Annotated in this window: 113 protein-coding genes and 1 riboswitch (2 of these 114 only partly in view); of the genes, 55 read left to right on the plus strand and 58 right to left on the minus strand. The window is 64.9% G+C overall.

Going from position 1 to position 111,662, the window contains the following annotated elements; genetic code table 11:
* Nucleotides 1-1,404 carry the 5' portion of a tyrosine-protein kinase domain-containing protein gene (locus ACZY0Q_RS08145; RefSeq protein WP_463915742.1) on the minus strand. Its footprint begins 15 nt before the window's first position, so 1,404 of the gene's 1,419 nt are visible here — the first part of the coding sequence; it begins with the start codon at nt 1,402-1,404; the stop codon falls past the left edge of the window.
* Between the two features lie 350 nt (nt 1,405-1,754).
* Here ACZY0Q_RS08145 and ACZY0Q_RS08150 point away from each other — a divergent pair, with 350 nt between their 5' ends.
* From ACZY0Q_RS08150 to ACZY0Q_RS08165, 4 genes are all read left to right on the plus strand, one after another.
* Nucleotides 1,755-3,179 (plus strand): sugar transferase, encoded by a 1,425-nt coding sequence (locus ACZY0Q_RS08150; RefSeq protein ID WP_463916286.1) that lies wholly within the window; start codon nt 1,755-1,757, stop codon nt 3,177-3,179.
* Between the two features lie 52 nt (nt 3,180-3,231).
* Nucleotides 3,232-5,097: a DUF4012 domain-containing protein gene (locus ACZY0Q_RS08155; RefSeq protein ID WP_463915743.1), complete on the plus strand. Its 1,866-nt coding sequence runs from the start codon at nt 3,232-3,234 to the stop codon at nt 5,095-5,097.
* A gap of 183 nt (nt 5,098-5,280) precedes the next feature.
* Nucleotides 5,281-5,868: an LPXTG cell wall anchor domain-containing protein gene (locus tag ACZY0Q_RS08160; RefSeq protein WP_463915744.1), complete on the plus strand. Its 588-nt coding sequence runs from the start codon at nt 5,281-5,283 to the stop codon at nt 5,866-5,868.
* Between the two features lie 383 nt (nt 5,869-6,251).
* A complete protein-coding gene (locus ACZY0Q_RS08165; RefSeq protein WP_463915746.1) occupies nt 6,252-6,650 on the plus strand; it encodes a VanZ family protein in 399 nt (132 codons plus the stop codon).
* A gap of 22 nt (nt 6,651-6,672) precedes the next feature.
* On the opposite strand, the gene galU is transcribed toward ACZY0Q_RS08165, so the two are convergent.
* The 3 genes from galU to rfbB form a co-directional block, all read right to left on the minus strand.
* Nucleotides 6,673-7,563 (minus strand): UTP--glucose-1-phosphate uridylyltransferase GalU, encoded by an 891-nt coding sequence (gene galU, locus ACZY0Q_RS08170; RefSeq protein WP_463915747.1) that lies wholly within the window; start codon nt 7,561-7,563, stop codon nt 6,673-6,675.
* A gap of 231 nt (nt 7,564-7,794) precedes the next feature.
* A complete protein-coding gene (locus ACZY0Q_RS08175; protein ID WP_463915749.1) occupies nt 7,795-9,222 on the minus strand; it encodes a sugar nucleotide-binding protein in 1,428 nt (475 codons plus the stop codon).
* Between the two features lie 3 nt (nt 9,223-9,225).
* Complete coding sequence (rfbB, locus tag ACZY0Q_RS08180) at nt 9,226-10,224, minus strand: dTDP-glucose 4,6-dehydratase (RefSeq protein WP_463915750.1); 999 nt, start codon at nt 10,222-10,224, stop codon at nt 9,226-9,228.
* A gap of 63 nt (nt 10,225-10,287) precedes the next feature.
* On the opposite strand from rfbB, the gene rfbA reads away from it, so the two are divergent.
* A complete protein-coding gene (rfbA, locus tag ACZY0Q_RS08185) occupies nt 10,288-11,193 on the plus strand; it encodes a glucose-1-phosphate thymidylyltransferase RfbA (RefSeq protein ID WP_463915751.1) in 906 nt (301 codons plus the stop codon).
* Nucleotides 11,194-11,360: 167 nt separating this feature from the next.
* Here the strand turns inward: rfbA and ACZY0Q_RS08190 are convergent, their stop codons facing one another.
* The 12 genes from ACZY0Q_RS08190 to ACZY0Q_RS08245 all read right to left on the minus strand — a co-directional run bounded on the left by ACZY0Q_RS08190 (nt 11,361) and on the right by ACZY0Q_RS08245 (nt 20,643).
* Entirely contained in the window at nt 11,361-11,816 is a 456-nt protein-coding gene (locus ACZY0Q_RS08190; protein ID WP_463915753.1) for a SipW-dependent-type signal peptide-containing protein, read from the minus strand.
* Nucleotides 11,817-11,883: 67 nt separating this feature from the next.
* Nucleotides 11,884-12,303, minus strand: coding sequence for an Hpt domain-containing protein (locus ACZY0Q_RS08195; protein WP_463915754.1), 420 nt, complete (start codon nt 12,301-12,303; stop codon nt 11,884-11,886).
* Entirely contained in the window at nt 12,296-12,952 is a 657-nt protein-coding gene (locus ACZY0Q_RS08200; protein WP_463915755.1) for a signal peptidase I, read from the minus strand. Before ACZY0Q_RS08200 ends, ACZY0Q_RS08195 begins: the two co-directional genes overlap by 8 nt.
* 47 nt (nt 12,953-12,999) lie before the next feature.
* Nucleotides 13,000-13,596: a TasA family protein gene (locus ACZY0Q_RS08205; RefSeq protein WP_463915757.1), complete on the minus strand. Its 597-nt coding sequence runs from the start codon at nt 13,594-13,596 to the stop codon at nt 13,000-13,002.
* A gap of 228 nt (nt 13,597-13,824) precedes the next feature.
* Nucleotides 13,825-14,604: an enoyl-CoA hydratase/isomerase family protein gene (locus ACZY0Q_RS08210; protein ID WP_463915758.1), complete on the minus strand. Its 780-nt coding sequence runs from the start codon at nt 14,602-14,604 to the stop codon at nt 13,825-13,827.
* Between the two features lie 56 nt (nt 14,605-14,660).
* Nucleotides 14,661-15,899, minus strand: a complete 1,239-nt coding sequence (gene paaE, locus ACZY0Q_RS08215; protein ID WP_463915759.1) for a 1,2-phenylacetyl-CoA epoxidase subunit PaaE — start codon at nt 15,897-15,899, stop codon at nt 14,661-14,663.
* A 9-nt stretch (nt 15,900-15,908) separates the two neighbouring features.
* The gene (paaD, locus tag ACZY0Q_RS08220; RefSeq protein WP_463915761.1) at nt 15,909-16,442 is read right to left on the minus strand and encodes a 1,2-phenylacetyl-CoA epoxidase subunit PaaD; all 534 of its coding nucleotides are present in this window, start codon (nt 16,440-16,442) and stop codon (nt 15,909-15,911) included.
* Nucleotides 16,439-17,281, minus strand: coding sequence for a 1,2-phenylacetyl-CoA epoxidase subunit PaaC (gene paaC, locus ACZY0Q_RS08225; protein ID WP_463915762.1), 843 nt, complete (start codon nt 17,279-17,281; stop codon nt 16,439-16,441). Before paaC ends, paaD begins: the two co-directional genes overlap by 4 nt.
* Nucleotides 17,278-17,661 (minus strand): 1,2-phenylacetyl-CoA epoxidase subunit PaaB, encoded by a 384-nt coding sequence (paaB, locus tag ACZY0Q_RS08230; protein WP_463915763.1) that lies wholly within the window; start codon nt 17,659-17,661, stop codon nt 17,278-17,280. Before paaB ends, paaC begins: the two co-directional genes overlap by 4 nt.
* The gene (paaA, locus tag ACZY0Q_RS08235) at nt 17,658-18,665 is read right to left on the minus strand and encodes a 1,2-phenylacetyl-CoA epoxidase subunit PaaA (RefSeq protein WP_463915765.1); all 1,008 of its coding nucleotides are present in this window, start codon (nt 18,663-18,665) and stop codon (nt 17,658-17,660) included. Before paaA ends, paaB begins: the two co-directional genes overlap by 4 nt.
* A gap of 281 nt (nt 18,666-18,946) precedes the next feature.
* Nucleotides 18,947-19,756: an IclR family transcriptional regulator gene (locus ACZY0Q_RS08240; RefSeq protein WP_463915766.1), complete on the minus strand. Its 810-nt coding sequence runs from the start codon at nt 19,754-19,756 to the stop codon at nt 18,947-18,949.
* 41 nt (nt 19,757-19,797) lie between these two features.
* Nucleotides 19,798-20,643 (minus strand): NAD-dependent epimerase/dehydratase family protein, encoded by an 846-nt coding sequence (locus tag ACZY0Q_RS08245; RefSeq protein ID WP_463915768.1) that lies wholly within the window; start codon nt 20,641-20,643, stop codon nt 19,798-19,800.
* 100 nt (nt 20,644-20,743) lie between these two features.
* On the opposite strand from ACZY0Q_RS08245, the gene ACZY0Q_RS08250 reads away from it, so the two are divergent.
* The 8 genes from ACZY0Q_RS08250 (at nt 20,744) to ACZY0Q_RS08285 (ending at nt 28,581) form a co-directional block, all read left to right on the plus strand.
* Complete coding sequence (locus ACZY0Q_RS08250) at nt 20,744-22,075, plus strand: ABC transporter substrate-binding protein (RefSeq protein WP_463915769.1); 1,332 nt, start codon at nt 20,744-20,746, stop codon at nt 22,073-22,075.
* Entirely contained in the window at nt 22,072-23,022 is a 951-nt protein-coding gene (locus tag ACZY0Q_RS08255; protein ID WP_463915770.1) for a carbohydrate ABC transporter permease, read from the plus strand. The genes ACZY0Q_RS08250 and ACZY0Q_RS08255 overlap by 4 nt, the downstream gene beginning before the upstream one ends.
* Nucleotides 23,019-23,930 (plus strand): carbohydrate ABC transporter permease, encoded by a 912-nt coding sequence (locus ACZY0Q_RS08260; protein ID WP_463915772.1) that lies wholly within the window; start codon nt 23,019-23,021, stop codon nt 23,928-23,930. Before ACZY0Q_RS08255 ends, ACZY0Q_RS08260 begins: the two co-directional genes overlap by 4 nt.
* A gap of 42 nt (nt 23,931-23,972) precedes the next feature.
* Nucleotides 23,973-25,262 carry a glucarate dehydratase family protein gene (locus ACZY0Q_RS08265; protein ID WP_463915774.1) on the plus strand — a complete coding sequence of 430 codons (1,290 nt, stop codon included), beginning with the start codon at nt 23,973-23,975 and terminating at the stop codon, nt 25,260-25,262.
* Entirely contained in the window at nt 25,256-26,449 is a 1,194-nt protein-coding gene (locus tag ACZY0Q_RS08270) for a hypothetical protein (protein WP_463915775.1), read from the plus strand. Before ACZY0Q_RS08265 ends, ACZY0Q_RS08270 begins: the two co-directional genes overlap by 7 nt.
* A gap of 186 nt (nt 26,450-26,635) precedes the next feature.
* The gene (locus ACZY0Q_RS08275; RefSeq protein ID WP_463915776.1) at nt 26,636-27,610 is read left to right on the plus strand and encodes a hypothetical protein; all 975 of its coding nucleotides are present in this window, start codon (nt 26,636-26,638) and stop codon (nt 27,608-27,610) included.
* 121 nt (nt 27,611-27,731) lie between these two features.
* Nucleotides 27,732-28,157, plus strand: coding sequence for a helix-turn-helix transcriptional regulator (locus ACZY0Q_RS08280; RefSeq protein WP_463915777.1), 426 nt, complete (start codon nt 27,732-27,734; stop codon nt 28,155-28,157).
* A 22-nt stretch (nt 28,158-28,179) separates the two neighbouring features.
* Nucleotides 28,180-28,581: a VOC family protein gene (locus ACZY0Q_RS08285; RefSeq protein WP_111906859.1), complete on the plus strand. Its 402-nt coding sequence runs from the start codon at nt 28,180-28,182 to the stop codon at nt 28,579-28,581.
* A 299-nt stretch (nt 28,582-28,880) separates the two neighbouring features.
* Here ACZY0Q_RS08285 and ppsA read toward each other — a convergent pair whose 3' ends face one another.
* Together ppsA and ACZY0Q_RS08295 are read right to left on the minus strand one after the other, a co-directional pair.
* A complete protein-coding gene (gene ppsA, locus ACZY0Q_RS08290; RefSeq protein WP_463915778.1) occupies nt 28,881-31,274 on the minus strand; it encodes a phosphoenolpyruvate synthase in 2,394 nt (797 codons plus the stop codon).
* Between the two features lie 151 nt (nt 31,275-31,425).
* Nucleotides 31,426-32,244 (minus strand): pyruvate, water dikinase regulatory protein, encoded by an 819-nt coding sequence (locus ACZY0Q_RS08295; protein WP_463915780.1) that lies wholly within the window; start codon nt 32,242-32,244, stop codon nt 31,426-31,428.
* 123 nt (nt 32,245-32,367) lie between these two features.
* On the opposite strand from ACZY0Q_RS08295, the gene ACZY0Q_RS08300 reads away from it, so the two are divergent.
* The 3 genes from ACZY0Q_RS08300 to ACZY0Q_RS08310 all read left to right on the plus strand — a co-directional run bounded on the left by ACZY0Q_RS08300 (nt 32,368) and on the right by ACZY0Q_RS08310 (nt 34,532).
* Complete coding sequence (locus ACZY0Q_RS08300) at nt 32,368-32,568, plus strand: hypothetical protein (RefSeq protein ID WP_463915781.1); 201 nt, start codon at nt 32,368-32,370, stop codon at nt 32,566-32,568.
* Nucleotides 32,569-32,664: 96 nt separating this feature from the next.
* On the plus strand, nt 32,665-33,720 hold the full coding sequence (locus tag ACZY0Q_RS08305) for an alpha/beta fold hydrolase (protein WP_463915782.1): 1,056 nt from the start codon (nt 32,665-32,667) through the stop codon (nt 33,718-33,720).
* Between the two features lie 77 nt (nt 33,721-33,797).
* The gene (locus ACZY0Q_RS08310) at nt 33,798-34,532 is read left to right on the plus strand and encodes a GAF and ANTAR domain-containing protein (protein ID WP_463915783.1); all 735 of its coding nucleotides are present in this window, start codon (nt 33,798-33,800) and stop codon (nt 34,530-34,532) included.
* On the opposite strand, the gene ACZY0Q_RS08315 is transcribed toward ACZY0Q_RS08310, so the two are convergent.
* The 4 genes from ACZY0Q_RS08315 to ACZY0Q_RS08330 all read right to left on the minus strand — a co-directional run bounded on the left by ACZY0Q_RS08315 (nt 34,517) and on the right by ACZY0Q_RS08330 (nt 35,781).
* Nucleotides 34,517-34,672 carry a hypothetical protein gene (locus tag ACZY0Q_RS08315; protein ID WP_463915785.1) on the minus strand — a complete coding sequence of 52 codons (156 nt, stop codon included), beginning with the start codon at nt 34,670-34,672 and terminating at the stop codon, nt 34,517-34,519. The two genes, ACZY0Q_RS08310 and ACZY0Q_RS08315, sit on opposite strands and share 16 nt — an antisense overlap.
* Before the next feature lie 67 nt (nt 34,673-34,739).
* Nucleotides 34,740-35,324 carry a hypothetical protein gene (locus tag ACZY0Q_RS08320; protein ID WP_463915786.1) on the minus strand — a complete coding sequence of 195 codons (585 nt, stop codon included), beginning with the start codon at nt 35,322-35,324 and terminating at the stop codon, nt 34,740-34,742.
* Complete coding sequence (locus ACZY0Q_RS08325) at nt 35,321-35,476, minus strand: hypothetical protein (RefSeq protein ID WP_463915788.1); 156 nt, start codon at nt 35,474-35,476, stop codon at nt 35,321-35,323. The genes ACZY0Q_RS08320 and ACZY0Q_RS08325 overlap by 4 nt, the downstream gene beginning before the upstream one ends.
* Nucleotides 35,476-35,781, minus strand: a complete 306-nt coding sequence (locus ACZY0Q_RS08330; RefSeq protein WP_463915789.1) for a hypothetical protein — start codon at nt 35,779-35,781, stop codon at nt 35,476-35,478. The genes ACZY0Q_RS08325 and ACZY0Q_RS08330 overlap by 1 nt, the downstream gene beginning before the upstream one ends.
* A gap of 236 nt (nt 35,782-36,017) precedes the next feature.
* Between ACZY0Q_RS08330 and ACZY0Q_RS08335 the strand changes: the two genes are divergently transcribed.
* Together ACZY0Q_RS08335 and ACZY0Q_RS08340 are read left to right on the plus strand one after the other, a co-directional pair.
* Nucleotides 36,018-36,758 (plus strand): ANTAR domain-containing protein, encoded by a 741-nt coding sequence (locus tag ACZY0Q_RS08335; protein WP_463915790.1) that lies wholly within the window; start codon nt 36,018-36,020, stop codon nt 36,756-36,758.
* A 121-nt stretch (nt 36,759-36,879) separates the two neighbouring features.
* On the plus strand, nt 36,880-37,701 hold the full coding sequence (locus ACZY0Q_RS08340; RefSeq protein WP_463916288.1) for an alpha/beta fold hydrolase: 822 nt from the start codon (nt 36,880-36,882) through the stop codon (nt 37,699-37,701).
* A 43-nt stretch (nt 37,702-37,744) separates the two neighbouring features.
* Here ACZY0Q_RS08340 and ACZY0Q_RS08345 read toward each other — a convergent pair whose 3' ends face one another.
* The 11 genes from ACZY0Q_RS08345 to gcvP all read right to left on the minus strand — a co-directional run bounded on the left by ACZY0Q_RS08345 (nt 37,745) and on the right by gcvP (nt 52,209).
* Nucleotides 37,745-39,364: an ABC transporter permease gene (locus ACZY0Q_RS08345; protein ID WP_463915791.1), complete on the minus strand. Its 1,620-nt coding sequence runs from the start codon at nt 39,362-39,364 to the stop codon at nt 37,745-37,747.
* The gene (locus ACZY0Q_RS08350) at nt 39,364-40,278 is read right to left on the minus strand and encodes an ABC transporter ATP-binding protein (RefSeq protein ID WP_463915793.1); all 915 of its coding nucleotides are present in this window, start codon (nt 40,276-40,278) and stop codon (nt 39,364-39,366) included. The genes ACZY0Q_RS08345 and ACZY0Q_RS08350 overlap by 1 nt, the downstream gene beginning before the upstream one ends.
* Nucleotides 40,279-40,467: 189 nt before the next feature.
* Nucleotides 40,468-41,322, minus strand: a complete 855-nt coding sequence (purU, locus tag ACZY0Q_RS08355) for a formyltetrahydrofolate deformylase (protein WP_463915794.1) — start codon at nt 41,320-41,322, stop codon at nt 40,468-40,470.
* The gene (gene cycA / locus ACZY0Q_RS08360) at nt 41,323-42,813 is read right to left on the minus strand and encodes a D-serine/D-alanine/glycine transporter (RefSeq protein ID WP_463915795.1); all 1,491 of its coding nucleotides are present in this window, start codon (nt 42,811-42,813) and stop codon (nt 41,323-41,325) included.
* The gene (locus tag ACZY0Q_RS08365) at nt 42,803-43,633 is read right to left on the minus strand and encodes a methylenetetrahydrofolate reductase (RefSeq protein ID WP_463915796.1); all 831 of its coding nucleotides are present in this window, start codon (nt 43,631-43,633) and stop codon (nt 42,803-42,805) included. The genes cycA and ACZY0Q_RS08365 overlap by 11 nt, the downstream gene beginning before the upstream one ends.
* A gap of 39 nt (nt 43,634-43,672) precedes the next feature.
* Complete coding sequence (gene lipA / locus ACZY0Q_RS08370; RefSeq protein WP_463915798.1) at nt 43,673-44,683, minus strand: lipoyl synthase; 1,011 nt, start codon at nt 44,681-44,683, stop codon at nt 43,673-43,675.
* 13 nt (nt 44,684-44,696) lie between these two features.
* On the minus strand, nt 44,697-46,094 hold the full coding sequence (locus tag ACZY0Q_RS08375; protein WP_463915799.1) for an L-serine ammonia-lyase: 1,398 nt from the start codon (nt 46,092-46,094) through the stop codon (nt 44,697-44,699).
* Between the two features lie 254 nt (nt 46,095-46,348).
* Complete coding sequence (glyA, locus tag ACZY0Q_RS08380; RefSeq protein ID WP_463915800.1) at nt 46,349-47,668, minus strand: serine hydroxymethyltransferase; 1,320 nt, start codon at nt 47,666-47,668, stop codon at nt 46,349-46,351.
* Nucleotides 47,665-48,048 (minus strand): glycine cleavage system protein GcvH, encoded by a 384-nt coding sequence (gene gcvH, locus ACZY0Q_RS08385; RefSeq protein ID WP_463915802.1) that lies wholly within the window; start codon nt 48,046-48,048, stop codon nt 47,665-47,667. The genes glyA and gcvH overlap by 4 nt, the downstream gene beginning before the upstream one ends.
* 173 nt (nt 48,049-48,221) lie before the next feature.
* A complete protein-coding gene (gene gcvT, locus ACZY0Q_RS08390; RefSeq protein ID WP_463915803.1) occupies nt 48,222-49,334 on the minus strand; it encodes a glycine cleavage system aminomethyltransferase GcvT in 1,113 nt (370 codons plus the stop codon).
* 22 nt (nt 49,335-49,356) lie between these two features.
* Nucleotides 49,357-52,209 (minus strand): aminomethyl-transferring glycine dehydrogenase, encoded by a 2,853-nt coding sequence (gcvP, locus tag ACZY0Q_RS08395; RefSeq protein WP_463915805.1) that lies wholly within the window; start codon nt 52,207-52,209, stop codon nt 49,357-49,359.
* Between the two features lie 161 nt (nt 52,210-52,370).
* A riboswitch (glycine riboswitch) is annotated at nt 52,371-52,468 on the minus strand.
* 618 nt (nt 52,469-53,086) lie between these two features.
* Between gcvP and ACZY0Q_RS08400 the strand changes: the two genes are divergently transcribed.
* From ACZY0Q_RS08400 to ACZY0Q_RS08440, 9 genes are all read left to right on the plus strand, one after another.
* The gene (locus ACZY0Q_RS08400; protein ID WP_463916312.1) at nt 53,087-53,248 is read left to right on the plus strand and encodes a hypothetical protein; all 162 of its coding nucleotides are present in this window, start codon (nt 53,087-53,089) and stop codon (nt 53,246-53,248) included.
* Between the two features lie 702 nt (nt 53,249-53,950).
* The gene (locus ACZY0Q_RS08405; RefSeq protein WP_463915806.1) at nt 53,951-54,580 is read left to right on the plus strand and encodes a DUF305 domain-containing protein; all 630 of its coding nucleotides are present in this window, start codon (nt 53,951-53,953) and stop codon (nt 54,578-54,580) included.
* Nucleotides 54,581-54,664: 84 nt separating this feature from the next.
* Complete coding sequence (locus ACZY0Q_RS08410; RefSeq protein WP_463915807.1) at nt 54,665-55,588, plus strand: F510_1955 family glycosylhydrolase; 924 nt, start codon at nt 54,665-54,667, stop codon at nt 55,586-55,588.
* Nucleotides 55,589-55,888: 300 nt separating this feature from the next.
* Nucleotides 55,889-56,281, plus strand: a complete 393-nt coding sequence (locus tag ACZY0Q_RS08415) for a cupredoxin domain-containing protein (protein WP_463915809.1) — start codon at nt 55,889-55,891, stop codon at nt 56,279-56,281.
* The gene (locus ACZY0Q_RS08420) at nt 56,278-56,745 is read left to right on the plus strand and encodes a hypothetical protein (RefSeq protein WP_463915811.1); all 468 of its coding nucleotides are present in this window, start codon (nt 56,278-56,280) and stop codon (nt 56,743-56,745) included. The genes ACZY0Q_RS08415 and ACZY0Q_RS08420 overlap by 4 nt, the downstream gene beginning before the upstream one ends.
* A gap of 178 nt (nt 56,746-56,923) precedes the next feature.
* Entirely contained in the window at nt 56,924-57,688 is a 765-nt protein-coding gene (locus ACZY0Q_RS08425) for a hypothetical protein (RefSeq protein WP_463915812.1), read from the plus strand.
* Nucleotides 57,689-57,778: 90 nt separating this feature from the next.
* Nucleotides 57,779-58,408: a sortase domain-containing protein gene (locus tag ACZY0Q_RS08430; RefSeq protein ID WP_463915814.1), complete on the plus strand. Its 630-nt coding sequence runs from the start codon at nt 57,779-57,781 to the stop codon at nt 58,406-58,408.
* A 48-nt stretch (nt 58,409-58,456) separates the two neighbouring features.
* The gene (locus tag ACZY0Q_RS08435; protein ID WP_463915815.1) at nt 58,457-59,086 is read left to right on the plus strand and encodes a hypothetical protein; all 630 of its coding nucleotides are present in this window, start codon (nt 58,457-58,459) and stop codon (nt 59,084-59,086) included.
* A 48-nt stretch (nt 59,087-59,134) separates the two neighbouring features.
* Complete coding sequence (locus ACZY0Q_RS08440; RefSeq protein ID WP_463915817.1) at nt 59,135-59,584, plus strand: cupredoxin domain-containing protein; 450 nt, start codon at nt 59,135-59,137, stop codon at nt 59,582-59,584.
* 710 nt (nt 59,585-60,294) lie between these two features.
* Here ACZY0Q_RS08440 and ACZY0Q_RS08445 read toward each other — a convergent pair.
* The 6 genes from ACZY0Q_RS08445 to ACZY0Q_RS08470 form a co-directional block, all read right to left on the minus strand.
* Nucleotides 60,295-60,963 carry a DsbA family protein gene (locus ACZY0Q_RS08445; protein ID WP_463915818.1) on the minus strand — a complete coding sequence of 223 codons (669 nt, stop codon included), beginning with the start codon at nt 60,961-60,963 and terminating at the stop codon, nt 60,295-60,297.
* A 157-nt stretch (nt 60,964-61,120) separates the two neighbouring features.
* Nucleotides 61,121-61,888, minus strand: coding sequence for an amino acid ABC transporter ATP-binding protein (locus ACZY0Q_RS08450; protein WP_463916290.1), 768 nt, complete (start codon nt 61,886-61,888; stop codon nt 61,121-61,123).
* 17 nt (nt 61,889-61,905) lie between these two features.
* Nucleotides 61,906-62,889 carry an amino acid ABC transporter permease gene (locus ACZY0Q_RS08455; protein WP_463915820.1) on the minus strand — a complete coding sequence of 328 codons (984 nt, stop codon included), beginning with the start codon at nt 62,887-62,889 and terminating at the stop codon, nt 61,906-61,908.
* Nucleotides 62,886-63,815 (minus strand): ABC transporter substrate-binding protein, encoded by a 930-nt coding sequence (locus tag ACZY0Q_RS08460; protein ID WP_463915822.1) that lies wholly within the window; start codon nt 63,813-63,815, stop codon nt 62,886-62,888. Before ACZY0Q_RS08460 ends, ACZY0Q_RS08455 begins: the two co-directional genes overlap by 4 nt.
* A gap of 55 nt (nt 63,816-63,870) precedes the next feature.
* Nucleotides 63,871-64,602 (minus strand): SDR family NAD(P)-dependent oxidoreductase, encoded by a 732-nt coding sequence (locus ACZY0Q_RS08465; protein ID WP_463915823.1) that lies wholly within the window; start codon nt 64,600-64,602, stop codon nt 63,871-63,873.
* Nucleotides 64,599-66,005 carry a DUF6421 family protein gene (locus tag ACZY0Q_RS08470; RefSeq protein ID WP_463915824.1) on the minus strand — a complete coding sequence of 469 codons (1,407 nt, stop codon included), beginning with the start codon at nt 66,003-66,005 and terminating at the stop codon, nt 64,599-64,601. The genes ACZY0Q_RS08465 and ACZY0Q_RS08470 overlap by 4 nt, the downstream gene beginning before the upstream one ends.
* A gap of 289 nt (nt 66,006-66,294) precedes the next feature.
* On the opposite strand from ACZY0Q_RS08470, the gene ACZY0Q_RS08475 reads away from it, so the two are divergent.
* The 7 genes from ACZY0Q_RS08475 to ACZY0Q_RS08505 all read left to right on the plus strand — a co-directional run bounded on the left by ACZY0Q_RS08475 (nt 66,295) and on the right by ACZY0Q_RS08505 (nt 72,658).
* On the plus strand, nt 66,295-67,524 hold the full coding sequence (locus ACZY0Q_RS08475; protein ID WP_463915825.1) for an MFS transporter: 1,230 nt from the start codon (nt 66,295-66,297) through the stop codon (nt 67,522-67,524).
* Between the two features lie 4 nt (nt 67,525-67,528).
* Nucleotides 67,529-67,888 (plus strand): ArsR/SmtB family transcription factor, encoded by a 360-nt coding sequence (locus ACZY0Q_RS08480; protein ID WP_463915826.1) that lies wholly within the window; start codon nt 67,529-67,531, stop codon nt 67,886-67,888.
* 201 nt (nt 67,889-68,089) lie between these two features.
* On the plus strand, nt 68,090-68,404 hold the full coding sequence (locus ACZY0Q_RS08485) for a heavy-metal-associated domain-containing protein (RefSeq protein ID WP_463915828.1): 315 nt from the start codon (nt 68,090-68,092) through the stop codon (nt 68,402-68,404).
* A 263-nt stretch (nt 68,405-68,667) separates the two neighbouring features.
* The gene (locus ACZY0Q_RS08490; protein WP_463915830.1) at nt 68,668-70,626 is read left to right on the plus strand and encodes a heavy metal translocating P-type ATPase; all 1,959 of its coding nucleotides are present in this window, start codon (nt 68,668-68,670) and stop codon (nt 70,624-70,626) included.
* Nucleotides 70,627-70,666: 40 nt separating this feature from the next.
* The gene (locus tag ACZY0Q_RS08495) at nt 70,667-71,077 is read left to right on the plus strand and encodes a DUF6153 family protein (RefSeq protein WP_463915832.1); all 411 of its coding nucleotides are present in this window, start codon (nt 70,667-70,669) and stop codon (nt 71,075-71,077) included.
* A 133-nt stretch (nt 71,078-71,210) separates the two neighbouring features.
* On the plus strand, nt 71,211-71,840 hold the full coding sequence (locus tag ACZY0Q_RS08500) for a DUF305 domain-containing protein (protein ID WP_463915833.1): 630 nt from the start codon (nt 71,211-71,213) through the stop codon (nt 71,838-71,840).
* Nucleotides 71,841-72,016: 176 nt separating this feature from the next.
* Complete coding sequence (locus ACZY0Q_RS08505) at nt 72,017-72,658, plus strand: arsenate reductase/protein-tyrosine-phosphatase family protein (protein ID WP_463915834.1); 642 nt, start codon at nt 72,017-72,019, stop codon at nt 72,656-72,658.
* Between the two features lie 15 nt (nt 72,659-72,673).
* Here the strand turns inward: ACZY0Q_RS08505 and ACZY0Q_RS08510 are convergent, their stop codons facing one another.
* Nucleotides 72,674-73,072, minus strand: coding sequence for a hypothetical protein (locus tag ACZY0Q_RS08510; RefSeq protein WP_463915835.1), 399 nt, complete (start codon nt 73,070-73,072; stop codon nt 72,674-72,676).
* A 164-nt stretch (nt 73,073-73,236) separates the two neighbouring features.
* Here ACZY0Q_RS08510 and ACZY0Q_RS08515 point away from each other — a divergent pair, with 164 nt between their 5' ends.
* The gene (locus ACZY0Q_RS08515; protein ID WP_463915837.1) at nt 73,237-74,340 is read left to right on the plus strand and encodes an LCP family protein; all 1,104 of its coding nucleotides are present in this window, start codon (nt 73,237-73,239) and stop codon (nt 74,338-74,340) included.
* Between the two features lie 109 nt (nt 74,341-74,449).
* Here the strand turns inward: ACZY0Q_RS08515 and ACZY0Q_RS08520 are convergent, their stop codons facing one another.
* Entirely contained in the window at nt 74,450-74,647 is a 198-nt protein-coding gene (locus ACZY0Q_RS08520; protein ID WP_463915838.1) for a hypothetical protein, read from the minus strand.
* A gap of 175 nt (nt 74,648-74,822) precedes the next feature.
* Here ACZY0Q_RS08520 and ACZY0Q_RS08525 point away from each other — a divergent pair, with 175 nt between their 5' ends.
* Nucleotides 74,823-75,950, plus strand: a complete 1,128-nt coding sequence (locus ACZY0Q_RS08525) for an LCP family protein (protein ID WP_463915839.1) — start codon at nt 74,823-74,825, stop codon at nt 75,948-75,950.
* Between the two features lie 62 nt (nt 75,951-76,012).
* Here the strand turns inward: ACZY0Q_RS08525 and ACZY0Q_RS08530 are convergent, their stop codons facing one another.
* On the minus strand, nt 76,013-76,426 hold the full coding sequence (locus ACZY0Q_RS08530) for a hypothetical protein (protein WP_463915841.1): 414 nt from the start codon (nt 76,424-76,426) through the stop codon (nt 76,013-76,015).
* Nucleotides 76,427-76,927: 501 nt separating this feature from the next.
* On the opposite strand from ACZY0Q_RS08530, the gene ACZY0Q_RS08535 reads away from it, so the two are divergent.
* Nucleotides 76,928-79,171 carry a S9 family peptidase gene (locus tag ACZY0Q_RS08535; RefSeq protein WP_463915842.1) on the plus strand — a complete coding sequence of 748 codons (2,244 nt, stop codon included), beginning with the start codon at nt 76,928-76,930 and terminating at the stop codon, nt 79,169-79,171.
* Here the strand turns inward: ACZY0Q_RS08535 and ACZY0Q_RS08540 are convergent, their stop codons facing one another.
* The gene (locus ACZY0Q_RS08540) at nt 79,172-79,627 is read right to left on the minus strand and encodes an SRPBCC family protein (protein ID WP_463915843.1); all 456 of its coding nucleotides are present in this window, start codon (nt 79,625-79,627) and stop codon (nt 79,172-79,174) included.
* 175 nt (nt 79,628-79,802) lie between these two features.
* Between ACZY0Q_RS08540 and ACZY0Q_RS08545 the strand changes: the two genes are divergently transcribed.
* Entirely contained in the window at nt 79,803-80,009 is a 207-nt protein-coding gene (locus ACZY0Q_RS08545; protein ID WP_463915844.1) for a hypervirulence associated TUDOR domain-containing protein, read from the plus strand.
* Nucleotides 80,010-80,012: 3 nt separating this feature from the next.
* Entirely contained in the window at nt 80,013-81,215 is a 1,203-nt protein-coding gene (locus ACZY0Q_RS08550) for an NAD(P)/FAD-dependent oxidoreductase (protein WP_463915845.1), read from the plus strand.
* Between the two features lie 22 nt (nt 81,216-81,237).
* Here the strand turns inward: ACZY0Q_RS08550 and ACZY0Q_RS08555 are convergent, their stop codons facing one another.
* Genes ACZY0Q_RS08555 through ACZY0Q_RS08575 form a run of 5 tightly spaced genes read right to left on the minus strand, consistent with a single transcriptional unit; the run spans nt 81,238 to nt 85,655 of the window.
* The gene (locus ACZY0Q_RS08555) at nt 81,238-81,627 is read right to left on the minus strand and encodes a Rid family detoxifying hydrolase (protein ID WP_463915846.1); all 390 of its coding nucleotides are present in this window, start codon (nt 81,625-81,627) and stop codon (nt 81,238-81,240) included.
* A gap of 49 nt (nt 81,628-81,676) precedes the next feature.
* Nucleotides 81,677-82,441: an amino acid ABC transporter ATP-binding protein gene (locus ACZY0Q_RS08560; protein WP_463916291.1), complete on the minus strand. Its 765-nt coding sequence runs from the start codon at nt 82,439-82,441 to the stop codon at nt 81,677-81,679.
* Complete coding sequence (locus ACZY0Q_RS08565) at nt 82,441-83,397, minus strand: amino acid ABC transporter permease (RefSeq protein WP_463915847.1); 957 nt, start codon at nt 83,395-83,397, stop codon at nt 82,441-82,443. Before ACZY0Q_RS08565 ends, ACZY0Q_RS08560 begins: the two co-directional genes overlap by 1 nt.
* Nucleotides 83,398-83,409: 12 nt before the next feature.
* Nucleotides 83,410-84,348 carry an ABC transporter substrate-binding protein gene (locus tag ACZY0Q_RS08570; protein WP_463915848.1) on the minus strand — a complete coding sequence of 313 codons (939 nt, stop codon included), beginning with the start codon at nt 84,346-84,348 and terminating at the stop codon, nt 83,410-83,412.
* A gap of 14 nt (nt 84,349-84,362) precedes the next feature.
* Nucleotides 84,363-85,655, minus strand: a complete 1,293-nt coding sequence (locus ACZY0Q_RS08575; RefSeq protein WP_463915849.1) for an alpha-hydroxy acid oxidase — start codon at nt 85,653-85,655, stop codon at nt 84,363-84,365.
* Between the two features lie 128 nt (nt 85,656-85,783).
* On the opposite strand from ACZY0Q_RS08575, the gene ACZY0Q_RS08580 reads away from it, so the two are divergent.
* Nucleotides 85,784-87,445 (plus strand): PucR family transcriptional regulator, encoded by a 1,662-nt coding sequence (locus tag ACZY0Q_RS08580; RefSeq protein ID WP_463915850.1) that lies wholly within the window; start codon nt 85,784-85,786, stop codon nt 87,443-87,445.
* Between the two features lie 121 nt (nt 87,446-87,566).
* On the opposite strand, the gene ACZY0Q_RS08585 is transcribed toward ACZY0Q_RS08580, so the two are convergent.
* On the minus strand, nt 87,567-88,124 hold the full coding sequence (locus ACZY0Q_RS08585) for a GNAT family N-acetyltransferase (protein WP_463915851.1): 558 nt from the start codon (nt 88,122-88,124) through the stop codon (nt 87,567-87,569).
* A 674-nt stretch (nt 88,125-88,798) separates the two neighbouring features.
* On the opposite strand from ACZY0Q_RS08585, the gene ACZY0Q_RS08590 reads away from it, so the two are divergent.
* Both ACZY0Q_RS08590 and ACZY0Q_RS08595 read left to right on the plus strand, forming a co-directional pair.
* Nucleotides 88,799-89,671, plus strand: coding sequence for an NAD-dependent epimerase/dehydratase family protein (locus ACZY0Q_RS08590; RefSeq protein WP_463915852.1), 873 nt, complete (start codon nt 88,799-88,801; stop codon nt 89,669-89,671).
* 15 nt (nt 89,672-89,686) lie between these two features.
* Nucleotides 89,687-90,718, plus strand: coding sequence for an aldo/keto reductase (locus ACZY0Q_RS08595; protein WP_463915853.1), 1,032 nt, complete (start codon nt 89,687-89,689; stop codon nt 90,716-90,718).
* A gap of 81 nt (nt 90,719-90,799) precedes the next feature.
* Here ACZY0Q_RS08595 and ACZY0Q_RS08600 read toward each other — a convergent pair whose 3' ends face one another.
* From ACZY0Q_RS08600 to ACZY0Q_RS08610, 3 genes are all read right to left on the minus strand, one after another.
* Nucleotides 90,800-91,966, minus strand: a complete 1,167-nt coding sequence (locus tag ACZY0Q_RS08600; protein WP_463915855.1) for an acetate kinase — start codon at nt 91,964-91,966, stop codon at nt 90,800-90,802.
* Between the two features lie 99 nt (nt 91,967-92,065).
* Nucleotides 92,066-92,371, minus strand: coding sequence for a winged helix-turn-helix domain-containing protein (locus ACZY0Q_RS08605; RefSeq protein WP_463915857.1), 306 nt, complete (start codon nt 92,369-92,371; stop codon nt 92,066-92,068).
* Nucleotides 92,368-92,811 (minus strand): hypothetical protein, encoded by a 444-nt coding sequence (locus ACZY0Q_RS08610; RefSeq protein ID WP_463915858.1) that lies wholly within the window; start codon nt 92,809-92,811, stop codon nt 92,368-92,370. Before ACZY0Q_RS08610 ends, ACZY0Q_RS08605 begins: the two co-directional genes overlap by 4 nt.
* Before the next feature lie 152 nt (nt 92,812-92,963).
* Here ACZY0Q_RS08610 and ACZY0Q_RS08615 point away from each other — a divergent pair, with 152 nt between their 5' ends.
* The 3 genes from ACZY0Q_RS08615 to ACZY0Q_RS08625 all read left to right on the plus strand — a co-directional run bounded on the left by ACZY0Q_RS08615 (nt 92,964) and on the right by ACZY0Q_RS08625 (nt 94,635).
* Nucleotides 92,964-94,079: a GTP-binding protein gene (locus ACZY0Q_RS08615; protein ID WP_463915859.1), complete on the plus strand. Its 1,116-nt coding sequence runs from the start codon at nt 92,964-92,966 to the stop codon at nt 94,077-94,079.
* 70 nt (nt 94,080-94,149) lie between these two features.
* A complete protein-coding gene (gene ykgO, locus ACZY0Q_RS08620) occupies nt 94,150-94,272 on the plus strand; it encodes a type B 50S ribosomal protein L36 (protein ID WP_058931424.1) in 123 nt (40 codons plus the stop codon).
* A 96-nt stretch (nt 94,273-94,368) separates the two neighbouring features.
* Nucleotides 94,369-94,635, plus strand: a complete 267-nt coding sequence (locus tag ACZY0Q_RS08625) for a hypothetical protein (RefSeq protein WP_463915860.1) — start codon at nt 94,369-94,371, stop codon at nt 94,633-94,635.
* A gap of 162 nt (nt 94,636-94,797) precedes the next feature.
* Here the strand turns inward: ACZY0Q_RS08625 and pta are convergent, their stop codons facing one another.
* Complete coding sequence (gene pta, locus ACZY0Q_RS08630; RefSeq protein WP_463915861.1) at nt 94,798-96,876, minus strand: phosphate acetyltransferase; 2,079 nt, start codon at nt 96,874-96,876, stop codon at nt 94,798-94,800.
* 170 nt (nt 96,877-97,046) lie between these two features.
* On the opposite strand from pta, the gene ACZY0Q_RS08635 reads away from it, so the two are divergent.
* The 5 genes from ACZY0Q_RS08635 (at nt 97,047) to ACZY0Q_RS08655 (ending at nt 100,923) form a co-directional block, all read left to right on the plus strand.
* On the plus strand, nt 97,047-97,520 hold the full coding sequence (locus tag ACZY0Q_RS08635; protein WP_463915863.1) for a hotdog fold thioesterase: 474 nt from the start codon (nt 97,047-97,049) through the stop codon (nt 97,518-97,520).
* Between the two features lie 7 nt (nt 97,521-97,527).
* On the plus strand, nt 97,528-98,892 hold the full coding sequence (locus ACZY0Q_RS08640) for an AMP-binding protein (RefSeq protein ID WP_463915865.1): 1,365 nt from the start codon (nt 97,528-97,530) through the stop codon (nt 98,890-98,892).
* 101 nt (nt 98,893-98,993) lie between these two features.
* Nucleotides 98,994-99,599: a TetR/AcrR family transcriptional regulator gene (locus tag ACZY0Q_RS08645; protein WP_160673990.1), complete on the plus strand. Its 606-nt coding sequence runs from the start codon at nt 98,994-98,996 to the stop codon at nt 99,597-99,599.
* Between the two features lie 108 nt (nt 99,600-99,707).
* Entirely contained in the window at nt 99,708-100,001 is a 294-nt protein-coding gene (locus ACZY0Q_RS08650; RefSeq protein WP_463915866.1) for a hypothetical protein, read from the plus strand.
* 181 nt (nt 100,002-100,182) lie between these two features.
* Complete coding sequence (locus ACZY0Q_RS08655) at nt 100,183-100,923, plus strand: hypothetical protein (RefSeq protein WP_463915868.1); 741 nt, start codon at nt 100,183-100,185, stop codon at nt 100,921-100,923.
* An 89-nt stretch (nt 100,924-101,012) separates the two neighbouring features.
* On the opposite strand, the gene ACZY0Q_RS08660 is transcribed toward ACZY0Q_RS08655, so the two are convergent.
* Together ACZY0Q_RS08660 and paaZ are read right to left on the minus strand one after the other, a co-directional pair.
* A complete protein-coding gene (locus ACZY0Q_RS08660; protein ID WP_463915869.1) occupies nt 101,013-101,408 on the minus strand; it encodes a VOC family protein in 396 nt (131 codons plus the stop codon).
* 179 nt (nt 101,409-101,587) lie between these two features.
* Entirely contained in the window at nt 101,588-103,690 is a 2,103-nt protein-coding gene (paaZ, locus tag ACZY0Q_RS08665; protein WP_463915871.1) for a phenylacetic acid degradation bifunctional protein PaaZ, read from the minus strand.
* Nucleotides 103,691-103,933: 243 nt separating this feature from the next.
* On the opposite strand from paaZ, the gene ACZY0Q_RS08670 reads away from it, so the two are divergent.
* Together ACZY0Q_RS08670 and ACZY0Q_RS08675 are read left to right on the plus strand one after the other, a co-directional pair.
* Nucleotides 103,934-104,287, plus strand: a complete 354-nt coding sequence (locus tag ACZY0Q_RS08670) for a PaaI family thioesterase (protein WP_463916293.1) — start codon at nt 103,934-103,936, stop codon at nt 104,285-104,287.
* Between the two features lie 108 nt (nt 104,288-104,395).
* On the plus strand, nt 104,396-105,103 hold the full coding sequence (locus ACZY0Q_RS08675; RefSeq protein ID WP_463915873.1) for a DUF4397 domain-containing protein: 708 nt from the start codon (nt 104,396-104,398) through the stop codon (nt 105,101-105,103).
* A gap of 173 nt (nt 105,104-105,276) precedes the next feature.
* On the opposite strand, the gene ACZY0Q_RS08680 is transcribed toward ACZY0Q_RS08675, so the two are convergent.
* Nucleotides 105,277-105,732, minus strand: coding sequence for a ferritin (locus ACZY0Q_RS08680; protein ID WP_463915875.1), 456 nt, complete (start codon nt 105,730-105,732; stop codon nt 105,277-105,279).
* A gap of 153 nt (nt 105,733-105,885) precedes the next feature.
* Between ACZY0Q_RS08680 and ACZY0Q_RS08685 the strand changes: the two genes are divergently transcribed.
* From ACZY0Q_RS08685 to ACZY0Q_RS08695, 3 genes are all read left to right on the plus strand, one after another.
* The gene (locus ACZY0Q_RS08685) at nt 105,886-106,461 is read left to right on the plus strand and encodes an RNA polymerase sigma factor (protein WP_463915876.1); all 576 of its coding nucleotides are present in this window, start codon (nt 105,886-105,888) and stop codon (nt 106,459-106,461) included.
* Nucleotides 106,448-107,266, plus strand: coding sequence for an anti-sigma factor (locus tag ACZY0Q_RS08690; RefSeq protein WP_463915878.1), 819 nt, complete (start codon nt 106,448-106,450; stop codon nt 107,264-107,266). The genes ACZY0Q_RS08685 and ACZY0Q_RS08690 overlap by 14 nt, the downstream gene beginning before the upstream one ends.
* A gap of 147 nt (nt 107,267-107,413) precedes the next feature.
* Entirely contained in the window at nt 107,414-108,643 is a 1,230-nt protein-coding gene (locus ACZY0Q_RS08695) for a globin domain-containing protein (RefSeq protein WP_463915880.1), read from the plus strand.
* An 80-nt stretch (nt 108,644-108,723) separates the two neighbouring features.
* On the opposite strand, the gene ACZY0Q_RS08700 is transcribed toward ACZY0Q_RS08695, so the two are convergent.
* A complete protein-coding gene (locus tag ACZY0Q_RS08700) occupies nt 108,724-111,222 on the minus strand; it encodes a trypsin-like serine protease (RefSeq protein ID WP_463915882.1) in 2,499 nt (832 codons plus the stop codon).
* A gap of 19 nt (nt 111,223-111,241) precedes the next feature.
* On the minus strand, nt 111,242-111,662 hold the 3' portion of the coding sequence (locus ACZY0Q_RS08705; protein WP_463915884.1) for a tyrosine-protein phosphatase. The gene runs 293 nt beyond the window's last position; the window shows 421 of its 714 coding nt (coding positions 294-714); its start codon lies beyond the right edge, outside the window — the gene reads right to left on this strand; its stop codon occupies nt 111,242-111,244.

The raw sequence follows: 111,662 nt of genomic DNA on the forward strand, positions 1-111,662 counted from the left end.
AGAATGGGCCAAGGGCTTCTTCGAAGCTCCACGCACAGGCAATCCTTGGCTGCTCGCGTCGTCGCCGTAGTAGCCGTATGTATATGAATCCGGCCCCTTGGCAGGCAACCTGTTCATGACCACGCCTAGTAGATTCGAGCCGACCATTGATAGGGCATCAAGAGCTTTTTGAAGATCATGCAGCTTTAGAATGTGGGATCCAACAACCAGAACGACGCCTCCGACATGCTGGGAAAGCACGGCCGCGTCCGTAACCGGCAATAGGGGAGGTGCATCAATGATGATGGTGTCAAAGACTTGCTCTAGACGCTCAATAAGCTGCTTCATGGCGTCAGAACCAAGCAGCTCGCTGGGATTAGGCGGAATGCTGCCGGACGTCAGAACGTACAGGTTGAAATCGCCCCACTGCTGAAAAAGGTCGTTGACATCCAGGGTACCGATCAGCGCTGTAGTAAGGCCGGCATTACGCTCCAGACCCAAGTACTCGCCCACCATGGGCCGTCGAAGATCCGCATCAATAAGGCAAACATTTTGGCCGGTTTCGGCAAGTGAAATGGCGAGATTAGTCGCAGTTGTGCTTTTGCCCTCTCCCGGTAATGACGAAGTCACGAGGACGGTCTTGGCTTGAGTCGCAACATTGGAGAACTGGAGGTTTGTTCGAAGTCGCCGATATGCCTCCGCGCGTGCGCTCTGTTGTGTCGTCTGAGTTAGCAACGGTCGCATTACGGCGTCCGAATCAAAGGCGATGCCTCCGAGGAGAGGCGCGTCAGTGATCTTACGCAGGTCCGCTTCACTTCGGATGCGATTGTCCAGTGCCGTCCTTACTAAGACCAGGCCAATCCCAACTGCCAAACCCAGGAGGGTTCCTATGGCCAAGTTCATGCGAGTGTTGGGCGCTGAAGGTAAACTCGGTGCCTTTGCCGGTTTGATAATCGAAAGGTTAACCGGAGACGTTCCTCCAGTCTTCGGCCTCTCCAGTTGGTCGACGGCCTTGATCAAGCTATCTGCGACAGCTTGGGCGATTGCCCCGGCCATTGCTGGCGAGCTGTCCGACGCAGAAATATTAATCAGGACTGTGTTCGCGTCCGTGCTTGCCTGCACGCGCTTGGCAAGTTCCTCGGCAGAGACCGTCATGCCTAAGGAATCAATAGCTGGCTGCAGAACGACAGGTGAGTCGACCGTCTTGACGTACGACTGAACGCGCGCCTGACCAAAAGTGTTTCCCTGCTGGAGTTCCTGCGCACTCCCAGAATTCTGAATGGCAACAAACAGCTGAGTCTCCGCGGTGTACGTAGGTGTCGTCAGGACCGACCCTGATCCAGCCAACAAGAGGCCAGCCAAAGTAAGTGAGGCTATCCAAATCCAGTTACGCTGGAAAATTCGTAAGTAGTCGCGTAAATCCAAGCTCGTTTCCCCCTGGGTTGTTCCTGTACGCGATCGGCAGGACCGCCCTTCAACACGCCAACTGCGTGAGTTCTCGCCAATTATACCTGTCGCGAGTTGCAGCCGTGTCCGGTTTACGCGTCAGACAGTGACGTGTTACGGAGCGCCGACACCAGAGGCAACACCAATGAATATGTCGAACGCGGGGCGTAATCTGGACGTTCGGGCGATTGTCGATCCTGCGCTGCGGCACCTTCAGCTGTATGTTCCGCGCAACATTACTTTCGGACTTACCGCCGGGGTATCCTGTGCACGGGAATCTCCCGTCGGCAGAAGCTCTATATTTTTGGGGGAATGACTTGGGCGCAGTGATGGATTGGCGTGTGCGCACTGCGAGGACTTTGCGATTCGTGGATGCCTTCGTCATCCTCTGGGCTATAGCGGGCGCCTACGTGATCAGATTTGGGATTGAGTCAAATCCCGGTGTATCAGGCGATGGTTCCAATTATTTATGGTTGTCTGCAGCGCTGTGCGTTGCCTGGTGGCTCATGCTGGAGGCTTGGAACAGTCGCCAAACGCGGATCTTGGGTTCTGGTCCCGATGAATACAAACGAGTAGCCGCTGCGTCACTATGGCTTTTTGGTCTGGTTGCGATTTTTTCTTACGTTCTCAGAATCGACACAGCTCGTGGCTACGTTGGTATAGCTCTTCCGGCAGGCTTGGTCGGCCTAATCCTCGCGCGTTGGCTCCTCAGGCAGCACCTAAGCATCGATCGGCAAGGTGGCGAAAGCATGTCACGCCTCCTGCTCCTGGGAGGACCCGGAGCTGTCGCCCACCTCGCATCGTCACTCGTCGAGGCCAAACATGCCGGTTATCTCCCAGTCGCTGCGTACATGCCTGGAGCGGACGACAAGATTACAATCGAACCGGAGTCAGGCCTTCCGGTCTTGGGTCACGCCAACGAAACGTCCTCTATTCTCGACGCAATCGACAAATGCAATGCAGATGCCGTCGCGGTCTCCGCAGGGGTTCAGCTTCACCCCCAAACATTGCGCCACCTTGGATGGGCGTTGGCTTCCCGGAATGTGGGCCTAATCATGGCGCCGGCCTTGACGGATATCGCTGGCCCCCGCATTCATACTCAACAGGTGGCAGGGTTACCACTAATCCACGTAACAACGCCCACCCTAGAAGGCGGGCAGCGAGTTGCTAAGAGACTTTTCGACATATTGGCGTCCGGAGTTTTGATAGTTCTTGCGTCGCCCGTAATGGCCCTCCTTGCACTTGCAGTAAAACTAGCCAGTCCCGGTCCGGTGCTCTTCAAGCAAGAACGCGTTGGCATTCGTGGCGCCCACTTCAGAATGCTTAAGTTCCGGTCGATGGTTATCGACGCTGAGCAGCGTCTCGCGGAGCTGGAGCACCGCAACGAGGGCAGTGGGGTTCTTTTCAAAATAAAGAACGATCCTCGAGTCACGCCAATCGGCAGAATCCTGCGGAAGTATAGTTTGGACGAACTTCCTCAGCTTCTAAATGTCCTTGTTGGTTCAATGAGCCTAGTCGGGCCCCGCCCTCCCCTCCCGAAAGAAGTGGAGGGCTATGAAAAGGACGTACGACGCCGGCTCTTGGTGAAACCAGGATTGACCGGCCTCTGGCAGGTGAGCGGACGATCAAATTTGTCGTGGCAAGACTCAGTGAGGCTTGATCTTTACTATGTTGAAAACTGGTCGCTCGCTGGTGATGTCGTTATTTTGTTAAAAACCGGCCGTGCCGTCTTCCACAACACAGGCGCTTACTAGGTGTGCGGTACTTACAACAAGCCCGGCCCCATGGGGAAAGAAGAAACCACTAATGACGGATCCGGTCAAGGACTTGGGTAGCAATCCCACGACGAACGACAGCGCCAGGAAGCAACCGTCCAAGGACACGCGACATCGACGGACGGTAACCATCGGCCTAGGAGTTGTCGCAATCGTTGGAATCGCATCTGCAGCCTGGCTTGGGGTTAGGGCATTTAGCATCAACAACGAACTTGAGGCAGCAGCGAGCCTCGTTCCCACACTGAAAAATGCGATTTCCACGGACAACGCCAGTGCGGCTGCGAACACTGTTGAGAGCATACGGATGCACACAGCCACGGCCAGGGACTCTGCAAGTGACCCCCTGTGGACGTTGGGGTCGGCTGTACCCGGCCTCGGGCCCAATTTCAGTGCCGTGGCTGAAGTGGCTCGATCCGCCGATGACGTGGCGAACCTCGGGCTGGAACCCTTGGTGAAGGTTTTTAGTTCTTTAGACTGGGACAGCCTCATCCCCAAGGCCTCCGGCACGGATCTGCAACCGCTAAAGGCTGCCTCACCTAGCGTGTCGTCGGCTGCCAACGCAGTCCGGATGTCTGCCGACCGACTCGATCTAATTGCCACTGATAACTTATTGCCTGAAGTGGCGGGGCCACTAACACGGTCGAGAGACCAATTGCGCGAAGTCACCGGTGCACTCGATGCGGCAGCCAACGCAGCAGAGATTGTCCCGGGAATGCTAGGTTCGGAGGCACCTCGGCACTACCTCCTCATGATTCAGAACAATGCCGAGACCCGCGCCTCAGGCGGTATACCTGGGGCCCTGGCAGTGCTTACGCTCGACGGCGGAAAGCTCACCCTCAGCGACCAAAGTAGTGCGGGCGACGTTGGAATCATGTCGCCGACCCTGGCCATCGATCCAGAACAGCTGCAAATCTACTCGGGACGTCTGGGCAAATACATGCAGGATGTCAACTTAACGCCTGACTTTCCGACAGCAGCGCGCAGCGCGCAAGCGATGTGGGAAAGAAAGACCGGACAGCGTGTTGACGGAGTTGTATCCATCGACCCCGTCGCATTGAGCTACCTTTTGGACGCGACGGGATCTGTGCAGGTAAGCAACCCTGAGTTGCTTTCCTTGGCCAGAGGTGGGTTACCGACCGAGTTGACTTCGAAGAATGTGGTGCAGACTCTGCTCTCGGACGTGTACGCGAAAATTGAGCAGCCAAAGTTACAGGATGCATACTTTGCCGGAGTCGCTCAGGAGATCTTTGCAGCGCTGTCCAGTGGTAGCGGCGACACCAGGAGCCTCGTCGCGGGAATTTCTCGCGCTTCCGAAGAAGGCCGCGTTCTGGTTTGGTCTAACCAGCCGACGGAACAGGCTCTGATCTCGAAGTATGTTCTGGGTGGATCCATAGACGGCCCAAGCGTTTCGCCTGCCCAGTTTGGCGTCTACTTTAACGACGGTACTGGCGCCAAGATGGACTACTACGTCAAGCGCACTGCTCAACTGGTCAAGGAATGTGCCAAGGACGGCTATCAGCAAACTACCGTCCGTGTCACAAGCACTAATACGGCGCCTACGGACGCCGCAACGTCCCTGCCGGCGTACGTTACGGGAGGCGGAGCTTTCGGAGTGCCCGCAGGAACGGTTCAAACCAACATCGTGGCGTACGGTCCCGTCCAAGCAAACGTAGAGATTGCCACAGTCGACGGTCAGAAGACCAGCTTTGCTCCCTACTTGCACAGCAACCGGCCCGTTGGAGTCCTGGCCGTCAGGCTTGCACCTGGCGAAAGTCGGACCGTGGAGTTTACATTCGGGAAGATTGTCCAGCACACGGAACCCAACCTAGTTGTCACACCCACAGTCCAAGCCGTCAAGGATGTGATCTTGCCCACAACCGAAACTCCGTGCGGGTAGCTTCCGTAGCCATTGCGTTAACACTATGTAAACCGTCTTGACTGACATTGCTCCACGCTCGAATCGGATGGTAATGTCTGTTTTGGGATATCTATCCGGGATTTCTGCACAGGTCTCGTGCAGAGAGGAAACCTCCTCAATTCGGGTACATCAAAAAACTTTAACGTCTCCGGGGGGACAACAATGAAAAAAACACTCGCAGCATTCGCACTTGCAGGCTCAATCGCGCTTATCGGCTCACCCGCCGTTGCCGCCGAATACCCGGCTCTCCCGCCCCAGGCTGCTGTTTCTGACGGCACCGTAGGCCCGGGTGAACAGTTCACCTTCCGCGGTCAGGGCTTCCTTGCCGGCGAACCGCTGGTCATTACCGTCACGCCGGGCAACCCGCCCGCAGCTACCGGCGCCGGTCTCGGCCGCTCGGTCGCAACAAAGATCGCTGTATTCCTGGCTCCCCAGACGTTCAACGCAACGGCTGACGCTCAGGGCGCAATCGCGTTCCCGCTCTCGCTCGGCGAAGCTGGAACCTACTCCATCACTGCAACGGGCACCATCTCCGGCGTGACTGTCGGACCCGTTACGGTACAGGTTGCAGCAGCACTGGCCAACACCGGTGGCGGCGCTCCGCTCGCAAACACCGGGGCTGGCCTTGCCAACACGGGTGCTGACTCAGGCCTGATCCTCTGGACCCTTGTGGGTGCAGGCGCACTGGCCGCTGGCGCAGCATCAGTGGTTGTTGTTCGCCGCCGCGCAAAGAACGAGGTTGCTGCCTAACAGCAGCATCTTCCAAGCGGCAAAGAGGGTGGGTGGCTCTCCGGGAAACCGGAGAACCACCCACCTTCTGCATTTAAGGTTTCGACAGGCTCAACCACCGAAGCGACAGTTCAATCACCAATCGGACTAACTCTCCGCCGAACGGGCAGGTTCATCACGAACTGTGGTATCTATTTGATCTATGGGGAGACATTGGCGCAAAGCACCATGGCAGTGGGATTTATCCGTCCCCGTGCCTCATACGCAGGCGCTCCCATATGCACTCCTCGTACTGCTGGCACTAGCCGCGCTTGGAACTGCCGCCCTGGCCCTGCTGAGAACGGCCTGAGCGCCACTTGAGGCGCCCAGAGAGTCTAAGGATCTGGCGCGCAGTCCTGGTTGCCATGCTCGTACCTCTAGCAGTGGTCGCGTTCTGGCCAAGCCCGGTTGATGCTCCAGTGCAGGGCCAGCTAGCCAGCGTCCTGAGATTCCTTCATACCCGCGGAATTCCCGCCTGGTTCAATTACCAATTCGTCGAAGCATCCGCCAATGTAGTGCTTTTCATTCCGTTCGGGGCAGTTGCAGCCCTGGCATATCCGAAAAAACACCTGTGGCAGCTTGGAATTCTTGGGCTGATTGTCTCGGGGTGCATCGAACTGGGCCAGCTGCTGTTTCTTCACAACCGGTTCGCGAGTGCGCTGGATCTTGTCACAAACACGGGAGGGGCCGTAATTGGCGCTCTCTTGGTCGCTACGGCCCTTAAGCGCCTACAGGCCCGCCGCTGGTCAGCGTCGGGCCTGTAGGCATTTACAGAGGCACCAGGAGTTAGCCGACGAAGGCCTTCAGCCAGGTCTTCAAGTCCTCGCCAAACTCCACGCGCTCGGAAGCCAGCGTGATGACTGCCTTGAGGTAGCTAAGCTTGTCGCCGGTATCGAAGCGCCGGCCCTTGAAGACCACCCCGTACACGCCCGAGCCTTCGCCCTCACCGGCAGCCAGGGTCTGGAGGGCATCCGTCAGTTGGATCTCCCCGCCGCGGCCGGGCGCCGTGTGCTCCAGGACGCCGAACACCGAGGGGTGCAGCACGTACCGGCCGATGACGGCCAGGTTGGACGGCGCTTCTGCTATAGCCGGCTTCTCGACCAGTTTGTTGACGCGGACGTAGTCTTCGCCTTCAACGCCCGTGATGTCCGCGCAGCCGTAAGCACTGATTTGCGACGGGTCCACCTCGATAAGAGCGATAACCGAACCACCGGTCTTCTGCTGCACCTCGATCATGGTGGTGAGGAGAGTCTCGGCCTCATCGATGAGATCGTCGCCCAGCAGTACGGCGAAGGGCTCGTTGCCCACGTGCTGACGCGCACAGAGCACGGCATGACCCAAGCCCTTGGCTTCGCCCTGGCGGACGTAGTGGATCGGGCCCAAGTCGGACGCCTCATTGACCAAGTCCAGGCGACCCTGATCGCCCTTCAGTTCCAGCGCGCGCTCCAAGCCGGGTTCACGGTCGAAGTGGTCTTCAAGGGCACGTTTGCTGCGCCCTGTGATCATCAGAATGTCGTCGAGGCCGGCCTTGACGGCTTCCTCCACAACGTACTGGATGGCCGGGCGGTCAACCACCGGCAACATTTCCTTCGGCATCGCCTTAGTTGCAGGCAAGAAGCGCGTCCCCAAGCCGGCAGCAGGAATGACGGCTTTAGTAATAGATTTCCCCATAGTCATAGGTGCACCTTACAAATCAATGGTAGAAATTGGCAATTGAGTGACTTGATTTCGACGGTCTCGACCACAGCCGGCCTGGGTTTCGACAGGCTCAACCACCGATGCCGGTGAACATTGGCTCGCGCTTCTCCTGGAACGTCCGGAAGCCTCGTCACAATTTCCCGGGTGTTGGCCAACAATTCATGCGGGTATCGCCCGGCTAAAGGCCCCGCCCTACGCCAACGACTCTTCTCAGGCGTTTGCTGCATGCGTGACCGCAACGTAGGCACGGAGCGCCTCCGCCGCCGGACGGGGTGTAAAACCTGAAGCCTTGATCTTGGCCAGGTCGAGGACGCTGTTCAGCGGCCGGGGTGCGGCGGCTTTGCCTTTGAAGTATTCCTCGGTGCTGACGCCTGTGACGGCGGTCCTCGGCCGGCCTGAGAGCTCGTACACGTCCGCGGCGATGTCTGCCCAGGACTGCGGCTCGCCGTCGTTACTGAGGTTATAGGTACCGTATTCGGCGCGGGATTCGAGGAGGTGCTGGATCCCGGCGGCGATGTCCTCGGTGAAGCTGAGCCGGCCGATCTGGTCATTGACGACAGCCGGTTCGATGCCGCGGCCGGCGAGGGACGCCATGGTGCGGACAAAGTTGTTGCCTTCACCGATGACCCAACTGGTCCGGACGATGTAGCGGCGGGGAACGACGCTGACGACGGCGTCGCCTGCTGCCTTCGTCTGACCGTATACACCCAGCGGAGCGAACGGCTCTGCCTCGTCGTGGCTGTCACGGACGCCGTCGAAAACGTAGTCCGAGGAAACGTGAACCAGCGTGAGGTCATGCTCGACGGCGGTCCGGGCCAGCCGCGCCACAGCGGTGACGTTGATGGCCCAGGCGGCCGCCCGGCCCTCCGCGGTTTCCGCAATATCGACGGCGGTAAAGGCGGCGGCGTTAATGATCGTGGAGTAGTTCTTCCAGTTCCGCTCCGAGAAGGCGGCCTCACTGGACAGATCGAACCCGGCACGGCCGGCAAACTCAACGGTCGCGTCGCCGTCGTACAGTTCCCGCAGCGCCTTGCCCAACTGTCCGTCGGCACCGACCACCAGGATTTTCTTCGCCGGCATCGGCACGACGTCCGCCAGGCGGGGGTGCGCCTTGTCCTTGTCGGAGAGCTCAGCGTCCGCCAGCGGGACCGGCCATGCAATGGCGGCGGTCTCATCCGCGAGGTTCAGGAACGTGTACTGGCCCTGCGCGTCGGCGGACCAGTGGTCGTTGACCAGATAGGTGTAGGCCGTGTTGTCTTCCAGGGTCTGGAAGGCGTTGCCTACTCCGCGGGGAATGAAGATGGCCTGGCTGGCGTCCAGTTCGGCGGTGAAGACGGCGCCGAAGGACGGGCCTTCGCGAAGGTCCACCCAGGCACCGAAGATCCTGCCCGTGGCGACCGAGATGAATTTGTCCCACGGTTCGGCGTGGATGCCGCGGGTGGTGCCGGCTTTTTCGTTGAACGAAATGTTGTTCTGCAGCGGGCGGAAGTCCGGCAGCCCGAGGGCCACCATCTTTTCCCGCTGCCAGTTTTCCTTGAACCAGCCCCGGTTATCCCCATGGACCGGAAGGTCATAAAGGACGACGCCGGGGATCGGGGTTTCGTGCGCGGTCAGCTTCTTGGAGAACTCGATCGACATGCTCTACTGGCCCTGTTCCTGGTACTTCGCTTCGGTCTGGGCCTTCTGCGGCCGCCACCAGTTTTCGTTCTCCCGGTACCAGGCGATGGTGTCCTCGATGCCGGCGTCAAAGTTGGAGAAGCGCGGTTCCCAACCGAGCTCCTCGCGGAGCTTGGCGGAGTCGATGGCGTAGCGCAGGTCGTGCCCGGGGCGGTCCACGACGTGGTCGTAGGCGTCCGGGGACTGGCCCATGTGCTTGAGGATGAGTTCGACGACGTCCTTGTTGTTCTTTTCGCCGTCAGCGCCGATCAGGTAGGTTACGCCGATCCGGCCCTTTTCGATGATCCCCAACACGGCCGAGGAATGGTCGTTAGCGTGGATCCAGTCACGGACGTTCTCGCCCTTGCCGTAGAGCTTGGGCCGGATCCCGTCGATCACGTTCGTGATCTGGCGCGGAATGAACTTCTCCACATGCTGGTACGGGCCGTAGTTGTTCGAGCAGTTACTGATCGTGGCCTGCAGCCCGAAGGACCGCACCCAGGCACGCACCAGCAAGTCGGAGCCGGCCTTCGTGGAAGAATACGGGCTCGACGGGTTATACGGGGTGTCCTCCGTGAACCGCTCCGGGTCATCGAGTTCCAGGTCGCCGTAAACCTCATCAGTGGAGATGTGGTGGAACCGCTTGTTGTGCTTCCGCGCAGCCTCGATCAGCGTGTAGGTCCCGATGATGTTCGTATCCAGGAACGGACGCGGATCATGCAGCGAATTGTCATTGTGCGACTCAGCCGCGTAATGAACCACCACATCGCACTCTGCGACGAGCCTGTCCACGACGTTGGCGTCCGTGATGTCGCCTTTGACGAACCTAAAACGGTCCGCCGCCAGACCCTCAAGAGACGCGACATTGCCTGCATAAGTCAGCTTGTCCAGCACCGTCACATGATCAAGTGTGTTTTCCAACACATAGTGAACAAAGTTCGAACCAATGAAACCGGCGCCCCCGGTAACCAGTAATTTCTGCATAACATTCATCGTTCCACAGCTACGTGATTTGGCTGAATTTGTAACCACCGCGAAAATGTCCTTATGCGCGGAATAATCCTCGCCGGGGGAACCGGTTCACGTCTTCATCCAATCACTCTCGGAATCAGCAAGCAGCTGGTCCCGGTCTACGACAAACCAATGATCTACTACCCGTTGTCCACACTGATGCTGGCCGGCATCCGGGACATTCTCATCATCACTACTCCCCACGATGCCGACCAGTTCCAGCGACTCCTTGGCGACGGCAGCCAGTTCGGCGTCAACATCACCTACACCCAGCAACCCTCCCCCGATGGATTGGCCCAGGCTTTCGTCCTTGGGGCCGAGCACATCGGCGATGGCCCGGTCGCTTTGGTCCTCGGCGACAACATCTTCTATGGCCAAGGCCTGGGCACGCAGCTACGACGGTTCGAAAACATCGACGGCGGCGCAGTCTTCGGATACCGGGTTCAGGACCCGTCCGCGTACGGCGTTGTGGAATTCGACGCCGAGGGCAAAGCAATCTCCCTTGAAGAAAAGCCCGCAAAACCGAAGAGCCACTATGCGGTTCCGGGCCTGTATTTCTACGACAACGACGTGGTCCAAATCGCACGCGACCTCAAGCCTTCTCCCCGCGGCGAACTGGAAATCACAGACGTCAACCGCGTTTACCTCGAACGCGGACAGCTGCAGGTGGAAATCCTGCCCCGCGGAACCGCGTGGCTGGACACCGGAACCTTCGATGATCTCAATGCCGCATCCGAATTCGTACGTACAGTTCAGCATCGCCAAGGCCTCTCCATCGGGTGCCCTGAAGAAATCGCCTGGCGTCTGGGATTCCTCAATGACGATGAGTTACGGGAACGGGCCGCGCCGCTCGCCAAGAGTGGCTACGGGAAATACCTTCTCGAACTGCTCGCCGACGGCATTGACCCCGCAACCGAACGCCTTCAACTCGCCCAGCACTAAGGCGGGCTCCGCCCCCGGCGAAGAGAACCGCAAAAGCATGAGGCCCGCCGCTTGAACAGCGGCGGGCCTCTTCTGGGAAGTCCGGGGATTGCATTGCAGAGGCTTACCGGAAGGCGGCGCAGCAGATTGTGGTCGGGGAATGGAACGCAGAGGTGTGACCGGCTGCCTTAAAGGCAGTTCAGGGTACCGGGGAACGGCGCGCTTGACCAGATGTTGGTGCTTCCGGGCACCTTGTAGTGGGCGCGTACTTCGTATCTCCAGGTACCAACAAACCTGTATTGATCCGCGGTATATGACTTGCCAGCTTCCGTGCCGAGGTTCCCGGTGTACTGGAGGTTTCCTGATGGATCGTAGATCTTGATGTCGTAATAGTTTGCGCGAGTGACAGGAGCGTAGGAGGTGACGGTGATTCGTGGTTTGACGAAAAAAAGAAATACCCGGTCATCGCAGTTCATGCTCACTGCAGCTGAGGCAGGAGGCTGCATAGCTCCGGTTGTAACCTTCTGCGATGTTTGGGTTGACGCCGTGAAAGAGGCGTGGGCCGCTATTGGTATCGACGTTACGAAGACCAGGACCAGGGCAGCGATGACGTACTTCCGCCACTTGGTGGTTTTGGACCGCACGTCTTGTTCCTCCTACCCCTGGTTGGTGTGGTTTTTACTATTGCTCAAGACGCCAACAAGTAGGCGTCTAGGCGGCGATAAAAGCGGCGCATCTCTTTTCAGCGAAGCGCTCAGCTTCCAAGGTGGCCCGCGCTTGTTGCAGGAGTCCCGGTGCCGCTTCGTGAAGACGGGAAACGCTGGATGACAGGACCTGCGCTTCGATCATGGCCTGATCGAAGCGGCCAGCCTGTACGAGAGACTGCAGGGTGATGCAGATATGCATGGTTTCCAGGGCCCCGTTCATCGCTGAGGTGACCTTCAGGCTGAGGAGGGCATCCATTGACGTTTTGGTGTCGTTCTGCGAAAGCCCGGTGAGGATGCGAGTCAGCCTGCTTGGAAGCATGCTGAGATAGCGGCCCAGGAACTCAAGGGCGGCCTCGCTACTGTCGAGTTCGGCGGCGAGGTCCTTGAGTCTTTGCGGGTCGAGCTGCGCCGGGTGCTCAGGCATTCGTGCCCAGGGCCGGAGTCCCGGCTTCATGTGACTCGCTTGCCTCGGGCTTCTTTCCCCAAATACCGGCGAGCATGCCGACGACGAGCACCGTGGGGGCGCCGTACATCAGGATGTTCAAAACGAGCGGTTCGCGGACAGCTCTGATGACGTTGCCAATGTGCGGGATCGTCGTCACGTGCCGGTCAACAGTGGCCCCGCTGATGGTCGCGGTCCAGGGATCGACCCCGTTGTTCGCGTCGCCCTTGGTCCGCACCGCTACGCTGCCGTCCGCGTTGGCCATGACCTCGATGACGCGGTGGGTTTCGACCCGCTGGTCTTCCACGGGGATGTGGTACGTGATGATGTCTCCGGCCGTGATCTCGCTGGCCGGGACCGGTTGAGTGATGACCACGTCGCCCGGGTTGATCAGGGGCGCCATCGAGCCGGTCAGCATCGTCAGGGTCTGATAGCCCAGGACACGCGGGCCGATGGCCAGCGCCAGGAACGCGGCCACACCCAGGACGAGCAAGGTAGTGGCCACCATGCCCACGGATTTCTTGAGGAGCCGGGCCACCGACCAGGGGCGACGGACCTTCTCGGCTTCATGACGGGCACGCGCGTCACCCGAGGTGCGACCGGAGTGGGTGAGTTTCAGCGCGGTGCTCATCAGGAAGGCTTTCGGGTCGCTGTTGGGGGTGCCGGGCAGGCGGGTTGTTACTTGGCCGTCTCGGTGCGCTGGGTGGCAGTGAAGGTGAAGCCGATAGTGCTGGTCTTGGCCTGGAAGGTGTTATCGGCTTCCTTGGGCAGCGCGGTGGTGATCTTCAGGAAGTCGGACTTGGTAGCCACTATTGAGGACAGGCCGGGCAGGACGCGGGAGCCGATCACCGGGGAGGAGGCCAGCGGGGTGCTCTTGGTAGCGGGGGCGGGGCAGGTGTAGGCACCGGCGGTTCCGGTCCACGCGCTGGTGCAGGACTCGACGGTGATCTTCAGGCCGTTGACAACATCGGACGTAAGCAGCGACTCGGTGCCCGCGGCGGCAGCGGTGCCCAATGTAACGGTGCCCAGGTTTGAGTTGCCCGTGTTTTCTAGGGTGACAAATTTGTCCACCGTATCTCCGGGCAGGAGGCCTGCAACCGGGACGCTCAGGGTGTTGTTCACGTTGCCGAGGCCGATGACGACGGTGCCGGAGGTGACGGCCTGGCTGGCCGAGGTGGTGGAGCTGAATGCACCATAGGTGCCCATGCCTGCGACGGCGGCGGCGGTGCCGACCAAGGCGACGGAAGCGAGGATCTTGCCGGAAGTGGTTTTCATGCTGATGCCCATGTGAAGTATGCCCTTGTTGTGTGACAAACCCGCCCCCAGTGGGCCGGCCGAAGTTTTTGGTTCAGGCGCTCTCGGCCTGACAACAATGACTATTCCGGCCGTCCCTCAAGGCGTGCCCCCGCTTCCAATCAAGAAACACTCAAGAATTAGTGTTTTCGCAGGTCAGGGGCCCGCGTGGTGATCCAAATCACTCAGCCGGCCTGGGTTTCGACAGGCTCAACCAACGAACTTGGGTGTCCGCTTCTCCTGGAACGCCCGGAAACCCTCGGCATAGTCTGCGCTCTTGCAGAGCCGCGCCTGCTCGGCGTTCTCCTCGGCCATGGCGTCCCACAGGCCCAGCCGCTGGTCGCGGATGTGCGCCACCAGCTCCTTGCTCGCCGTGAACGCACCTGTTGCCCCGGTGGCCACCTTCGCCACAATTTCCCGGGTAGTGGCCAACAGTTCATCTGCCGGCATCGCCCGGCTGAACATCCCCCGCGCCACGGCCTCGGTCCCCGACATCAGCTCGGCCGTGTAGATCAGGTCCAGCGTCCGGTGCATCCCCAGCCGCTCGGTAAAGTACCAATGCCCGCCCGAATCCAGCGTCGCCCCCAGCTTCGCAAACGGCGAGCCGAACTTCGCGTTCTCCGCCACGTACACCACGTCCGTGGCCAGCAGCAGGCCCAGCCCCACACCCAGGCACGCACCATGCGCTGCGGCGAACGTCGGCGCCGGGAACGCGCTCATCTTCCTCAGCAGCGGCTGCACCAGCCCGCCCAGGTACGCCTCGGCGTCGTCCGTCTCCGGTGTCACACCCGAAATGTCCCGGCCCGCGCAGAAGGCGCGGCCCTCTCCCCTGAGCAGCAGCGCCCGCACCTCACCGCGCGAGGCGGCGGCAGCGGCGTCGTCGTACGCCTGTGTTAAATCAGCGAGCGCCTGCTCATCAAGCGAGTTCAGCTTGTAGGGCGCGTCCAGGACCACTTCGGCCACGTTGTTGGCGATGGAGAGGGAGATCAATGGGGCTCCTTGGGTTGGGTTCGGGGGTTTCGACAGGCTCAACCACCGGGGCCTCGTTAGACGTCGAAGTCGACTGTTACGTCTTTGCTGGTGGGGTGGCTCTGGCAGGTCAGGACGTAGCCCTTGTCCAGTTCATCCTGCTCCAGCGCGTAGTTTTCGTCCATGGTCACGGTGCCGGCGACCAGCTTGGCGCGGCACGTGCCGCACACTCCCCCGGCACACGCGAACGGCACATCCGGCCGGACCCGCAGCGCGGCGTTCAGGATCGATTCGCGGGCGTGCGTCGGGCTGGCCACCTCGCCCTGCAGGCCGTCCAGCTTGAACGTGATCTTGTACGTCTCCTGGGACTCGTCCACCACCACGGGACGGCCGGCGTTGCCCTCCGGCCGGTCCGGCTTCCCGCTCGTGAACAGCTCGAACCGCACGTGCTCCGGCTTCACCCCGCGCTCGGCCAGGGTGTCCCGGCACAGCTGCACCAGCTCGAACGGCCCGCACAAGAACCACTCGTCCACATCGTCCGCGTGGATGGCGGTGCCCAGCAGCTGCTGGAGCTTCTCGGCGTCGATCCGTCCACTGAGCAGCGGTGCGATCCGCTGCTCGCGGGACAGCACGTGGTGGATGGCCAGCCGCTGCGGGTACCTGTCCTTCAGGTCCGCCAGCTCCTCCAGGAACATCACGTCCATGGCGGCCTTGTTGGCGTAGATCAGGTCAAAGCGCGTCTCCGGGTTGGCCGCCAGCAGCGTGCGGGCGATCGCGATCACCGGGGTGATGCCGCTCCCCGCCGCGATGGCCACAAAGGTGCCCGGCTCCCCTGCCAGCTCGCCGGCGATTTCCTGCGGCCGGTTCATGGAGTTCATGACGTTCTGCTCCACGGCCTTGCCGTCCCGGCCGTGCTTGGACACAAACGCGCCCATGGGGCTCATGACGTCCAGGGTGTCGCCCGCCTTCAGCTCCGCGTTGGCCCACGTGGAAAACAGCCCGCCCAGGTCCTGCTTCACCGCCACCCGGATCTCGCTGCTGCCGTCCGGGAACGTGCGCGGCTCCGCGCAGATGGAGTAGCTGCGGCGCACCTCATGCGGTTCGCCGTGCTCATCCTGCAGCGTGGTGCGCAGGGCCACGTACTGGCCCGGCAGGTAGTCGAACTGGCCCGCCAGCTCTTCAGGTACTCCGAAGGTCACCTCGATGGCGTCCTCGGTCAGCCTTCTTACTTCGGTGACGGTGAGGGTGTGGAAGGACGGACGACGGCGGCCGCTGGCTAGCGCCGATTCGGCGGCGGTCTGGCGCACAACAGGCATGGGGCTTCCTTACAGGACTTTGAAGTAGTCGAACGGTTCCAGGCAGTCCTTGCAGACGTACAGCGCCTTGCAGGACGTGGAGCCGAACCGGGTGAGCTCCTTGGTATTCAGGCTGGAGCACTGCGGGCACTTGACGACCAGTTTGAGCCTGATGGGTCCGTGGTGGCCGCCGGCTGCTGCCAGGCCCGACGGCGGCGCGATGCCGTACTCCTTGAGCTTCTGTTTTCCGGCGGCCGTCATCCAGTCCGTGGTCCAGGCCGGGGCGAGCACCAGGTCCACCTCCGCTGTGAAGCCTTCCTGGGCGAAAGCTGCTTTCAGGTCATCGCGGATGGCATCCATGGCCGGGCAGCCCGAGTACGTGGGCGTGATGGTGACCCGGACTTGGTGGTCCGTGATTTTTACATCGCGGAGGATGCCGAGGTCTGCGATGGTGAGCACGGGGATCTCCGGGTCGCAGACCGTGGCGGCGATGTCCCACGCCTGCTGCTGCTCTTTTGTCTGCTCCTGGGTCTGCCCGGGCGCAGCGGTGGCCACGGCGGTCACCAGCTTGCTCCGGGGTACTCGCGCGCCAGCACCTGCATCTCCGCGAGGAGGTAGCCCAGGTGCTCGGAGTGCCGGCCCTGCCGCCCGCCGCCCGGGGCAGCCGGAACCTCCGGCACCTCCAGCTCCGCTTCGGCGAAGATCTCACCGGTCAGGCGGTCAAAGTCCGCGCGCAGGCTGGAAGGCTCGACGGCGGCGCCCGACGCTGCGAGGCGCGTGGTCAGCTCGTCGTCCTCGAAGAGCTCGGCGACGTATGGCCACATCTGCTTCAGGCCCTGGATCATCCGCGTGCGGGATTCGTCCGTGCCGCCGGCCAGGCGGAGGATCCACTGGGCACTGTGGTCCCGGTGGTAGTCCACTTCCTTCACGGCCTTGGCGGCGATGGCAGCGAGCGTGGCATCCGTGGATTGCGTGAGCCTGCGGTAGAGCTCGAACTGGTAGTAGCTCACCACGAACTGCCGGGCGATCGTAGCCGCGAAATCGCCGTTGGGCTGCTCAAAGATGGCTGCCGACCGGAACTCGTGCTCCCGCCTGAAGTACGCCAGCTCGTCCTCGGACTTGTCCCAAGCACCGCCCGCGTAGGTCAGGAAGCTTCTTGCGTGGCCCAGCTGGTCCAGGGCGATGTTGCCCAGGGCCACGTCCTCCTCCAGCTCGGGGCCGCGGGAGATCCAGTGGCCCAGGCGCTGGGCGAGGATCAGGCCGTCGTCGCCAAGGCGCAGCGCGTACTCGGCCACGTCCTCGGTGGGCTTGGCCAGGCCGGTGCGGACCTCCAGGGCGATGTCCTCCGGTCGGAGCGCGTTGCCTGGGGTGATGCGGGTGGCCGATGCGTTGGATTCGCTCACAGGTGCTTCACTCCCTCGCTCTTGGTGTAATACGTGGCGTGCCGGTAGTCCTTGCCCTGCGGGGACTCAAAGAACGAACCCTTGGAGTCCGGATCGCTGGCGGCAATGGCGTCGGCCGGAACCACCCAGATGGACACACCCTCGTTGCGGCGCGTGTAAAGGTCGCGGGCGTTGCGCAGGGCCATGGCGGCATCTGGCGCATGCAAGGACCCGGCGTGGACGTGGCTCAGGCCGCGGCTGGACCGGACAAAGACCTCCCACAGGCCCCAAGCGTTGCGGTCGGCGACGAGGGTCGTCACCACTGGGCTCACCTTGGCTGCCTCGCGGTTGATTTCGGCGGCCGCGCTGGCCGGAACTTCCGGGTTGCCATGGGGCGTCATGCTGCGTATTCCTTCGTCTTCATTGACTGTTTTGCTGCATAAGCGGCGGCTGCTTCGCGGACCCAGGCGCCGTCGTCGTGCGCTTCCCTCCGGCGCTCAAGGCGCTGGGCGTTGCAGGGGCCGCGGCCGGCCAGGACTTCCTTGAACTCGTCCCAGTCCAGCGGGCCGTGCTCCCACTTCTTGGTGTCCTCGTTGAAGCGGACTTCGCTGTCCGGGAGGGTGAGGCCCAGCACGCGGACCTGCTCCACCATCATGCCCACGAAGCGGCTGCGGAGTTCATCGTTGCTGAAGCGCTTGATGTTCCAGGCCATGGACTGGCGGGAGTTGGGCGAATCGTCGTCCGGCGGGCCGAACATCATCAGCGCCGGCGCGTACCAGCGGTTTACGGCGTCCTGCGCCATCTGCTTCTGCTCCGGGGTGCCGTGGGCGAGTTCCAGCAGGATCTCGAAGCCCTGGCGCTGGTGGAACGATTCTTCCTTGCAGACGCGCACCATGGCGCGGCCGTACGGGCCGTAGGAGGCGCGGCACAGCGGCACCTGGTTGCAGATGGCGGCGCCGTCCACCAGCCAGCCGATGGCACCCATGTCCGCCCAGGTGCGGGCCGGGTAGTTGAAGATGGAGGAGTAGCGGGCCTTGCCGGCGATGAGATCGGCCATCATCTTGTCTCGTGTTTGACCAAGCGTCTCCGCGGCGGAGTACAGGTAGAGCCCGTGGCCGGCCTCGTCCTGGACCTTGGCCATGAGGATGGCCTTGCGCTTCAGGCTCGGGGCCCTGGAGATCCAGTTGGCTTCCGGCTGCATCCCGATGATTTCCGAGTGGGCGTGCTGGGAAATCTGGCGCAGCAGGGTCTTGCGGTAGGCGTCCGGCATCCAGTCTTTTGGTTCAATGCGGGAGTCGTCTTTGATGACCCGGTCGAAGTTGGCCTGGCCGTCCGCGTCTTGGCGGTCCTTGGCCTGGCTGTCCGCGGCTTGGCGGTCCGCGATATGCGGGGCGTTGGCTTCCATGGTTGCTCCTATGCACCTGCCTGGATTGGTCCGATTTATTTACCGACCGTTCGTTCAGGATATGCGGAGGGGCGCGAGGGCGTCAAGGAGCGGGCTGGTGGTCGAGCCTGTCGAAACCCGAGTCTCGGCCCCACCCACGGACGCTCTCTCACATCCTGCGGCGACGCGCACTTTCGTTGTCGACTCGGATGCTTCCGGACGCGGCCCATATTTCGTGCGCGTCAGAGCACATGCGGGTCGGGAATCGAGGTGCGCGTCAAGAGTGGCGTCACGGTACCTGCCTAGCGGATCCCGGCCACCCGGAGGGTCCTGGCCAGCTCGGCGGCGGCGGACTCCAGGGTGGCCACGGTGCTGGCGAGGACTTCCTCGGTGGCCAGTTCCGTGGGGATGGAGCAGCTGATGGCATCCGTGCCGGGGATCCGGTAGGGAACCACCACACTCACACAGCACAGCCCTACGGTGTTCTGCTCCCGTTCCAGCGCATGGCCTGTCCGGCGGAAGCCGGCGAGTTCATGCTGCAGCGAGGGGAAGTCCCGCACCGTATTCGGGGTCAGCTCCGGATACGGCCCTTCGCCGATCCGTTGCCGGACCTCGGCGTCGGTGTACTCCGAGAGAATCGCCTTGCCCAGCGCCGTGACCTGGGCGGGGAGCTTGCGGCCCACGCGGGACGACAGCCGCCTGCGGTCAACAGCCTGGCGCGTGGCCAGGTAGATGACGTCCGAGCGGTCCAGCCGGGCGTAGTGGGTGGTGAAAGTGGTGGCGTTCCGGACCTTTTCCAGGACGGCCGAGACGTGCTCCATGACCGGGTCACGGTCCAGGTAGGCCGTGCCGCACAGCAGCGCGTGGGCTCCGATCCGGTAGCCGCCCTCAGCGGTCTGTTCAATCCAGTTGAGCTCCAGCAGCGTGAGCAGCAGCCAGTGCAGGCTGGACCGCGGATATCCGGTCAGCTTGAAGACTTCGGCTGTGGTGAGTGGCTTGGGGGCGGCGGCCAGCAGCTCCAGGATGGCGATGGTGCGTTCTGCCGACTTGACCAGTTTTACGTCCCCGGCAGCACCCTCAGCGGCGCCCGGCTGCGCTTCCAGCGGTGTCATCTTTGCTCCCCCTTGTGCCACAACCTTGGCTTGCGCCACTTTCATTTGCTCGCCAGTTCCGGGTAGTTGTCCATCCCTACCTTATGGCCCTCACTCGCCCAGAAGCCGCCCAGCAGGCCCGCCCAGCTGTCCTGTGCCGCGGCATCCACATCGGCATCTATATCGGCGGCAAATGCCTCTGCGTCATCCAGGGGCTCGAATCCGATCCGACGGCCTGCCTCCAGGTTTGCCCACCCGCGGGTATTGGCGGAGACGGCCCACACCACGTGATGCCCCGGGGCCCCCGCATCGCTCAGGGTGGCTTCCACCAGGCGGTAGGAATCCGCCGGAGACAGCCAGGAACCCAGCGTCCTCACGTTTGCGGGCCGATCGCCGCCGGTGCCGATCCGGGCGCTGACCACTTTCATTCCGAATTTGTCGGCATAGAGGCTGCCCAGCGCCTCCACCGCGGCCTTGCTGACGCCGTAGTAGGTGTCCGGCCGCGGAATAAGCACCGAGTCCTGCGCCGCCGCTTCCGTCGGGTGGAAGCCCACGGCATGCGTTGAGCTGGCCAGAAGGACGCGCCCGACGCCGTTGACGCGCGCCGCTTCCAGCGTCACCTGGGTGCCGGTGATGTTGGTGGCCACCAGCTCGGCCCAGGTCTTCTCGCGGTGCAGGCCGCCCAGGTGGATCACGGCGGCGGCCCCCTCGAGTGCGCCCGTCATGAACTCCGGATCGGCCACGGATCCCACGTGGACGGACTCGGTGGGGCGGGGGTGGGCGGCTTCCGCCAGGTCCAGCAGCCGCACCGTATGACCGGCGTCGGCGAGGTACGGCCGCAGCAGTGTGGCCATCATGCCGGCACCGCCGGTCAGGGCGATGGTCTGGGGGTTCGGGACTGCAGACAAGATTCCTCCGACGGTTGACAGTCTGTGAGCTTGATCATACTCTCATGAAGTACGTTTCACATGATAACAGTGATTTACATATGTAAAAAGGAGAATCAGAGTGGATTCGAAGTTTAAGTCCCGTTCCCGCGTTGCCTTGGCGTTTACCGTCGCCTCCGCCGCCGTCCTCACCGGCTGCAGCTCTGGTTCCTCCGCGCCGGCGGCAACCGATGACGGCCAGCCCATTGAAGTCTGGGCACGCGCAGGCACCGACGCCGCCACCACTTACGCTGCCATGTTCAAGGAGTTCACCGCGAAGACCGGCGTGCAGGTCAACTTCCAGGGCGTCCCGGACCTCGATCAGCAGCTCCAGACCCGCGCCGCATCGAAGGACCTGCCGGACATCGTGATCAACGATTCTGCCGCACTGGGCAACTACACCGCCCAGGGCTACCTGCAGAAGCTGGACAAGTCCACGGTCACGGGCAACGACAAGATTGCCAGCTCCCTCTGGGATGAGGCCAAGGGCCTGGACGGCGCCACCTACGGCGTTCCGTTCTCCCGGCAGACCATGGTGACCCTCATCCGCAAGGACTGGCGCGAAAAGCTGGGCCTCCCGGTCCCCAAGACCCAGGAGGACCTGGCCACCCTGGCCCAGGCCTTCGCCACCCAGGACCCTGACGGCAACGGCCAGGCCGACACCTACGGCATGACGGTCCCCGGCTCCACCGAACGCGGCTACCTGGGCTGGTGGGCCTCCTCCTACATCTGGCAGGACGGCGGGTCCTACCTCAAGGACGAAGGCGACGGAAAATTCTCCGCTTCCGCCGCGAGCGCCGAGACCGAGAAGGGCGTCACCTGGATCAAGCAGCAGTTCTGCACCCCGGGCAACACCCAGCCTGGCGCGCTGACCGCCGCCACGAGCGTCGCCACCCCGTTCTTCCAGACCGGCAAGACCGGCATCATCCTCACCGGCCCGTACAACTTCGCCTCGTTCGACACCAACCTCGGCAAGGACAAGTACGAGGTCATCGAAGCGCCCAAGGGCTCCGCTGACAACACGGTCCTGGCAGAAGGCGAGAACATCTACGTCACCGCCAGCAACGGAAAGCCGGACAAGACGAAGCAGGTCATCGACTACCTGGTCTCCGCCGACGGCCAGAAGGCAGGCATGACAGCCGGCAAGCAGCCCATTGTCCGCGTACCGGTCAACGCCGACGTCGATGCCGCCACCGTCTACAACGATCCCCGCTGGGGCGTGGTCCAGGATGCCCTGAAGGACTCCTCCAAGGCCTTCCCCTCCGCGATCAACTTTGTCCCCGTCAAGCAGGCGGCTGCGGAAGCACTGAACAAGATCGTGTCCGACTGCGGAGCCGACAATGTGGGTTCGGGCCTCAAGGCGCTTGATACGGCCATCAACGACGAGCTGACGAGCCAGAACGCCAAGTCATGACCGTCACGCCAACCAAACCAGCGGACCCGCTGGTTCCAGCCAAGGGCGCCAAGACGGCGCCTTCACGCAGGAAGCGGGTCAACGGGAAGCAAATCCTGGCCATCTGGCTATTCATGGTGCCCGCTGCCGTACTGGGCCTGTACTTCAAGTTCATCCCCATGGTGGAGGGCATCCGGCTGAGCCTCTTCAAGGTCCAGCCGTTCCTCGGGGACGTCTTCGTCGGCTTCGACAACTACATCAATGTCCTCAAGGACCCCCGCTTCATGGACGCCCTGGGCCACACCGTGGTCCTGGGCGTGACCCAGACCCTCGGCGCCCTGGTGGTGGGATTCGTCCTGGCCCTCCTCCTGGAGGGCCAGGCACGGTCCCTCTGGGTCCTGCGGACCGCGATCTTCCTGCCCGTGGTGACGGCGCTCGCCGTCGTCGGTGAAATCTGGCGCATCCTGTACTTCCCCACCGCGGACGGGCCGCTGAACACCATCCTCGGCTGGGTGGGCCTGGAACCCCTCCAGTTCCTGAACGGAACCGATACCGCACTCTGGTCCATCGCCGTCGTCGGCATCTGGAGCGGTGCGCCCTACAACATGGTGATCATCCTGGCCGGCCTGACCGGCGTGGACCGCACGCTTTACGAATCCGCAGGTGTGGACGGAGCCACCGTCTGGCAGCGGCTGCGCTACATCACCCTGCCGGCGCTGCGGCCCTCGATCGTGATTGTGCTGACCCTGGCCGCCATCCGCAGCCTCCGCAGCTTCACCGAGGTGTACGTGCTCACCGGCGGCGGCCCCGCCGGCTCAACCGAAGTCTGGATGACCCGCATGTACTCGCTGGGTTTCCAACGCAATGACATCGGTGTGGCCTCGGCCGCAGCGGTCCTCCTGCTGGTGGTCACGCTCCTGCTGACCGTTGGCACCCAGTTCCTGGCCCGAAGGAAGGCAGAACGATGAGCCAGTCCACCACCCGCGCCGCCGCGCGGAAATCCCAGCCCTCGGCCTCCTCACGCTTCGATTCCGCCCTGGGCTGGTCCCCCCGGTTCGGCACCAACATGGCCCTGCGGATCATCCTCTGCATCCTGGTGTTCTGCATCTTTGCACTGCCGTTCATGGCCATCATTTCCGGGGCCTTTGACCGGAACTCCAGCCCCACCGACATCTCGCTGCTGCCGAAAACCTTCACCCTGCAGAACTTCGAGGCTGCCCAGCAGCAGGGCCTCTGGGGCTACCTGCTGAACTCACTGGTTGTTGCCGGCGGCGGTCTCCTGCTGCAGATGACGGTGTCCGTCTTCGCTGCCTACAGCCTCAGCAGGAAGAAATTCCGCGGCCAGGCCATTGCCATGCTGCTGGTCCTGATGACCATGATGCTGCCGGAGGAAGTGATCGCCATCCCGCTCTCGCTGGTGCTGGGCGATCTCCCGCTGCTCGGAATCAGCCTGCGCGGAAGCGTCCTGGCCGTCATCCTGCCGGTGGGCATCTGGGGTTTCTCCATCTTCATCATGAGCGAATTCATGAAGGAGATCCCCGCCGAGATCGAGGAAGCCGCACGGCTGGACGGCGTGGGCGAGTTCCGGATGCTGTTCACCATCATCCTGCCGCTCTGCAAGCCTGCCCTCGGAGTGATCGGGATCTTCGGCTTCATGATGGTCTGGGACCAGTACCTCCTGCCCCTCATCGCCGCCAACGACCCCAGCGACTACACGCTGACCGTTGCGCTCTCCGTCCTCCGCAATGACACCACCGTGGGCCCGGGCGTCCTGCTGGCCGGCGCGGTCATGGCCATGATCCCCAGCCTCCTGGTGTACCTGTTCCTGCAGCGCTCCATGATCCGCGGCATCACCGCCGGCGCCACCAAAGGCTAGGGCAGGCCCAGCCCGTCCCGCCCTTCCCACGAAAGAAGTTCCATGCATACCAGCACCATCCACGCGTCCGCCGCCACACCCACCGCGGCCGACCTGAAAATCACCGACATCACCATCACCCCCATCGCCTTCTCCGACCCGCCGCTGCTGAACGCCGTGGGGGTACACGAACCCCTGGTCCACCGCGTGGTCATCGAGGTCCGGACCGCCAACGGCCTGCTGGGCCTGGGCGAATGCGCCGGCGGCCAGAGCCGGCTGGACAACCTGGCCGTCGGTGCCGCCGTCATCAAGGGCCTGGGCGTCTTTGACACCTCCATGATGGAACAGCTCATCAACGAGGCCCTGGACCCGGCGCTGTCCTCCTTCGAAAAGGCGGCCGTCTTCTCCGCCTTCGAAGTGGCCGCACTGGACATCCAGGGCCATGCCACCGGCCGGACCGTGAGCGAACTCCTCGGCGGCACCGTCCGGGACGAGGTCCCCTTCAGCGCCTACCTGTTCTACAAATGGGCCGAGCACCCCGCCCTCGACGGCAAGCAGGCCATCACCGACGAATGGGGCGAGGCCCTGGATCCTGCGGGCATCGTCCGGCAGGCGCAGAAGATGATTGCCGAATACGGGTTCAAGTCCATCAAACTCAAGGGCGGGGTGTTCCCGCCGGCCCAGGAAATCGAAGCCATCCAGGCGCTCCGTGAAGCGTTCCCGGACATGCCGCTCCGGCTGGACCCCAACACGGCCTGGACTGTGGAGACGTCGCAATGGGTGGCCCGGGAAACCGAAGGCCTGCTGGAGTACCTGGAAGACCCCACGCCGGGGCTCGAGGGCATGGGCGAAGTGTCGGCCACCGCTGCCATGCCGTTGGCCACCAACATGTGCGTAGTGGCCTTCGACCACATCAAACGCAGCGTGGAACTGGACTCGGTGCAGGTCATCCTGGGCGACCACCACTACTGGGGCGGACTGCGCCACACCCGGGAGCTGGGCACCCTGTGCCAGACCTTCGGCCTAGGATTGTCCATGCACTCCAACTCCCACCTGGGCATCAGCCTGGCCGCCATGGTCCACGTGGCCGCGGCCACCCCGGCCCTGACCTACGCCTGCGACACCCACTATCCGTGGAACGGGCAGAACGACGTCATCAAGCCCGGCACCCTGCGCTTTGTGGACGGCAGCGTCCGCGTCCCTTCCGGCACGGGCCTGGGCGTGGAACTTGACCGGGAGAAACTGGCCGAACTCCACCAGCAGTACCTGGACGCCAGAATGACGGCCCGCGACGACACCGGCTACATGCAGCGGTTCGTCCCCGAGTACACGGCGGACCTCCCCCGATGGTGACCCGGCCGGCGCCGCTGGTCACGGGATACCTCTACCCGTGGGACGTCCTGGGCGACCCGGACGCGGCCTCCTGGGTGCAGGCGGCCGGGGTTGACCGGGTGGCGTTGGCTGCGGCATACCATTCGGTGCGTGCCGGGACGCCGCGGCATCCTGCCCGCCGGGTTCTCGACGCCCGGGAGGCGGCCCTGTACCTGCCGGTCCGCGACGTCTGGGACGGGCATGAACTGGCGCCCCGGCATGCCGCAGAGTGGACCGGGACAGAGAACTCCTTCGCCGAAGCCGCAGCCGTCCTCCGCGGCGCCGGCCTCCCAGTGGATGCCTGGACCGTCCTGACCCACTCGAGTGCGGCAGGCAGCACGAACCCTGATCTTTGCGTCCGGAATGCTTTTGGCGAGGTGTACCGCCACGCCCTGTGCCCGTCACAGCCAGCAGTCCGCACCTATGCCGCCACGCTGGTGGCCGAGGTCCTGGCGCTGGGAACGCCCGACGGCCTCATCCTGGAGGCTGTGGGGCCTTTGGGCTTCGGCCACCAGAACCAGCACGAAAAGACGGAAGGGGCCGAGTACTCGCCCTGGGTGCAGGCGCTGATGTCGCTCTGCTTCTGCGGGGCCTGCCACGCCTCCTACACTGCGCGTGGGCTGAACGCAGACGCGATGCAGGCAAAAGTCCGGAAGGCTGCCCTGGACCAGGACGATCCGGAGGCCACGCCCGCGACGGCCGACGACGCCCCCGGCTTCCGGCCGCTGCTGGAGGTCCGGTGGGACGCCACCGCTGCACTCCTCGATGATTGCCTCGCGGCCGTGGCTGCGTCCGGAGCCGACCCGAGGATTTCGCTGCATGCTACGGCGGATCCCTGGTCAACCGGGCCGTTCGTCGCCGCGGAAGCACTCCGCCGCAGCCGGTTCTGGTCGCGGTTGCCGGACGCCACCGCCGTCGTGCCGTGCTGGGGGGAACCCGCCCAGGGTTCCGCCACCGTTGCGGCCATGCGGGCGGCTGCTCCCGGGACGCGCGTGGGCTCGTACGTGCTGGCGTTGCCGCCGAAGTCGCCAGAGGCCCGCATCCTGGCCCAGGAATGGGACACGCTCCTGGACGCCGGAAGCAGCGAACTGCACGTTTACCACCTTGGCCTGGCCTCCACCCGCCGCCTTGGCGCCGCTGCCGGTGCCATCAAGAGCCTGCGGGCGTAGCGGGCTGGCGTGGCTGGCTGACGACGCGCAGAATCGTATTCGACTCGGATATTCCTCCACGCAGTCCATATACCGGGTGCGCCCTGGGACGGGAGCGTCGGAAACGAACAAGCGCGTCGCCAGGACTTCTCCACATAGCGGCACATACCCCTCCCGCCGAGGGCGCGCAGCTGGCATCTTCGCTACATGACCGACTTCCCATCGCTTCTCTTGGCCCGCGACCGCGGCTTTCACGGGCTGACCCCGAATGACCTCGCCAAGCACGTAAAGGCCGGTTCCCTGGTCCGCGTCCGGCACGGCGTCTACGCGGACGGGCAGGCATGGAAGGGGCTGAAGCCATGGGAACAATATCGCCTCCGCGTCCAGGCAGCTGCGGAAACGTTCGAAAAACCGACGGTCTTCGCCCGGCACTCCGCCGCCAGCGTGTGGGGAATTCCCACCATCGGCCTGCACCACCCGGTCCAGGCGCTCACCATGAAGAACGACGGCGGCCGGTCACGTGCCGGAGTCCGCCGCCACTTTGCTGCGCCGGCGGGTCTGACAGTGGTCCAGCGGGAGGGCCTGCTCGTCACCGGCCGCATCCGCACGGTCCTGGACCTGGCAGCGTTTGCGCCGTTCACGGAGGCGGTAGCGCCGCTGGACCACGTGCTGAAACCGGATCGCGCCCTGCGACTGAGCGCCCTGGCCAAGAACGAGTTACTGACCGGCCTCGGCACCACCTACTCGGCAGCCGCCGGGCGAAGGATAGCGACCGCTGTTGCTTTCGCGGACCCGTTGTCCGGTTCGGCCGGGGAGTCCTACAGCCGCGCCCTGATCCACGTGGCCGGCTTCGACGCCCCGGTCCTGCAGCAAGCCATCCACGACAGGGACGGCCTGGTGGGCTACACCGACTTCTATTGGAAGCAGGCCAAGGTTGTGGGCGAATTCGATGGCGAGGAGAAGTACCTCAAACCCGAGTACCTCAAGGGCCGGACCGCGTCGCAGGCCGTGATGGACGAAAAGAAGCGCGAGAACCGAATCCGGGCCACCGGGTTCAACGTGGTGAGGTGGGATTGGGCCGATCTGATGGAGCCCGGGAAGCTGGAACGCAAGCTCGCAGCGGCCGGCGTGCCCCGCCGTCGTACGCGTTCTGCGGTTCTCGACGCGCAAACCCGACCGTGACCCGCAGATTCCCTGGCGCTACCGGTATTCCATGACGCGGCCCTTATTTCGTGCGCGTCAGAGCACATGCGGGTCGAGAGTCGACGTGCTCCACCGCCGGGGCGGCTACTAGAATTGCCTCATGACACCGCAGGAGCTGGCCAACCTGGCACATCTGCGCCGGGCCCGTGACCTGATCGACCGCGAGTACGCCCGGCCGCTGGACGTCCCCACCATGGCCGCCGGCGCGCTCATGTCCGCGGCGCACTTCTCCCGCCAGTTCAAGGCCGCCTACGGTGAGACGCCGTACAACTACCTCATGACGCGGCGGATCGAACGAGCTATGGCGCTGCTGCGCGCCGGTGCCAGCGTGACCGACGCCTGCATGGAGGTGGGCTCCACGTCCCTGGGTTCGTTCAGCTCGCGGTTCACCGAGATCGTCGGCATCACGCCAAGCGCCTACCGGGCCCGCGAACACCACGCCGTGAAAGCCATGCCCACCTGCATCGCCCGGCAGCACACCCGGCCCGCGCGCAAACCGAGCAGGATTGAAGAAGCTACTTCCTAGCCGCTCCCCTAGCGTGGGAGACATGAACATTTCATTGAAGTACGCACACGTCACCGTCAACGATCTCGATGAGTCCCTCGCCTTCTACCGCGACGCCCTCGGCTTGGAAGTAAGGAACGACGTCGGCTCGGACGGACAGCGCTGGGTCACCCTGGGCAGTGCCGCCCAGCCCGACCTTGAGATTGTCCTGTCACCCCCGCACGCCGGCCGCTCCCAGGCCGACGGGGACGCCATCCAGGAGCTGCTCACCAAGGGCGTGATGCCCATGCTCGTGTTCAGCACGGACGATCTCGACGCCGCCTTCGAAGCCGCCCGGGCCTCCGGCGCGGAGGTCCTCCAGGAACCCATCGTCCAGCCCTGGGGCCCGCGCGACTGCGCCTTCCGCGACCCGTCCGGCAACATGATCCGCATCAACCAGGGCTGACGACGCGCAGATTCGTTTTCGACGCGGATATTCCTCCGCGCAGTCCATATACCGGGTGCGCCCTGGGACGTGAGCGTCGGAAACGAACAAGCGCGTCGCCAGGACTTCTCCACATAGCGGCACCTGCCCCTCCCGCCTGGTGAGGTGGGATTGGGCCGACCGTGACCCGCAGATTCCCTGGCGCTACCGATATTTAGCCGTCGACAAGGAATTTGCGCAGCGTAACGGAGTCTGCGTAGCGCCAGCACGGACGTTAACGTACGACGTCGGCACCCAACCTGGGTGCCGACGTCGTGCGTTCAGCTGGCGGCGGGGACGGCCGTGGCGCCGGCGAGCCGGAGCCAGGTGTCCACCACGGTGTCGGGGTTCAGGGAGACGGAATCGATGCCTTCCCCGACCAGCCACTCGGCGAAGTCCGCGTGGTCGCTGGGACCCTGGCCGCAGATGCCCACGTATTTGCCGCGCGCCTTGCAGGCCTTGATGGCCATGCTCAGGAGCTTCTTGACGGCAGGATCGCGCTCATCGAAGCCGCCCGAGACGATCGCGGAATCGCGGTCCAGGCCCAGGGCCAGCTGGGTCATGTCGTTGGAGCCGATGGAGAAGCCGTCGAAGTAGTCCAGGAACTCGTCCGCAAGCAGCGCGTTGGACGGGATCTCGCACATCATGATTACCTCGAGGCCGTTCTCGCCCCGGACCAGGCCGTTCTCCGCCAGCAGCTCGATGACGCCGCGGGCCTCGTCCAGGGTCCGCACGAACGGGATCATCAGCTTGACGTTGGTCAGGCCCATCTCGTTGCGGACAAAGGACAGGGCCTCGCACTCGAGGTCGAAGCAGTCACGGAAGGACGGCTCCAGGTACCGTGAGGCGCCGCGGAAGCCGAGCATCGGGTTCTCTTCGTGCGGCTCGTAGGCCGGTCCGCCGATGAGGTTGGCGTACTCGTTGGACTTGAAGTCGGACATACGCACAATGACCGGCTCCGGTGCGAAGGCCGCCGCGATGGTGGACACCCCTTCGGCCAGGCGCTTGATGTAGTAGTCGCGCGGGCTGTCATAGGCGGCAATCCGTTCCCGGATTTCCGCAGCCACGTCCGCCGGCTGGCTGTCCAGGTTCAGGAGCGCCTTGGGGTGGATGCCGATCTGGCGGTTGATGATAAATTCCAGCCGGGCCAGGCCCACGCCGTGGTTGGGCAGCTGCGCGAAGGTAAACGCCTGCTCCGGGGTGCCCACGTTCATCATGACCTTGACCGGGGCCTCGGGGAGCTCGGTGATGGCGGTTTCCTCGACGCTGAAGTCCAGGAGCCCTTCATAGATGGTGCCGGTCTCGCCGTCGGCGCAGGAGACGGTCACCTCGAGGCCGTCGGTGAGGGAATCCGTGGCACTTCCGGTGCCGACGACGGCGGGAATCCCCAGTTCGCGGGCGATGATGGCCGCGTGGCACGTGCGTCCGCCGCGGTTGGTGACGATGGCGGAGGCCCGCTTCATGATCGGTTCCCAGTCCGGGTCGGTCATGTCCGCGACCAGGACATCGCCGGTCTTGAAGGCGGCCATCTGGTCGATCGCGGTGAGGATGCGGACGCTGCCGGCACCGATGCGCTGGCCGATGGCGCGGCCTTCGGCCAATACCCGGCCGGTCGCGTTGAGGCGGAAGCGACTCAGGCTGCCGGCGGCGCGGCGGGACTGCACGGTCTCCGGGCGGGCCTGCAGGATGTACAGGCCGCCGTCGGTTCCGTCTTTGCCCCATTCGATGTCCATGGGGCGGCCGTAATGATTCTCGATGGCGACGGCGTGCCTTGCGAGCTGCTCGACGTCTTCGTCGCTAAGGCTGAAGCGGTTCCGCAGCTTGGCCTCCACCGGCACGAAGTCGATGGTGCGGCCGATCTCCTGGCTGTCCGTGTAGGTCATCTGGAGGGCCTTTTCGCCCAGTCCGCGCTTGAGGATGGCGGGGCGGCCGGCCTGCAGCGCGGGCTTGTACACGTAGAACTCATCGGGGTTCACGGCACCCTGGACCACGGCCTCGCCCAGGCCGTAGGAGGACGTGACGAACACGGCGTCCTGGAAGCCGGACTCGGTGTCCATGGTGAACATCACGCCGGAGGCCCCGACGTCGGAGCGCACCATCCGCTGGATGCCGGCGGAGAGTGCCACCTCAGCGTGTTCGAAGTTGTGGTGCACGCGGTAGGCGATGGCGCGGTCGTTGTAGAGGGAAGCGAACACATCCTTGATGGCGATCAGGATGTTCTCAATGCCGCGGACGTTCAGGAAGGTTTCCTGCTGCCCTGCGAAGGAGGCGTCCGGGAGGTCTTCCGCGGTTGCGCTGGAACGGACGGCCCAGGAGAGGTCTTCGGAGCCGGCATGCTTGTCCACCAGCTGCTGGTAGGCATCCCTGATCTGCGTCTCGAAGTCCGGCAGGAAGGGCGTCTCGCGGATCAGGGTCCGGATTTCCTGGCCGGCAGCGGCGAGGGCCGTCACGTCATCGGTGTCCAGGCCAACCAGCCGGTCCACGATCTTCTGGTCCAGGCCGGAATCTGCCAGGAAGGTGCGGTAGGCGTCCGCCGTTGTCGCGAAACCGTCCGGGACCTGCACGCCGGCGGAGGTCAGGTTCTGCACCATCTCCCCGAGGGAGGCGTTCTTGCCGCCGACCCGGTCAAGGTCCTTGAGTCCGAGTTCTGAGAACCACAGGATGTCTGTCGTCATAGTTGCTGCTCCTTTGCAGATGATGGCATGCGGGGGCGCCGCCCCGCGCGCGGCTGTGGCCGGTTGGTGGGCGCGAATCCTGTCTACAGTGACAGGTCCGGAGCACCTTTCCAACATGATGTGCGCCACACAGGGATTGTGAAAATTTTCTCTAATGCTTGAGGTTCATGCGCTGCAGGATGGTGGCGGCCATTTCCTCCACGGACACGGTGGCCGAATTCAGGTATGGGATCCGGTGGGAGACGTACAGCTGCTCGGCGCTGCGCAGCTCGAAGCCGCACTGCCGCAGCGATGCGTAGGGTGAGCCGCGGCGCCGTTCGGTGCGGATCTGGCTCAGCCGCAGGGGGTTGGAGGACAGCCCGAAACATTTTTCAACAAAGGGCCGCAGGGGCTTGGGCAGCCCTTCCCGTTGGAAGTCCTCGTCCACCAGCGGGAAGTTCGCGGCGAAGATGCCGTGCTGGAGCGCCAGGTACATGGTGGTGGGCGTTTTTCCGCAACGGGACGGAGCCACCAGGATGACCTGCGCCTTTTCCAGCGCCCGCAGGCTCTGGCCGTCGTCGTGTTCCATGGCGTACTCCACGGCGGCCATCCGCGACTGATACCGCTCCGCGTTGCCCAGGCCGTGCGCCCTGCCCGGTTCACCGCTGGCCTGCGAGCCGAGGGCCTGCTCCAGCTGTCCCACGTGCGTGCCGATGAGATCCACGATGATCCCCTGGCACTTTGCAATGGCCTGCCTGATGTCACCGCTGACGGCCGTGGAAAAAACGATGGGCCGCGGGCCGGTGGCAACCAGTTTGTCGATGGTGCCCACCACGGATCTGGCCTGTTCAACGGTGGTGATGAACGGGACCGTGATGCGGTCAAAGTTGTTGGCGGGGAACTGCGTCAACAAAGTGTTGCCGAGCGTTTCCGCGGTGATGCCGGTGCTGTCCGAAAGGAAGTAGACAGGCCGAATCTGGTGATTGGTCATGAAGGCATTCCACCATCCGGTGGTTGAGCTTGTCGAAACCCCGGGCTTTTACCCGGCTGAAACACCCCCGCAACCTGGGCGGGGCATGCTGGGCATACGGGGACAACCAGCAGGGGGCACAGCATGATGATTGACCAGGTACAGACCGCCAGAATCCAACCCGGCGACCACATCGAGGCGTGGCACAACGGCAAGCTGTTCCACAAAGGCCGGGTGACCGACGTCGTGCGTTCGCTGGAGCTGATCTGGATCCTCGACGCCAGGACCGGCACGCGGAAGCTGCTGGACCCGGACGCTCTGGAGATCATCCGGGTGCAGGACTAACGTGGTGCCTGGTGGGCCGGCCGGCTAAGGCTGGCCACCAGGACAGACAATAGCTGCGAGAGTTGGGCCGCAGGTTCGCACCTTTGGAGGTGGGCCATGCCGCTACGCAGCTTCTTCCGCCGCACCCGTTCCGTCCCGGATGATCCGGCGCCCGATGATGCACGGCCGGGCCAGGCACCCCCGCGCCGTAAACGGCGCAGGCGGGGACTGCGGGTCATCGCCGCGGTGGCGCTGACGGTGCTGGGGCTGACGCTGGCCTCCACCCTGGCCAATCTGGTCATCGAAGGAGTTGAGCACTCAAACTCCACCCCTTATGGCGAACGTATCCAGATCGAGCAGGGGACCATCAACGTCTCCCGGACCGGCGAAACCGGCCCCACCCTGGTGCTGCTCACCGGACTTGGCACGCCGGCCCCGGCCCTAGACTTTGCGCCGCTGATCCGGGAATTGGACGGCTACCGGACGGTGGTTGTGGAGGGGTTCGGCTACGGCTACAGCGACATGACCGCCAGGCCTCGGACCATCGAGAACATCTCGGAGGAACTTCACGAGGTGCTCGCCAAACTCGGCATTACGGGCCCGTATGTTCTTGCGGGCCACTCGATCGCGGGCTTCACCACCTTGTACTACGCAAACAAATACCCCGCGGAAGTGTCCGCTGTGATCGGCATCGACGCTACCGTGCCGACCGCAACCCCGGCATCCCCGGGCTCTCCGGCACCGGCTGATGCGCCGCCGTCGGGCAATTTCTGGGAACGCATGCCGTCCACCACAGGCCTGGTCCGCTGGGCGGCGGCCTTGGGCATGACGGACCCGGACAGCAGCAGCTATACGCCGGCCGAAATAGCTCACATGCGCATGCTCACCGGCTGGAACTTCGGCAACGCGGCCGTGACCGACGAAACCAACCGGGTGGGCGAGAACGCCCTGAAACTGGAAGGCCTCAGCTACCCAAGCCAGATCCCGGTGCTGATGTTGCTGGCGCAGGAAACCCTGGACGAGCGGCCCGAGTGGGTGAGTCTCCATGAACGCCAGATGCTCAACGTCACGCGCCATGAGCTGGTGGTCCTTGACGGCCAGCACTACCTGCACTGGACCCAGTCCCAGGAGATGGCGAAAAGGATTGACGAGTTCCTGGGTAACACCCCGTAAATTTCGAAGGGCTCAACCCTGTGGCACCGCGCTGATGGAACGCTTGTGGGCACCATGCGTTCGGCTTAGATTTGGGCATGACCAATTCGCCCGAGCATGAGCTGCTCCTTGAGCTGCAGGACCTGATTATCGGCACGGGATCGGTGGCGGACTTCCTGGGCGGACTCTCCGCCATCGCAGCAGCCGCCCTGAGCCGCTCCGCCGGCGCAACGGTTGAATGCGGGGTCACCCTCAAGCTCGCCAGGAAGACCGCAACAGTGGGCGGCAGCACAGAGCGTGCCATCCATCTGGACCGCATCGAACAGGCCGTGGGCGAGGGGCCCTGCCTCGCAGCGTTGAAGGCAGGAACCCCTGTCCTGCTGGCCGATGTCCACAAGGACCCGCGCTGGCCCACCTATCAGAAACGCCTGATCGAAGAGGGCATCCACAGCGCCCTCGGCGTCCCCCTTGAGCTCGGTCAAAACGCGGCCGCCGTCCTGAACTTCTTCGCGCCGGCCACTGGCGTGTTCACCGAGGAGACCATCCGTGAAGCAGCCAGCTTCGCCGACGTTGCCGGCAATGCCGTCCGCCTGGCCGTCAGGGTGGGAACCGCCGAAAATGCCGCGGATGACCTGAGCGCGGCAATGATGAGCCGCACAGCCATCAACATTGCCAGCGGCATCATCATGGCCCAGAACCGCTGCAGCCAGACCGAGGCGATGGCCATCCTGATGAAGGTCTCCAGCCACCGGAACCAGAAGCTCCGCGACGTGGCCGACGAGATCGTCCGGAAGGTCTCGGGCGAGGAAGCCAGCACCTACTTCGACATGTAGGGCTGGGTTTGGTTGTCCGTCTGAAGTTCAGCCAGGCTCACGTGCCGGCCATCGTCCTCGGCCTTAGCGGCACGGAATTCGGCGAGGTCCGCCGCGTCGTCGAGCTGCTGCAGGCCTGCGACCTCTGGTTCAGAGTTCACACGCACAGTCTATTCCGCAGCATTTCGTACCGACGAGCACCAACGAACTCCGGGCCCGCGAGCGCGGTCACCTACCCTGACTGATCACGACGGTGCCGGAGCTGCACAACAACTGAAGCTCGTCGCCGCCAGCGGCCAGACTGCAGTTCTGGTCCTCCACCCGAGGCCATCCGGCGAGCTCGGGGGCTCTACGGTTCCACCTGTAGTGCGTATCGTCGTGTCGGGTGTAAATGTCCACGCTGTCGCCGTCGAAGTTGTCCTGGGTAATGAGGACCGACTGGCCGTCAGAAGCTTCCACCGTCACGTAGTCAGAGGCAATGGCAGCTGTGAGGATTGCGAAGAACAGAAAGAGTGCCACGTAGGGCACCGCGGCAGCTGCGGCCAGGCCGGTAGTCCAAGCCGCGGCGCGCCTCAGCTTGCGGCGGCGGATCCTACGAAGGAGTGCCGGGACCAAACAGATCAGACCTGCGGCGCCTCCCAGAAGAGCCAATACCCTTAACCACGCGCCGACACTCGCCACGGGCACCGCAACGAAGATGATGCGTTTCTCAATGGCGGCAGCGGCGGCCGCTCCCGCCGATGACTCGCCGCCCCATCCGATCAGGCAAGCCGTCAGGGCAAGAGCCGCACCCCATATCTCCCGCCGTTTCATAGGTCCGGAGTCCCCGCAGCCGCACTTGCCCGCCGGTGGTCCCGGACCTTCAGGGCGATGAAGACGATCAGTTCCAGGACCATCACAGCCGCCCACAGAACCACGGCGATGGCTCCCAGTGCCCGTCCAATGTCGCTGGCTTCGGAAGGCATCACAGTGCTTCGGCCTGCTTCGGTTCGCCTAAGGCTTTTCGGACCTTGGCGTCCCTGTAGACCGCGGTCCCCATGACGAGGAAGACTTCCAGGAAGGCAACGCCAAGCAAGGTCAGGACGGTCATCAGCGCAAGCGCGAACCCCATCATGCCGCCCGTCACGGCCATCGTCACAGCCGACAGGGGCAGGCCAGCTAGAAGAATCCAACGGGTCCAGCCGTACGCACGGCTGCCGGTGATGGCAAGGAAAGCGTGCACCAGCCAGAGGGCGCCGACGACGGCCGGAACCATGCTGAAAGGACTCACCTGGCAGCGCGCTCTTTGCTCCGGAAGTCTCTGGTCTGCGCAAGCGGCTCCCCCGCGTCCCCCAACGTCATGGCCCCAGCCTATCCTCACCGACGGCGGCACCGACCGCGGCGCAGGATCTGGAGCGAAGAAATCGCCTCCTGCTCCTCTGCAGGAAAAAGCGAGTACTCACTACTCGTGTACCTGCCCGCCGGGGCTCTTACGATGAGATCGTACCGACACATGAGGACTGGGGCATGATGATCGATCAACTGTTGGACTGGCGCGGCTCAGGCGTCCTGCTGGACATCCGTGGACACTCGGAAGCGGCATCGGCGTGTGCCCTTGCCCGGATCGCGGCTCCCGCCGTGAGCGACATGGCCGGCTCCCCCGTGGAGAGCACAGTGACCATCGTGCGGCCGGACGGGTCGCCCTTCACTGCGGCAACCACCGACGGCGCCGGCGGCCTTTCCCGCCGGGACCAGCTCGCCGGACGGGGCCCCACGTCGCGGGCACTGGGCGGCCGCCTGACCATCATTCTCAATGCCCACTCGCCGGACCAGCGCTGGGCTGAGTACCCGGCCGCCCTCAGGGCAGCCGGCTTCCGGTCCGCGGTGGCCGTGCCATTGCCGCTGGAACGCGGCTACCGGGCCGCACTGACGTTATATTCGGCGGAAACGAACGTGTTCACCCCGGTTGTGGCCAGCCAGACGCTGGCTTTCTCCGACGTGGCAGCCAAAAGCCTGGTCCTGGCCCTGCAGGTACGGGCGGGCCTGGCCCAATCCGCGGATCTCCGCGCAGCCATGGCCAGCCGCACCGCGATCAACACCGCCTGCGGCGTGATCATGGGCCAGAACGAGTGCTCCTACGAGGCGGCGATGCAGATCCTCACCGCCTCCTCGAGCCACCAAAAAGTGACCCTCCGCGACGTCGCCGAAAGAATGCTGTGCACCCTGCCCGGCGGCGTTCCGGCCACACACTTCCAGCAGCGCGGCTGAGCCGGCACCCGCCGTCGGGCATTACCTGTCCCGATGCCAGGAAGAGGGGATGCCCTCGCCGTAGTCTTGGACAGTGAGCAAGACTACGGTGATCCAAACACGCTTGGGTCCTGTGGAAGTCATGTACAGGGCCGGGGACAAGCCCGCTGTGTTGTTCTTCCCGGGAGGTCATTGCTCTGCGGCCAGTGATTGCGGTTGGAGCCTATACACGTCAGGAGGGCACGGGGTGCTGGCGTTTTCACGCCCCGGCTACGGGAACACGGATGTGGGACGCCTGAACGCCGCCGAGTTTGTTCCGGCGGTGGCCGAGTGCTGCGAGGCACTGGGAATCGATCAGTCCGCAGGGGCGGTTGGCGTTTCCTTCGGCGGCATGCAGGCTCTTCAGGCCGCATGGTCCCTGCCGGAGCTGGTGCCTCGGCTGGTCCTGCACAGCTGCGCCGCTTCGACGCGGGCATATCCAGACGCCCGCCTGGAATCAATGTTCGGCCCGTTGGCGTTCTCTCCGGCCCTGCAGGGCTTCACGTGGGCGACGGTGGCATGTTTGGTCGATTCCGATGCCGGGCTACGCCGGATGATCGGCCCACTGTCCAAGACGCCGGTGAACGACTGGTGGCATACCTGGTCCGCGGAGGACAAGGGCCGGGCACGGGAGCTGTTCCGGACGATGCGCTCCGGTAGTGGGTTCATCAACGATCTGCAGCAGGCCCGACCCGATCGTGCTTCCTACCGCCGACTGGTCCAAACCCGGACCACCTGTCCGACATTGGTGACCGCGTCACGCCAGGATGCCGGTGTCGCTTTCGCCCACGCAGAGGACTACGCCGACACTATTCCCGGGGCCACCCTCGTCGAACTGTCAGCGCCCAGCCACCTGTTCTGGCTCGGACCAGCACGGGACGAAGCCCAAGCAGCCGTCACTGACTTCATGGCATCCCGTGCCTAACCATCTCCTTTCGCACACAATGGCCCTCTAGCACGATGGCCCTTTAGGCGGTGAGGTCCCGCCGCTGGATGGAGTAGGCGGCCAGGCCGGCCATAGCGGCCGCGATGACGGCCATGGCCAGTGCCCCGGCCAGGTCGAAGGGTTCCACGGGCATGGCCGAGGAGTGCCGGAACGGGCTCACGTCCTGTAGCCACACCGGCAGGCCGAACAGCGCCCCGAATTCGCCCAGCACGAGTCCGGCGGCCAGCATCCCCCACCCCACCGGAATGCTGAGCCGCGGTGCCGCGCCGAAGACCACGGAGGCCGCCGCCAGGAACACCAGGGCCGCGGGGACGTGCGCCAGCGCAGCCGGCACCAGGGAAGCCGCGGGTCCATTGGCGGTGCCGGAGAGTCCCAGGCCGACGGCGGCAGAGACGCCGGCCGTTCCGGAGACCACCACCGCGGAGATGGCGGCGATCAACACGTTCGCGCCGAGCCACCGGCTCCGGGATGCCGGCGCGGCCAGAAGGAGCTCGGCTCTTCCTTCGGCCTCTTCTGCGCGCATCCGCAGAACCGCCTGAATGCCCGCAGCCGCCGCGAACACGCCGGCCACGCCAAACAGGGCGGTGATGAAAACATCGATCAGCCCGGCATGGCCGCCCGGCACGAGCCGGGAAATGAGTTCCTTCAACGGCGTGACACTGGACACGGTCTCGCTAACTAGGGGGCCGAGAGCGCCCGCCACGGCGCCCAATGTCGCTGCCCCGATACACCATCCGGCCAGGGTTGAGCGTTGCAGGCGCCAGGCCAGGCCCACGAAGGATGTGCCGCCGACTTCAGCCCGCTCCCTGCCCGCGCGCTGGGGCATGAGGCTGGCGCCCACATCCCGCCGTCGTCGGAGCAATACGGCAGCGGCTGCCAGGCCCAGCGCCGCCGTGAGAAGTACCAGCAACGCGAACAGGTCCGGGCTGGTGAACGGCCGTGAGCTCTGGCCCCAGCCGATGGGCGAGACCAGCGAGGGCCACGCACTGCTCACGTGCAGCAGGTCCGCCGCCGGGGTCCCCAGGGCGTCCCCGGCACCCCGGAGCAGATATGCCGCCCCGACCAGGCCTGCAGCGGCACCGTTCGCGCTCCTGCCCGAGGGCAGGACCTGGGCGATAACCGCGGCGAGGCCCACAAAGAAGACACCGACAGCACCGAGAGCGGCACCGGCCCCCGCTGAGCCGGGAACCGGCAGCCCGGCCGCGACAAAACCGGCGGCAACGGACACGGCCAGAAGCAGGTTCGCGGCCGCGCCCAGCAGAAGCGTCGCCGCCAGGGACGCTGCCCGCGGGAGCGGGACGGAGCCGAGGAGTTCGGCGCGTCCGAGCTCTTCATCGGTGCGGGTGTTCCGCACCACCAGGAACGTGCTCATCAGTCCTGCCAGGACCGCCGTGAACGCGTAGCCCTGGAAAAACACGACCGCCCCGACGCCGGTCCCGTCAGGCAGTCCGCGGAGGAAAAGAAACGCCGGATTCGATGCTGCCATGGTCAGGATGGCTGCCTGCGAGGGCTCGTCACCGAATTGCGTCACGACCGCGCTGGAGGTCGCAAAGCCGAGCAGAGCGATTCCCAGGATCCAGACCGGCAGCGCCACCCGGTCCCTGCGTGCCTGGAACAATGCCAGCTGCACCACACCGGGCATCACTTCACCTCACTACCGTTGCGGTCACTGTAGTGGCGCAGGAACAAGGACTCCAGGGAAGGCGGCGCGACGGTGAGGCCGCTGATCCCTGGCTCCGCGATGCCGGCCAGGACAGCACCGAGGTCGGCGGCATCGGCGTCGAACTCGGCGGCGGCGCCGTCGATGCTGATCCCGTGCATGCCGGGCAGCCCCGCCAGGCGCGCCGGATCGGCCAGTCCGGTGACCCGGAAATGCGTGCGTTTCAGGTGCCGGAGCTCACCCAGGGTCCCGGTCTCGACCGCCATTCCGGAACGGATGATGGTGATCCGGTCACAGAGCTGTTCGACCTCGCTGAGAATGTGGCTGGAGAGCAGGACGGTGGCCCCGTCCCTGCTGACACGTTCGATTTGGCCGCGAAACACAGCATCCATCACCGGGTCCAGGCCTGCGCTGGGCTCATCCAGCAGATACAGCCTGGCAGGGCGGGCGAACGCGGCGATCAGGGCGACTTTCTGCCGGTTGCCTTTCGAGTAGGTGCGGGCCTTCTTCCGCGGATCGAACTCAAACTCCTCGATGAGCTCACGGCGCAGTTTCCGGTCGGCGCCGCCGCGCAGGCCGGTGAGCAGATCGATGACTTCCCCGCCGGAAAGGTTCGGCCACAGACTCACATCACCCGCGACGTAGGCGATGTCCCGATGGGTGCTAACAGGATCGGACCAGGGATCCAGGCCGAAGACCCGGGCGGTCCCGGCGGTGGGGCGGATCAGGCCCAGAAGCACCCTCAGGGTGGTGGATTTGCCCGCACCGTTGGGGCCCAGGAATCCGTGGATTTCACCGGCGGCGACGCTGAGGTTCAGGCCGTCCAGGGCCCGTGTCCTGCCGAAGGCCTTGCTAAGACCGAGGGTCTCGATGACGGGTTGTGTTGATGCATTCATGAGCCGGCCGCTCCTCAGGTCATCACGCGAACACCCGAGGCGGTCGCCGGGGCGTTCCGCGGGCATTGCCCACGGGCCGACCAGGCTTCCCGGCTCTCCGATCCACAGCATACAAGCCCCCGAACGGACTCGGAAGACCGTCACGCACCCCGCCAGTCCGGAGGTGTACGCAAAACACTGGCAGGACGGTCAGCGCAGAACGACTGTCCGCCCGCCGTCGAGCATTACCCGGCCCTCACAGTGCCACCGCACCGCGTTGCTCAGCGCCTTGCACTCAGCGTCGCGGCCCACGCGGACCAGGTCGTCCGCCGTGTACGTGTGGTCCACGTCGATGACCTGCTGGGCGATGATCGGGCCCTCGTCCAGCTCGGCGTTGACGTAGTGCGCCGTGGCGCCCACGGTTTTCACTCCCCGGTCGTAGGCCTGGTGGTACGGCTTCGCACCCTTGAAGCTGGGCAGGAACGAGTGGTGGATGTTGATGGTTTTCCCCGTCAGCTTCGCCGACAGCTCATCGCTGAGGACCTGCATGTAGCGGGCCAGGACCACCAGTTCCACCTCGAACTCGTCCACGAGCTCCAGCAGGCGCGCTTCCTGCGCCGGCTTGGTCTCCTTGGTGACCGGGAGGTGGAAGAACGGGATGTCGTGCCACTTGACCAGCTCCTCGTGATCCGTGTGGTTGGAGACCACGGCCACGATTTCCACCGGCAGATCACCCGTGCGGGCCCGGAACAAAAGGTCGTTGAGGCAGTGTCCGAACTTGGACACCATCACCAGGACCCGGCGCTTGCGGCCGTGCGGCTCCAGCTGCCAGTTCATGGCCCACTCAGCGGCCAGCGGCTCGAAATCGCGGCGCAGCTCCTCCGTGCTGAAGGCCGCCTTCCCGGCCGCGAAATGCACCCGCATAAAGAACTGCTGGGCCTGGCGGTCACCGAAGTGCTTGGTGTCGATGATGTCGCAGTCGTGATCCAGCAGGTACCCGGTGACCGCGTGGACGATCCCCGGGGACTCCGCGCAGTTGACCGTCAGAACGTGTTCGGTTTCCACTTAGCCCTCCCGCGAAGCCTTCGCCTCGGCGAGCTCAGCCTCGGCGGCCTTCTCGTCCGCCACCACCTTCTCGCCGGCGAGGTCCTTCTGGAACTCCGCATAGCGGGCCAGGTGCGACGGGCGCTTGCGCAGGATGACCCAGGCGATGCCCAGCAGGACGAACCAGACGGGGGTGACCAGCAGCGCCACCAGCGTGTCCGGCTGCGTGGTCAGCGCCCACAGGACGAAGGCGAAGAACGCGAAGACCACCCAGACCATGGGGACGCCGCCGGGCATCTTGTACTTGGATGACTCGTGCAGGTGCGGGCGGCGTGAGCGGAACTTCAGGTAGCTGGCCAGGATGATGGACCAGACAAACACGAAGCAGACGGCGGACACGGTGGTGACCATGTCGAATGCTTTGCCGATGTCCGAGCCCGCGTACATCAGGATGACGCCGGAGAGCAGCAGGATGCAGGACAGGAACAAGGCGTTCTGCGGTACCTTGCGGGCGGACAGGCGGCTGAACACGGTGGGCGCGTCGCCCTCCTGGGCCAGGCCGTAGACCATGCGGGACGTGGAGTAGATGCCGGAGTTGGCCGAGGACATGGCCGAGCTGAGCACCACGAGGTTCACCACGGTGGCTGCGGCGCCGAGGCCGGCCAGGGAGAACATGGCGATGAACGGGCTGTGGCCGGCCTGGAACTGGGTCCAGGGCGTGACGGACATCAGGATGATGAGGGCGCCGACGTAGAAGAGCAGCACGCGGATGGGGATGGAGTTGATGGCCTTGGGCAGGTTCTTCTCCGGGTCCTTGGCTTCGGCGGCGGTGGTGCCTACGAGCTCAATACCCACAAAGGCGAAGACGGCGATCTGGAAGCCGGCAACAAAGCCCATGAATTCGTTCGGGAACATCCCGCCGTGGCTCCACAGGTTCGTGAAGGTGGCCGGGCCGGCGTCGGACTGGAAACCGCTGAAGATCATAAACAGGCCCACGATGATGAGCGCGGCGATGGCGATGATCTTGATCAGCGCGAACCAGAACTCGGTCTCACCGAACGCCCGCACCGTTGCGAGGTTCAGGAGGAGCAGGATGGCGATGGTGACCAGGCCGGGGATCCACAGCGGCAGCGAGGGCCAGAGTTCCTTCGAGTAGCCGGCGATGGCGATCACGTCCGCGATCCCGGTGATCACCCAGCAGAACCAGTAGGTCCATCCGGTGAAGAAGCCGGCCCACGGGCCCAGCAGGTCGGCCGCGAAGTCGCTGAAGGACTTGTAGTTCAGGTTGGACAGCAGCAGTTCGCCCATGGCCCGCATGACGAAGAACAGCATGAAGCCGATGATCATGTAGACGAAAATGACGGACGGGCCAGCAGCCGAGATGGTCTTGCCTGAGCCCATGAACAGGCCGGTGCCGATGGCGCCGCCAATGGCGATCAGCTGGATGTGCCTGTTGCTGAGCTGGCGTTCAAGGTGTGGAGTCTGGGGGGAAACGGTGGTCTTACTGCTCACGTGCTGCTCCTCGAATCAATGCTGGCTGGAGTGCCGTTGGGGATGATGCGTGGCCCGCTTCATTGGGGACCGCATCGAGGTTGTTGAAGCTGTAAAGATGGATGCCTGCGAGGCCGGGCTGGCTTTCGAGCCCGGCCACCAGGGTGTGGGGTGAGTAGCGGTCGCCGCTGAGCAGCTTGCGCGCCAGCGTTCCTTTGCTGCTGAGGAACTTCAGGGAACTTCCGACGCCGATCTGCGTGGCAAGTGCCAGCAGCTTGGTCCGCGGGACGGACCCCGCCACGCCCGCCCAGACGGGCAGGTCCACGCCTTCGCGGCGCAGGAGCGCCGCGTAGTCGAGGATTTTGGGCGCGTCGAAGCACATCTGGGTGACCACGTGGGTGGCCAGGTCCTTCTTGTCCTGCAGGGCATCGAGCAGGTCCAGCGCGGCCACGGTCGGGTGGCCTTCCGGGTAGCCTGCCACGCCGGCGCGCATCCGGCCGCCGGTGTACTGGGCGATGTCCTCGAGCAGCGGCAGGGCTGAGCCGTACGGGCCCGCGGGCTGCTTCCGGTCGCCGCCGATCACAAACACCTCGCCGATGCCCGCGCCGTCGCAGTCCCGCATGATCCGGGTCAGTTCGGCCCGGTCATGGATGCTGCGCGCGGCCAGGTGCGGGATGACGGTGTAGCCGAGCGTGCTCAGTTCCACCGACGTGCGCATGGTCCGCTCAATGCCGTGGTGCGGCAGGCACGTCATGGTCAGCGTGGTGGTCAGCGGAACCAGCGCCTGGACCTGCTCAACGATCCCGGTTGAGGGGATGATTTCGATTCTTGTAGGGAGCATCTTCGGTCCTTTCCTGATATCGGCTCTGAAAACGGGCGGTCAGCTGGCCTGGGCTGCCAGGAGTGAGCTGGCTTCCTGGCGGGTGCTGCCGGAGGACTCGATGTGGGCGAGCTGGGCGGGGATTTCCCAGCCCTTCTTGCGCATCGCGGTGGCCCAGAGCCGGCCGGCCCGGTACGAGGAACGGACCAGCGGCCCACTCATCACGCCGAGGAAGCCGATCTCCTTGGCCTCGTCCTGGAGGTCCACGAACTCCTGCGGCTTGACCCACCGGTCCACCGGCAGGTGCCGCTCGGACGGGCGCAGGTACTGGGTGATGGTGATCAGGTCACAGCCGGCCTCATGCAGGTCCCGCAGCGCCTCGGAGATCTCCTCACGGGTCTCGCCCATGCCCAGGATCAGGTTCGACTTCGTCACCATGCCCAGGGCCCGGCCCTGGGTGATGACATCGAGGGACCGCTCATACCGGAACGCCGGCCGGATCCGCTTGAAAATCCTCGGCACGGTCTCGACGTTGTGCGCGAAGACCTCGGGCTTGGAATCGCAGATCGCCTCGATGTGCTCGGGCTTGCCGGAGAAGTCAGGGATCAACAGTTCGACGCCGGTGCCCGGGTTCAGCTCGTGGATCTTCCGGACCGTCTCGGCGTAGAGCCACACACCCTCGTCGGCCAGGTCATCACGGGCCACACCCGTCACGGTGGCGTAGCGCAGTTGCATGGCCAGGACCGAGCGGGCCACCTTCGTGGGCTCGAACATGTCCACCGGGGACGGCTTGCCCGTGTCGATCTGGCAGAAATCACAGCGGCGCGTGCATTCGGACCCGCCGATCAGGAACGTGGCTTCCTTGTCTTCCCAGCACTCGAAGATGTTGGGGCAGCCGGCCTCCTCACACACCGTGTGCAGGCCTTCCTTCTTGACCAGGTTCTTGAGCTGGACGTACTCGGGTCCCATCTGGACCTTCGCCTTGATCCATTCCGGCTTCCGCTCCACAGGTACTGCAGAGTTCCGCTGCTCAACGCGCAGCAGCTTCCGGCCTTCTGGTGCCAGTGTCATCAGTTCTCTTCCCTTAGCATTCCACTACGTTGACGGCGAGGCCGCCCATGGCTGTTTCCTTGTATTTGGAGCTCATGTCCCTGCCGGTCTCGCGCATGGTCACGATCACCTCGTCCAGGGAAACGCGGTGCGTTCCGTCCCCCCACAGCGCCATCTTGGCGGCGTTGATGGCCTTCGCCGCCGCGATCGCGTTGCGTTCGATGCACGGCACCTGGACCAGCCCGCCGATCGGATCGCACGTCAGGCCCAGGTTGTGTTCCATCGCGATCTCCGCCGCGTTTTCCACCTGTTGGGGGGTGCCGCCCAGCACCTCGGCGAGGGCACCGGCCGCCATGGACGACGCCGATCCCACCTCGCCCTGGCAGCCCACCTCGGCGCCCGAAATGGACGCCTGTTCCTTGTACAGCACCCCGATGGCACCGGCCGTGAGCAGGAACTTGACCACAACGTCGTCGCGGTCTTCCTGCGTGGCCTTGTCCATCCCGGGTGCGAAATGCAGTGCGTAGTAGAGGACTGCCGGGATGATCCCCGCGGCGCCGTTGGTGGGCGCCGTGACAACCCGGCCGCCGGACGCGTTCTCCTCGTTCACTGCCAGGGCGATGAGGTTCACCCATTCCTGCCAGTACTTCGGGTCCCGGTCCTTGTCCTCCTTTTCGAGCCGCTCATGCCAGTCCGGAGCACGACGGCGGACCTTCAGTCCGCCGGGCAGCAGCCCCTCGCGCTTGAGGCTGGTTGCCACACACTCCTCCATGACGGAGTAGATGTGCAGCAGGCCTTCGCGGATCTCCTGTTCGGTGCGGGAAGCGCGCTCGTTGACGAACATGATCTCGCCGATGGACAGGCCCTTGGACTGGCACCGGCCCAACAGCTCGGCCGCGGTGCGGAACGGCAGCGGAAGTTCCTTTTTGGACTCGTCCAGTTCCTTCAGGGCCGCGTCCTCTTCGCCTTCACGGACAATGAAGCCACCGCCCACGGAGAAGAACGTGGCCTTGTGCAGGACTTCGCCTGCCTCGTCGCTGACTGTGAAGGTCATGCCGTTGGTGTGCCGCGGCAGGACAGTGAGCGGGCGCAGGATGATGTCCTTGACGCCGTACGGCAGGGGCACGGACCCGGCGAGCTGAAGGGTGCCGGTTTCGCCGATCGCGGCGAGCCGCTCCTCCACCTCAGCCGGCAGGATCTTTTCAGGGTGGAAACCCTCCAGGCCCAGCAGGATGGCCGTCATGGTGCCGTGGCCGTGGCCAGTTGCTGCGAGCGACCCATACAGGTCCACCCGCAGCCAGGCCACCTTGTCCAGGCTGCCGGAGCCCTTGACCTCTTCAGCAAACACCGCGGCAGCGCGCATCGGCCCAACGGTATGAGAGCTCGAAGGCCCGATCCCGACGGAGAACAAATCAAAGACTCCAACGGCCATGTGCGTTTCCTAACTAAAGTAAGTGGTCGGACGGGAGGGGGCCGGACATCCTCTGCATGCCTTGGGCCCACGCCGTCCGGGTTCCCTGACCGAGCTTGCGAGGTTAGGGGGGACGGTGGGGTGCATGCTGCCGGATCCCCGGCCCCCTCCGAGGGTCCTGCTGGACACGGTTTTCGAAAGCGTGCGTCAGAGCGACGTAGGAGCAGCACGCGTGAAAACTGTGGCCATCAGGACCCGGAGCCAGCCCGGGAAAATCAGCTGAGCGCTGTGACGGACGGGTAAAGCGGGTGGGCGGAGGCGAGTGCCTCTACCCGGTGACGCAGATCCGAAAGGTCCGCGTCGGCGTCGACAATCAATGCCTCGGCGATGATGTCCGCAACTTCACGGAAGGCTGCCTCGCCGAACCCGCGGGTGGCCAGCGCGGGGGTGCCGATCCGGAGGCCGGAGGTGACCATCGGCGGGCGCGGGTCGAACGGTACGGCGTTGCGGTTGACGGTGATGTCAATCGCGGCCAGGCGGTCTTCGGCCTGCTGGCCGTCCAGCTCGCAGTTGCGCAGGTCAACGAGGACCAGGTGCACGTCGGTGCCGCCGGAGATCACGTTGATGCCCTTGGCGGTGACGTCCGGCTGGACCAGGCGGTCGGCCAGGATACTGGCGCCTGCAAGGACGCGCTCCTGGCGTTCCTTGAACTCAGGCGTTGCTGCGATCTTGAAGGCCACAGCCTTGCCGGCGATGACGTGCTCCAGCGGGCCGCCCTGCTGTCCGGGGAAGACAGCGGAGTTGATCTTCTTGGCGATCGCGGCGTCGTTGGAGAGGATGATGCCGCCGCGCGGACCGGCGAGGGTCTTGTGCGTGGTGGACGTGGTGACGTGGGCGTGCGGCACCGGGCTTGGGTGCAGGCCAGCTGCCACCAGGCCGGCGAAGTGCGCCATGTCCACCATCAAGAAGGCACCCACCAGGTCAGCGATCCGGCGGAACTCGGCGAAGTCGAGCTGGCGTGCGTAGGCCGACCAGCCGGCAACGATCAGCTGCGGCTTGTGTTCCAGCGCCAGGCGCTCCACCTCGGCCATGTCAATGGTGTGGGTGTCTTCGCGGACCTGGTACGGGACCACGTTGTAGAGCCGGCCGGAGAAGTTGATCTTCATGCCGTGGGTGAGGTGGCCGCCGTGGGCCAGGTTCAGGCCCATGATGGTATCGCCCGGCTTGATCAGCGCGTGCATGACCGAGGCGTTGGCCTGGGCGCCGGAGTGCGGCTGCACGTTGGCGAACTCGGCACCGAACAGGGCCTTCACCCGGTCGATGGCCAGCTGCTCGATGACGTCCACGTGTTCGCACCCGCCGTAGTAGCGCTTGCCCGGGTAGCCCTCGGCGTACTTGTTGGTCAGGACCGAGCCCTGCGCCTGCATCACGGCAACGGCCGTGTGGTTCTCGGAGGCGATCATTTCCAGGCCATTGCGCTGGCGGCCCAGTTCGTCGTCGATCTTGGCCGCGATCTCCGGGTCCAGCACCGACAGGTCGGTATCCAGGCTCGCTGAGACTACCTGCTCAAAGACGGTTTCGGTTGTGGCGCTCACAGTTCGCCACCGTTGACTTCGGCGTATTCCTGAGCGGAGAGCAACGGGCCCTCGGACTCGACGGTGACCTTGAACAGCCAGCCGGCACCGTAGGGATCGGAGTTGATCAGTGCGGGATCGCTCACGGCGCCGTCATTGATTTCCGTGACCTCGCCTGTGACCGGGGAGTACAGGTCGGAAACGGACTTGGTGGACTCGATCTCGCCGCAGGTCTCCCCCGCGGTCACCGTGGAGCCAACCTCGGGCAGGTCCACGTAGACGATGTCGCCCAGCGCCTCAGCGGCAACAGCGGACACGCCAACAACGGACGGCCCGGAGCCATCAGTGGAGATCCACTCGTGCTCGGCGGAGTACTTCAGTTCAGCGGCAACCTTAGCCATGTTGTGTATTCCTTAAGTTTGGAGTTCAAAAGTGAGAGAGCGTTCGCCCAAACACCGCAATAAGTGAGAGAGCGTTTGGCGGGGCCGGCGGGCGGGGGTTTTCGAAAGCGTGCGTCAGAGCGACGAAGGAGCAGCACGCGTGAAAACTCCGGCCTGCCGGTTCCGGACTTGGGCTACTTTTGGCGCTTGTAGAACGGCAGGGCGACAACCTCGAACGGTTCTGCCTTGCCGCGCAGGTCGATGTCCAGGGCGGTGCCAATCTCGGCGTGCTCGACGTCGACATAGGCCATCGCGACCGGGTAGCCGAGGGTGGGGCTGGGCTGGCCGGAGGTGACTTCGCCAACCACGGCACCGTTCTTGAGCACCGGGTAGTGACCGCGGCCGGCACGACGTCCCAGGCCCTTCAAGCCCACAAGCTTACGCTTGGATCCGGCTTCCTTGGCGGCTTCCAGGGCAGAGCGGCCCACGAAGTCGCCTTCCTTGCTCTTGAGTGCCACAACGCCACCCAGGCCGGCGTCGAACGGTGAGCGTTCGAGCGAAAGCTCGTTGCCGTAGAGCGGCATGCCGGCTTCGAGGCGGAGCGAATCGCGTGAGGCGAGGCCGCACGGAACGATGCCGAACTCGGCCCCTGCTTCGGCGACGGACGCCCACAGGGAGGCGGCGCCGTCGTTCGCTACGAAGAGCTCGAAGCCGTCCTCGCCGGTGTAGCCGGTGCGGGCCAGGATGACGTTGTGGCCGGCCACGGTGAGCTCGTTGAACGCGTAGTACTTCAGGTCGGTGACCAGTGCGTGCTGGGCCTCGTCGGTCAGCTTGAGCAGGATGGCCTCGGCCTTGGGGCCCTGGACCGCGATCAGCGAGGTGATGGCGGAGGCGTCCTCCACCTTCACGTTGAACGCCACGGCGCGTTCGGCCAGGGCGACGGCGACGGTGGGGGCGTTGCCCGCGTTGGGGACCACGAGGTACTTCTCGTCGCCGAAGCGGTAGACGATGAGGTCATCGATGATGCCGCCGTCGGCGTCGCAGATGAGCGAGTACTTGGCCTTGCCGTCCGCGATGGCGGAGAGCTTGCCCACCAGCGCGTAGTCCAGGAACGCGCCGGCTTCCAGGCCGGTGACCCAGACTTCGCCCATGTGGGAGAGGTCGAACAGGCCGGCGGCCTTGCGCACCGCGTGGTGCTCGGCCAGCTCGGAGCTGTACTTCAGGGGCATCTGCCAGCCACCGAAATCGGTGAAGGAAGCGCCGAGTTTCTTGTGCTCTTCGTAAAGAGCGGTGTAGTTCTCAGTCATTATGAAAGCCTTTCACACGAAACTAGTTCGCGAATTCCTCGATGGGCGGGCAGGAGCAGATGAGGTTGCGGTCTCCGGCGGCGCCGTCGATGCGGCCGACGGGCGGGAAGTACTTGTCTTGCTTGAGCGAGGCGAGCGGGAAGGCGGCCTGCTCACGCGGGTAGGCCCGGGTCCAATCGGAACTCACGACGGCGGACGCGGTGTGGGGTGCGTGGCGCAGCGGGCTGTTCTCCACGCTGAAGTCGCCGTTGGCCACCTGGTCGATTTCCTTCCGGATGGTGATCATCGCATCGATGAACCGGTCGATCTCCACCAGATCCTCGGACTCCGTGGGCTCCACCATCAGCGTGCCCGCAACCGGGAACGCCAGGGTGGGGGCGTGGAAGCCGTAATCGATCAGACGCTTGGCCACATCTTCCGCGGTGACGCCGGTCTTCGCCGTCAGCTCGCGCAGGTCCAGGATGCACTCGTGCGCCACCAGACCGCCCTCGCCCGTGTAGAGGACCGGGAAGTACTCGTTCAGCCGTGCGGCAACATAGTTTGCCGCGAGCAGCGCGGACTTCGTGGCCTCGGTCAGGCCCTCGGCACCCATCAGCTTCACGTACGCCCACGAGATGGGCAGGACACCGGCGGAGCCGTAGTTGGACGCTGAGATGGCCACGCCGTGACCGGACTCGTGCGCTGCTTTGTTGGCGTCACTTGGCATAAAGGGTGCCAGATGGGCCTTCGCTGCGACCGGGCCAACACCCGGTCCGCCGCCACCGTGGGGGATGCAGAAGGTCTTGTGCAGGTTCAGGTGCGAGACGTCGCCGCCGAACTTGCCCGGCTGCGCCAGACCGACGAGCGCGTTCAGGTTGGCGCCATCCACGTAGACCTGGCCGCCGGCCGCGTGCACGGCGTCGCAGATTTCGGTCACGTCGGCGTCGTAGACGCCGTGGGTGGAAGGGTAGGTGATCATGATGGCCGAAAGGACGTCCCTGTGGGCCTCGATCTTGGCGTACAGGTCAGCGTGATCGATGCTGCCGTCCGCAGCTGTGGCAACAACAACAACCTTCATTCCGGCGAGGACGGCCGAGGCGGCGTTGGTACCGTGGGCCGAGGCCGGGATCAGGCAGACCGTGCGCTGGTCATCACCGCGGGAGAGGTGGTAGCCGCGGATCGCCAGCAGGCCGGCGAGCTCGCCCTGGGAACCCGCGTTCGGCTGCAGGGACACCTGGTCGTAGCCGGTGATTTCCGCGAGGTCAGCTTCCAGCCCGCCGATGAGCTCGCGCCAGCCCACGGTCTGGGAGTCCGGGGCGAACGGGTGGATGGAGGCGAACTCCGGCCAGGAAATGGCTTCCATCTCCGCCGTGGCGTTCAGCTTCATGGTGCACGAACCCAACGGGATCATGGTCCGGTCCAGCGCCAGGTCCCGGTCGCTCAGCCTGCGGATGTAACGCAGCAGCTGGGTTTCGGAACGGTGCGTGTTGAACACCGGGTGCTGCAGGTACTCGGAGGAACGGAGGACCGATTCGGGCAGCTCAAAGCCCTTCGCGTCCACCACGGGACCGGCACCGAAGGCGACGGCAATCGCGGAGAGGACATCCGTCGTCGTGGTTTCATCAGCGGAGACGCCGATGGTGTCCTCGTCGATGCGGCGCAGGTTGATCCCGCGTGCTTCGGCGGCGGCGATGACCTTGGCGGCCTTGCCCGGGACGCGGACGGTGACGGTGTCGAAGAAGGTCTCGGTGACCAGTTCGCGGCCGGCGACCTTCAGCGTGGTGGCCAGCGTGCGGGCGTTGTGGTGGACGCGCTCGGCGATTGCCTTGAGGCCGTCGGGGCCGTGGTAGACGGCGTAGAAGGAGGAGACGATGGCCAGCAGCGCCTGCGCGGTGCAGATGTTGGACGTGGCCTTCTCACGGCGGATGTGCTGCTCACGGGTCTGCAGCGCCAAACGGTAGGCCGGGACCCCGGCGTTGTCCTTGGAGACACCGACGAGGCGGCCGGGCATGGACCGCTCCAGGCCCTTCGCCACCGCCATGTACGCCGCGTGCGGGCCGCCGAAGAACAACGGCACCCCAAACCTCTGGGTGGAGCCGACGGCGATATCCGCGCCCTGCTCCCCCGGAGGGGTGATCAGCGTCAAGGCCAACAGGTCAGCAGCAACCGTCACGAGCGCGCCGCGCTCCTTGGCTGCGGCGATGACGTCGGCGTGGTTGAAGACCCGGCCGGACACGCCGGGCTGCTGCAGGACAATGCCGTTGATGACACCCTCGGGCAGGCCCGTCGACAGGTCAGCGACCTCCACCTCGAAACCGAGGGCCTCGGCGCGGCCCTTCACGATCGCGATGGTCTGCGGCAGGCAATCGGCATCCAGGACCGTCTTGCCGTCGCGGGCGTCCTTGTTCTTGTTCGCCCGGCGCATCATCAGCACGGCCTCGGCCACGGCGGTGGCCTCATCCAGCAGCGAGGCGTTCGCGATCGGCAGGCCCACGAGGTCCTGGACCATGGTCTGGAAGTTCAGCAAAGCCTCGAGCCGGCCCTGCGAAATCTCCGGCTGATACGGCGTGTACGCGGTGTACCAGGCCGGGGCCTCGAGGATGTTGCGGCGGATCACCGCGGGCGTGACGGTGTCGTAGTAGCCCTGGCCGATCATCTGCACGGCCGTCTTGTTCTTCGACGCGAGCTTGCGGAGTTCGGCAAGGACCTCAACCTCGCTGAGGGCGTCCTTGAGGGCCAGCGGCTTGGCCTGGCGGATGGAGTCGGGGACGGCAACGTCCACGAGGCCGTCGACGCTGTCATAGCCAACGGCTTTGAGCATGGTGTCGATATCGGCCTGGCGGCGGGCACCGATATGCCGATCCGCGAAGGTGGTTGGTGCTGACTGAACGGTCATGAAGGAACTCCATAATTCAGGTGGCGTGCTGGGTACGCCACATTGATTCGGGTTCCTCCCCGCTCTGTATTGGACCTGAGAGTTTCCGCACCCCCATTGCTTTCGCAGGGTGGCGCTTGCACCGTCGGTGAGCCCGTTGCCGGACTACTTTCCAGAGTTGCCTAACCGCGGCGGTACGTGGGCCTGAGAGATTCCCGGAGAGGATTTGCTCCTACGGCGCCTGCTGAACGTACCGGCAGGACTCTCCCGCCGCAGATCAAAAGCATGTGCCACTTCATCAGTGACACGTCTCACAGGTTAGCCCGATTCCGGGCCGCGTGCAAGATTTCGAGTGGCAACGGCGTCGCATCACCATCGATTGCTCCGTAGGGGCCCTTCTGAACCCTCAAAACGGCCCCTACGGAGCAATCGATGAGAAATCGGGGTCTGGCGTGGGAAGACGACCGCTGGTAGCTTGCGCCGGTTCGCGGCCGGTCGATGTCAGGACGCTGGCTTCCAGATGTCCAACTCAGCCCAGTTGGCGGGAAATCCCATGCTCACGCTCGGAGAGATGAGTTGCGACCCGTCTGGCGCTCGAAGCTCAATGTCGAGTTTTCTGACCTGAGTCTTGAAAGTCAGATGCCAGCCAGAGCCGCTCGTGTGTGACCGGAGCATGAACGCCAGAGTGGCCGCATAAATATAAAGCCTCTGATGCGGTTTGGGCGTGGCCGTGAAGCTTGGCTCGAGCAGGTGTGCAAGCAAGTCACCATCTGTCTCGTGTGCCTTGAGCGAGAGCGCTCGTTTGAAAGCTCGGTTGAAGAGACGAGAGCCGTGCGCGCAGGCATGTCGAAAGTCGACCAGTATTGCACCAAAGGGTCGAGGATGGACGAACCCGAACATGCGGGCCACCGTCCCCCTGGCCGCCGGTGTTCTTGCCTTCGCCGGGGTCGTACTGTCCCCGGCAGCCGGCGCTGTGCTGATGTCCGTGTCCACGATCGTGGTGGCCCTGAACGCCCAGCTGCTGCGGAGGGTGAAACTCAATCCCGCCCAGGTACGTTGAACCAGAAATGCTGACCGGCAGGAAAACTCCTGCCGGTAGGCTTAAAGCTTCGAACCTGCACGGAAGGGAGGAATCGTTATGACCGCACCATCCCGTGGTCCCCTCACCGCGTTCCTCCTACGTGCAGGATTTTTGACTGCGGCCCTGGCCATCATCGCCGGCATCTTCGGCATGCACATCATGACAGGGGCGCACCATATAAGTGCCGCGCACAGCATGCCGGCAGCAGTCGGCGGCGAGTCAACGATACACATGCCAAGCATTCCCGCCGGCCACTCCCATGCAACAGGGGCGTCGCCGGACGGGAGGGCAGTTACTCAAGCAGTAACTGGATCGTCGTCTTCGTGTGCCCCTGCAGGTTCCTGCCCCGAGATGTCCGCCGGGGGCAATGCCTGCGTGCTGTCCCCGGGGAACACGTCGCTGTCAGCCCCTGCGCCTGGAACAGCACCCCACGCGTTACCGGACTTAGGGGTCGCGGCTGCGGCCAGCAGGAACTATTCCTATTCGCCGGGTAGCCCCTCCCCTGGTGACCTCTGTATCAGCCGGACGTAAATTGCTCGACGGCGCCGTGTTCTTCCCGGCGCACCATCCAGTCATACGGCACGCATGAAACAGGCCCGCCCCAGGGGCGCGGCCGTCACTGCACGCAAACCGAAAGGCGCGCCACGCGCCCGCTGATACTTTTTGAGGACCCTGATTTTCATGAAAAAGATCCTGACCATTTCCGCTGCCGCCATTGCCGCAGCAATGGCCCTCGCCGGATGCTCCGCCGGACCGGAAGCCGGAAGTTCGGCGACCGGCAGCATGCCCGGAACGAACCACGGCAGCTCCAGCTCAGCCCCGGCAACTTCGGCAGCAGCCTCGGCTGACTTCAACGACGCTGACAGCATATTCGCGCAGATGATGATCCCCCACCATGCCCAGGCCGTGTCCATGAGCGACGTCATGCTCAAGAAGGAAGGCATTCCCGCCGCGGTAACCGATCTGGCCACCAAGATCAAGGCCGCCCAGGGACCGGAGATTGAGGAGATGACCGGCTGGCTTGAGAACTGGGGACAGCCCACCGAAATGCCAACCGGCATGGCCCCTGGACACAGCATGTCCGGGATGACGGGCGAGGAAGACATGGCCAAACTCGAGGCCGCCCAGGGCTCCGAGGCCGCCAAACTGTTCCTCACCCAGATGATCGCCCACCACGAAGGCGCCGTCATGATGGCCAAGACCGAGACCACCGACGGCAAGAACGCTGACGCGGTCCAGCTCAGCAAGGACATCGTCAGTTCCCAGGAAGCCGAAATCCAGGAAATGAAAGACCTGCTGGCCACCCTGTAGCCAGCACACCACGGCACCGGCCCCGCCCCCTAAGGGTCGGTGCCTCCCCCCATACACATTTCCCGGATCACTCTGGAGTTCCCCGTGCCCCTGCAATTTATGAACCGAGGACGTCCCGACGCTGGGCTCACCGCGGCCGCCGCCCTCTTACTTACCTTGTCCGCCTGTTCCTCCGGCTCAACCACCGGCACCCAACCGTCCACAGCGGCCGCCGGTTTCCCCAGCTCCCACGTCCACGGGCTAAGCGTGAACCGCGAAACCGATCAGGTCCTGTTGGCCACCCATGAAGGCCTGTTCAACGTCGCCAAGTCACCCGCCACCAAAATCGGGGAGACCAACGACCTGATGGGGTTCACCGCCGCCGCCGACCAGGGCGTCTTTTACGCCTCCGGGCACCCGGGCCCCGGCTCGGATCTGCCCAACCCCATGGGCCTGATCAAATCTGTGGACGGCGGTAAGACCTGGGAGCAGCTGTCCCGCCAGGGTGAATCGGACTTCCATGCCCTCACGGCAACCAAATCCGGAATCGTCGCCTACGACGGGACACTGCTGACCAGCCCCGACGGGAAATCCTGGTCACCTGCCACGGCCGGGTTCGTTCCCGCCGTTCTGGCAGGCACCCCGGAAAGTGAAACCGTCCTCGCCACCACCCAGGACGGGCTCCAGCGCTCCACCGACGGCGGGAAAACCTGGAAACTGAACACCACAGCCCCGATCATGCAATTCGTTGCGTTCGCCAGCGGCACCGAAGTCGTCGGCATCGAGCCCAACGGTTCAGTCCACTATTCAACCGACGCGGGGAGTACCTGGATCCAGACAGGCCATATCGATGGACAGGTCCAGGCGATAACCGCTGTGAAGAAGACAGTAGGCAAACCATGGATCTGGGCAGCCACCACTGAAGGACTCCTCGTATCCGACGACGGCGGCCGGGTGTTCCATGCCCCTAACCCGGTCCGACCAACATCATCGGGACTATCGCCTTCACCGGTGTCACCTGCGAGCTGATGATCATGGCAGCCTAGGCGGATGGAGCATCAGGAGAGCTGTCCCTTCTGGGCCGGAGTGACGAAGCAGTCAGCGAAGCCCAACAACTGCTGGCCGCCTCCACCTGACCCGTTCCGGGCCCTGCTCGTTCTCGCTTACGCCTATTAACGGCTTTATCGCTGGCGGGAGGCGGCCCAAGTGTAGGAACGGGCGCTGCGCAGGCAGTCCGTAAGGGCGGGGGTGACGAATAGCGTGCAGGGTAGTTTCCTGATGGACGCGCCGTCCGGCGGGTGGAGGACACATCCCTTGAAGGGGATTGTCATGAAAATCATTACCCGTATGTGGTTTGTAGCCGCGGCCGTGTCGCTGGCGGGCATCACCGGATGCGCAGCCCAAAGCGGCGACTCCTCCGCCCCTCCCGCGGCCAGTTCCGCTGCCCAGTCAACTCAAGGATCAGCCCAGAGAGCTGAAGCGGTCATCACCATCAAGGATTTCAAGTTTGAGATTCCGGCGCCGGTGAAGCCGGGTTCGATGGTGACGGTGACGAACGCGGACAGCGCCCCGCACACCCTCACTTCCAAGGACAAGGGCGGGTTCGACATTGAGGTCCCGGGCGGCGCCACGGTGATTTTCCAGGCACCGGATGCCCCCGGTGAGTACGGAATCATTTGTACTTTCCACTCGCAGATGACCGGGACGCTGGTCGTAAAATGAACCGCCAGGAACTGAACCGGCCTGCGCGTTCTCTTTGGGTGCTGCGCGTCACTGTCGCGGTGGCCCTGGTGGTCAGCGCCGTGATCCATGTCCAGCTCGCCCCCGGCTACCAGCAGGCCGCCCCGGGCGGCATCGGGCAGGGGACCCTGTTTCTGGCCCAGGCCGGAGCCGCGGCTCTGGCAGCGGTGTTCGTGCTGCTCAAAGGATCCCGGACCGCTTTCGCTGCCGCCGCTGCGGTGGCGTTGTCCTCCCTGGCCGCGGTCATCCTCTACCGGTATGTCCAGGTACCCGCTATCGGGCCGCTGCCCTCAATGTACGAACCCGTCTGGTACACCGCCAAGACCATAACGGCTATCGCTGAATCTGTCGCGGGGGCGATGGCCGGGTGCGCCCTGCTGCAGAAAACCCGTACCGGGTCAGGGAAAGCTGCGCGGGGCAGACGCCGCGGCGCTTCGGCGGCTTAACCCAGCCAGATCACGGCCTGCAGAATTACACGGGGGACCTCCCAGCGGTTGCCTCCCCAAAAATATGTGAACCCGGCCACTTTCGTTCCCATCCTTTCCCGGAGTTGTTGCGAAGTACTGGTGACCCCCTTCCCGGGGGCGCCAACATCACACGCGCGTGTATGAGGAGATTTTTCCAATGAATAAGACACTTCGCTTTATGGCAGTCCCCACCCTTGCTTTGGCCGCTCTTGCCCTTTCCGGTTCTCCCGCGATGGCCGCCGACGGGTCCTACCAGTCCACCCTGAAGCAGCTCAACGGCAGCGCCGGCTCGGGCACGATCACCCTTGATGTCACCGGCAACCAGGCCCACGTCGTCCTGAAAGTTTCGGGCATGCCGGCGACCTTCATGGACGCCCCGTACCCGCACGTGCAGCACATCCACGGCGGAGCCAAGGGCGTCTGCCCGGACCCCTCGGCTGATAAGGACGGCGACCAGGTCATCTCCACTACCGAAGGCGCCCCGTCCTACGGCGGCATCGTCACCACCCTGTCCACCAGCGGCGACACCAGCCCCGCAGCAGGCCTTGACCTGAAGGTCGGCGGACAGGGCGCTTCCTACACGGTGGACCGCACGTTCGAACTGAACGCTGAGACCAAGGCCGCACTTGACGCAGGCACCGCAGTGGTAGTTGTTCACGGCCTTGACCCCGCCACCCTCAGCGCAGCCGGCCAGGCCGCAAAGAGCGACCTCGCCCCCACGCTTCCCCTTGCCGCTACCTCCCCTGCACTGTGCGGGACGTTGACTGCCGGACAGATGAAGATGCCTGCCGGCGGTGCAGCGACCGGCATCGCCACCGAAACCGGCACTGACACCGGAGCCCTTGCCATCGGTTCCGGCCTGGCCCTGATCGCCCTCGCCGGGGGCGCCTATGCCGTCCGCCGCCGCAACGCAGCAGCCTAAGCCAAAGCTGAACGGATCAATACTGTGACAACCAAGAATCCCGGCCGCCGTAGAGGTCTCGGGGCCCCCACGGCGGCCGGGGTTCTGCTCATGCTTTCCCTAGCCGGCTGCGCCGCCGGACCCGCCACCACTCCCGACGCCGGAACGGCACCTTCCGCCTCCGTCTCATCCGTGGCTCCCCCCGCGCTCACGTCCCCGACCGTACCCGCACCGCCGCCTGCTGCCACCGAGGCCCTGCCCGCAGCGCAGCTTCCGGCGGTACTGGCCGCTTCGGCTCCCGTCACCCTGAACATTCCCTCAATCGGGGTCCGCACAGACCTTCTCCACCTGGGGCTGGAGGACAACGGCTCCCTCAAAGTCCCGCAGGACACCGGCAACGGAGCCCCCGCGGGCTGGTACGAAGGTTCCCCCACCGCCGGGGAACGCGGACCCTCAGTGATGCTGGGCCACGTCAACGCCCTCGGAGGGCACACGGGCGTCTTCGCCGACCTGCGCAAACTCACCCCCGGCGCCGAGATCAACGTTTCGCGGACCGACGGCACCACTGCGGTGTTCATCGTTGACCGAGGCGCCCTGTACCCCAAAAACGAATTCCCCACCCTCGACGTCTACGGCAACACCCCAGGGGCTGAACTCCGCCTGATCACCTGCGACGGCTACGACCCTGCCACCGGACTCTTCGATGACAACTACGTCATCTACGCCAAACTCAAAGCCTAGAGACCGGCCGCGCACCCACAAAAAGGGAGCGGCCAGAATTGGATGCCCATGAAACAGCACAAGCCCTTGCTGGCCACCCTGGGCATCGCCGCCATGCTGCTCTCCGGCTGCGCAACAGCAGCCGGATCCGTCACCGCAGCGCCAAACGTTTCGACCGCGGCCCCGCCAGCCACGTCGCCTGAAGCAAGCCACAGCAGCGGGCATCACGGCCAGGGCTCGCCGTCTCGGGGCACGACGTCGAATGCGCCCAGCGCCGCTGCCCTGATGGTCTGCGGGGACCAGCCCAAGGAGAGGCTTCGGTCCATCCTGGATCTGGGCTCGGACCCGCACACGATCAATACCTGGGCCAACAGCACCTTCACCTGCACCTACCACCTGGCTGAAGGAGCGCTGGTCATCTCCGTCCAGGAAGCCACGGACAAGGCATCCGCACGAAAATACTTCGACGCGATGCAGGCCCTCGCCAAGGACGCAACACCCATCGAAGGCCTGGCGAACCTCGGATTCCCGGCCTACGAAACCGCCGACGGATCAGCCGTGTTCCAAAAAGACAACTTCGTTTTGCACGTGAACGCCAGCGACCTGCCCCCAAACCTTGGACCGGAAAACATCACCAGAAACGCACTGGCCTACCAGCTCTCCACCACAATCCTCGCCTGCTGGATCGAACACCCCTGACCATCTGCTTTTAGTACGGCACCGGCAGTTTCCATGAAAGGTTTCACCATGAAAGCAACCACCAGAACCGGCAGCGCACTCGGACTCGCGGCGGCAGCAGTAGTGCTGGTCCTGTCCGGCTGCGGTGCTTCCGGGGTGTCCGGGTCCGGCACGACAGCTGCCCCCACACTGACGGAAGAATTCCCGACAGCTACGGCCGCCACCACAGCATCCGCTCCCTCCACGTCAGGCACCGGCTCAACAACTGCGGCGGCGCCGGCAGAAATCCTGATTACAGGCTTCAAATACCAGGGTGCGGACACCGTGAGCCCCGGGGCGGAGATCACCGTCACCAACGAAGACATCGAAGCGCATACCATCACTGCGGACACCGGCACCACGTTCGACGTCAACGTCAAAGTCGGCACCGGAACCTTCACCGCCCCCACCGAACCCGGGACTTACCCCTACCACTGCAACTTCCACGGCAACATGAAAGGCACCCTCACCGTCAAATAGGGCCCCACAGATACCGCTGCAGGAGTAACTCAAGTCAGTCGGTGCCTGCTGCGCCCACTGACTGGCGCAATTGCAGAACCCCTCCCGGATCCTGGCCTTGACCCCCGGGAGATTCAGGTTCAGGGCCGCGGCGACTTCCGCGTAGGTCTGCCCGCTACAGTAGGCCATGACTATTGCCTCCGACTGCGTGGCAGTAGTCGTGGACAGGATGGCCAAGTGGGGTCCGCCTGGTCGAAGGCGGCGAACCTGCTGCTCAGGTCGCGCGATGTCGGAATGTCCCGAGCAACCTTTTATAGGCGGTCGCGAGCACCCTCGAACTAGCAGGCTGCCATTTAGCGACGCAAAAATAAACCGCCATTAATCGCTTACAGAGCCGCTTGAGCACGGCGGAGTCCTGCGACTGGACGTAGTGCCGCGCATCCTCAGCAGATGCAAACATGCGTGCGTAGCTGGATCTGGGTGCTGTAGCGGCCCCGCCTGGAGAGCCGAGTCCCAGGACATCACCGAATCTGAGGATCAAGGCCGGCGCCCCCGGAACACGGACAGAATGCCCGCAGGCTTCCCCGCCCGATGTCTGCGGCACGAGTGAGAAGGATCCGCTGGGTTCGCAACGCGTTTGAGGGCTGGTGTCCTATACCCCTCATATTTCCGCGAAGTGCTGGATTCTTACAGGCAGCGCGTGGAAAATGAACCCGACGGCACCGGCGGCGCTACTTAGCGGCGTCGTCGAGCAGCTGCCGGAACTGGGCTTCGGTGTTGAGGGTGAGTTTTTCGCCGTTGAGGAAGAACGTCGGGGTGCCGGTCACGCCGAGCGTCTTGCCGTCCGCTAAGTCCCGGCGGATCCGTTCCTTCGCATCCTCGGCCGCTACGTCCTGATCGAACTTTGCCATGTCGAGGCCGAGCCCCTCAGCGTAGGTCCGGATCAGGGCGCCCTGCGAGTCCTGCTTTCCGCCCCACTCCGGCTGGGTCTCGAAAAGCTTCGCGACCATCGCCTCGTACTGGCCCTGGCGTGCGGCCGCTTCGACGGCGAGCGCTGCGGTGCCGGAGTTCAGATGGCCCGGCAGCGGGAAGTAGCGATGGACGAAGGTGATGCGATCCCCGTAATCCTTCTTCAGTTGGCTCACCAAGGGTTCGGCAGCGCGGCAGGCTTCGCATTCAAAGTCCAGGAACTCAACGAGCTGCGCTTTCTCGGCCGCCGGGGCGGTGAGCCGGTGGCTGTCTTCCCTGACAACCGCGGGATCAGCGGATGCCTGTGGCGCGGGCGCCGCGGGTTTGTTCGCGGTAAACAAGGCGAACCAGATCACGCCGCCAATCACGAGGACCCCCAGCAGGGTCCAGATTGCTACTCGAACATTGCGCGCAACAGTGACGGCACTCATTGGTTGGTGTCCCCTCAGATCAGAAACCAGGTAGCTCGATCATAGCCAGAGCCGGCCGCACCGCCGTCGGCCAGCACGCCCCGGCCGTAGACACCCGATGCCGGTCCGGGCGTGATCCGCTTCGCACACCACCGCCCGGACCGCTTAGGTTGAGCTGTCAGAGCACCCTGGAGAGGAACTCCTGCGTGCGGGGCTGCTGCGGGTTGGCGATGATGTCACGCGGGTTGCCGCTTTCGATCACGACGCCGCCGTCCATGAAGGTCAGGGTGTCTCCGACCTCCCGTGCGAAGCCGATCTCGTGGGTCACCACGATCATGGTCATGCCGGACTTGGCCAGGTCTTTCATCACGCTGAGCACTTCGCCCACGAGTTCCGGGTCCAGAGCCGAGGTGGGCTCGTCGAAGAGCATCAGCTCAGGCTCCATCGCCAGTGCACGGGCGATAGCCACGCGCTGCTGCTGGCCGCCGGAGAGCTGCGCGGGATAGTGGTTGGCGTGGTTGCCGAGACCCACACGGTCCAGAAGTTCCATCGCTCGTGATCTGGCCTGCAGCTTGGACTGCCGCTTGACCTGGGTGGGCGCCTCAATAATGTTCTGCAGCGCCGTACGGTGCGGGAAGAGGTTGAAGCGCTGGAAGACCATGCCGATCTCCCGGCGCTGGGCGGCGATCTCTTTGAGAGTCAGGTCATGCAGGCGGCCACGGGTCTCACGGTAGCCGATCAGTTCCTCGCGGAGGTGGATCCGGCCGGCGCTGATGGTTTCCAGCATATTGATGCAGCGCAACAGCGTGGACTTCCCGGACCCGGACGGGCCGATAAGGACAGCGACCTCGCCCTGCCGGACCGTCATGTCGATCCCGCGGAGCACATGGTGCTCTCCGAAGTACTTGTGGACCCCGTCGATACGGACGAGGGTCTCCTTCGTCATGACGTCGTTGGTGATGGTCACGGTAGCTCGTCCTCTGGCTTGGGTGCTTTGGCTGCTTTGGCTGCGGCGGCCACCGCGGCCGCCTGGGTTGGCTTGACCGGGGCAGGGACAAGATTGTCCACGCCCTTTCCGAAGTGGCGCTCAACGTAGTACTGGCCCACCATCAGGATGCTGGTGATCACCAGGTACCAGAGGGCGGCCACGATCAGCAACGGAATGGGCAGGTAGCTGCGGTTGGCGATGCCGTTGGTGGCGAATGTCAGGTCCAAGGTGAATGGCACCGCGAGCACCAGGGAGGTGGTCTTGAGCATCCCGATGGTCTCATTACCGGTGGGTGGCACGATCACGCGCATGGCCTGGGGCAGAATGATCCGCCACATGATTTTGGACTTGCGCATACCCAGGGCCTCGGCGGCTTCCATCTGGCCGGAGTCGACGGACTTCAGGCCGGCGCGGAAGATTTCGGCCAGATAAGCGGACTCATTCAGCCCCAGTCCCAGGATTGCTGCCACAAAAGCCGTGACCACGTCCTGGGTGCTGAAGCTGAACAGTTCCGGTCCGAACGGAATACCCAAGGCGATCTTGGGATAAAGAACGGAAATGAGACCCCAGAACACCAGCTGGGTGTAAACCGGTGTGCCGCGGAAGAACCAGACCCAGGTCCAGCTCACGCCGCGGAACAGGGGATTGTCCGACTGGCGCATAAAGGCCAGGAGAATGGCCAGCACAACGGCGATCACCATCGAGAGGACTGTCAGCAGCATCGTCCAGCCGATGCCCTGGATGACGAGCACGTCCATGAAGTATGTGCCGACGATGTCCCAGCGGAAATTGGTGTTAGTGACCAGGCTCTGGCCCAGCAGCGCGGCGAAGAGCAGGATGAGGACGGCGCCGGCCCAACGGCCGGGATGGCGGACCGGAACGGCGTTGATAAGTTCCGGTTTCCGGCGCGCGGCCCCGGTCCTAAGGTCGCTGGTATCGGCGCGTGTGAGGGTGCTCAATTGCCTACCACCGGGTTCACTTCAGACTTCGTGATGGCGCCCTTGGTGTTGCTCCAGGTGTCCAGGATCTTCCCGTAGGTCCCGTCGCTGATGAGCTTGTTCATGACGTTTTTCATGAGCTCGGACAACGCGGTGTCGCTTTTAGCCACCGCGATACCTTGCGGTGCGGCATCGTAGACATCGCCCAGGGCCTCCAGCTTGCCGCCGGTCTGCGAGAGGGCATAGCCGATGATGGGGGAATCAGCGGCCATGGCGTCGATGCTGCCGTTCATCAGACGGGTGGTCACATCTGTCTGCGTCTTCAAAGTGACCACGTTGACGCCTGGTTTTTCGGCATCTGTGCAGGCCTTGGACCGGGCGGAGACGTCGGGGGCCTCTTGGGTGGTACCGGTCTGCACCCCCACGGTTTTGCCGCAGATGTCATCGACGCTGAAATTCTTCGGGTTCCCCTTCTGGACGGCCCACAACGTGCCGGCATTGAAGTAGCTGACCATGTTGACGGCCTTCAGGCGCTCCGCGTTGATGGTGAAGGAGGAGATTCCCAGATCGTACTTGGCACCGAGTGCGGGCAGGATTCCCGTGAATTCCGAGGTCTGGACGCGGACGTTCAGGCCGAGGGTCGCCCCGATGGCCTTTGCGAAATCCACGTTGTAGCCCACGGGGGTCTGGCCGTCGGCGCCGCCCAGGGATTCGGCAGGTGCGTAGGATGTGTCGGCACCCACCGTGAGGGTTCCCTTGCTCCTCATGGCCTCAGGGACGCTCGCGGCGAGGGTATCGTCCCTGGCCACGGAGGCGGGATCAAAGCCAGTGGAACCCGGGGCAGCTCCCCCCGGGTTCTGTGATGCAGTGGTGCAGCCGGTCAGGGAAAGAAGGCCGATGGCGAGACTCGCCAGTACCTTGGTCCTCTTGGTCGGAGAAAACGACATTGTTTACCTCTTGGTTTGTGTGGCCCATGGATGGGATTGCGGGATAGGTGAAGGCTCAGACCAGGGGCAGGCGGGAACCGTTGAGTTCGGCTGCGGACCCGCTGAACAGCGCGGCCGAAGCGGCTCCGAGATCGTTCACATGGGTGAATCCCGGGAATTTCCGGTCGGGCTGGGCAGCCTTCATCTTGTCGTCGACAAGGGCTTTCACCACGAACACGACCGCAGCGGACCGCTGCGGTTCCCGGTGGTCCGTGCTGCCGGATTGTGAGCTGCGGAAGCCGTCGGCCACCGCCAGGGTCCAGGCCTCTGAAGCGGCCTTGACCGCTGCGTAGGCGGCACCACCTGCTGAGGGATTGGCAGCTGCCTGGGCAGACACGATGGCCAGTCTGCCGGCCGGGGACTTTTCAAGGTCGTCGTAGAAGGCGCGGCTGGTGTTTCGCAGTGTCGTCAGGACGCTGGTGTGCAGGAAGTCCCAGTCCGAGTCCTGCTGCCCCGGTATGCCGTCGCCGCCGCGCCAGCCGCCCACCAGGTGGATCAGGCCATCGAGGGGTCCAAGGTCCCGGCGTACCGAGGACGCCAGTTCCCGAACGGCCGCGGGTTCTGCGAGGTTACAGGTATAGCCAGTGACATTGGGGCGGGACCGTGCGAGGTTTTGCACGCGTTCAGTGTCCAGGTCTACGGCGGCGACGCGGAATCCGGCGCCGCTCAGGGCCGATACGACGGCGGTCCCGGCCTCGCTGGTGGAGCCCGCCACCATGACTGTCCTGGGTCCGTCGGGAGCCATCATGCCGCATCCTTGAGGCTGTTGCCGCCGCTGGGCTCACCGGTGATTCCGGCCGTGGATTCGATGACGTTTCTCATCTTCTTCTCGAGTGCTTCGTAGAACATTGACAGCGGGAACTCGTCATCAAGCACCTGGTCGGTCAGGCCCCGAGGCGGACCGTCAAGGGCCAGCGCGCCGGGCCCCTTGGCCCAGAGGGATGCTGGGTTAGGGGTGACTGTCGCGCTGATGAATTCATAGGCCGCGAGCCAGTGAGCGGTTTTCGGGCGGTCAATGGAACGCCAGTACAGCTCCTCGATCCGCTTGCCGAGTTCGATAACGACGTCGGCCGCTTCCGACCAGTCGATAGAGAGTTTCGAGTCGGTCCAATGAAGCACGTTGTGCTGGTGCATCCAGGCGAAAAGGAGCTGACCGCCAAGGCCGTCGTAATTACGGACCCGGTTGCCTGTCATCGCGAACCGGAAAATCCTGTCGAAGATGACGGCATACTGGACGAGTTTCGCGTGGTTTCGCGCCTCCGGCGCCGCGTTCTCATCCCTCTCGATACGGACGGATTCACGGAATGCCGTCAGATCGCACCGCAGCTCTTCCAGGGTGTAGAGAAAGAACGGCATCCTCTGCTTGATCATGAATGGATCAAACGGCAGATCCCCGCGCATGTGCGTCCTGTCGTGGATCAGATCCCACATCACGAAGGTTTCCATGGCCAGCTGCGGGTCTTCAAGGAGCCGCCGCGCCCCGTCGGGGAGGGTGAGGGACGTGATGTCGCTGGCTGCGGCCACCACCCTCCGGAACCGCTCAGCCTCGCGATCCGCGAAAATGCCACCCCAGGTGAACTGCGGGGTTTCACGGACGGCTACGCTCTCGGGAAACAGCACGGCGGAGTTCGTGTCATAGCCGGGTGTGAAGTCGATGAACCGGATGGGTACGAACAGCTGGTTCGAATACTCTCCACCTTCGAGGTCAGCGATGAACTCCGGCCACACCACTTCGAACAGCACGGCCTCCACGAAACGGTTCGGGCTGCCGTTCTGCGTATACATGGGAAAGACCACCAGATGCGGCAGTCCGTCGATGCGGTGCTGCTGCGGCTGGAATGCCAGCAGGGAGTCCAGGAAGTCCGGGACCCCGAACGAGGAAGCAGCCCACCGCTCGAAGTCAACTTCGAGCCGGGCCAGGTACTCCGCATCGTGCGGGAACGAGGGGGCCAATTCCCTGATTGAAGCCGTGATCGTGGCGACCTCGTACAGGGCGCGGTCATGGTCCCCCGGATCAGGTATTGAGCCGTCCTTAACCTGGATCTGCTGCAGAGCTGTGGCGGCCCGTTTCAGCTCGGTCCAGGACGAGTTTGAGGCAAGCAGTGCCGCTGTTGAGGAGCGGGAATAGTTTGGTGTTTTTGTTGCAGTCATGGCTACGGCGTCCTTCCTTCTTTGTGACCCGCGTAACACTAGTGAACGGAAAGACCTCTTTATCTAAAAACAGCTGCACGGTAAGCAATTCTTAGCCTCTGGCAGGGAAATTGGGTTGGTGGACAAGCATTTCCTGTGCACCCGCCCGAAGTTGGCCCTGCAGGCACCGACGTTTTGCCTTGCCGGGCACGAACCGCGGGGAAGTGTGCGCTCAGCGCAGCACGACGCAGGCGGCAGGTCTACAATGAGTGCATAAGTACGCACATGTTGTTTCGAATGAGGGATCCTCATGATCGAAGTTCTGGCCATCCGCACCTTTCGAAAGCTCTTCACAGCCCAGATCGTTGCGTTGCTGGGGACGGGTTTGCTGACCGTCGCCCTCGGACTGCTGGCGTTCGACCTTGCCGGAGCCCAGGCCGGGGCCGTGCTCGGCACTGCGTTGACCATCAAGATGCTGGCCTATGTCTTCGTCGCTCCAGTCATGGCGGCACTGGTGGAAAGGCTGCCAAAAAAACCGGTCCTGGTGGCCGCGGACCTGGTCCGTGGCGGAATCGCGCTGATGCTGCCCGCGGTGGATCAGGCCTGGCAAATCTATGTGCTGGTCTTTGTACTTCAGAGCGCATCCGCGACGTTCACGCCCGCCTTCCAGTCCCTGATCCCGGCGGTGCTTCCCGATGAACGGCAGTACACGCGGGCCCTGTCACTCTCCCGCCTCGCGTATGACCTGGAATCCCTGGTCAGCCCGGCCCTGGCAGCCGCACTCCTTTCCGTACTGACCTTCCACGAACTTTTCCTCGGCACCGTGGCAGGCTTTGTGTTCTCGGCGGCACTGGTGGTGACCACCAGGCTGCCTGCAACACCGGCACACCGGCAGGAAGGATCACTCTGGCACCGCACCACCCTAGGTGCCCGGATCTTTGCGAAGGCGCCGGAACTGCGTGGCCTCCTCGCGCTGAATCTTGCCGTGGCAGCCGCTACAGCTTTGGTGCTGGTCAACACAGTGGTTTACGCCCGGGACCTGTTCGCCGGATCCAACGCCGACGTCGCCATCGCCCTGGCCTGTTTCGGCGCGGGCTCGATGGCTGCAGCACTCAGTGCGCCCAGGGCGCTGGACCGGATAGCCGACCGTTCACTGATGATGGCCGGAGCCGCGCTCCTTGCCCTTGGCCTCGCCGGCACGTTTTTGGTCCTGGCGGCTGCCGGGCCGTGGCTCGTATTGCTGGGGCTCTGGGTTGCCCTGGGGGCCGGGACCTCGATGATCAGCACCCCGTCGGCCCGGCTGCTGCGCCGAGCCGCGACGGAAAGCACCCGGACCTATATCTTCACCGCCCAGTTCTCCCTCTCGCACGCGTGCTTCATCATCACCTACCCGGTAGCCGGCTGGATCGGCGCGTCCGCTGGCCAGCCCGCGGCCGCCGGGGTCCTGGCTGTGGTGGCTATGATCAGTACAGCAGCGGCCCTGAAATTCTGGCCGGCTGCGTCCAGGACCGGCGCAGAACCGGCCAGCAGGAAAGGGTGATCCGGTGCAAGAGGCCCAACGCGTCAACACACCGAGCCTTCACCACGCCAGGCTCCCCGATGCCCGCCGGCTGGATGCCGCGACCGCCACGTTCCGGATGCTCTCTGACCCCACTCGCCTGCACGTGCTCTGGCTCCTGACCCAGGAACCGGCCAACGTCACCACCTTGGTTGAACGCACCGGCGCCTCCCGGACCTCAGTCAGCCAGCACCTGGCCAAACTCCGCTTCAGCGGCCTCGTCAGCACCCAAAAAGTCAGCCGCAGGGTGGTCTACAGCATCGCCGACGGCCACCTTGCCCGGCTGGTCCTGGAAGGCCTGAACCACGCCGACCACACCGTCACCGGGGAACCCAGCCACGGCTGACTGTCCTGGCGGCAAGGCGGGCGCGCGTCCGCCCGCGCCCCCGGAACTGTGGGCATCGAGACATTGCAAAATATACCCCATGGGGGTATTCTTTGGGTGTTGCCAGTGAAGTGGTTTGTCCAGGCCGTGCAAATTCCGGTCCTTACAGCCGTTCATCCCCAGCACCTCATCACACCTCTCTTGCAAAAGGACAGAACTGATATGAGTGCACCCCAGGTCCGGACCGAACTGCCCCTCGTTGCAGCTGAAACTGCAGGGTGCAGTTGCTGCTCCACCCCTTCAGCGAAGCAGCTGTCACCCCAGGCGGAAGGTACGGAATACTCCGTCACCGGCCTGACGTGCGGGCACTGCGTCCAGACCGTCGAAAAGGCAGTCTCCGCGCTCGACGGCGTGACGTCGGCCGCCGTCGAACTCGTCGCCGGCGGGACCTCACGCCTGAGCGTCTCCGGGCCCCACACGGAAACCTCCGTCCGGGACGCCGTCACCGCCGCCGGGTACAGCCTCACCAGCAGGTAGTCCAACCCCCGCCCCGAGGACAGCCCTGGCGGCTTCCTCGGGGAAGACTTATCCACAGGACGGCAGCAATGGAAAACCACCACAATCACGACGACGGCGTGGAACACGCCGGCCACCGGCCCCCTACCCCCTTAGCGGGCCAGGCGACGGCGGTGGCGGGTCCGCCCGCAGATCACGCCGGTCAGGCCCACCAGCAGCATGCTGCCCACCTCGATGACCACACGGTCCACAGCCACGGGCAGCACGCCGGGCACAGTACCGCCATGTTCAAGAACAGGTTCTGGCTCACCCTGGTCCTGTCTGTGCCCGTGGTGTACTTCAGCCCGATGGTTGGCCACCTCCTGGGCTACATGCCGCCGGTGTTCCCCGGCTCAACCTGGATCCCGGCCGTGCTGGGAACGGTGATTTTCCTCTATGGGGGACAGCCGTTCCTTAAGGGCGGCCTGCAGGAACTGAAGACCCGGCGCCCCGGGATGATGCTGCTGATCGCGATGGCCATCACCGTTGCGTTCGCGGCGTCCTGGGTCACCAGCCTTGGCCTTGGTGGATTCGATCTGGACTTCTGGTGGGAACTGGCGCTACTGGTCGCGATCATGCTGCTGGGCCACTGGATTGAAATGCGGGCCCTCGGTTCCGCGCAGGGCGCCCTGGACGCCCTCGCGGCCCTGCTCCCGGATGAAGCAGACCGCATCACCGACGCCGGCACGGAGACCGTACCCGTCTCCGAACTTCGTGAAGGCGACATCGTCCTGGTCCGATCCGGCGCCCGCATGCCCGCCGACGGCACCGTCGTGGACGGGCAGGCCGAGTTCGACGAGTCCATGATCACCGGCGAATCCAAGACCGTGCCCCGCGCTCCAGGAGACAAAGTGGTGGCCGGGACCGTCGCCACGGACAACACCGTCCGGGTCCGCTTGACCGCCGTCGGCGAGAACACCGCACTGGCCGGCATTCAGCGGCTGGTGGGCGAAGCCCAGGCATCCTCGTCCAAGGCCCAGGCGCTGGCCGACCGGGCCGCGGGGTTCCTGTTTTACTTCGCGGCCGGCGCGGGCATCATCACCTTCATCGTCTGGACCCTGCTGGGCAGCGTCCCGGAGGCAGTCACCCGCACCGTCACTGTGCTCGTGATCGCGTGCCCCCATGCACTGGGCCTGGCCATCCCCCTGGTGATCGCCATCTCCACCGAACAGGCCGCCCGCGCCGGGGTGCTGATCAAGAACCGGACGGCCCTCGAACGCATGCGGACCATCGACGTCGTCCTCTTTGACAAAACCGGCACTCTCACGAAGGGTGAGCCCGACCTGAAGGACATCGCCGCCGTCGCGGGCGGGGATACGGACCGCCTGCTGGCCCTGGCCGCAGCTGTGGAATCCGACAGTGAACATCCAGTCGCACGGGCCATCGTCCGCGCCGCCCGCCAACGGAACCTGACCGTCCCGGATGCCACCGGCTTCTCGTCCCTCACTGGTCGGGGCGTCCTCGCCACGGTGGACGGGCGGACGGTCCACGTCGGCGGGCCCGCGCTCCTGCGCGAGCTCGGCGCCGTCGAGCCTGAACCGCTGGCTCGCTCCACACGGGCCTGGATGGACCGTGGAGCTGCCGTGCTGCACGTGATCGACGGCAACAGTGTCCTGGGCGCCGTCAGCCTCGAAGACGCCGTCCGCCCGGAATCCCGCCAGGCAGTGGCCGCCCTGCAGAACCGCGGCATCAAGGTGGCCATGATCACCGGCGACGCCCGGCAGGTGGCCCAGGCCGTGGCGGAAGAGCTGCGCATTGACGAGGTCTTCGCCGAAGTCCTTCCGGCGGACAAGGACAAGAAAGTCGCCGAGCTCCAGGGCCGGGGGCTTAAGGTGGCAATGGTGGGCGACGGCGTCAATGACTCCCCGGCGTTGGCCCGCGCCGAGGTGGGCATCGCGATCGGCGCCGGCACCGATGTGGCGATGGAATCGGCCGGCGTGGTCCTGGCCGGCAATGACCCCCGCGCGGTGCTGTCCATGGTGGACCTGTCCCGTGCCAGTTACCGGAAGATGTGGCAGAACCTCATCTGGGCCACCGGCTACAACGTGTTGTCCGTCCCGCTGGCGGCGGGCGTGCTTGCCTTCGCAGGGGTGGTACTTTCCCCGCCGGCCGGCGCCGTGCTGATGTCCGTGTCCACCGTCGTAGTGGCACTTAATGCCCAGCTCCTGCGCCGCGTGAAACTCAATCCCGCCCAGGTGCGTTGAACCATGCGGGCACGCTCTCTCACATCCTGCGGGTTTTGACGTGACGCTCTCTCACATCCTGCGCCCCGCTTTGCTCCTGACAGGGCTGCTGGCCGTCTTCGCCGGGATTTTCGGGATGCACGTCATGTCGCCAGGCCACGTCATGCCACCCACATCGCCGGGTCACCACAGCCATTCCCAGATGACGTCGACCTCGAAGGACGCCGTCATGGCCGTGGAGACCGTTTCAACTAAGTCATCGTTGTGCTCCGTCCCCGGCAACTGCCCGAGTATGGCCGCCGGAGACGCTGTCTGCGTCCTGTCCCCGGCCAACACCTCCCTGTCGGCGCCGCTGCCCGGCACCACGCCGTTCCCGGCCCTTAAGGTCACCGGCGCGTCCTTGGCCGCTGCCAGCTATTCCTATGTGCCGGGCGGTCCTTCCCCTGGCGACCTCTGCATCAGCCGGACGTAAACCGCCCATGCGCCGTGTCCTATCCGGCGCACCCTCTGCAGCCACACTGCGCTCGACGGGCGGGCCTCCCGCCCCCGGACGCATCCGCAACGGCGCCAGACGCCGGCTGATACTACGAAGGACCCTGATCTTAATGAAAAAGAACCTAACCCTTTCCGCACTTACCATCGCCACAGCGATTGCCCTGGCCGGCTGCTCCACCGGTTCCACCGGTTCCACCGGTTCTGGCGGGAGCAGCATGCCGGGCATGAACCACGGCAGCTCCGGAATGTCCGCCGGCTCCGCGCCGGCGGCGGCCGACTTCAATGCTGCCGACGCTATGTTCGCCCAGATGATGATCCCGCACCACGCCCAGGCCGTGGAGATGTCGGATCTGATGCTGAAGAAGGAAGGCATCCCGGCGACGGTGACCAGCCTGGCCACCAGAATCAAAGCTGCCCAAGGGCCCGAGATTGAGAAGATGACCAGCTGGCTCAAGAGCTGGAACCAACCCACCCAAATGACCTCCGGCATGGCTGGCGGGCACGGCATGTCCGGCATGATGAGCGACGACGATATGGCTGCCCTTAAGGCAGCCCAGGGCACTGAGGCGGCCAGGCTGTTCCTGGCCCAGATGATCACCCACCACGAGGGCGCCGTCATCATGGCCAGGACCGAGAGCACCAACGGGAAGAACCCCGAAGCGGTCCAGCTGGCTAAAGACATCGTGACCGCCCAGGAAACCGAAATCCAGGAAATGAAGGACCTGCTGGCCACCCTGTAGCCAGCAGCCACTGGCACCGTCCCGGAACGTTCTCTCACCCGGGGAGAGAGCGTTCCGGATTTGGCCACAGAAAGTGAGAGAGCGTTCGGGAAGGGCCTGCCCCGGCCCGCACGTGTTAAGTTGAAAGACACGACGGGCCGCACCGGTCCGGCGCACCGGCTGGAAAGAGAAGTTCCGTGGAATCCCCCGCATCTGCCCCCGTACCCGTGAGGATCCTGACGGTCTGCACCGGCAACATCTGCCGTTCCCCCGTGGCCGAACGGCTGCTGCAGGCCGGGCTGGACCAGGTAATGCCGGGCGGATTCGAGGTCACCAGCGCCGGAACCCGGGCCATGGTGGGCGACCCCATGCAGCCGCTGTCCGGCGACATCGTGCGCACCTTCGGCGGGAACCCGGATGGTTTCGTCTCGCGGCAGCTGACCGGCAAGATCCTGCGCGGCGTGGACCTGGTGCTCACCATGACCTCCGGCCACCGCGGCGAAGTGCTTCAGCTGGACGCCTCCCTGCTCAAGCGAACCTTCACCATCCGCGAGTTCGCCCGGATGCTTGACGTCCTGGACAAGCGTGCGGACAGTGCCGCAAACGTTCCCGTAGCGGACGACGGCGGCAGTCCCCTCAGTGCCAACACCGCCTTCTGGCGGGGGCTGCCTGCGCGCGCCGCGTCCGTCCGGCATCTGTCGCTGCCCGCGGATTCCTCCGAAAACGACATCATCGACCCCTACCGGCGTAGCCCCGAGATCTACCGCCAGATGGAGGACGAACTGGCCCCGGCCATCGTTTCCATCCTCCGGCACGCGCGGCTAAACGTTTCCGCCTGAGCGGCTAACAAGGGGTCACTGCGTTAGCGGGGGCGCCAGCGACGCCTCGGGAGTAACTTCACGCACTTCCACGAATGTGCCGTCTGCCTTCAGCCCCAAGGCAAGATGGGCCCGGCGCACCACATGCCGGTGCAGAAAGCTGTACACGGCGTAGAGCACGAAGGATATGGCGCCGATCAGCAGCGCCGTGTCACTCGCCGCGCGGTACCAGTAGTAGCCCGGGTGGCCAAACGCAATGTCCCCTGCAGCCAGGGGGAACAGCACACCTGCCAGAAACAGCAGGCTCGCGAGGAGAGGGATAAACAGCAGCCCCTGGACTGTAGTCAGGCTCTTGCCCGTTCGCCTGTAACGCTCGTACTGCTTCTCCCAGGCCTCCCGGCTGGTGACAAGCAGAACCGGCTTCGTATTTTCCATCAGATCCCCCACAGATATCCCGTTACTGACCACGAGCCTAGTCCGCCCCGCAGCGCGGGGCTTTCCACCGAAACCCGGCGCGCCGCCGTCGTACGTCACAGCACGGAAACGACACGCTCCGCGTTGTAGCCGTAACCGGGTCCGGGGGCGGACACTAAGTCATGGTGAGCACCCCAAGCGGTCCAGATCCGATCGGCCCGGCCCCTTCCGGCCCCGAGCCTGCAGCGCCTGCGGCGCTGAAACGGCACCGCGTGATCGCGGCGGTGCTGTCGCTGGTACTGGTGGCCGTCGTCGCCGTGTCCGCCCTGCTGTTCAGCCGGCCGGCCGCGGAAGTTGCGGCGCCCGCGCCCATCATCACCGACACCGCCACCCCCACTCCTTCGGAGACGACGCCGGCGCCCCCGGCACCGGCCCCTCCCCCGCCGCCCGAGCCCATCGCGGAACTCCCCGCGGCGCCCATGAACATCCTGGTGATCGGCAGCGACAGCCGCGCCAACGCCCGGGAGCAAGCAGCTTTCACCGCAGCCACCGGGGAATCGCAGGACCAGCGCGCCGACGCCCTCATGCTGGTACACATCCCGGCCGACCGCCACAGCGTGCACGTGGTCTCGCTTATGCGCGACCTGTACGTCAACATCCCCGACTACGGCTACGCCAAAATCAACACCAGCCTGCAGGTGGGTGGCATCCCGATGGCCACCCGGACGGTGGAGTCCCTGATGGAGACCCACATCGACCACACCGTCATGCTTGATTTCAACGGATTCAAGACGCTCACTGACGGGCTGGGCGGAATCGATGTGAACGTCACCGTGCCGTTCCAGTCCACCCACGAAACCGAGCACGTCTTCCCGGCGGGGGTGAACCACCTCGACGGCCAGGCGGCGCTGGAATTCGTCCGCGAGCGCTACGCGTTCCTCGACGGCGACTATCAGCGGGTCCGGAACCAGCAGACGTTCCTCCGCGCCATCCTCGCCCGGCTGACCAGCGACGGCGCCCTGCACGATGTGACCGCGGTGCGGGCCCTGGTGAATTTCGCAGCCGGTTACCTCACCGTGGACCAGGGCTTTGATCCTGTGAGCGTGGCGATCCTTGCCTACGGGATGCGCGGCATCGATCCCAATGCCGTGGTTTCCCTTACCTTGCCGACGGCCGGCCCGGGCATGACGCCCGGCGGAGCGTCAGTACTGTTCCCGGACTACGCAGGGATCGCCCAGGTGGCGGCCGCCATGCGCGAAGGCCGTTTGCCCGAGTTGGCGGGCGGGTAGTACAGAGGGCTGTTGTGCAGCGGGCGCTGGGCGCCTGGATTTGAGCGCGGCCCCAGCGGGCGGGCAGCCGAACGGCCCCTGGCTTGCCGGGGGCCGTTCCACTGGCGGCTTAGCTCCGGGTGGGGTCCGGGCGCAGCGGTGCCGGCCCCGGATCCGGGACGGGCAGCGGGCCTGGAGGTTCCGGCGTCGGGATGGGGCTCGGCCTCTCCGGTCCCGGGTGGCCGGGATGCGTGGGCTCCGGGTTGAAGGGGTCCGGGCCTGGTTCGGGCGGGAACGGCTCGGGTTCGTGCACTGGCGGGATGGTCATGGAAATTCCCCTCTCACTCTGGGCGCGTGCGCCTTTGCGTGATCAGGATACGCCCACCCCGGATCGCGCACCTTGGCCCGCCGGCCTCCGCCGTGCTTAAACCTGCGGACTACTGTGCGGCGTTTCTGCGGATTCCCCCGATGTAACGCCGCACCGCCGGTGCTAATTTTCGGAAATGGGCATCCTGTCCGCTCACCCGGACCTTACTGAGCACGGCACACCAGCACACCGGCGCCACACGTTTCGGGCCGTTCTGCTGGTCCTGCTGGGCTTGGTCCTGCTCATTCCTGCGTCAGCGGGCGTCTACCTATACAACCTGGGCAGGATCTTCGATTCCGAGACCACCAAGATCGAAAACGTCTTTCCCGCCGAATCCACCCGCCCGCAGCCGTCCGTTGCCAAAGGGGCCGCCGGCGCTGGTGGCGCTGGCGGCGTTCCCGGTGCTGGTCCGGCCCCGGCCGGTGGAACGCCGTCGGATACGGGACGGTCCCTGAACATCTTGGTGATGGGCAGCGACAGCCGCGGCGCCACCCCGGAGGAAGCCACCTCCGGTGCCGGGTCGAACCAGCGCGCGGACACCCTGATGCTGGTCCACATCCCCGCCGACCGGAACAAGATCTACTCCATTTCGCTGATGCGGGATCTTTGGGTTCCCATCCCGGGCCGGGGCCACGCCAAAATAAACGCCGCCATGGCATACGGCGGTGTCCCGCTGATGGTGCAGACAGTGGAAGCTCTTTTTGGGCAGCGCATCGACCACGTCGCCATGATTAACTTCGAAGGATTCGTGGGGATGACCGACGCCCTCGGCGGGGTGGAAGTCAACATCCCGGCGCCGTTTGTGTCCTACCACGACGAGATCGCTTTCCCTGCGGGCCCGAACTCGCTCGACGGCGAGCACGCCCTTGAGTTCGTCCGCGAGCGCTACGCCTTCGCCGACGGCGACTACCAGCGCGTGCGCAACCAGCAAGCCTTCATCCGGGCGCTGCTGGCCAAGAACCTGAGTGCCGACACACTCCTGAACCCGCTCAAGGTGCACAACGTGGTGAGCGCGATAGCCCCGTTCGTCAGTGTGGATGCCGGGCTGGACGCTGGCACCCTGGCGGGGCTGGCCTTGGAACTCAAGGACGTCCGGACCAACGACATGGTGATGTTCGCTCTCCCCACCAGCGGGATCGGTACCTCGTCTGACGGGCAGTCGATTGTGCTGGCCGATCCGTTAGCCATCGGTGCCATCTCGGCCGCCATGGCCGGGGACACCCTGGGCAACTATGCCGTCGTCAACGGGCTGGCAGGTTCCTAGCCGGACTTTCCAGGACGCGGCTTATAGGGCCGGTCGGCGCAGTCAGGGCTTGTTTGGGGGATCTAAGCCGGGCGGCGCAGTCGCACGATGTGGGAAGCCGGCGCCTTCGCTGCTTCGCCGGCTTCCCGCATCAGCGGGACGGCGAAGCTCACCACCAGGCGGGCGTTGGCGTCGTCCGTGGACCTGATGGTCAGGCTCCTGGTGCCCGGCGGCACGGACGGGGTGAACACCTGCAGGTTCCGGGAGCCGAGGCTGGCGGAGTCCCGGAAGGTGTAGAGCGTGCCCCAGTGGTCTTCGATGGTAATTGCGGGGACCGCCCTGCCGGCAGCGGATTCAACGTGGATATTCACCACCAGGCACGTGCTCCAGACTTCGACGGATAGGACCGTGAACTCGGCGCCCGGAGTGAGGTGCAACCCGTAAGTGGGCGGCAGGAGCACCTTCCGGAGGGTCCCTTTCGGAATCAGGTTTTTCATCATCATCGCCCCCAAAAATTACTACGAGTGCTTTCAATTACCCCGCGGTAACGACGCTCTGTCAAGGGTTCTGGTCAGGGTCCTGTGGCAACCCACAATGCATGATTCCGGGATGCCAAAAAGTGACCCCCGGCGATGCCGGGGGCCACCGTATCGGAAGGGTCGCCCGCAGACTGCCGATGCGCTGACTGGCGCTGTGGCGTGCCAAAACGGCTAACCGCCCTATGAAGGCAGATGAAAAAGAACGCGTCCGGATCCTCCCGGTAATGCAGTTTTAGCACTGGGCGAAGGATGGTTCAAGGGGTTCTCGCGGGTAACTTAGCCACCCCCAGCGACGCTCTCTCACTTAATGCGGGTTTTACAGCTACGCTCTCTCACTTTCCTCAGGAAAGTGAGAGAGCGTCGGCCATTCAAGCCCATCACGTGAGAGAGCGTCCGGAGGGGGCTACCCCGGTAGCGAACGGCGGCCTTTTTGTCCGCCCGGGTCTATATATTGAAGGCATGACCCAGACTCCGCTGCAGGATTCCGCCAACCCTTCCGCCACCGCCGCCTCCCCCGCGCCCCCCGTGGCCAAGAAGGTCCCGCGCGAGCGGACGCACCACGGCGACACCTTCGTGGACAACTACGAGTGGCTGCGCGAAAAGGAATCCGCCGAGGTGGTTGAGCATCTGAAGGCCGAGAACGCCTACCAGGAAACCGTAACCGCCCACCAGGAACCTCTGCGCGAGGCCATTTTCCAGGAAATCAAGGGCCGCACGCAGGAGACAGACCTGTCTGTCCCAAACCGCAAGGACGGCTGGTGGTACTTCAGCCGCTCGGTGGAGGGCAAGGAATACGGCATCCAGTGCCGCGTCCGGGCCCAGGACTCCGGCAACCCCGTGGCCGACTGGACTCCCCCCGCGGTGGAGGCCGGCGTCGAAATTCCCGGCGAGGAAATTCTGCTGGACGGCAACATCGAAGCCGAAGGCAAGCCGTTCTTCTCTGTGGGCGGCTCGGCCGTCACGGTGGACGGGAACCTTTACGCCTACGCCGTGGACAACGCCGGCGACGAACGTTTCACCCTCCACGTCAAGGACCTCCGCACCGGCGAACTCCTGCCGGACGTCATCGAGAACATCTTCTACGGCGTCAGCTTCTCCCCCGACGGCACCCGCATTTTCTACACCGTGGTGGACGATTCGTGGCGCCCATACCAGGTCAAGGCCCACGTGCTGGGCACCCCCGTCACCGACGATGAGGTGATTTACCAGGAGGACGACGTCGCCATGTGGCTGGGCTTTGAGCTCTCCTCTGACAGGCGTCACCTCGTGCTGGGCATCGGCTGCTCCGAGTTCAGCGAAACCCGCCTGCTGCGTTTCGATGACCCGACAGCGGCCCTCACCACCGTGATTTCGCGGGACGAGCGCGTCCTCTATGAGGCCGAACCGTTCCTGCTCACCGGCCCCGGCGGCGAAAAGTCGGATCGCATCATCATCACGCACAACCGCAACGCCGTGAACTCCATGGTCTCCCTGATCGACCCCGCCGAGCTCACCAAGCCGCTGGCCGAGCAGCACTGGAGCACCGTCGTCGAGCATTCCGACGACGTCCGCGTCAACGGTGCCGGCGTTACCTCCACGCACCTGATTGTGTCCATCCGCAAGGACACCATCGAGCGCGTCCAGGTGATGGGGCTGGCTGGCCTCGGCACGCCCACGCAGGAAGCGCCGGTGGAACCCGCATTCGACGAGGAGCTGTACACGGCCGGCGTCGGGGGTTCGGACTACGAGGCTCCGGTCATTCGGCTGGGCTACACCTCCTATTTCACGCCGTCGCGGGTGTACGACTTTGTGCTGCCCACCACCGCTTTGCCGGTTGGTGAACTGCTCCTTCGCAAGGAAAGCCCGGTGCTCGGCGGCTACTCCGGCAGCGACTACGTGGCCACCCGCGAATGGGCCGACGCCGCGGACGGGACGCGGATCCCCCTGTCGGTGCTGCGGCACCAGAGCGTCAAACAGGATTCGACGGCGGCGGGCCTGGTCTACGGGTACGGCTCCTACGAGCTGAGCATGGATCCCGGTTTCGGCATCGCGCGGCTGTCGCTGCTGGACCGCGGCGTGGTGTTTGTGATCGCGCACATCCGTGGCGGCGGCGAGCTGGGCCGGCACTGGTATGAGGACGGCAAGAAGCTCACCAAGAAGAACACTTTCACCGACTTTGTGGACGCCACCGACTGGCTGGCCAAGTCCGGCTGGGTGGATCCGTCCCGGATTGCGGCGATGGGCGGCTCGGCGGGCGGGCTGCTGATGGGCGCCGTGGCGAACCTGGCACCGGAAAAGTACGCCGCCGTTGTGGCTCAGGTTCCGTTTGTGGATGCGCTCACCACCATCCTGGATCCGGAGCTTCCGCTGTCCGCGCTGGAATGGGAGGAGTGGGGCAACCCCATCACCGACCCTGACGTGTACGCCTACATGAAATCCTATTCACCGTATGAGAATGTGCGTGCGGTTGCGTACCCCAAGGTTGCCGCCGTGACGTCCTTCAACGACACCCGCGTGCTGTACGTGGAGCCAGCCAAATGGGTCCAGGAGCTGCGGAACAAAACCACCGGCACGGAGCCCGTGGTGATGAAGATCGAAATGGACGGCGGCCACGGCGGCGCGTCCGGGCGTTACGTCCAGTGGCACGAGCGCGCATGGGACTACGCGTTCATCGCCGATTCCCTCGGCGCCAAGGACCTGCTTCCGGGAGCCGGCCTGAAGTAGTTAGACGCCGTCCGGGTGTTCGGCCAGAAGGTCGGCGAGGGTCTCCAGGTTGGCACGGACCGTACGAGTGTGGGCCTTCTGCACGAACGGGTCCGCCAGCTTGCCGAACACCCCGCCGAGGCCGGAGGCCGCATCGATACGGTACATCAGCCGCGTCCCCTCGCCCTGGGGTTCCAAGGTGTAGGAAATGGTGAAGTCCAGCTTCCCTTCAACGCTTCGGATCACTGTTTTCGTCGGCGGATCGAAGTGCGTGTTCTCGGTGACCCAGTCGAACCGTCGGCCCATGATCTTGCTGGTGCCTTTGAACCGCGTGCCGACTTCAACAGGGCCTTCGCCAATCTGTTCTGCCTGGACAACTGACGAATCCCACACCGGAATGTTCGAGGTCTTGGTGAGAAAATCGAAGACCTCCTGCCCCGGGCGGGCGATGTAAACACTTTCCTCGATGACGGCCATGGAGTGCTCCTTGGGTACGCCTGGTGACGGCGCGGCTTGGCCGGCAGTCAGGCTCAAGCGCCAGTGTGCTCGGACCCGCCCAAGGAGTCAACGCCGCAGCACTCCGTGACCCGCGATACTCACCATGCTTACTATTGGTTGCAGCTTGTTTCCCAGCCCGGCTAAAGGAGCAGACATGTCGCTACGCAAGGGAACGTCCGTGGAATGGAACACGCCCCAGGGACCCACCCACGGCAAGATCGTGGAGAAGAAGACCAGCGACTTTGAGCTGGACGGGAACACCCACCGGGCGACGGTGGAAGAACCACAATACGTCGTGGAGTCCGCCAATACGGGCGCCCGCGCAGCCCACAAAGCCTCCGCTCTGGCTGACCAGGGCTAGGCCATGCCTGACACGACGCATCACGAGGTTCTTATCATCGGCGGTGGCAACGCCGGGATTTCCCTGGCGGCACGACTGCACCGATACGGCGTTGCGGATGTCGCCGTCGTCGAACCCAAGGACCACCACCTGTACCAGCCGCTGTTCTCGCACATCGCCGGCGGCAAGGCGAAGGCGGCGGAGGCAATCCGTTCGCAGGCGTCCATCACCCCGAAAGGCGTGGAATGGATCCGGGACGGAGCCGCAGCCATCAACCCCGCGGCCAACACCGTCACCCTGGCCTCGGGCACAGAGGTGAAGTACAACCACCTGGTGGTGTGTCCGGGGCTGCAGCTGGACTGGGACAAAATTCCGGGTCTTGAGGCGGCCGTCCATTCGCCCTTCGGCGCCTCACACTACGAGTTCGAACTCGCCCCCAAAGCCTGGACGCTGCTCAGCAGCCTGAAGTCCGGCACCGCTGTGTTCACCATGCCGTCCGGACCGGCCAAATGCGCCGGCGCCGCCCAGAAACCCATGTACCTGGCGTGCGCATACTGGAAGGAACACGGAGTCCTCGATGACATCCGCGTGGTCATGGTCCAGCCGTACCCCACCGTCTTCGGAGTTCCCGGCGTGGACGACGAACTCAACCGGAAGATCGCCGAATACGGCATAGAACTGCGGCTCAACAGCGAACTGTTAGCCGTGGATCCTGCCGGACCGACCGTAGTGATCCGCGACAACGCCGAAGGGACCACCGAGGAACTCCGCTACGACGTCCTCAATGCGGTTCCGCCGCAGTCTGCACCGGACTGGCTCAAGGCCACGGACCTGCCGGCCGCCGGCGATGACGGCGGGTTCGTCGAGGTTGATCCGGAGACCCTCCGGCACGTCCGCTACCCCAGCGTCTGGTCCTTGGGCGACGCCGCCGCAACAACAAATTCCAAGTGCGGCGGCGCGCTGCGCAAGCAGACCAAGGTGCTGGCCAAGAATCTGGTGGCCGCCCGGAAAGGCGCGCCGCTGACCGAAAAGTACGACGGCTACGCGGTGTGCCCCTTCACGGTGTCCCGCTCAACCGTGGTGTTCGCCGAGTTCGACGCCGACTACCGGCCTATGCCCACCATCCCCAAGGTCCCCACGTGGAAGGAAAGCCGCGCCTCCTGGGTGGTGGACCGCGACGTTTTCCCGCAGGTCTACTGGAACCTTATCCTCAAAGGCCGGGCGTAACGGACATTCGGCCACACCGGCATTAGGGCCTTTCTGGAATGACTGCGACGGCGTCGATCTCGACCAGGAAATCGCCCAGGAAGGAGCCCACGGTTGTCCGTGCCGGGTAGGGGGCCTGGACGAATTTTTCGTACGTGGCGTTGAAGCCGGCGAAGTCCCGGCCGGGGTGGTGGAGGTGGACCGTGGTTTTGACGACGTGGGAGAAGTCCAGGCCGTGCGCTCCCAGGACGGCCGCCAGGTTCTGCATCGCCTGGACGGTCTGCTCCTCGATGGTGGCGCCGACGGTTTCGTCGGTGACGGGGTGGTGTGGTGTCTGGCCCGCGGTGAAGAGGAACCCGTTGGCGCCGATGGCCTGTGAATAGGGTCCGGCCGGGGTGGGCGCGAGGTCTGTGGTTACCTGCTGTCGAAGCATGGTGTTGATTCCTTTCGGGTGGCCAGTGTTGCCGGCCTGGGTTTGTGGGTTAGAGGACCTTGGAAAGAAAGGCCTGCGTGCGTTCGTGCTGCGGCGAGCCGAGGACCTGCTCGGGAGCGCCGCTTTCGACCACGACTCCCTGGTCCATGAAGACCACCTGGTCGCTGACCTGGCGGGCGAAGCCGAGTTCGTGGGTGACCACCACCATGGTCATCCCGGCCTCGGCCAGGGACTTCATGACATCGAGGACTTCACCGACGAGCTCAGGATCGAGCGCTGATGTGGGCTCGTCGAACAGCATGAGCTTGGGTTTCATCGCCAGCGCCCGGGCGATGGCGATCCGCTGTTGCTGGCCGCCGGAGAGTTCCTGGGGGTAAGACTGTCCGCGGTTGCCGAGCCCCACGCGGTCCAGCAGCGTCTGCGCTTCGGCGGTCACCTCGTTCCGGGGCCGGCCGAGCACGTGGACGGGTGCCTCCACGATGTTCTCCAGCACAGTCATGTGCGGGAAGAGGTTGAACCGCTGGAAGACCATGCCCGCGTTCAGCCGTGAGCGCGCAGTCTGGCGTTCCTTCATTTCGTAGAGCCGTCCGTTACGCTCGGTGTAGCCGACCAGATGCTCGTCGACGTACAGCCGTCCGGCGTCGACCTTTTCGAGGTGGTTGATGCACCGGAGGAAGGTGGTCTTCCCGGAACCGGACGGTCCGATCAGACAGGTCACCGAACCGCGTTCGACCCTCAGGTCCACGCCCTTGAGGATTTCGGTTGCGCCGAAGCTCTTGCGGACTCCCCGGGCTTCCACCATGGCGGTGTTCATCATGCTGTCCTTGTCTTTGGCTGGGATTTCGGCTGGGTACTTGGCTGAGCTTTGGGCTGACGGGGTCTGCGCGGTGCGGCGTCGAAGCCGCGACCATACCGCCGTTCGAGTTTGGTCTGGAAGAAGCTCAGGATGGTGGTCATGAGCAGGTACCAGAGGCTGGCCACGATGAGCAGCGGGATGGTCTGGTAATTGGTGGCGTAGATGATCTGCGCCGAATACAGCAGGTCCGAGATTGCCAGGACGCTGACCAGGGAGGTGCCCTTGAGCATGGAGATGACCTGGTTGCCCGTGGGCGGGAGGACAACGCGCATCGCCTGGGGCAGGATGACCCGGCGCATGAGTTTTCCGCCGTCCATCCCCAGAGCCCGGGCCGCATCGTACTGGCCCTTGTCCACGGATCCGATGCCGCCGCGGATGATCTCGGCCATGTAGGCGGCCTCATTCAGCGCCAGCCCCAGCAATGCGGCGGTCAGCGGGGAGATGAGGGCGTTCGCCGATCCGAGGACCACCGACGGACCGCCGAAGGGAAGGCCGAGGGCAATCACCGGGTACAGGGCCGCTATGTTGTACCAAAAGATCAGCTGGACGAGCAGAGGTGTGCCACGGAAGAACCAGATGTAGCCCCTGCTGATGGTGCTGAGAATCGGGTTCGCCGAAAGCCGCATGACGGCCAAGACCGTGCCCAGGACGATGCCGGCCGTCATGGACACCACGGTGAGCAGGACGGTCAGCCCTGCGCCCGCGATGATCTGCGGGGCGAAGAGATACGAAACGACGACGTCCCAGTGGTACCGCTGGTTCACCGCCACATCCCACGCGGCGCTGATGGCAACGAGGATCAGGACGACGGCGGTGGCTAACCGGACAGGGTGCCGGAGCGGCACCACCGGGATCGAGTCAGCCGGTGCCGGCGACGGTTCTGCCTTGGTATCAGGGATTGAGTGTTGCAGCATGGTGGTCACGTCCTATTGGGCGAAATTGACGCGGGCGTCGGTGATTGCGCTGGATTCAAGGCCGTACTTCCCGAGCACCTTGAGGTAGGAGTCGCTCGTGATCACGGCATCGAGGGCCGCGGAGACGGCCTTGACCAAGCCGGCGTCCTTGGGGATGCCAACCCCGACCGGCGTGAAGTCGTACTTCGAGGCGATCTCGATCGCCGGGTTCTGCGTGGCAGCGAAGTCCAGAATGGGGGAATCCGCCAGTACGGCGTCCAGCCGTCCGCTGGTCAGCGCGGAGATTGCCTGCCGTGTGTCCTGGAACTCGCTTCGCTGTACGGTGCCGCTGCCGGCCGCGGTGCAGTCTTCATCGACGGCGGGGACGTTCACCGCGAGCTGGTAGGAACCGGTCAGGAGGCCCACTTTTTTGCCGCACAGGGACCCTTCACTGCTGACCCCCAGCGGGTTGCCGCTGGGTACAGCGATGGAGTTGCCCATCTGCATGTAGTCCACAAAATCCAGGACCTCCATCCGCTTCGTCGTGGGGGTCATCGAGGAGACTGTCATGTCATACCGGCCCGCGGCAATCCCGGGGATGATGGAATCGAAATTGGCCACCTGGATCTCCACCTTCACGCCCAGGACCTCGCCGATAAGGCGGGCGACGTCGGGGTTGGTGCCCGTCATGTCCTGGGTGCCTTCCCGGTAGAACTGCGTGGGCGGCTCGTTGGTGGGGATCGCCACGCGCAGGACCTTCGTTGACTTGATCGAGTCCGGGAGCAACTGCGCGGCTGCCTCGTTGACTGCAAGGGCCGGGACACCGGTGCCCAGCCCGCCGTCGGACGTTGAAGCAGCGGGCGCCGTCGGCCCGCAGGCCGTGACGGACAGCATCAGCGCTGCCGTCGCGACGGCGGCACGTCCGACGGCGGCCCGCCCGACGCGCCGGGTGCGCTTGGTTCGCGGGGTCAAAGGAGAAGTTTTCATCAGGGGGTGCTCATTTCTGCCAGGCCCTTGTGGGCGTCCGGGGCCGGTGAAGTGCGGGTCAGGGGTGCATTGCGGTGCCGGATCAGGTCCCGGCCTTCCAGGCGAAGTTCCTGGATGTTGGACACTCCGAGGAGCATCATGGTGCGCGTCATTTCGGCCTGGAACATTTTCAGGACATGGGCAACACCGGCCTGGCTGGCGGCCGCCAGGCCATACAGGTACGGGCGTCCGATGGAGCAGGCGTCGGCGCCGAGGGCGATGGCCTTGACCACGTCGGAGCCCCGGCGGATGCCGCCGTCGACGATGATTTCAAGCCGCCCGTCCACCCTGTCCACGATGTCGGGGAGCAGGTCCAGGGGCGATGCCATGTGGTCCAGCTGCCGGCCGCCGTGGTTGCTGACCTGGATGGCGTCGATGCCGATCTCGGCCGCCGTCACGGCGTCGTTGGGGTTGACGAGTCCCTTGAGGACGATGGGGCCGTTCCAGCGCGCCCGCAGATCCCGGATGTCATCCCAGTCAGTAGGTTCGTACGAGCCGGCCAGCAGCGTCCGCCACATGTCAGGCGTGCTGGACAGGGGACCGTCGGGAATCTCGGCGTCCAGGTTCGGGAAGGCGATCGCGTCATTGGCCAGGAACCCCAGCGCCCACCGTGGGTGCAGGGCGCCCTCCACCACGGTCTTCAACTTGATTGACGGTGGGGCGGTGAACCCGTTGCGGTAATCACGTTCGCGGTGTCCGATGGCCCGGCAGTCGACGTTGACCAGGAGGGCTTCGTAGCCTGCCGCCGCGGCCCGGTCCAGGAGTGCTTGAAGTTCCGCCTTGTCCGACATGGGCTCGATGTTGAACCAGCGCCGGAGGCCGGGGGCCGCGGCACTCACCCGTTCCATCGGCGTCGTACTCAGATGCGCGAGCCCGTAGGGGATGCCGGCCTCCAGAGCGGCACGGGCAACTGCGCTCTCGCCATCCGGGTGGAACAGCCTGGTGCCGCCAGTGGGGGCGAGCGTCAGGGGCATGGAAACCGGGCCGCCCAGGAGAGTTGAGCTGAGGTCCAGGTTCTCCACCGAGCCCCACTTCGGCAGGAAGGACCAGTCGTCAAAGGATGACCGGTTGCGGCGCAGGGAGACCTCGTCTTCCCCGCCGCCCTCGATGTAATCAAAAATGCTGCCGGGCAGGCGCTTCGCGGCCAGTTTCCTCATGTCCTCGACGCTGTAGCAACGCCGGGACAGTCGCTCCGACACGGTCCGGGCCGGCTTTTGAACCGTGGCCAGCGCCGTGATGTCTCTCAATTTCATTGATGGTCCTCTGGGTGTTTTGAAGGACTTCCTTGTCCCTTCCTTCCCCAATGGTGACGCAGATCTCCCTGCGTCTATATGTGAATTCCGCTAAAAATTATGGATCTGGCTTGTGATAACGTCCGGGTATGAAAATTGAGGAAACGGGCCTGACAGAGGGTGATCTTCACGGGTCCGTTGTACGCCTGTCGGATTGCATCCAGCTGATGCAGGCCGATTTGGTGCACGCCAACCCCACGCCGGAAAACCTTGATCATGCCGTCTCGGACGTCCTTATGTACGACCCCCTGGACGAATGGACCAACGTGGATGACCGGATCATCCTGGCCGTTGGCCTGACCGGCGGATCCGTGGACTTCGACCAGCTGCTGCACCGGGCCTCCAACAGCAACGCCGCTGCAGTGATCGTCAAAGCCCACGGGACGCCGATGGAACGGCTTCGGTCCGCCGCCGTCCTGCACAGCCTGGCCGTGTTGGTTGCACCCGACAACGTGGACTGGACACGTCTGGTGGCACTGGCCAGGGCATCCGTCATGGGGGCGGCCGCGGATTCTGTCTCCGGCGTCCGGCTCGGAGACCTCTATGCGTTCGCCAACGCTGCGGCTTCGATCGCCAGCGGCGCCGCCAGCATCGTTGATCCGCTCGGACGGGTGCTCGGATACTCAACGCTGCCTGGCCAGCCCGTGGACGAACTGCGCCGCGTCACAACCCTCTCGCTCCAGGAAATCCAGCCGCCGGCTTTCGACAGCGACTTCAAGACCGTCTACGGCTCAGCGGGTGCGGTGCTGATCCCCGGGCGGGATGAGGAGATGGACAGGCTCGCCCTCGCCGTGAGAGCCGGCGGGGAACTGCTTGGCTCGATCTGGATCATCGACCCGGGCGGTGACAAGCGGGAAACTGCGCTGAACGCACTCGACAGGATGGCACCCCTGGCCGGCCTGCACATGCTTCATGCCCGCTCGGCGTCGGACTTCGGGGAACGCCGGAACGGGGACCTGATCCGGACACTGATGGACGACCCCGAGCATGCCTCGTTTGCCGCCGCCCAGCTCGGACTCGATGCGGCCGATGGGCTCGCCGTCGCGGCATTCTCGATCGTCCGCCCCGAAACCGGGAGCCTGGAATCGGTGCGGGAGATCCAGCGGCTGCTGCATCTTGTCACAACCGTCTGCAACATCCAGTTCAACACCAGCCACAGTGCCCTCATCGACTCGGTGGTCTATGCCCTGCTGCCCTGCGAAGGAACAGCACCCAGGGCGGCGCATCGGCGGGTGGTCCAGGAAATCGGAGCCTACGCCCGCACCATCAGCTCTTATCCGCTCATCGCCGCGGTGGGCGGCATCGCACCCAGGGTGGAGGACCTGCCGGCCTCTCGGTCCGAAGCGCTCCAAACGCTGCAATACCTGCTCCGCCAACAAGGGGAAATGCCTCGTTCAAGCGGGACGCAGTCCCCCACTGCCGGGTTGTTCGAGGACTACCGGGTCCCGCTGAATCTCCTGAAGATCGGGGCGTTCATCGCTGAAACCGGCCTGTCCGGCGCCGACGACATCACCAGGATCCAGGCCCACGACGCCGAACAGCAAACCGACTACCTGGACACCTTGCGGGCATACCTGGCATCGAACGGAAACATCACCGCGATGGCCGAGCGCCTCCACGTGCACAACAACACCGTCCGCTACCGGGTTTCACGCCTGGCCAAGGACTTCAGCCTCGACCTGGACGACCCCCAAAAGCGGCTCTGGCTCTGGCTGCGCCTCACCACCATGGATCTCGCACCTCGGCCATGACCCCACGTACTCCATCGACTGCTCCGTAACCGCCGCGCTCAAATGGGCCGTGGGCCCACGCCGGCAGGGTTCCCTGGCCGAGCTTGCGAGGCTAGGGTGCCGGCGGGGAGCAATCGCTCGGTTATTTGTGCCGGGCGCGCCATTCGTCTTCGAGGATCGCGTAGACCAGCTCGGTGGCCCACTGGCCCTTATAGTGCCACTTGTCCAGCAGCCGGGCTTCCAACCGCATGCCCAGCCGTTCGCATAGCGCGGCGGAGGCCGTGTTCAGGGCGTCGAGCTTTGCCTCGATCCGGTGCATCCCCAGTTCCTCGAACCCCAGCTTCAGCACCGCATCCGCGGCCTCGGCCCCGTAGCCCTTGCCCCGCGCGGCCGGTGCCAGGGTCCAGCCGACTTCGCCCTGCCCGCACCCCGGAAGCCACTTCAGCACCACTTCGCCCACCAGCCCCGGTGATCCGTTCGGCTCGATGGCCAGGCTTACCCAGTCGCCCTCCTTCTCGAAGACGAAGTTGGCGTACTTGCCCACGGACTCCATGGCCTTGGTGTAGCTCTTGGCCTCCCCCGGTAGGAACCGTGCGGTGTCGGGCAGCGAATGGTAGGCATAAAAAGCGTCCAGGTCCGCACCTTCGAACCGGCGCAGGATCAGCCGCTCGGTGCGGATGGGCAAAGAGATCTCAGGCATGGACTGAGGCTACCCGCACCCCATCGGTTGCTCCGTAACCGCCGTTTTGGGCGCCCAAGAGGGCGGTTACGGAGCAATCGATGAATAGACGACGGCGACTGTCACTCTGGCGGGCATTCTGCACTACCGCGTAATAGCAGCCCCTCCCTCCCGCCTGATAATCCAGGCCGCCCGCGTACTGAACGAATTCAGGTCCGACTTCCGAGGCAGGGCGAGTCCCGTTCTTCTATAACGAAGGTAGGTCTGGCAGTCCTAGGAAAAGCAGGGCTGGGCAAACGTGCTGACATGTATCCACAAAGTGCGTAGCGTCGTGCCCATACCCCTCACGAAAGCGGTTCCCGGGCTGGGATCGTTCGGCTAGATGACAGGAAGAGGACCATGGATTACTCGCTGCTTGGTTACACCATCCTGAGTGACGTGAATCACGAGAGCCGCAGTGCGTTGCCCGGCGCGCCGGTTGTGCTGGGGCGGCCCGCCGGACGCACAAGCGCGCGGTTGTCTGCCCTGAAGGGTTGGATCGCTAACTCCCTACACCAGGCCGCATGGGCCATCGAACCTCAGCCGACCACCCTGACCGGGAGTCGAGCGGGGTTGTCCCGTTGTGCTGGGACTTAGCGCGCTGGCGGCGGGCCAGATCGGTCCCGCCGAGTAACACCATCTGAAGGAGTATCCCCATGAGAGTTGCAGTAACCGGCGGCAGCGGAAAACTGGGACGGCACGTGGTCCGCAGGCTGACCGACGACGGCCACCAGGTGCTGAACCTGGACCGGGCCGGGGAAAGGAGCCCCGGGCTGGCCATTGTGGACCTGCGCAACTACGGCCAGGTCCTTGACGTGTTCCTGGGCCTCGATGACCGGCATGACGGCTTCGACGCGATCGTCCATCTCGGAGCCATCCCGGCACCCGGCATCATTCCGGATGCCGCCACGTTCGAGAACAACATGCTCTCCACCTACAACGTCTTTCAGGCGGCGCGGCGGGCCGGGATCAAGAAGGTGGTCTACGCCTCCAGCGAGACGGTGCTGGGATTGCCGTTCGACGTCGACCCGCCCTACATCCCGGTGGATGAGGAATACCCCGCCCGGCCCGAAAGCACCTACTCACTCGTGAAGCACCTCGAGGAGCAGATGGCCATCGAGCTGACGCGCTGGGATCCGGAATTGAGCATCACGGGCCTGCGGTTCTCCAACGTTATGGACGCTGAGGACTACGAACGGTTCCCGTCGTTCGATTCGGACGCGACGCTGCGCAAGTGGAACCTCTGGGGCTACATCGACGGGCGCGACGGCGCGCAAGCTGTGGCGCGGGCGCTCGAAAACGGCCAGCCCGGATTCGAGGCTTTCATCGTCGCGAACGCGGACACCGTGATGACGCGTTCCAGCGCCAGCCTTGCCGCGGAGGTGTTCCCCAACGTCACCGTGACCAAGGAGCTGGGCGAACACGAAACCATGCTGTCGATCGACAAGGCCCGGCGCCTGCTGGGATTCGAACCTGAACACACCTGGCGGACCTACCACTCCAACAAGACCACCCCCACCGAAAACTGACCCCCGAGGAGCACCATGCAATACCGAACCCTGGGCCACAGCGGCGCCGTGGTTTCCGCCTATGCGCTGGGAACCATGACCTTCGGTGCCGAAGCCACCGAAGACGCCTCCCATGCCATCCTGGACAGCTACCTCGACGCCGGCGGCAACTTCATCGATACCGCGGACGTTTACAGCGCCGGAGCCTCGGAAGAGATCATCGGCCGCTGGCTGGCCCAGCGGCCGGAAGCCAAGGACCGCGTGGTGCTCGCCACCAAGGGTCGCTTTCCGATGGGAACGGCCCCAAACGACGTCGGCACCTCCCGCCGCCGCCTGACCCGCGCGTTGGACAGTTCCCTCCGGCGACTGGGCGTGGAACAGGTCGACCTTTACCAGCTGCACGCGTGGGACCCCATCACACCGCTGGAGGAGACGCTCCGGTTTCTGGACGACGCCGTCAGCAGCGGCAAGATCGCCTACTACGGTTTCTCCAATTTCCTCGGCTGGCAGCTGACCAAGGCGGTCCACGTTGCCCGGGCGAACGGCTGGAACGCTCCGGTGACCCTGCAGCCCCAGTACAGCCTGCTGGTCCGCGAGATCGAACCGGAGATCGTCCCGGCATCCCTGGACGCCGGGATCGGCCTGCTGCCGTGGTCCCCGCTGGGTGGTGGCTGGCTATCGGGCAAGTACAAGAAGGACCGGCCTCCCACCGGTGCCACGCGGCTCGGCGAGAACCCCCAGCGCGGGATGGAAGCGTGGAAGGCACGCAATGACAATCCCCGCACGTGGATCGTCATAGAGGCTGTTGAAGACATTGCGGCGGCCCACGGTGTGAGCGCCTCCCAGGTGGCCCTGGCATGGCTGGCCGACCGGCCGGCGGTAACGTCCGTGATCCTGGGTGCCCGGACCACGGAGCAGCTCGCGGACAACCTTGCCGCGGCAGACCTGCGGCTAACCCCGGACGAAACTGACCAGCTGACGCAGGCCAGCCAGCCTCAAATCGGGGTCTATCCGTACGGTCCGATGGCTCAGGAGCAGCGCAGCCGCAAGATCGAAGGGGGACGGTAGCGCCGGGCGTCCGGCAAGACCACGAAGCGGTTTCACCGTCGAGTGCTCCGTAACCGCCGTTTTGAGCGCCCAGAAGGGCTGCTACGGAGCAACCGATGAATGGACGACGGCGGCAGTCGCCTCTGCGATGGCGCGCTCCTCGTCAGTGGGCACCACCAGAACGGGGATGACGGAGGCAGCCGTGGAAATCACGCGCGGTTCCCTGGACCGCTCACTGTTCAGGCCGGCGTCGAGCTCTATCCCCAGCGCACGCAACCTGTCGGCAACCAGTGCGCGGAACTGGTGCGAGTTTTCGCCGATCCCCGCCGTGAACACGAGGGCTTTGGCACCCCCGACGGCCACGTGGTAGCCGCCGATGTACTTGGCCAGCCGGTAGGACGTGACCGCGAGCGCCATTGAAGCCTTGGCGTCCCCGCCCTCTGACGCCTCCACCACCGAGCGCATGTCATTGTTCCCGGCGAGCCCCTTCAGCCCCGATTCGCGGTTGAGCATGGTGTCGATGTCCTCCGGTGTCCACCCGTTCCGGCCGAGGAAGACCAGGATGGACGGATCGAGGTCGCCCGAGCGGGTGCCCATCACCAGCCCTTCCAGCGGGGTGAAGCCCATGGACGTGTCCACCGAATGGCCGCCCTGGATGGCCGTGACGGAGGCGCCGTTCCCCAGGTGGGCGATCACGGCGTCGAACTCGTCCACGGGCAGATCCAGCAGCGCAGCGGCGCGGTGCGTGACGTACTCGTGCGAGGTGCCATGGAAGCCATAGCGGCGGATGCCGTGGTTCGTGTAGAGCTCGTCCGGGACGGCGTAGCGCCAGGCGTGCTCGGGCAGGGTGCGGTGGAAAGCGGTGTCGAACACGGCCACCTGCGGCAGGTCCGGCCACTTTTTGCTGATGGCGCGGATGCCCAGGACGTTGGCGGGGTTGTGCAGCGGCGCCAGTGGATTGAGGCGCTCGATGGCGCGGGTAATCTCGTTGTCGATCAGCACCGGCTCGGCGAACCGCTCGCCGCCGTGCACCACCCGGTGGCCCACCGCCGCCAACTCAAGATCCCCGAGCTCCGCATGGATCGCGGCATCTACTTGTTCCAGCGCCTCCGCATGGTCCCGGGGGCCCTCAATTTCTCCGTCGCCATCGCCGCCGTTGCCCATGCCGATCTTCTCGATCAGCCCGTCGGTTAGCACAATGCCGGCGGCCACGTCACGGACCTGGTACTTGAGCGAGGACGAACCGGAGTTGATGACGAGCACTAGCATGGGGCCTCCTGAAGCCTTGGTACCGCGGGCCAGCTGACGAGGGGTGGTGCTGGAGCCTGGCGAAGTACTCCACTGGGTCCCACTCTATAAGTTGCAGCCTCAGCCGCCGGCGATGTCCCGCAAGGTCTGCAGGTGCCCGTCCCATGCCTTCCGCCCTGCAGCGGTCACGCTCGCCGAGGTCCGCGGCATCTTCCCCGCGAACCCCTTCTTGATCTTCACGTACCCGGCCTTCTCCAAGACGGTGAGCTGCTTGCTGAGCACGGAATCGCTGACCTGGATGGCGTCCCGCAGGTCCTTGAAGTCCAGCGACTCCGCACCTGCCAGCGCCGCCATGATGGAGAAGCGGACCGGCTGATGGATCAGATCGTCGAGCCGGTGGCGGGGATGTTCCGCCGCGGTGCTCATGCGCGCAGCTCACGGAAGGCGGCGGCCAGGCCAACTCCGGCAAGTACGACGGCGGCGCTCACGTAGAACCAGATGTTTCCGTCGCGGAAGAGGCTGGCTCCTACCCCCAGCGCGACGCCGTATAGCGCAAAGTAGGCGGTGAGGGATGTCAGGAACCGCCTGGTGTACCCGGCTTTGGTGGAGGTCTGGAACATCGGCCAGATGCAGGCCGTTGCCGCCCCCCAGATTCCGACTGCGGTGGCCAGCAGCGGTGCGCCATACCCGGTGTGGGACACGATCTGCATGCCGATCATCAGCATCGATCCCAGGATGGCCAGGCTGGTGAAGACCATCGCAACGGGCCATGCCGCGGCGTTGATGGACGTGGTTCCGATCGATTGCGCCTTCGCCAGGAGCTCCCGCGCCTCGGCAGGAGTGGGACTTGCCGTTGTTTCGTCCATGGTGTTGCCTTTCGCAGCTGCCGAGTAATGCACTCATCATAGGAAAGTACTTTCCATTGCGTCAAGTACTTTCCATCACGGGAGAGCCGCACCGTAGGATCCTTGAGTTCGGCAACTTGTTTTTGCGAATCATTCTCATTAGAGTTATCGGCATGCATCTCACTGTGATCAGCTCCCTGGACGCCCTGTGCCGCCAGCAAGCCTGCCAAGACGCGGCCGCAGCCAATCCCGGAGCCGTGGTGGTCCTGCACGACCTGCTGGAGAACGGCGTGGTCATCCGCAGGATCTTCAGCCAGTCCGGGCTCCTGGAGAGCGCCGAGACACAGCTGGAACACGGCTGCCTGAGCTGCACCGTGCGGCTGGACCTGGTGCCCACCATCGAGCGGCTGCTGGAGCGCGGGGAGACCCACGCCGTCATCGGGCTCCCGCCGGCGGTGTCCGCGGAGGCTGCGATCGGAGCGCTGCGGCGTGGCCTTTCCCGCCCGGTGACAATTGATTCCGCTGTTCTTGCCTGCGCCCCTGACACGCTGGAGGACCACATTTGGGACCACCACACCCTGTTTGAATCCGGGTTCACGCCGGTCCCGGAGGACCAGCGCACCGCAGGCGAGTTCATCATCGGCGAGCTGTCGTTCAATGACACCGTGCTGCTGGCGGAGGTAGACCTGTTTCCGGCCGACCCCGCCCTGCGGGTTCGTGGCGTGCAACTGGTGCGGGAACTGGCTCCGCACGCTGACGTGGTGGAAAACGCCGGCCTCATCCGCCCAGGCCGCCACGACTACCAGGACGCCCTGGGCCGGACGGTTCCCGGTTCGGTGCGGGTCCCGGCGTCGTCCTCCATCTCACCGTTCACCACTGTCACGCACCGCGCCCAGCGTCCGCTGCACCCCGAACGGTTCCGGCACGCCCTGGCATCTCTCGCGGAGGGCTGCTGCTGGTTGCGGGGCCGCCTGTGGATCGCCGCCGCACCGCAGTGCCGGATCGCCATCCAGGGCATCGGGCCGCGAGTCTGGCTCGAAAATACGGGACCGTGGCTGGCAGACCAGGACGCCGGCGCGGCGCCTGATCCCCTCACCCATGTGGACGCCCACCTGGACTGGCATCCGGAACACGGAGACCGCGGAAGCGTGCTGGCCGCGACCGGGGAGGGCATGGACCCAGCGGAAATTGCGCAGCTGCTCTCCGCCTGCGAGCTCACCGACGCGGAAATGGAGGCCGGGTTCGCCGGGCTCACCGATCCTTTCCAGCTCGATCCCGCCCCGAATTGAACAGCCCCGGCCGCACCCTGCGCCATCCGCTAGAGCCATCCACCCGCCACCAACAACAAGGAGCAAGCCCATGAAAGTCAGAAACTCCCTCCGCGCCCTGAAGAAGGTTCCCGGCGCCCAGATCGTCAGACGCCGGGGCCGCACCTTCGTGATCAACAAGAAGAACCCGAGGATGAAGGCCCGTCAGGGCTAAGACTGCGGACCGACTCACCCGGCGCCTGCCGTTGCGTCAGCCGCGGCAGGCGCTTAGAGTCGGCGGACACGTTGCACTACGCAGAGAGGAACTTCCATGCCGAACGACACCACTCAGCCCGACAACACCGAACCCGACACCGCAGAATCTGAACCCGGCGCCGCAGGCACCAAGGACCCCACCGCCGTCGAGGGCGCCAACCCGGCGTTGGACGACACCGGAAACCCCAAAGCCGAAGAGGTAGGGGAGGCCGCTGAGCCGCCCGCGGATCTGCAAGACCTGGACCTCACGCCCCTAGGACTCTCCGATGAGCCGGCCAAGGAAGAGGACCCGGACAGCATGGCCAAGCCGGAAAACAGCTAAGCAACGGGCTGGGATCGGCGACGGCGGCACCCAACCCGGGTGCCGCCGTCGGACGTTTGAGCCTGTAAGTCCCCTAACCTCAACGCGGGGTCACTCAATGCCCAATATTCCCTCTGGAAGGGGCATTGAGTGACCCCGCGTTGCTGTCCTCCCCCGCCGTTACTACGAGGCCGGCACCTGCGCCTGGATGGCCGTGATGGCCACCGTGTTCACGATGTCCTCCACGGTGCAGCCGCGGGAGAGGTCGTTGACCGGCTTGCGCAGGCCCTGCAGGACGGGCCCGACGGCGACCGCCCCGGAGCTCTGCTGCACCGCCTTGTACGTGTTGTTGCCGGTGTTCAGGTCCGGGAAGATGAACACGGTCGCCTGCCCGGCCACGGATGAGCCGGGCATTTTGGAGGCCGCGATGGAGGCGTCCACGGCGGCGTCGTACTGGATGGGGCCTTCGACGGCGAGATCCGGGCGGCGTTCGCGCACCAGTTCGGTGGCCTGCCGGACTTCGTCCACGGCCTCGCCGGAACCCGATCCGCCGGTGGAGTAAGAAAGCATGGCCACGCGCGGCTCCACCCCGAACTGCACCGCGGTTTCAGCCGAGGCGAGGGCGATGTCCGCGAGCTGCTCCACGTTGGGGTCCGGGTTCACGGCGCAGTCGCCGTAGACCAGCACCCGGTCCGGCATCAGCATCAGGAACACGGAGGACACGATCTTCACGCCGTCGCGCGTTTTGACGAACTCCAGCGCCGGGCGGATGGTGTGCGCCGTAGTGTGCGCGGCGCCGGACACCATGCCGTCCACCACGCCCAGCTGGACCATCATGGTGCCGAAATAGCTGCCGTCCTGCATGATTTCCAGCGCCTTGGGCAGGTCCACGCCCTTGTGCGCGCGCAGCTCCGCGTACTTCTCGGCGAAACCCTGCCGCAGTTCCGAGGTGGCCGGGTCCACGATGTTGATCCCGGCGAGGTCGACGCCGTTGGCGGCTGCCAGCTCGCGGACGTCGCTTTCCCGGCCCAGCAGGGTGAGGTCGCAGACGTCGCGGCGGTGCAGGATTTCGGCGGCCTGCAGGATCCGGACGTCGGTTCCCTCCGGCAGCACCACGTGCCGGCGCTGCCCCCTGGCCCGTTCGATGAGGTCGTGCAGGAACCGCAGCGGGGTCATCCGCTCCAGGCGCGGCAGGTGGAGGCGTTCCACCAGCTCAGTCTCGTCCACCCGCCTGGACCACAGGCCCAGTGCGGATGCCACCTTGCGGCGGTGCCCGGACCAGATCTCGCTGCGGACCTCGGAGACCCGCTTCGCCGTGGTGTAGGTGTCCTCGCTGGCGGCAAACACCGGGAAGGGAGCCTGCGCCAGGAGCGGGTAGATGTTGGCGTCCGGGGACAGGCCACCGGTCAGGATCAGCGCCGAGGGAACCGGGAATTCCGGCGAGAACGACGACGCGAGGCAGGCCACCATCACGTCCGCCCGGTCGCCGGGAACGATCACCAGGGCGCCCTCGTCGAGAACGTTCAGGAAGTTGCCCACGCTCATGGCCGCCACCTTGATGTCCCGGACGTCGCGTTCCATGTCCGCAAGGCCGGCGATCTGGCGTACCCCGAGGGCTGTGGCTACTTCGCCGGTGGTGGGGCGGGCGATTTCATCCAGCTCCGGCAGGACATAGACGGGCCGGTTGGATGCACCCGGCTTGATGGCGGCGGCGATTTCCTCCACCAGGTCCGGGTCCGCGCGGTTCACCATGATGGCCAGCAGTGAACATTTTTCCGCCACCAGTTCCTTGCGGGCAACCTCGACGGCGGCCGCTGCCTCCGCGACGCTGAGACCCTTCGCGCCCACCACGGCGACCACCGGCGCGGCCAGGTTGTTGGCCAGCCGGGCATTGAGGTCAAACTCGACGGCGGCGTCCTGGCCGGTGAGGTCCGTCCCCTCCACAATCACCACGTCGCAGTGCTTGGCGATCTCGGCGAAGATCTCCACGCAGCGCGCATCGATGTCGGCACGTTTTCCGTCGGCCAGGAGCGCACGCACTTCGGCGGACGTCAGCCCGCCACGGCAACGGTCGTCGTCGAGCGCGAAGCGTGATTTCATCAAGGCGACCATAGGGTCATCGGCGGCATCCGGGCCGTGGACCACCGGTTTGAAGAACCCGATCCGGTCCGCGTGCCGGTGGAGCGTGTCCGCGAGGCCCAGGGCCACGAGCGACTTGCCCGATCCCGGAGTGGTCGCGCTGACGTAGATGCCTTTGGCCATGGTCCGCCCTTTGCTGTGCGTGGTGCCGGTCCCTCCATCCTTGCACTTCCCGGGCGGGCTGTTGGCGGCCGTCAAATATCGTCTCGCAAAACGGCCCGGCCCTTGACACCGGCACCACATCTGGGATTACCTAATGAACATTCGGTATATAAAGCTGGAGGCAATGACGCATGGCTGAAGCAGCACTCTCCGGGGCCACCCACCCCATCCTGGAAAACGACTATGCCTCCGAGTGGATGGGCATCGAAGTTCTCGCGGTCAGCGACGGGCACGCCACCATCCGCATGAAACTCCGGCAGGAAATGCTCAACGGCTTCGGCATGGCCCACGGCGGAATGATCTTCGCCTTCGCCGACTCCGCCTTCGCCCTGGCCTGCAATCCGGCGAACCCGTCGCCGGAAGAAATCAACAACATCACCGTTGCCGCCGGCGTCGACATCAACTTCCTCAAGCCCGCCTACCGCGGCCAGGTCATCACCGCCGTCGCGGACCGCCGGTCCAGCTCGGGCCGCAGCGGCCTGTACGACATCCAGATTTTCGCGGCCGACGCCGGTGGGCCGCCCGATTCGCTACCCAGTTCCGGCACCCCAGGGGAACTCATTGCCGAGTTCCGCGGACGCAGCCGAACCATCCCCAAGAAGTAGGAAAACCATGACCCTCCACGCCCCCGAAACCCCCACGCCGCAGGCAACCCAGGCAAGCACCGACGCCGTCCTGGACCGCGAAGAAACCATTTCCCGCGACGAGCTCGAGGCCCTCCAGCTCGCCCGCCTGCAGCACACGGTGGCCTACGCCTACGCCCGCGTGCCGCTCTACAAGCGCAAGTACGACGACGCCGGCATCCACCCTACGGACCTGCGCGAGCTCAGCGACCTCGGCAACTTCCCCTTCACCACCAAGGAAGACCTGCGCGCCGAATACCCGTTCGGTATGTTCGCCGTCCCGCAGAACGAAGTAGCCCGCATCCACGCCAGCTCCGGCACCACGGGCCGGCCCACCGTCGTCGGATACACCAAACAGGACCTGGCCGACTGGGCCAAACTCGTGGCGCGCTGCCTCCGGGCGTCCGGCGTCCGTCCCGGCATGAAGGTCCACAACGCCTACGGCTACGGCCTGTTCACCGGCGGGCTGGGCGCCCATGCCGGCGCCGAAGCACTGGGCTGCACCGTGATCCCGATGTCCGGCGGGCAGACCGAACGCCAGATCCAGCTCATCCAGGACTTCGCGCCGGACGCCATCCTGGCCACGCCCACCTACCTGCTCACCATCGCCGACGCCATGGCGCACATGGGCATCGACCCGACGTCGACCTCCCTCAAGTACGCAGTCCTGGGCGCCGAGCCGTGGACGCAGGAGATGCGGCACGAACTCGAAGTCACCATGAACATCAAGGCCTGCGACATCTATGGCCTGTCCGAAGTGATGGGCCCGGGCGTCGCTGGCGAGGCCGTGGAAACCCAGGACGGCAGCCACATCTGGGAGGACCATTTCCGCCCCGAAATCATCGACGCGTTCAATCCCGTAGTGGGCAAGGAAAACGTGCTGCGCGACGGCGAACACGGCGAACTCGTGTTCACCTCGCTCACCAAGGAAGCCCTGCCGATCATCCGCTACCGCACGAAGGACCTCACCCGCCTCCTGCCCGGCACCGCCCGCCCTGCGCACCGCCGGATGGGCCGCATCACCGGCCGCAGCGACGACATGATCATCCTGCGCGGCGTGAACCTGTTCCCGTCCCAGATCGAGGAAATCGCACTGCGCATCCCCGAGCTCAGCCCGCACTTCCAGCTCGAACTTACCCGCCCCGAGGGACAGCGAATGGACCAGTTGACGGTCAGGATCGAACGCCGGGACGCGGTGACAGTTGAGCAGAGTACGACGGCGGCACGCGCCTTGCAGGAACAGATCAAGATCCACGTGGGTTCTTCGTGCGCCGTTGACGTGGTGGAACCGGGTTCACTGGAGCGGTCAAACGGCAAGCTGCGCCGGATCTACGACCTCCGGCCCAAGGCGTAGGTCCCACCTTCCTGCGCGAACGGACACTTGGTGCCCCGGGCCTGCGCCGCTGGCCCGCGCCGCTGCCGGGATTACCGAACGTTCATGGGAAAATAGCCGGTATGCCCACTACAGCAGCCCCCAACAAGCGCGGCCGTCCCGGTTACGACCAGCAGTCGGTGCTGCTCATCGCCGTCGACGTCTTCAACCGGCACGGCTATGACGCCACGTCCATGGGAATCCTCGCCGAGAACCTGGGCATCTCAAAGTCAGCCATCTACCACCATGTGCCGTCCAAGGGCGACCTCCTGAAGCTCGCGCTCGACCACGCGCTGGGCGGCCTGGAATCAATCCTTGAACAGCCCGGGGCGCAAAGCGGCGCGGCGGATGCGCGGCTGGAATTTGTGCTGCGGCAGACCGTGGCGGTCCTCGTGGAGCGGCTGCCGTTTGTCACACTGCTCCTGCGGTTGCGGGGCAATACTGACATTGAGCGCGACGCCCTGGAACGCCGTCGAGCGTTTGATCACGAGGTGGCCGCCCTCATTTCCGCAGCCCGCGACGAAGGGTCGCTGCGCCAGGACATTGATCCGCGCACCGTCACGCGCCTGCTGTTCGGCACCATCAACTCAATCGTGGAATGGTACAAACCGGGCGGCTCCCTCACACCGGAAAAACTGGCCGACGACGTCATCACCATCGCTTTCGACGGGCTGCACGCGCAGCACTAGGCTTTCCACGAGTCCACCATGCCCGCCTGGACACTAAGCGTGCTTGGTAATCATTGGTCTTCCCCGCTACGGTGAAAGCTCAAGCGCCACCGAAAGGAAGGTACAACAATGAGCCACCCCAAGGAAGAAGCAGAGCCTGGCTTCATCGTCCCGGACCCGTCCGGCCTCCGCGAGGATATTGCCGGAGACGCAGGCGACGAAGCCAATGCCATCCGCTTCAGCGAAGAGCAAGCCCTCATCGAAGAACAGGCCCACGGCATCCGCCCGGACACCTACAGTGTGCCCGCCGGCGAACCCAGCATCGATGAGGCGCGGGAAAATCTGGACCTGTCCGACCAGGCCGCTACGGAGCGCGAGGAAGACAGCAGTGACGACGGCCTCCACGACGGTGCCGAGTCATAGCCACTCCCCCGACGCACCATCACCAATGGTCCCCGCCAGCAGTTCACAGTGAACAATGGCGGGGACCATTTCTGTTTGCGCAGCTGTGGATTGGCGCAGGATGGGCAGCCCTCCCCATCGCGCACCAATTAATCCATACGTTAGAATTAAGGTCGCATCACTTACCCAGGGGGAAACCATCATGATCAAGAATCAATCTGCGCTGCGTCCATTCGCCTTTCTCGGTCTCGCCGCCGTTATGGGGTTGGGAATGGTGGCCTGCGGAGGAAGCTCACCGGCCGCCTCTGAAACAGCAGCTGCGCCTGAGTCATCCACTCCGTCGGCGACAGCGTCGGCCAGTCCCAGCGCTACGGCATCCAGCTCAGCCGCGGCATCTGCGGGCGGAACCGCTAAAGAGATCACCGATCCTGGCACCAAGCTGACCTTCGGCAAAACGGCAAACACGCATACCAACACGGGCAAGGACAAGGCGGACCCCAAGTATTTCGAGGCCACTTTCACCTCCACCGTCACCAAGATCGTTGCCGGAGCAGAGTCAGACCTCGCCAGCTTCAAGGACGCGGCCAAGTTTGCCGGCCAGACGCCCTACTACGTCTTCACTGAACACACGCTGGAGAGCCTGAGCAAGCCCTCAGCCGGCGTCAGTGAGCCCAAGGTGGGTGCACAGCTCAAGGACGGCACCGACGCGCAGAAGCTCATTGTGTTCGGCTCCATGGACCAGTGCAAGGACAAACGCTTCGAAACAACAGGCAAGGGTGATGACCTCAGCCTCAAAGTGGGCAGCACCATGACCTCATGCCAGGTGTTCCTGGCTCCCGCCGGTGACGCAGTGACCAAGGCGGACTACACGGATGCCGGCTTCGTCTACGCCAGCTACAGCGATAACCCGTTCCGCAAGAACCCGATCGTCTGGTCCAAGTAAATCCAGTCCGGGACGGCGCGTTTGATCACGGGCTCCCCGGCAGCACTCGGGAGTGCTGCCGGGGAGCCGAGTGCGACTTACTGAAGCGGTCAGAGCTGGTATTCGGCCTGCATGCCCAACGTCTCGTGAACGCAGAGGATGTTGTGCTCGGTGTCCATAAACCAGGCGCACTTCTCCGAGTCCGTGGTGCAGATATGGTTCTCGGCCTTCAGGTTGGGCAGGTCGTAATCCTGGAACCGGACGCCTTTGGCTTCCATGTCCTGCACGATCCGCTCAATGTCACGCACCTCGAAACTGAGGGCGGTGTGCTCGGAGTGCTTCCCGTCCGAGACCGGCAACAACTGCAGCATCGGGCCGCCGTCGCTACCGAGTAATTCGCTTCCATCGTCTGTCATTCCGCGGTGCGGGAGGCCCAGTTTTTCGGTGTAGAAACTGCGGGCGCGCGCTGCGTCATCGACGGGCAGGATGGTTGTGGCTGTGTTCATGGCTAGGTTCATTTGGCCACCTCCTACGGTGGAAATTTTACGCCGCGGCAACCCGGAAAGACCCCAACGCTCTCTCACATAATGCGGGAAAACCCCCGACGCTCTCTCACTTTTCTCAAGAAAGTGAGAGAGCATCGGCGGAAAACCTACGATACGTGAGAGAGCGTCCGGGGGTGGGGTTACTTTTCGACGAGGGTGAGGACGTCGTAGGTGGCCACGATGTCGTCGTTCTGGTTGGTCAGGAGCGCGTCCCAGGCCACCTCGCCGTACTCGTCCGTTTCGCGCGGCGTGATCTTCTTCGCCGTCAGGGTCACCCGGATGGAATCCCCGGCCGCCACGGGCGTGATGAAGCGGAGGTTTTCCAGGCCGTAGTTGGCCAGGACCGGCCCCGGTGCCGGCTCCACAAAAAGCCCGGCGGCCCAGCTCAGCAGCAGGTATCCGTGCGCCACGATCCCCGGGAAGAACGGGTTGGCCTCGGCCGCGTCCTGGTTGGTGTGGGCATAGAAGGTATCGCCGGTGGAGTTCGCGAACGCGGTGATGTCCGCCAGGGAAACCTCACGCAGGTCGGACCGGACGGCGTCACCGATCCGCAATGTCGCCAGCGACTTCCGGAACGGGTGCGTCCCCTCGGTCTCCACTGTGAAGTTCCGGTCCGCTCCGGTGTGCCAGAGGCCGGTGACGGCGGTGAGCATGTTGGGCGAGCCCTGGATGGCGGTGCGCTGCATATGGTGCATCACCGAGCGGATGCCGCCCAGCTCCTCGCCACCGCCGGCGCGGCCAGGACCGCCGTGGACCAGGTGCGGCACCGGCGAACCGTGCCCGGTGGAACTGCGCGCGTCCTCCCTGTTGAGCATCAGCACACGGCCGTGGTGGGCAGCGATCCCGGTGACCAGTTCGCGGGCAACGGCAGGATCGTTGGTGCACACCGATGCCACGAGGGAGCCGCCACCCCGGGCGGCGAGGCGGACGGCGTCGGGCAGGTCCCTGTATCCGATCACCGAAGCTACCGGGCCGAACGCCTCCAGCGAGTGGATCGCGTCAGTCTCTGCGTCAGCCCAGCTCAGCACCACCGGCGACATAAAGGCGCCATCATCCACTAATCCCGTGGCGCCGTTGGCAGAGGTGACCGACGGCGAATCGAGTGTTCCGTACGCGAGCTCACCGCCGGCGTCGAGCATTGACTGCACCGCGGCGCGGACATCGGCGAGCTGCTCCAGCGACGCCAAAGCGCCCATGGTCACACCGTCGGCGCGGGGATCCCCCAGCACCACACGCTCATCCACCCGCTTTCCGATCGCGGCGATCACCGCCGGCACCAGCTCCTGCGGGACGATGGCGCGGCGGATGGACGTGCACTTCTGGCCTGCCTTGACCGTCATCTCGGTGACCACGGACTTGATGAAGGCGTCGAATTCGGGGGTGCCCTCCACCGCGTCCGGGCCAAGGATGGCGGCGTTGAGGGAGTCCGTTTCGGACGTGAACCGGACGCCGCCCTGCACCACGTTCGGATGCGATTTCAGGGCCAGCGCGGTGGACGCGGAGCCGGTGAAAGCCACCAGGTCGCGGTAGTCCAGCACGTCCAGGAGCCCGCGGACGGAGCCGGAAATCAGCTGCAGCGAGCCCTTCGGCAGGATGTTGGATTCGATGATCGCCTTCACCACGGACGCGGCCACATACCCGGTGGGTGTGGCCGGCTTAACGATGGTGGGGACCCCGGCGAGGAAGGCGGGCGCGAGTTTCTCCAGCATGCCCCAGACCGGGAAGTTGAACGCGTTGATCTGCACGGCGACGCCGGGGATGCGCGTGTAGATGTGCTCGGCCACGAACGAACCGTCCTTGGACAGCACCTCCATGGGACCGTCCACCACCACCTGCGAATTGGGCAGCTCGCGCCGGCCCTTGGAGCCGAACGTGAAGAGCACGCCAATGCCGCCGTCGATGTCGATCATCGAGTCGATCTTGGTGGCACCGGTCTGCGCCGAAAACGTGTAGAAGTGCTCGCGCCGGGCGTTCAGGTACTGCGCCAGCTCCTTGAGCTTAAGCGCGCGCTGGTGGAAGGTCAGCTTGCCCAGTTCCGCCTGTCCCGTGGTGCGGCCGTAGTCCACGACGGCGGCGAGGTCCAGGCCGTCGGTGCTCACCTTGGCCAGGACTTCCCCGGTGCTCGCATCCCGCACGGGGACAGCGGAAGCTGCCGAACCGTCGTCGGGCGTCCACCAGGAATCCTGGATGAAACTGGGAACGGTCTGGACTGTGTCGACTGTGGCTTCGGCAGTGGTGGTCATCGTTGACGGGTCCTTCCAACACGGGGACAAAACGGGGCCGCGGCTTTACTGACCGTCCGTTCGGTAATATGTCTACAGTACATGACTGTGCCGTGCTGCACACTGGAAGTTCAGCCTCGCCAAAGGAGATCCATGACTGCCCTATCCCCGGACGCTGCCGACGACGACGCAGCCGTTGCGCCGCACGCCTCTGCCCAAGGCGTCACCCCGTGGAAGATCGTCCTCGGCGAGCTCGACGAGAAGATGGGCGTGAAAATCCTGGAGGAATCGGTCGAGCGCGTAGTGGCGACGATGCCTGTGGAGGGCAACAGGCAGTCGTTCGGGTTGCTGCACGGCGGCGCGTCCCTGGCGGTGGGCGAGGCTGTGGGCTCCTGGGCGGCCGTGATCCACGCCAGCACGCTGGGGAAAACCGCCGTGGGAGTGGACGTCTCCGCGACGCACCACCGCTCCGCTCGCGAAGGCCGGATCACCATCACCGCCACGCCCATCCACCTCGGCGGCACCCTGACCACCCACGAGGTCCTGATCACAAACGACGCCGGCCAGCGCCTCTGCACGCTGCGCATCACCAACCTCCTGATGGACCGGAAAAACTGACGCCAAAAAAAGATCCACGGGTTTGCATCCACAGAGGACGTCCCGCAGGTAGTAAGGGCGTAAGCACAAACACAGCCCGTCACCGGGCATCCCTCAGAGGAGTTTGAAATGCGCAAAACAACGTATGCCGCCGGAGCACTGTCGCTCGCCGCCGCACTGGCCTTCGCGACCCCGGCACAGGCCGGCGACTGGCACCACGACGATGACCCAGCCAAGCTCTCGGTCCTGCACGGCGTGCCCGGCCTGACCGTGGACGTATGGGTGGACGGCAAACTCACCCTGGATGACTTCACTCCCGGAACCCTGGCAGGCCCGCTGGAGCTGGATGCCGGCGACTACGAGATCGCCATCACCGCCGCGGACGCCACCAGTGCCGACAACCCGGTGATCGGGCCGGTGAACGTTGAACTCGACGAGGGCGGCAACTACACCGCGGTGGCCCACCTCGACGCCGACGGTGCCCCCACAGCCACGCTCTTCACCAACGACACCAAGGCTCCCCGCAACAACAAGAAGGGCAAGCTGACGGTCAGGCACGTAGCCGCAGCTCCCGCCGTCGACGTCCTGGCCGGCGGATCGGCAGTAATCGAGGGACTCAGCAATCCGGACGAGGCCACCCTGAAGCTCAAGGCCGGAACCATTTCGGCGTCCGTGGCCGCGGCCGGGACCACCGATCCCGTGATCGGGCCGGCTGACATCACGGTCGAGGGCGGCAAGAACACGATCGTCTACGCCTGGGGAAGCCTGGCCGACGGTACCCTGGCCGTGGCCGTCCAGGTTGTTGATTCCGAGGACCGGTGGCACGGCCGTCACTGAGGCGGCCCGCAGGAACGACGTGCGCCATCACTGATCGCCATTACCGGCGGGGCCGCCTGACGGGCGGCCCCGCCGTCGTTTCCGCGCCGCGTGGGCGGGCGAACGCAACGTCCCGCAGGCGGGCGAACGCAACGGCGCTCCGGTGCGCTAACGCGACGTCCCGCCGTCGTGCTTCAGAGCGCCCCGCCCGCCGCTTCCGGCGTGCCGGACTCCTGACCTCCGCCGCCGTGACCCCCATGCCCGCCGCCATGGTGGCCGCCGTTACCGGCGCCGCCCCCGGCGTCACCCACCCGCTCGCGGGCCAGGAACATCTCGACGTCGAAGAGGTTGTCCGCCCGGCGCGCGACGTTGAGGAGCGTGGATATGGACGCGACCTCTTCCACCTGCTCCTTGAGGAACCAGAGCATGAACTGTTCGCCCAGGGGGTCGTTTTCGGCCCTCGCTGCGGCGAAGAGTTCCTTGATGCGGTCCGTGACCTCAATTTCCTGCGCCAGGGCCAGGACCAGGGGCTCCTCCGCCGAAGTGAAGTCGTTCCGGACCGGCTCGATGCCGGGAATCGAAATCCTGATGCCGCGGTCCAGGATGGGGCTATCCTCGAGTCGGGGGTCAAGGCTAAGGACCTGCGGCACGGAGGCTCTGCTGGGCCCGGGGTTGCCGGAGGGCCTTCCTCGAGCTTGCTCCGCTGCGAAGACGGCGGTCAAGGCCCCGTACTATGGCGGAGCGCCAGCGGGCACGGCATAATGTGGTTCCACAGGTCTCGCTGCCGCCCGAAGGAGCCATTGATGACGCCTCCCGGCCCGCACGATTGGGACGCCGCTCTCGATCATGCGTTCGCGGCCGGGCAGGACGCTGCCCTCGCCGAGGCCTACCGGCGGCTGAGCCCGCTCGTGTACACCCTGGCGCTGCGGTCCCTGGGGGAACGGGCAGCGGCCGACGACGTCACCCAGGAAGTCTTCATTCGCGCCTGGAAGTCCCGCCTCAGCTACCGGCCCGAGGCCGCGCGGCTGCCTGCCTGGCTGGTGGGGATCACCCGCAATGCCATCTCCGACGCACTGTCCGCCCGGATGCGCCGGCAGGAGCTGGAACATGCTGCGGGCCAGTTCGTCGGCGATGAGCGCGGCGCCGGACCGGTGGCTGCTGACGTGGAAGCCGTGGCCGACCGCATAACCTTGGAGGAAGAGCTGGAGCGGTTGGGCGATCCACAGAAAGCGATCATGAAGCTGGCGTTCTACGAGGACCTCACGCACGATCAGATTGCGTCGCGCCTGCAGCTGCCCCTGGGGACCGTCAAGAGCCACATCCGTCGCAGCCTTTCGCGGATGCGCACCCGCCTGGAGGTGGGCCATGAAGCATCTTGACGATGAGCAGCTGAGCCTGATGGCCCTTGGTGAACCCGCCCTGACGCCGGCCGAGGCTGACCACCTGGCGTTTTGCCCTGAATGTGCAGGCACTCTGGCGGCCTTGGAACGCACCGTCCGCGCCGCCACCGTGGATCCCGCGGAAGTGGAACTGGCCACGCCCGGACCGCACAACTGGGCAGCCATCCATCTGGCATTGGGCCTCTCCCCCGAGCAGGCGCAGGACCCGTTGGGCCGGCCAGCCTCCGCGGAAGGTACGACGGCGGGCACAGGCACCGCGGCGCCGGTCACCCCTCCGACACCACTTAGGCCGCGCACCGCATCCGCCAGGGCAGCTGCCCGGCGGTGGGTGGCCATGGCCGCGGCGGCAGGGATCGTGGTGGGCGCCGCCGCAGTCTGGGCCGGCTACAACGTCCTGGGGCAAGGCCCGGAAGCAGTGCCTTCGCCCACGCCGACGGCCCCGCAGGCAGTGGTCCTTGCCCAGGCTCCGCTGCAGCCCCTGAAGTCCTACACCGCCAGCGGCAAGGCCCTGGTGGAGGAGTTTCCCGACGGCACACGCCAGCTGGTGGTGCAGCTCTCGGAGGGCCAAATCAGCGGTTACCGGGAGGTCTGGGTGATCTCGCCGGACCTCTCCAAGCTGGTCAGCCTTGGCGTGCTGGATGGCGAGCCCGGCGTCTTCGCCATCCCCGCTGGCCTCGACCTTGCCCAGTACCCCATCGTGGATGTGTCCAACGAGCCGTTCGACGGCAACCCCGCGCATTCGTCCGACAGCGTTGTGCGGGGCGAACTGGCCGCGGAAAACTGAGCAGCCACACGCCGCCCGCTACACCCGTTTCCCCGTGCGAAGAAGTGCCAATCGGCCCAGAAGTGGACTGGCCGCGACTGCTAGGTTTGCTGTGCCGGGCGACGAAACACCGCCTGCATCAACCGGCAAGACCGGAAGGGACCAGCCATGCTCTCAGACACCTCTTCTCCCGTTATCAAGGCAACGCTGCCTGTAGTTGGCGAGCACATCGAGGAGATTGCCAAAAGGTTCTACAAGCACATGTTCGAGGCGCGTCCGGACCTCCTGGACGGGCTCTTCAACCGTGGCAACCAGGCGGACGGCCGGCAGCAGCAGGCGCTGGCGGGGTCCATCGCCGCGTTCGCCGGATTCCTGGTGGACAAGCCGGACCAGCTTCCGGACCACCTGCTCTCCCGGGTAGCCCACAAGCACGTCTCGCTGGGCCTGGCCCCGGACCAGTACCAGGTGGTCCACGACCACCTGATGTGGGCCATCGTGGACGTGCTCGGAGATGCCGTCACGCCCGAAGTTGCAGCAGCCTGGGACGAGGTCTACTGGCTCATGGCGAACATGCTCATCAATAAGGAACGCGGACTCTACAAGGCCGTACACCTCTCACCCGAGACCATCTGGCGGACGTGGCGGGTGGTCCGGCGGATCCAGGAAACCGACGACGTGGTCACGTTCATCGTTGAACGGACCGACGATCGCGACGTCAAGCCCTCCCTTCCGGGGCAGTACGTCACCATCAAGATGCAGATGCACGACGGCGTGCACCAGCCCCGGCAGTACAGCCTCACCAAGGCCGACGACGGCCATCACCGCCAGTTCGCGGTGAAGCGGGTCCACGGACTCCCGACGCCCGACGGCGAAATGTCCAACCTGCTCCACAACGAGGTCCACGAGGGCGACGAAGTGGTGCTTTCGGTACCCTTCGGTGACGTGGTCCTGGAATACACGGACCGGCCGGTGGTCCTGGCCAGCGCGGGCATTGGCATCACCCCGATGGCCGGCATGCTTTCCCACCTGGTGAAGTCCGGCTCCCAACGCCAGGTCATGCTCCTGCACGCGGATGACACGCCGGCGTCCTTCCCGCTCCGGGCCCAGGTCACCGAGGACCTTGCGAAGCTGGCAGACGGTTCGCTGAACACGTGGTTCCTGGAACCGGACGGCTCACCGGCCGCCTCCGGCGCAGCCGGGGACGACGCCGCTCCGGCGTTCAAGGGGTTCATGGACGTCACCGCGGTGGAGCTGCCCGACGACGCCGAATTCTACCTCTGCGGGCCCCTGCCCTTCCTGAAGTCGGTCCGGAGTGCGCTGGTTGCACGGGGCGTGCCGGCCAAGGACATCCAGTACGAAGTCTTCGGCCCGGACCTTTGGCTGGCCGACTTCCAGTAGCGCCGAGTTTTTGTCCACTTATCGCGAGATATGGCCCCTTTTGGACGCGATAAGTGGACAAAAACTCGCGGGCGTCTTGCTCACCGGCGAGAGCGCCGCCTGGCAAGGACCAGGGCGACACCGCCGAGCAGCAGCACACCTGCCCCGACACCGGCCGCGGCGAGCAGGCCGTCGGCGCCGGTGGCCGGCAACTGGCCCGAGATGCCTGCCGGGGTGACGCCGGCGGGAACAACAACCGGTGCCGGGTGAACCGCGAAGGTGAGGCTCACCGGTGCGGAGGCGGCGCCGTCGACCGTTTGGCGGACCGTCACGGTGTGGGTTCCGGCCGCGAGCCCTGCCGGCAGCGGCGCGCTCCAGGTCCCGTCCGAGGCGGCCTGCACCGGTACGCCATCCACCGTGACGGCCACCGCGGCGCCCTTCAAAGCTGATCCGGTGATCCGCCGGGGAACGGCGTCGTGCGCGAAATGCTGACCGTCCCGGATGTTGGCAACCGCAGGCGACGGCGGCACCACCGTGAAGCTCCGGCTCGCCGCCGGGCTTGCGGCGACGCCCCGGGCGGTCTGCACCGCCTTGACGGTGAAGGATCCGTACCTCGCCTCGCCTGTCACCGGCACTGCCCATTTCCCGTCCAGCCCCACCACGGCCTGGCCGGTGGTGTCGCCGGAAAGTTCCACCGTGGCACCGGGCGTTCCGGTGCCCTCAATGTGTTCGAGGGCCGTGAGCGCGGCCCCCTCGGCCGGGCCGGCAATGGCAGGTGCCGGGAGCTCCGACGGCAGCACTGTGACGTCGAAGGTGCTGGCTCCGGAGTGGCTGAAGCCGTTCACGGTTTCCGCGGTAAAGCGCAGCCGGCCGGCGGGTGAGGGGGCCGTGAACTGCCATTGCCCGGCGGCGTCCACGGGCACCTCCACAGGCTCCTGGCCGGGCACGGTGATGCGGACCTTCGAGCCCGCGGCGACGGCGGAAGCCGGGGCCGCCGGGACCTGCCCGGTGATGGTCTGGCCGAGTGCCACTCCGCCGCCGTCGGCCGGTTCCGTGAGCAGGGGTTTGTTGAGGAACAGCTGAAGCTGCACGCCGGGAAGCCGGGTCATGGCGTCCTCCAGCGTGGTGGCAACGGCGAAGTTGTTGATCGGCTGGCCGGGAACGACCTGGTCCCCCGCGGAGTGGGTGCCGACGGCGAAGTTGCCGCTGATCCAAGGTCCGCCGGAGTCGCCGCCGCTGGACTGGACGGAGGTGGACAGGAAGCCGCGGAAGGCCCGGAGGTCGGACGGGTCGGCGGTGAAACCGCCCACGACGTAGATGCCCACTTCGTCCACGGTGCCGCAGGACCAGCGCGCGGTCCGCCCGGACCGGCAGACGGCCTGTCCGGGGGACGGCGACGCGGTTCCGATGATCTTCACGGCCGTGGATCCGGGGTCCGCGGGCGCGTCCCAGCGGGAAGTTGCGGGTTGAACGTCGAGGCCCGGCCGGATGTCCCCGATCACCGCGATGTCCGTGCCCACGTTTCCGGGGTTGGCCTCGTCACCGGTAATCCAGGAGTTGCCCGGGCCGCCGAACTGGCTGAAGCCCAGGGTGCCGAGCAGTTTGTTCGCGGGCGATTCCGGGCTCTCCACGTTGGCCGTGGTGAGGGTGCCGTCTTCGGTGCAGTGGCCGGCAGTGAGGACCAGCGGTTTCCCGTCCGGGCTGTACGCACCGTAACCGGCGGAGCAGATGACGCCGTTGTTGAGGACGTAGCCTTGCCCGCCGAAGAAGTCCTCCTCCGGGGCAAGCGGTGCGCCCTCTTCCAGTCGGACGTTCGAATAGCGCGCCACGAATTCGGACGGCGAGGGCGACGCCGCCCCCGAGGGCCCGGGGGTTGCCGGGTTAGCCGGGGCGCCTTCGGCCTCCGGCTGGTTGGTGCCGCCGGTGCGGATCACGAAGCTGCCGTTGGCGTACGCCACAGCCTGAAGGCCTTCGGCGCCTACCTCGCGGACGTAGTCCTTGAACAGCTGGTCCGTGCTGGCCGCGACGCGTTCCGGCGCAGGCTGGGCCGGCCCTGAGGGGGCGGACGCTGAAGGCGCCGGTGATGCGGCCGGCGCCGCCGGCACCGCACTGGCGGCCACAAGCACAAAATCCCCGGGTCCCGCGGCATTGAGTTCCGCCACCCGGGCGTCGAGCTCCGGGCCGCTGCCCTCGACCACAATCCGGCCGTCTTTCAAGCTGATTCCCACGTAGCCGGGCAATCCGCGCAAGGAGGCAACGGCGTCGGCCGCGCGTTTGCCCTGGTCACCGGCGGCGTTGAACTGCTCTGGTGTCATGCCCAGGTCGCGGAGGATGGCCTCCGTCAGGCCGGCGTCGCTGATGGCGGGTGCGGAACCGCCCGCAGCGGGCGATGCCGTCGCCGGGGGCGCCGTCGCGGCGGGTGCCGTCGCGGCGGGTGCCGTCGCCGATACGGCCGGCGCCGATACGGAGGGGTTGGGAACCGGCGAACCGGACTCTGCGACGGCGGGGACCGCCAGGAAGGTGCCGCCGAACGCCAGGGCGGCGCCAGCGGCCAGCCCCAGGGCGCGGTTGAACTGGTTCCGGCCGGAATGATGCGTCAAGGTGTCCCCCATAGTGTGTTTACGTCGTCACCCTGGCTGCCAGCCGCGAGCGGATGGCATCCAGTTCGGCCACGGTGACCCCGTGCCGCAAGAGATAGTTCCGGGTATCCAGGCCGCGGACGAATTCCAGGGTTCCGCCGCCGCGCTTCTCCAGCAGCGGCACCAGCACCTCCTCCGCCAGGTAGCGCTCGTGCTTGTGCGGCGGACCCACGAGCCGGTGGCGCTCATTGATGCCCCGCATGGCCGCCTGGTAACCGGTCACAATCTCATGATCACCGGCACCGGAGAGGTCCTGGAGCATCGCAGCCACCATTCCGCTGCGGTCCCGGCCCGCGGAGCAGTGGATCACCACACCGGCGGGTGCCGCTGCAACCGCCTTGAAGACGGCCACAAGCTTTTCCGGAAACAGCCGGGCATTGGCCGCGTAGCAAGCAGGATCG

It is taken from the genome of Pseudarthrobacter lactosi, from assembly GCF_055412785.1.

Coding starts and splice junctions, on each gene's coding strand:
- ACZY0Q_RS08280 (WP_463915777.1), top strand. CDS start 27,732: ATGACACCGCAGGAGCTGGCCAACCTGGCACATCTGCGCCGGGCCCGT.
- ACZY0Q_RS08345 (WP_463915791.1), bottom strand. CDS start 39,364: ATGCCCGGTGTGGTGCAGCTGGCATTGTTCCAGGCACGCAGGGACCGG.
- ACZY0Q_RS08645 (WP_160673990.1), top strand. CDS start 98,994: ATGCCCACTACAGCAGCCCCCAACAAGCGCGGCCGTCCCGGTTACGAC.
- ACZY0Q_RS08575 (WP_463915849.1), bottom strand. CDS start 85,655: ATGAAATTGAGAGACATCACGGCGCTGGCCACGGTTCAAAAGCCGGCC.
- ACZY0Q_RS08160 (WP_463915744.1), top strand. CDS start 5,281: ATGAAAAAAACACTCGCAGCATTCGCACTTGCAGGCTCAATCGCGCTT.
- ACZY0Q_RS08400 (WP_463916312.1), top strand. CDS start 53,087: ATGCGGGCCACCGTCCCCCTGGCCGCCGGTGTTCTTGCCTTCGCCGGG.
- ACZY0Q_RS08310 (WP_463915783.1), top strand. CDS start 33,798: ATGACCAATTCGCCCGAGCATGAGCTGCTCCTTGAGCTGCAGGACCTG.
- ACZY0Q_RS08450 (WP_463916290.1), bottom strand. CDS start 61,888: ATGACGAAGGAGACCCTCGTCCGTATCGACGGGGTCCACAAGTACTTC.
- ACZY0Q_RS08425 (WP_463915812.1), top strand. CDS start 56,924: ATGAATAAGACACTTCGCTTTATGGCAGTCCCCACCCTTGCTTTGGCC.
- pta (WP_463915861.1), bottom strand. CDS start 96,876: ATGGCCAAAGGCATCTACGTCAGCGCGACCACTCCGGGATCGGGCAAG.
- ACZY0Q_RS08625 (WP_463915860.1), top strand. CDS start 94,369: ATGCCGAACGACACCACTCAGCCCGACAACACCGAACCCGACACCGCA.
- ACZY0Q_RS08660 (WP_463915869.1), bottom strand. CDS start 101,408: ATGAACACAGCCACAACCATCCTGCCCGTCGATGACGCAGCGCGCGCC.
- paaA (WP_463915765.1), bottom strand. CDS start 18,665: ATGGAAGCCAACGCCCCGCATATCGCGGACCGCCAAGCCGCGGACAGC.
- paaB (WP_463915763.1), bottom strand. CDS start 17,661: ATGACGCCCCATGGCAACCCGGAAGTTCCGGCCAGCGCGGCCGCCGAA.
- ACZY0Q_RS08150 (WP_463916286.1), top strand. CDS start 1,755: ATGGATTGGCGTGTGCGCACTGCGAGGACTTTGCGATTCGTGGATGCC.
- ACZY0Q_RS08340 (WP_463916288.1), top strand. CDS start 36,880: ATGTACAGGGCCGGGGACAAGCCCGCTGTGTTGTTCTTCCCGGGAGGT.
- ACZY0Q_RS08500 (WP_463915833.1), top strand. CDS start 71,211: ATGAAAAAGAACCTAACCCTTTCCGCACTTACCATCGCCACAGCGATT.
- rfbA (WP_463915751.1), top strand. CDS start 10,288: ATGCGCGGAATAATCCTCGCCGGGGGAACCGGTTCACGTCTTCATCCA.
- ACZY0Q_RS08295 (WP_463915780.1), bottom strand. CDS start 32,244: ATGACCAATCACCAGATTCGGCCTGTCTACTTCCTTTCGGACAGCACC.
- ACZY0Q_RS08405 (WP_463915806.1), top strand. CDS start 53,951: ATGAAAAAGATCCTGACCATTTCCGCTGCCGCCATTGCCGCAGCAATG.
- ACZY0Q_RS08270 (WP_463915775.1), top strand. CDS start 25,256: ATGGTGACCCGGCCGGCGCCGCTGGTCACGGGATACCTCTACCCGTGG.
- ACZY0Q_RS08595 (WP_463915853.1), top strand. CDS start 89,687: ATGCAATACCGAACCCTGGGCCACAGCGGCGCCGTGGTTTCCGCCTAT.
- ACZY0Q_RS08445 (WP_463915818.1), bottom strand. CDS start 60,963: ATGAGTGCCGTCACTGTTGCGCGCAATGTTCGAGTAGCAATCTGGACC.
- ACZY0Q_RS08655 (WP_463915868.1), top strand. CDS start 100,183: ATGATCAAGAATCAATCTGCGCTGCGTCCATTCGCCTTTCTCGGTCTC.
- rfbB (WP_463915750.1), bottom strand. CDS start 10,224: ATGCAGAAATTACTGGTTACCGGGGGCGCCGGTTTCATTGGTTCGAAC.
- ACZY0Q_RS08590 (WP_463915852.1), top strand. CDS start 88,799: ATGAGAGTTGCAGTAACCGGCGGCAGCGGAAAACTGGGACGGCACGTG.
- ACZY0Q_RS08430 (WP_463915814.1), top strand. CDS start 57,779: ATGCTTTCCCTAGCCGGCTGCGCCGCCGGACCCGCCACCACTCCCGAC.
- ACZY0Q_RS08415 (WP_463915809.1), top strand. CDS start 55,889: ATGAAAATCATTACCCGTATGTGGTTTGTAGCCGCGGCCGTGTCGCTG.
- ACZY0Q_RS08510 (WP_463915835.1), bottom strand. CDS start 73,072: ATGGAAAATACGAAGCCGGTTCTGCTTGTCACCAGCCGGGAGGCCTGG.
- ACZY0Q_RS08305 (WP_463915782.1), top strand. CDS start 32,665: ATGCCGCTACGCAGCTTCTTCCGCCGCACCCGTTCCGTCCCGGATGAT.
- ACZY0Q_RS08605 (WP_463915857.1), bottom strand. CDS start 92,371: ATGAGCACCGCGGCGGAACATCCCCGCCACCGGCTCGACGATCTGATC.
- ACZY0Q_RS08470 (WP_463915824.1), bottom strand. CDS start 66,005: ATGACTGCAACAAAAACACCAAACTATTCCCGCTCCTCAACAGCGGCA.
- paaZ (WP_463915871.1), bottom strand. CDS start 103,690: ATGACCACCACTGCCGAAGCCACAGTCGACACAGTCCAGACCGTTCCC.
- ACZY0Q_RS08565 (WP_463915847.1), bottom strand. CDS start 83,397: ATGCTGCAACACTCAATCCCTGATACCAAGGCAGAACCGTCGCCGGCA.
- ACZY0Q_RS08585 (WP_463915851.1), bottom strand. CDS start 88,124: ATGCCTGAGATCTCTTTGCCCATCCGCACCGAGCGGCTGATCCTGCGC.
- ACZY0Q_RS08550 (WP_463915845.1), top strand. CDS start 80,013: ATGCCTGACACGACGCATCACGAGGTTCTTATCATCGGCGGTGGCAAC.
- ACZY0Q_RS08300 (WP_463915781.1), top strand. CDS start 32,368: ATGATGATTGACCAGGTACAGACCGCCAGAATCCAACCCGGCGACCAC.
- ACZY0Q_RS08175 (WP_463915749.1), bottom strand. CDS start 9,222: ATGTCGATCGAGTTCTCCAAGAAGCTGACCGCGCACGAAACCCCGATC.
- ACZY0Q_RS08520 (WP_463915838.1), bottom strand. CDS start 74,647: ATGACCATCCCGCCAGTGCACGAACCCGAGCCGTTCCCGCCCGAACCA.
- ACZY0Q_RS08670 (WP_463916293.1), top strand. CDS start 103,934: ATGGGCGTGAAAATCCTGGAGGAATCGGTCGAGCGCGTAGTGGCGACG.
- ACZY0Q_RS08255 (WP_463915770.1), top strand. CDS start 22,072: ATGACCGTCACGCCAACCAAACCAGCGGACCCGCTGGTTCCAGCCAAG.
- ACZY0Q_RS08275 (WP_463915776.1), top strand. CDS start 26,636: ATGACCGACTTCCCATCGCTTCTCTTGGCCCGCGACCGCGGCTTTCAC.
- ACZY0Q_RS08685 (WP_463915876.1), top strand. CDS start 105,886: ATGACGCCTCCCGGCCCGCACGATTGGGACGCCGCTCTCGATCATGCG.
- ACZY0Q_RS08535 (WP_463915842.1), top strand. CDS start 76,928: ATGACCCAGACTCCGCTGCAGGATTCCGCCAACCCTTCCGCCACCGCC.
- galU (WP_463915747.1), bottom strand. CDS start 7,563: ATGACTATGGGGAAATCTATTACTAAAGCCGTCATTCCTGCTGCCGGC.
- ACZY0Q_RS08325 (WP_463915788.1), bottom strand. CDS start 35,476: ATGCCTTCCGAAGCCAGCGACATTGGACGGGCACTGGGAGCCATCGCC.
- ACZY0Q_RS08155 (WP_463915743.1), top strand. CDS start 3,232: ATGACGGATCCGGTCAAGGACTTGGGTAGCAATCCCACGACGAACGAC.
- ACZY0Q_RS08285 (WP_111906859.1), top strand. CDS start 28,180: ATGAACATTTCATTGAAGTACGCACACGTCACCGTCAACGATCTCGAT.
- ACZY0Q_RS08320 (WP_463915786.1), bottom strand. CDS start 35,324: ATGAAACGGCGGGAGATATGGGGTGCGGCTCTTGCCCTGACGGCTTGC.
- ACZY0Q_RS08165 (WP_463915746.1), top strand. CDS start 6,252: ATGCTCGTACCTCTAGCAGTGGTCGCGTTCTGGCCAAGCCCGGTTGAT.
- gcvT (WP_463915803.1), bottom strand. CDS start 49,334: ATGACTGAGAACTACACCGCTCTTTACGAAGAGCACAAGAAACTCGGC.
- ACZY0Q_RS08490 (WP_463915830.1), top strand. CDS start 68,668: ATGTTCAAGAACAGGTTCTGGCTCACCCTGGTCCTGTCTGTGCCCGTG.
- ACZY0Q_RS08420 (WP_463915811.1), top strand. CDS start 56,278: ATGAACCGCCAGGAACTGAACCGGCCTGCGCGTTCTCTTTGGGTGCTG.
- ACZY0Q_RS08650 (WP_463915866.1), top strand. CDS start 99,708: ATGAGCCACCCCAAGGAAGAAGCAGAGCCTGGCTTCATCGTCCCGGAC.
- ACZY0Q_RS08600 (WP_463915855.1), bottom strand. CDS start 91,966: ATGCTAGTGCTCGTCATCAACTCCGGTTCGTCCTCGCTCAAGTACCAG.
- paaE (WP_463915759.1), bottom strand. CDS start 15,899: ATGCCTGTTGTGCGCCAGACCGCCGCCGAATCGGCGCTAGCCAGCGGC.
- ACZY0Q_RS08375 (WP_463915799.1), bottom strand. CDS start 46,094: ATGGCCGTTGGAGTCTTTGATTTGTTCTCCGTCGGGATCGGGCCTTCG.
- ACZY0Q_RS08580 (WP_463915850.1), top strand. CDS start 85,784: ATGAAAATTGAGGAAACGGGCCTGACAGAGGGTGATCTTCACGGGTCC.
- gcvH (WP_463915802.1), bottom strand. CDS start 48,048: ATGGCTAAGGTTGCCGCTGAACTGAAGTACTCCGCCGAGCACGAGTGG.
- ACZY0Q_RS08695 (WP_463915880.1), top strand. CDS start 107,414: ATGCTCTCAGACACCTCTTCTCCCGTTATCAAGGCAACGCTGCCTGTA.
- ACZY0Q_RS08545 (WP_463915844.1), top strand. CDS start 79,803: ATGTCGCTACGCAAGGGAACGTCCGTGGAATGGAACACGCCCCAGGGA.
- ACZY0Q_RS08525 (WP_463915839.1), top strand. CDS start 74,823: ATGGGCATCCTGTCCGCTCACCCGGACCTTACTGAGCACGGCACACCA.
- ACZY0Q_RS08240 (WP_463915766.1), bottom strand. CDS start 19,756: ATGACACCGCTGGAAGCGCAGCCGGGCGCCGCTGAGGGTGCTGCCGGG.
- ACZY0Q_RS08540 (WP_463915843.1), bottom strand. CDS start 79,627: ATGGCCGTCATCGAGGAAAGTGTTTACATCGCCCGCCCGGGGCAGGAG.
- ACZY0Q_RS08460 (WP_463915822.1), bottom strand. CDS start 63,815: ATGTCGTTTTCTCCGACCAAGAGGACCAAGGTACTGGCGAGTCTCGCC.
- lipA (WP_463915798.1), bottom strand. CDS start 44,683: ATGACACTGGCACCAGAAGGCCGGAAGCTGCTGCGCGTTGAGCAGCGG.
- ykgO (WP_058931424.1), top strand. CDS start 94,150: ATGAAAGTCAGAAACTCCCTCCGCGCCCTGAAGAAGGTTCCCGGCGCC.
- ACZY0Q_RS08530 (WP_463915841.1), bottom strand. CDS start 76,426: ATGAAAAACCTGATTCCGAAAGGGACCCTCCGGAAGGTGCTCCTGCCG.
- ACZY0Q_RS08365 (WP_463915796.1), bottom strand. CDS start 43,633: ATGCTCCCTACAAGAATCGAAATCATCCCCTCAACCGGGATCGTTGAG.
- ACZY0Q_RS08260 (WP_463915772.1), top strand. CDS start 23,019: ATGAGCCAGTCCACCACCCGCGCCGCCGCGCGGAAATCCCAGCCCTCG.
- ACZY0Q_RS08195 (WP_463915754.1), bottom strand. CDS start 12,303: ATGCCTGAGCACCCGGCGCAGCTCGACCCGCAAAGACTCAAGGACCTC.
- ACZY0Q_RS08435 (WP_463915815.1), top strand. CDS start 58,457: ATGAAACAGCACAAGCCCTTGCTGGCCACCCTGGGCATCGCCGCCATG.
- ACZY0Q_RS08475 (WP_463915825.1), top strand. CDS start 66,295: ATGATCGAAGTTCTGGCCATCCGCACCTTTCGAAAGCTCTTCACAGCC.
- ppsA (WP_463915778.1), bottom strand. CDS start 31,274: ATGACGACAGACATCCTGTGGTTCTCAGAACTCGGACTCAAGGACCTT.
- ACZY0Q_RS08200 (WP_463915755.1), bottom strand. CDS start 12,952: ATGAGCACCGCGCTGAAACTCACCCACTCCGGTCGCACCTCGGGTGAC.
- gcvP (WP_463915805.1), bottom strand. CDS start 52,209: ATGACCGTTCAGTCAGCACCAACCACCTTCGCGGATCGGCATATCGGT.
- ACZY0Q_RS08560 (WP_463916291.1), bottom strand. CDS start 82,441: ATGAACACCGCCATGGTGGAAGCCCGGGGAGTCCGCAAGAGCTTCGGC.
- ACZY0Q_RS08205 (WP_463915757.1), bottom strand. CDS start 13,596: ATGAAAACCACTTCCGGCAAGATCCTCGCTTCCGTCGCCTTGGTCGGC.
- ACZY0Q_RS08265 (WP_463915774.1), top strand. CDS start 23,973: ATGCATACCAGCACCATCCACGCGTCCGCCGCCACACCCACCGCGGCC.
- ACZY0Q_RS08610 (WP_463915858.1), bottom strand. CDS start 92,811: ATGGACGAAACAACGGCAAGTCCCACTCCTGCCGAGGCGCGGGAGCTC.
- ACZY0Q_RS08675 (WP_463915873.1), top strand. CDS start 104,396: ATGCGCAAAACAACGTATGCCGCCGGAGCACTGTCGCTCGCCGCCGCA.
- ACZY0Q_RS08615 (WP_463915859.1), top strand. CDS start 92,964: ATGCATCTCACTGTGATCAGCTCCCTGGACGCCCTGTGCCGCCAGCAA.
- ACZY0Q_RS08465 (WP_463915823.1), bottom strand. CDS start 64,602: ATGATGGCTCCCGACGGACCCAGGACAGTCATGGTGGCGGGCTCCACC.
- ACZY0Q_RS08635 (WP_463915863.1), top strand. CDS start 97,047: ATGGCTGAAGCAGCACTCTCCGGGGCCACCCACCCCATCCTGGAAAAC.
- ACZY0Q_RS08335 (WP_463915790.1), top strand. CDS start 36,018: ATGATGATCGATCAACTGTTGGACTGGCGCGGCTCAGGCGTCCTGCTG.
- ACZY0Q_RS08440 (WP_463915817.1), top strand. CDS start 59,135: ATGAAAGCAACCACCAGAACCGGCAGCGCACTCGGACTCGCGGCGGCA.
- ACZY0Q_RS08690 (WP_463915878.1), top strand. CDS start 106,448: ATGAAGCATCTTGACGATGAGCAGCTGAGCCTGATGGCCCTTGGTGAA.
- ACZY0Q_RS08485 (WP_463915828.1), top strand. CDS start 68,090: ATGAGTGCACCCCAGGTCCGGACCGAACTGCCCCTCGTTGCAGCTGAA.
- ACZY0Q_RS08640 (WP_463915865.1), top strand. CDS start 97,528: ATGACCCTCCACGCCCCCGAAACCCCCACGCCGCAGGCAACCCAGGCA.
- ACZY0Q_RS08350 (WP_463915793.1), bottom strand. CDS start 40,278: ATGAATGCATCAACACAACCCGTCATCGAGACCCTCGGTCTTAGCAAG.
- ACZY0Q_RS08555 (WP_463915846.1), bottom strand. CDS start 81,627: ATGCTTCGACAGCAGGTAACCACAGACCTCGCGCCCACCCCGGCCGGA.